Raw genomic sequence first — 106,452 nt, forward strand, 5'->3', positions numbered from 1 at the left:
GGCCACGCCAGCAGAACAACCCTCTTTGCCTGATGACCATAGCGAGTCGGTCCCACCCCTTCCCATCCCGAACAGGACCGTGAAACGACTCTACGCCGATGATAGTGCGGATTCCCGTGTGAAAGTAGGTAATCGTCAGGCTCCCTAAGCCAGAAACCCCCGCCCAAAAGGCGGGGGTTTTTGCATTTGAGCGGCGGAAATATGCGGTGCGCCTAGCGTGGGTTGCCGCTCGTGCTGAAAGGCTACACGGCAGCGGGCCTGAGTGGCCGGCCCGCTGCGATTGCAGCACGATCGTCGCTTGTCACAGTTACTAACGGTGCGGAGTATCGGGCACCGAGCTACCTAGACGGATGGTGACTTGCAACGCCCACCATGGGCAATGCGCCGATCACATCGGCGTGATGATGAGTCGCTGGTGCTCGACAGTAATCCGGACGCGTTCTCCTGCCTCGAATCCCGCATCCTCAAGCCATACGCCCGCCAATTTGATCCACGGGTAATACGTCGTGTTCAGTTTCCGGTGTGCTCTGATGGCACGGAGGACTCTAGACAAGGAGTGATGGCGTGCTGATTCTTGAATCTTGACGAAGCGTTCCGTTACGACGGGGCGTGACTTATGATTGGCGTTAGCCATTTCCGACTCCGATGATGAGTTGGTTGTGGTCAGCGGGTCGTATGGGTGGCAGCCCATGCGGCCCGCGCTTTTTGCGGAACTGCCAATTGAGTCTACACGAGGCAGTATCTCGAATTGCGCAATCAGCGCAGATTAGCTGAAGGGCATAGGTCTCGAACTTCGGCACCCATCGGCATCGATCAGCTCCGAACACTTGTCAATATCCCCATCGTCCAAAAATCGTGACGTGAGCCACCGTCCGTGGTCTGTACACGCGCAAATTGCAAAATATTGTTGCAAAGGTTTAGTATTAGCCCCTCCTGGCCACAATACAAATACTTGGAATCTAGATGGAAACACCGTGGGGGCGGCTCGAAGACCTTGACCTGACAGACCATGATCTGGCGGCAGAAATTCTTGGGGCGGACAAGCATCAGTTGGTCGAGGGGTTGGTCGTTGAATGCCTCTTCGACCAAATCGTGAAGAAGATGCAGACTGATGCGGAACAGAGCGTTCTTCCGCTCGACGTTGAATCGGTTGTTATAGATACAGGACGAGAGACGGAGCGTTGGGTGAGTCTTGTGTGGGCGAGAAGTCGGGGCGTTGGACTCGGGCGCTATTTACTTTCGCTCGAAAGAAGCTTTGTCCCTTATCTTGTGACGTACAGACAAGGAGAGTTCTACGCAGCGCGAGTACGTAACGGAAAAGATCGAGGCGAAAGAATCCCGCTCTTGGAGCTGATGCAAGAATTGTCCGACGGGCGCGTCATGCCGTTTCGGGTTGATTCGATGGTCAAGGACTCGAATAGGCAGAGGCAGGCGTTTTGGGGTTTTATATCGAACTACTATCGCGACGATGTCGGGGCGAAGGTCATATTGCCGCGTATTCTGATTAACTGTGCAATTCAGCCGTATTTTCGATCGGTCTGGAATCTCGACAGAATAATTGTCGTCGGGGACGAAGTCTGGTTGCTTGAAATCAAGCACAAGTATCCGATGAGCGGGCGCAGTTTGCGATTCGGTATAAACGTCGGGGAACTGGGTGTGCTTGATCGGCTAGCTGATGCTGGCGTACATTGTTTGCATACTATTTTGGTGAAACCACAGTGGTCAAAAGATGTTGGGTCGATGTACCTGATGAACGACCTCGACATGCGTGATCGTGCTGCGCTCATTGCGATAGCGCTGAACAAGCATCGAACGACACGGATAATGAAGCAGCAATCCGGGCAATCGGGAGCTCATACGTCGATAACCGGAACCTCGACCCTTTGGTACAAAAATATCGAGGCTTCTGAATTCCACGAGCTGGGCACCCTCTCCGACGGGGCCGAGAGATTGGCATACAGAATGAAGGCCACGATGAGTGGAACAATTGACAGCCCAGTCCGGCGGGAGTGGCTGGAACAGCTGCGGTCCCGAGACGGTGCGCGTGGCTAGAGCTTGGTGAGAATATCGCCCTTTCCAGTGCTACAAGTCCTCCAATTTCTCGCACGACAACATCTTCAAAGACATTCGATGCTTTGAGGGTTCTCCTTCTAGCATCGATTCAGTAACGAATTTCTCGTGCACTGCCATGGCCGCCGAGCGGATCGACGGTGAAAGTCCCCATCTAGTTCATAGCCACGTCCGTCGAACGACGAGGTGTCACTGTATAGGGGCAGAGCGATAGCAGGTCGCTCGATAGTCGAGTGATGCACCTCCAATTTGCATCTTGCTATCTGCATGTTCCTGTCCGGGAAAGACGGCGCTGTCCGGGGCTTAACCGGCTGGTCCGTGAGAGCACGCTACGCGACGAGAACAGTGAGGAGCGGTGCATTGTCCGAGACCGCCCCTGCGTAACTGCTACGCCGAAGTCAGCCGAGACGCTAGGTCCGCCGTACGACATATCGACACGACGCACCAAGAGTCGCAACGATGTGCACGGTAGCACACGAGGGCCTAGCCTCTGCGCAAAGGCGCCGCGCACGAGCAGCGGGTCCTCGATGCTGCATCACGTGCGGTATTCCTAGGTTTCCGAAGCGGTTAGTTGTTTCCCGCTTGACTCTGGGAACACCAACCATCAATATGCAAAAAAATTTCCCAGTGACGCGATGAAATCACCTGACAGCAATTTGGCACTTCAGTACCTGCACGAAGCAGCTCGCTACTTCTCCCGCACGGAGATTGCGCAAAGGCTCGGTGTGGGGCCTTCAACGGTTAGCCGCTGGCTCTCGGCAGAGACCGCGCCGAAGCCCTATGTAGTGGACACCCTCAGGTCGATGCTGCAGCCGTTTGGAGCGTCTGCTACGAAGGCCGATTTCACTTTCATTGACCTGTTTGCGGGCATAGGCGGAATACGCAAGGCATTCGAGCTCAACGGCGGGCAGTGTGTGTTCACCAGCGAATGGGATAGCTACGCGCAGAAGACCTATCACGTGAACTTCCCGGATGGCAGGCCGATTCATGGAGACATCACGGATGTCGACGAAACGAGCGTCCCTGCACATGACGTGCTGCTTGCGGGATTCCCGTGTCAGCCGTTCAGCATTGCTGGCGTATCCAAAAAGAATGCACTTGGGCGGGCCCACGGCTTCCAAGACGAGACGCAGGGCACGTTGTTCTTTGATGTCGCGCGCATCATCCAGGAAAAGCGTCCGAAGGCGTTTGTGCTGGAGAACGTGAAGAACTTGCAGTCCCACGACAAGGGACGGACTTTCGATGTGATTATCCGGACGCTACGGAACGAACTTGGCTATCACGTCCACTACCGAATCATCGATGGTCAGCACTGGACGCCACAACATCGGGAGCGCATCGTGATCGTGGGTTTCCGGGAGCCTACCCCGTTTAGCTGGGAATCACTTCAGTTGCCGGAGAAGGGCAAAGTGAAGATGAAAGATATTCTGCACAAGATCGATGGGAGTGAGCCGTGGCTTGAACATGACGGCGATAGATACTTTGATCATGACGCACGCAAGGTCAACGACAAGTACACACTGACGCCCAATCTCTGGAAGTACCTTCAGGACTATGCCGCGAAGCACAAGGCGAAGGGAAATGGCTTTGGCTATGGTCTCGTGGGAGCGGAGGATATTTCTCGTACGCTTTCTGCTCGGTACTACAAAGATGGATCGGAGATTCTCGTTGCCCAAAGAGGAAAGAATCCTAGGCGCCTTACGCCCCGCGAGTGTGCAAGACTGATGGGATATCCAGATAGCTTCGAGATTCCCGTGTCAGATACGCGTGCGTACAAGCAGTTTGGAAACTCCGTTGTCATGCCAGTGTTCAAGGAAGTCGGGCGAATCGTTAAGCCGTGGATTGTGGAGGACGGCTTTGTACCGGTCATCGGCGATTTCTTTACTGACCAGTCTATTGATCGGCAAGAGGTTTCGGCATGAAGGTATGCCGGTGATTCTTTGGCGACTGTCTAGAGATGCGGAGATGTACGTGACTGATGTTGTAGACAAGGAGACCCGCAGCCGCATGATGTCGGGGATACGTGCCAAGAACACCACGCCCGAGTTGATACTACGGCGCGCGCTACATTCGAAAGGCTTCCGCTATCGGCTGCACTCATCGAAATTGCCGGGTACGCCCGACATGGTATTCCAGAAGTACCGGGCCGTGATATTCGTCCACGGTTGTTTCTGGCACGCGCATGATTGTAAGTACTTCAAGCTTCCTCGAAGTCGAACAGAATTTTGGCAGACGAAGCTGCTTAAAAACAGAGCGAGGGACGAGACGGTACTCGCCAACACACGAAAACTGGGTTGGCGAGTCCTCATTGTTTGGGAGTGCGCAACTCGAGAGTTTCATACCAGAGAGTCGAGTGCATTAATCGAAACCATTGCGCAATGGGTAATTAGCAAGATACCAAGTGCGGAGATTGGAATCGACGGAAAGCTTCGCACACTGGTCGTGTCAGCGGACTCAGATACGTAACATTTGATGGTGTGGTGATGATTTAGGCTGCTTTTTTGTGCAAAACGATGGGGTTGAAAGTCGACACGAACGGTCAGCGAGCTGAATCGAGATCACGGAACTCTACCTGCGCATAGAGTGCTGAAGCTGCTTTTCTTATATCGTTTACGCGCCATTGCGCGCGTCGCTTGCTTTTTGATGGATCTGATGTATGCAGTTTGGGGGCAGGGTCGAGAAAAATCACTCCATCGTGAATCGCTTTGAGCATTTGCTCTGCTGATGTCCGGTGACACCACATCACTCTAGGTGAAAACGTAACTACATACTCGTAGCCATTGCCGCTTTCGATTGGATCTGGGTTCATTTCTTTCGACGCGGGTATGTATACGGTCTCGTTATGTTTGGCGCCCCAACTATTCATAAGTCGTTCAAGACTCCAGCCTGCAGCCACAAATCCGTCGTCGTCCTCAAGGATCACTTCGACTGCATCCATCTTTGACGTTAGCGAGGTATTTGGATCGTATGGTCCAGATATCCAATGATCATTTTCCAATCGGTATTCTCTGAGCCTGAGGGTAAGCCCAGATTTTTCGGATCGAGAGTTTGCTTTGTGAATTCCAGTGACCCTATAGTTGCCATCTTTGTCGAGGTAGCCGTACTTGATCATGAATTCGCTGAAGTTCTTGGCATAGAGACCGAGATCTGGCTCTGGCGTAAACAGAGTTACTTTGAGTTGCGTGTGTGTTTTTAATTCGATACCAAAAAGATCCCCATCTTTTCCCGCATTCGGGACAATGTTCAGTGCATGCTCTAAGGTATAGCCGCAAACTTGGGTTCCCGTGAATGGGAGGGTCTGTCCGGACGAATCCAGCCGACATCCGCGCAGCGGCTTGCCTGCCACCGCGGAAAGCAGCCGCACGAGCTTCTGCGTGTTACCGAGATCGACGGAAAGTTGTCGACAGACTTTTGAGCGTTTGAAGCTCGGAAGCTCTGCGATTTCCCGTTCCAAACTTTCTGAAATGTCGAGGTAAACCATTGCTCGACATGCTCCTTTAGCCGTTCGACCAAGCACAAGGAGACGTTTTCGGTCGTTCATCAATTTCGTGAATGAAACTGAAAGTGACGAGGGTATTGCGTTGTCGGTTGTTTGAAAGCCAGAAAGACGAGCCTCAGGGTACTGTGGATATATGATCGCTTTTACTCGTTTGGCGGGGGAAAGCGATCCATCGCGTTTTACCCAAGCAAAATCGTCAAACGATGCTTCCGGAATCCGTCGCCCCGGCGGCGGATTATCTTTGGTACTAGTGCTCTCGCCTCGCTCAGAAAGTGTCATGGCAAAAAGATCGTACAAAACACCGAAATCTGATGCTATGTATATTTGATTTTTGTCATTCGCATTTTTTGGAAGGATTTTTAACAGGGCAACATCAACTCCATGTGCTATTAAATTAATTTTAATTTCATCGATTGTGGTTGCTACATGCTCAAATTCTAGCGGTGCGATGCTCATTTTGTTTGGATGCGTTATCGGAGGGCGAGTCGTTTCGGAGTTGGTGAAAAATGCGCGTCGATAAATATTTTATAGGCATCAAAATATAGAACTTTATATATAATATGATGCCTTTTTGACAAGTGAGATAGTCCGATAGATTTATTCGCTGGATAGATTTGGCGTCCCAATACGACTAAAATAGGCTCCGAAGCGCTCAACTAAAGATGGAACAAATTGAGGTGCAAGAGATGCGATCCTGTTCGGAACAAGTTGAGCTCGCGCTTCCTCAATTTTCATGGCGTTGAGATGATGAAATTGCACCATCCATGGTCCCAATTCTTCTCCGTTGAGGTTGAATGCGGGAGGGAGGAAGTGTTGCTTCGGCGATCCTTCATGTTGTATGATTTTCCGAATTTTCTCTGCGCCGGTTTTTGATTCTGCACTAATCCCCTTCCATTTCTCGGCAATACTTTCGCATTTCGCCAAAAGTATAGTTTCTATTTTTCCCTCATTGGAGAGGTCGCACCGTGGGGTTACGATAATCCATGATTCATCGTTATAGATAATTATATCGCCTGTATCCAATCTCTCTTTTAGGGGAGGGACAAAGTAAGTTTCCTCGGGATGCGCGACTCCATTGGCTGCATTAAGTAGTGAATCATGTACATGTGCTGCAACATGGCGGGCGAGTGCCTCGGCGAGATTATTTTCTTTGTTGTCAATTTTTGTCCACCGTTCCCAGCGCGGCCAGATTGAACGGAAGAAGATTTTTGCGGTTTCTCGCTCGACTGCTGCGTGCATTTCGCGCAAGATTAAAAATAGGTTCAATTGTTGCGTAAGCCAATCAAATACTTGCTGCAGCCCATCGCCTTTGTCCATCACTTGAACTTGCGGGAATTTTCCAACATCAGCTTGGCCTTTTTGACCGGTATATATAACAATCCCGATTGGTTGTATCTCTACAATCCGGTTGATAAGTTCATTGCCGTCGTCGTTGTCTTCGCCAACACCGACTTCGCTTTGCAGGCGTAGATCCACTATAACTGCGTCGAGTTTTCGCGTTTCTAGAAGTGCAAGTGCTTCTGAAACGGACTTTGCGCTAATTTTTATAATTTGGAATTTATTCTTGTCGGTGTCTGCATTAAATGCATCAACGGCGTCATTCCATTGTTCAATTTTTGAATCTTCGTCTTCGACAAGAAGTACTTGTAGTTCAATGTTGTTCATCTTATTCCCCGTGCGCACGCAGCATCTCGATCACAAATGTAGTGTCGTTTACCTCTGAATCGAATGCCACGTCTCCTTTGCTTGCTCTCATTGCTTCTCTAGCGATCGCGAGTCCGATCCCCGAACCTTCCGGCTTTAGTGTAAATCCCGGAGTAAAGAGACGAGTCGAAAATTTTTCATCAATTATTGGGCCGTTGTTTGAAACAGAAAACCGGACATATTTATTTGAAAACGTGGCCGATATGGTTATTAATCGGGGGGTATTCGCGCTGACGCTTAGCCAATGAACTGCATTATCTATGATATTAAGAAATGCTGCCATCAAGTCGGCTTCGTAGCCTATTGCGCGAGGTAAATGATCCGGAGTCTGGATGCTGACAGAAATTTTATTGGTAGAGATGGAGTCCTTGAATAAGTCCAGGCATCTATCAAGTATGTCTTTTGAGTCAAGTGCCTTGGGGCGACCACGTCTGCGTCCAGAAATGGGATCAAGAGCCTTAAATAATTTATTTAAGTTCGATGCGGAATTGTTGATCGAATTTGCACTCTTTCCGAACGTGTCACGAAAATGCTTACCGAAGGCCGACTGCTCCATTAATCTCGGAGAGCCCTCGGAGAGTTGCTTGGAACGAGTCGCAATGTCGGCAAGGAAGCGACGTCCATCATGGAGAACCTGCGAAACAACTAAGCCTAATGCGGATCGCGACGCAAGCGCTTGTTGATAGGTCTCAAGCTCACCGATAGCAGTTTTAAGAGCAAGACTATCTTGCCTTAATGCACGTTCGACTTTGTCTCTATATCGAGGCGGCAGTGCAGCCGCCGCGCGCTGCGTAGCACGTAGCGAGGCACGTCCTCGAACGTCATCAGTATCACCGGCTTGTCGGCGACTTAACCCAGTCATTTGCCGGAAATCGACGCGAAGCACCTCGATATGAGCCATAAGACTGGTGACGAGTCGCTTCAGGCGAGCAAAATGCGCATTGTGTTCAAGACCTTCTCTACTGCTGCGCTCCACCAGTCCAGAGATAGACTCGCTCGCGATGTCGATAATTCCCCATACTTGATTTAAGCCAAGTTTTCGAGAGGGATTTTGAACCCTCATTCGCTCTAGTTCCAGCCAATCGCTTTCGGCGTCACCATAAGGTCTAATTCTGAATCCGGTTCGATAGAGTCCGATGCCGATATTTTCATCAAGTAATCGCTTGGCATCCATGCGCCCTATAGAATTGAGGCCGAGTTTATGAAACAAATCGGCTATCGCATCACCTTCGCGGTCGTAAATATTCAATGTGACGCTTACTGGGCCGCATGGCAATTCGTCGTCGGAAAGGGCGGGGGCTTCAATCGATAGCGTCTGCGGTCGATCATCTGCGCGTTGATTGGTGAATGTACCCGAAAAATTGCCAGAAGAATCAAATTTCCCCTTCACCATATAGTGATAGATGTTGCTTACACTAAATGGCTTGATCTCCATTGGATCAAGGTTGGCATGATTTTCTGTCAGATTTGCTAGTGCGCCAGAGACCAAAGTTTCCCCGTCAAAGCCGTCGGTATCTTCCCGGAAAGCAGAGAGATCGAGAAATATCTTAAATGCGCTATCCTGCGTTTCGCGAGGAGAGATAAGTCTACGAAGTTCTCTGACGAGGAGTTCAAGCTGCTTTTTGCTCCACGCATCGCGCAAGCCGGTTATATCAAGGTGGACGCCGGACGGTTCGCCGGGAGTTCCCTTTCTCGTCTGGATGCCGATATCTATTTCGTCGAGGTACTTACTACGCTCAAAATCGGACCAATCGATCTGAACTCGGCTGACCTCCAAGGAACCAGATTTCAGCTTGCTAGCGCAAGTGAGAGTTAAGTATTGCCCGAGTCTAGCGGTGGCAAATCGGCCAACGCCCTTGGCTCCCAGCATTGGGCGACCGGTGGGGCTAGTTCTCCGTTCTATCTTATCGGTCGTTGCGGGCTCAAACCACTTTTCGACGAGGTCAGTCGCAGTCATTCCGTGACCTCGATCAGACACGATAATTCGTCCCTCTTGCGCTTTCGATTTGTCGCGTCTCGGTTCGATCGCAATATGGACGCTTGGAGAGTCGGCGTCGTATGCATTTTTTACTAGCTCAATCAGTGCCGCTTCGGGTCCACTGATGAGCTGATCTCCAATGGTTCTGACGATCCTAGCTCTCGGGCGAAGCTTGGCCATTCGACACCACCTTATATTGTTCGACCCGTAGGGTCGATATCCCCGGAAAGTACTCCTCGTGCACGCAAGTACGAGCAGCCACCTGTCCTGTATGGTGGATTAAAACGCTAAAGGGTGCAACAGCCGAGAGATGGCTAGGCGAGCCGATGTTTTGGCTCTCAGCGGAGAACTACGCTCCGAAAGACATCGGAGAAGAATTCGCGGCTGTAGACACACGACTATGCAGTTTGTCGATGCAAAGTGCGAGTACTGACAACCGCGAATCGGTGGCGGTTATATATTTGAGATGAATACTTCGTTGTTCGGCTACTTACCTAAAGATGCATCAAACATCAATATTCCCCGCCCGCAATGCATTAGACTCGATAAACGCCCGCCGCGGCTCCACATCATCCCCCATGAGGGTAGTAAAGATCCCATCCGCCGCAATCGCATCCTCGATCTGCACACGCAGCAGACGCCGCACTGCCGGATCCATCGTCGTTTCCCACAGCTGCTCGGGGTTCATCTCGCCGAGCCCCTTATAGCGTTGTTTCGAGACGTTGCGTTCAGCATCCGCCAGCAGCCACTTCATCGCGCTCTTGAAGTCCGCCACGGCCATGCTGCGCTCACCGCGCTTGATGACCGCACCTTCCCCAATAAGCCCCTTGAACGTATTCGCCGTCGTCACAAGCTGCTGATAATCCGCCGTGTGCTGGAATTCCTGGTCGATGACCGAAACCCGCACATTGCCATGATGAGTGCGTTCGACATGCAGCGCCCGCTGTTCGCGAACCGCGTCATACGAAGGCACAACCCGCACTTCGTTCTTCAGCGCTTCATCATGCAACGCAGCGTGCAGCGCCTTAGCCGAAGCCTCGGTCGAAGCCTCGCTGGAGAGATCGATCACCACCCCATCCATGACCGCTTCCAGCGCAGCCGGGTCATACAACCGGCTCAATCGCTCGATCACGCTCTGCGACAGCAGATACGACCTTGCGAGCTCCCCAAGCGCATCACCCGAAATCGCCGCCGCATTCTCACCCGGCACCAGCTCCGACCCTTGCAGCGCCAACCGCAGCATGTGCGCGTTGAGCTCCACGTCGTCCTTCAGATACCGCTCGTCCTTGCCCGCCTTGATCTTGTAAAGCGGCGGCTGCGCGATATACACGTACCCGCGTTCGATCATGTCCGGCATCTGGCGATACAGGAACGTGAGCAGCAGCGTCCGGATGTGCGCACCGTCCACATCCGCGTCGGTCATGATGATGATGCGGTGATAGCGGAGCTTCTCGAGGTTGTAATCGTCCTTGCCGATCCCGCACCCAAGCGCGGTCACGAGCGTGACGATCTGCTCCGACGACAGCAGCTTGTCGTAACGCGCCTTCTCGACGTTCAGCACCTTGCCGCGCAGCGGCAGGATCGCCTGGAACTTCCGGTCACGCCCTTGCTTCGCGGACCCACCTGCCGAGTCACCCTCGACGATGTAGATTTCGCACTTCGCCGGGTCTTTCTCCTGGCAGTCCGCGAGCTTGCCCGGCAGGCCGACGCCGTCGAGCACGCCCTTGCGTCGCGTCATCTCACGCGCTTTCCGCGCAGCATCACGCGCCCGAGCCGCTTCAACAATCTTCCCGCAAATGATCTTCGCGTCGATCGGCGTTTCCAGCAGGAACTCTTCGAGCGCCTTCGCCACAACTTCCTCAACCGGCGCACGAACCTCGGAAGAAACCAGCTTATCCTTCGTCTGCGAGCTGAACTTCGGCTCCGGCACCTTCACGGACAGCACGCACGACAGCCCTTCGCGCATGTCGTCGCCGGTCGTCTCGACCTTCGCCTTCTTCGCGATTTCGTTGTCGGTGATGTACTTGTTGATGACGCGCGTCATCGCGGCCCGCAGGCCGGTCAGGTGCGTGCCGCCGTCGCGCTGCGGAATGTTGTTCGTGAAGCACAGCACGTTTTCGTTGTAGCTGTCGTTCCACTGCATCGCGACTTCGACGCCCACGCCGTCCTTCTCGCCGTTCGCGAAGAACACCGTCGGGTGCAGGTTGGTCTTCGTCTTGTTGATGTACTCGACGAAGCCCTTCACCCCGCCGGCGAACGCGAAATCGTCTTCCTTGCCCGAGCGCAGGTCCGTGAGACGAATCCGCGCGCCGTTGTTCAGGAACGAAAGCTCGCGCATCCGCTTCGCGAGGATGTCGTAGTGATACTCGACCGTGCCGAAAATCGTCGGATCCGCCATGAAATGCACTTCGGTGCCGCGGTTCTCTGTGTCGCCGGTCACGAGCATCGGCGACACTTCCACGCCGTCCACCACCTCGATCACGCGATCCTGCGCGACGCCGCGGTGGAATTCCATGAAGCGCTTCTTGCCGTCGCGCCGCACGGTGAGGCGCAGCCAGCTCGACAGCGCGTTCACGCACGACACGCCCACGCCGTGCAGACCACCGGACACCTTGTAGCTGTTCTGGTCGAACTTGCCGCCGGCGTGCAGCTCGGTCATCACGATTTCCGCCGCACTGCGCTTCGGCTCGTGCTTGTCGTTCATCTTCACGTCGGTCGGAATCCCGCGGCCGTTGTCGGTCACGGAAATCGAGTTGTCGGCGTGAATCGTCACGTGGATGTCGTTGCAGTACCCGGCCAGCGCTTCGTCGATCGAGTTGTCGAGCACCTCGAACACGAGGTGGTGCAGACCGGTGCCGTCCGACGTGTCGCCGATGTACATCCCGGGGCGCTTGCGCACCGCTTCCAGACCTTCGAGGATCTGGATCGACGAGGCGCCGTAGCTGCTGTTATCGGGTTGCGAATTGTGCTGTTCACTCATGGATATCTTCCGGTTCTGCGAGGCCACTCAGGTGGCGGCGCGGTGCGTTTCAGCGAGAAATCGCCGGGCCGCTCCAGTTTCCTGGCCCGCCCGAAGTGCCGAAAAGGCACTAAAAGGGCGGGTTGTCGGTTCGCCATAAAAACGCCAAAGGGGCTTGCCGCCCCCTGGTGTGTGTCTTGATGTCGTGCGCGTCAGATGCGCATCGGCATCACGACATACTTGAACTCGTCGTTCTCGGGCACGGTGATCAGCGCGCTCGAGCTGGCGTCGCCGAGGCTCACCTGCACGGTGTCGACCTTCAGGTTCGCGAGCACGTCGAGCAGATACGTGACGTTGAAGCCGATGTCGACGGTATCGCCCTGGTAGGCGATTTCGAGTTCTTCCTGCGCCTCTTCCTGATCGGCGTTGGTCGACATGATCTTCAACTGGCCCGGCGCGATGATGCAGCGCACGCCCTTGAACTTGTCCGAGGTCAGGATCGCCGCGCGCTGCAGCGAACGCTGCAGTTCTTCACGGCCGATCTCGAACGTGTTCTTGTGCGCCTTCGGGATCACGCGCTGGAAGTCGGGGAACTTGCCCTCGACGAGTTTCGACACGAGCTCGACCTGGCCGAACGTGAACTTGGCCTGGGTTTGCGCGATGTCGATGGTGACGGTGTCGTCGATGTCCTCGAGCAGGCGCTGCAGCTCGAGAATCGTCTTGCGCGGCACGATGACTTCCTGGCGGCCGAACGTGCCGCCTTCGAGCTTCATCGACGAGAACGCGAGGCGGTGGCCGTCGGTGGCCACGGCCATCAGCTGGTCGCCGTCGACGACGAGCAGCATGCCGTTCAGGTAGTAGCGAATGTCCTGCTGCGCCATCGCGAAGTGCACCATGCCGAGCAGCTGGCGGAACGACTTCTGCGGGACGGTCAGCGTGGCGCCGAAATCCTTGGCCTGCGCGACGGTCGGGAACTCGTCGGCCGCGAGCGTCTGCAGTGCGAAGCGGCTCTTGCCCGATTGAACGGTGAGGCGCTTGTCGGCGAGCGACAGCGTGACCTGGCCGTCAGGCATCGCGCGCAGGATGTCGAGCAGCTTGCGGGCCGCGACGGTGGTCGCGATCTGGTCGCCGCCGACGCCGAAATCGGCGCGCGTGGTGATCTGCAGCTCCAGGTCGGTCGACAGGAATGAAACGTCCGGGCCGTTCTTGGTGATCAGCAGGTTGGCGAGGATCGGCAACGTATGGCGGCGTTCGACGATGCCGCTGACCGTTTGCAGCGGCCTGAGGAGGGTGTCTCGTTCGGTCTTGACCAGTTGCATAGAGTTCCTTCGTTGAGTAACGGCCTGCAGCGCAGCAGCCTCGCAGCGCCCCGCCGGCCGGGCTCTTGGCCCGCCACCACCGGGGCGGTCAAACCAGTATTGTGCCTCAAAACCGAACCGCCCCCCTTAAATTGGGGCGGAGGCCGAATTATCAAGCGCGGTGCGCGCGCTCAGCCCTTCAGCGTCTGTTCCAGCACGTGCAGCTCGTGGTTGAGCTGCGCGTCCTTGCTGCGCTCGTCGGCGATCTTGCGCACCGCGTGCAGCACGGTGGTGTGGTCGCGCCCGCCGAACAGCTCGCCGATTTCCGGCAGGCTCTTCTGCGTGAGTTCCTTCGCCAGGTACATCGCAATCTGCCGCGGCCGCGCGATGTTCGCGGGGCGCTTCTTCGAGTACATGTCCGCGACCTTGATGTTGTAGAAGTCGGCGACGGTCTTCTGGATGTTCTCGACCGAAATCTGCCGGTTCTGCACGGTCAGCAGGTCCTTCAGCGCTTCCTTGGTCAGCTCGATCGAGATCTCGCGGCCATGGAACTTCGAATACGCGAGGATCTTGCGCAGCGCGCCTTCGAGCTCGCGCACGTTCGAGCGCAGGTGCTTCGCGACGAAGAACGCGACGTCCTCCGACAGGTTCACGCCTTCCGACTGCGCCTTGCGCATCAGGATCGCGACGCGCATTTCCAGCTCGGGCGGCTCGATCGCGACGGTCAGGCCCGAGTCGAAGCGCGAGATCAGGCGATCGTCGATGCCCGAGATTTCCTTCGGATACGTGTCGCTGGTGATGATCACCTGCGCCTTGTTCGCGACGAGCGCCTCGAACGCGTAGAAGAATTCCTCTTGCGTGCGCGATTTGCCGGAGAAGAACTGGATATCGTCGATCAGCAGCAGGTCGAGCGAGTGGTAGTAGCGCTTGAAGTCGTCGAACGCCTTGCGCTGGTACGCCTTCACCACGTCCGACACGTACTGTTCCGCATGGATGTAGCGGATTCGCGCGCCGGCCTTGTCGAGCAGCAGCTGGTTGCCGATCGCATGGATCAGGTGGGTCTTGCCGAGGCCGACGCCGCCGTACAGGAACAGCGGGTTGTACGAGATGCCAGGGTTGTCCGCGACCTGGATCGCGGCGGCGCGCGCGAGTTGGTTGGCCTTGCCGGTCACGAAGTTGTCGAACGTGAGCACCGGGTTCAGCTTCGAGCGTTCGTACATCGAATCGGCTTCGCCGCCGTTCGCGGGGGCCGCACCGGGGCCCGGGCGCCACGTGCGGCGGCCGGCCGCCGCTTCGTGCGCGGGCAGGCTCGGCAGGTCGATGTCGGCGTCGTCGGCGTTCAGGTGATGCGCGGCGGCCGCCGACGGCGTCATCGGCACGTCGGCCGGCGCGCTGGGCGCGGCGGCGGCATTCGCGGTCAGGTTGGCGGCGATCGCGGCGACCGTCGCGGCCGGGCCGTTCGGGGTGAGCGGCGCGCGCGGGGCGGCCGGCGCGCTGCCTGCGGGCGCGCTGCGCATGCCGGCCTTCGGATCCAGGACGAACTGGACTTCGATCGGCGCGTTCCAGAAATCCCGGGCCAGATCGGAGATCCGTCCCGAAAACTGGCTCTTGACCCAGTCCAGCTTGAAACGGTTCGGCGCGGCGATGGACAGCGTGTTCGCCGACGCATCGAAGGCCACCGGGGCCAAGGGTTTGATCCACGTCACGTACTGCTGGGGCGTCAGCTCGCGCTCCAGCAGTGCGGAACAGTGTTGCCAGAAATCGTTCATCAAGTAACTGTCGTTTTTTGCGTGCACAGCGCGGCTCGCCGGCGCCCTTGTCGCGGTCGCGCAACAAGGCCCGAAGCGGTCGTGCGAGCGTGCCTCGGACGCCTGCGTCACAGTGTTGGAGGGGCAGGCGCGAGCCGAGGCGGCGTGCGGGATTCTTGGAGATAAGGCGAGATTCTAACGCCAAACGCGGCCACAGCGGGACTTATCCACAGGCTGTGTTTGTGGGGCGCGGGGCCGGATCGGAGCGGCCCGGCACAGGCGAGCGACTCGTAAAGTATTGACCGTCAACGGAAAAACGGTTTAAATAGCGGGTTCCGCGAAAACCAATCCTGTATTCCCGGCGATTGCGTTCGCCCGAATGCCTCCGGTTAAGGGCACGCGGTCCCCTGAATTTCGACATTCTCGAACAAGTGAGAACATCATGAAACGTACTTACCAACCGTCCGTGACGCGCCGCAAGCGCACCCATGGCTTCCGTGTCCGCATGAAGACGGCAGGTGGCCGCAAGGTCATCAACGCTCGCCGCGCGAAGGGCCGCAAGCGCCTCGCCATCTAAGGCAGGTTGCGCGCTGTGTCCGCCGTCCGCAGTCCTGCGGAAGGTGCCGTCGAGCCGGGTGCGAATCCGTCGCAGACGAAAGCCGCCTTCCCGAAAGCTGCGCGACTTCTGAAAACGGATGAATTTTCATCCGTTTTTCGTTTGCGCCCCTGGCGGCGCTCCGCGCACTTCGTGATTTACGGCAAGCCGACCGGTCAGCCTGCACGTCTGGGGCTCGTCATCGGCAAGAAGTATGCGCCGCGAGCGGTGACGCGTAACCTCGTGAAGCGGCTGGCGCGCGATCAGTTTCGCCTGCGCCGGGCCGAATTCGCCGGTTACGACCTGCTGCTGCGGCAGCACACGCGCTTCGACAAGAAAGCGCTGCCGAGCGCGGCTTCCGCCCCGCTCGCGGCGATGTGCGCGGCCGAGATCCGCGAACTGCTCGACAGGGCAGTCCGGGAAATCGCGCGCCGTGCGTCGAAGCCCGCGTCCGAGTGACGCATCCGTGCCCGGTGCGGCGTTCGCGCCCGCCCGGCCGGTTTTGACGCGGCGTCGTACGGCGCCGCCCAAGGTATGGAAACGGTACTGATCGCCTTGCTGCGCTTCTACAAGGTTGCCGTGAGCCCGATGCTCGGCAACCGTTGCCGTTTTTATCCTTCCTGTTCGGATTACGCGCGCGAGGCAATCCAGTATCATGGCGCCGCGCGCGGCACGTATCTCGCCGTCAGGCGCGTGTGCCGATGCCATCCGTTTTCCGCGGGCGGCATCGACCTCGTCCCGCCGCCCAACTCCGACACTCGCGCTCGCGGCGAAGCCGACGCGCGGTCCCATCGACTCTGAGACAACGCATGGATATCAAACGCACCGTCCTATGGGTGATCTTCTTCATGTCAGCTGTCATGCTGTACGACAACTGGCAGCGGTCCCATGGACGCCCGTCGATGTTCTTCCCGAGCGCCACGCAGACGGCCCCCGCGGCCGCGGCCGGCGGCGCATCGGGCACGGGCGCGACGACGACGACCGCAGGTGAAGTGCCTGCCGCCGCGGCCGGCGCCGCACCGACGACGACGGCCCCGGCCGCGCAGGCGCAGCTCGTGAAGTTCTCGACCGACGTGTACGACGGCGAAATCGACACGCGCGGCGGCACGCTCGCGAAGCTGACGCTGAAGAAGCAGGGCGACGGCAAGCAGCCCGACCTGTACATCACGCTGTTCGACCACACGGCCGGCCACACGTATCTCGCGCGCACGGGCCTGCTCGGCGGCGATTTCCCGAACCACAACGACGTCTACACGCAGCTGAACCCCGGCTCGACGTCGCTGACGGGCGACCAGAACACGCTGAAGCTGTCGTTCGAGTCGCCGGTGAAGGGCGGCGTGAAGGTCGTGAAGACCTACACGTTCACGCGCGGCAGCTACGTGATCGGCGTCGACACCAAGATCGACAACGTCGGCACGGCGCCTGTCACGCCGACGGTCTACATGGAACTGGTGCGCGACAACACGGCCGTCGAAACGCCGATGTTCTCGCACACGTTCCTCGGGCCGGCGGTCTACACGGACGCGAAGCACTTCCAGAAGATCAACTTCAGCGACCTCGACAAGAACAAGGCCGACTTCGTGAACTCCGCCGACAACGGCTGGGTCGCGATGGTGCAGCACTACTTCGCGTCGGCGTGGATTCCGCAGCAGGGCGTGAAGCGCGACATCTACGCTGAAAAGATCGATCCGACGCTGTACCGCGTCGGCGTGAAGCAGCCGGTCGCCGCGATCGCGCCGGGCCAGTCGGCCGACGTGCAGGCGCGCCTGTTCGCCGGTCCGGAAGAAGAGCGCATGCTCGAAGGCATCGCGCCGGGTCTGGAGCTCGTGAAGGACTACGGCTGGGTGACGATCATCGCGAAGCCGCTGTTCTGGCTGCTCGAGAAGATCCACAGCTACGTCGGCAACTGGGGCTGGGCGATCGTGCTGCTGACGGTGCTGATCAAGGCCGTGTTCTTCCCGCTGTCGGCCGCGAGCTACAAGTCGATGGCGCGCATGAAGGAAATCACGCCGCGCATGCAGGCGCTGCGCGAACGCTTCAAGAGCGATCCGCAGAAGATGAATGCCGCGCTGATGGAGCTGTACAAGACCGAGAAGGTCAATCCGTTCGGCGGCTGCCTGCCGGTCGTGATCCAGATTCCGGTGTTCATCTCGCTGTACTGGGTGCTGCTCGCCTCGGTCGAAATGCGCGGCGCGCCGTGGATTCTGTGGATTCACGATCTGTCGCAGCGCGATCCGTTCTTCATCCTGCCGGTGCTGATGGCCGTGTCGATGTTCGTGCAGACGAGCCTGAACCCGACGCCGCCGGACCCCGTCCAGGCGAAGATGATGAAGTTCATGCCGATCGCGTTCTCGGTGATGTTCTTCTTCTTCCCGGCCGGCCTGGTGCTGTACTACGTCGTGAACAACGTGCTGTCGATCGCGCAGCAGTACTACATCACGCGCAAGCTCGGCGGCGTCAAGAAGAAGCCTGCCTGACGCCCGTTGCACGCGCGGGCGGCCAGCCGCCCGCGACGCACGCAAAAAAAGCCGCATGGTTCATGACCATGCGGCTTTTTTGTTTCCCGGCGGCGACGGCGGCGCGCCGTTCCCGGTCAGGCTTTCTTCGCTTCGAGTTTCAGATCGCCGTAGAACTGCTCGACCAGTTCCTGCACGAGGTAGCGCTGATGCGGCGACAGCGCCTCGATCTTCGACGCGAGTTCGATCGTCTCGGGCGTCGGCGGGTAGCGCTCGTCGCGGGGCAGCGGTTGCGGCGTCGGGTGTTCGATCACGCTTGGCGACGGCCCGTAGTGCAGCCAGTGCACTTCGACGCGCAACCATTCGGCGAGCGTTTCGAGTTTGTCCGATGTCGGAATCGTGCGCCCCGTCAGCCACTTGTGCGCGGTTTGCGGCGAAACGGGATGCGTTCCGCGGTGGCGCAGATTGAATCGATTCGCCAGCTCGGTCGCGCCGGTGACCTTCTCCGGGCTGCGCCGCAGGGCGAATTTCAGGCGTTCCGAGAACGCGGCTTTTTCTTCGGATGTCGGCATGGGGGAGATTGTGCAATTCCATCGACGCGTTTCAGACAACCATATGAGCTAAACGTATCTCTTTCGGACGAATCGCGACCTTGGCCGGATGGAGTGCGGAAATTTGGGGGCAAATCGTTGGGGCGCTCCAGCGGGCATACTCGTCCGAAACGATGGCAAAGTCATCGCGCTGGACTGATACTCGGCTTATCCCCGGCGGGATAAATTCGGGCGAGTTCGAATCCGGCACGGTGGCCGGTCGCGTGTGAGCCGGCACGCTACAATGCCGGCGTTCCGATGCCCGAACTGTTGTGCGGGCGCACCGTTTTCATCCTGATCACCCGATTCCCATGCTCGCTACCGACTCCGATCCGATCGTCGCCATCGCCACTGCTGCCGGCCGAGGGGGCATCGGGGTCGTCCGCGTATCGTTCGGGCGCGGCGGCGAGGCGGCCGCGCTGCCGCTGATCGACGCGTTGTGCGGGCAGAAGCTGGCGCCGCGCCATGCGAGCTACGTGCCGTTCCTCGACGAGCATGGCGCGCCGCTCGACCGCGGGATCGCGCTGTATTTCCCGGCGCCGCATTCGTACACCGGCGAGCACGTGCTCGAACTGCAGGGGCATGGCGGGCCGATCGTGATGCAACTGCTGCTGCAGCGTTGCCTGGATGCCGGGCGCGGTTTCGGGCTGCGGCTCGCGGAGCCGGGCGAGTTCACGCGCCGCGCGTTCCTGAACGACAAGCTCGACCTCGCGCAGGCCGAGGCCGTCGCCGACCTGATCGAGGCGAGCACGGAGGCCGCGGCGCGCTCGGCGGGGCGTTCGCTCGATGGGGCGTTCTCGCGGCAGATCCATGCGCTCGTCGACGACGTGATCACGTTGCGGATGCTGGTCGAGGCGACGCTCGATTTTCCGGAAGAGGAGATCGACTTCCTCGAGGCGGCCGACGCGCGCGGCAAGCTCGCGAGGATCCGCGCGCAGCTGGCGCATGTGCTCGGCGATGCGCGGCAGGGGGCGCTGCTGCGCGAAGGGCTGTCGGTCGTGCTCGCGGGGCAGCCGAACGTCGGCAAGTCGTCGCTGCTGAATGCGCTGGCCGGCGCGGAGCTGGCGATCGTCACGCCGATCGCCGGGACGACGCGCGACAAGGTCGCGCAGACCATCCAGGTCGAGGGGATTCCGCTGCACATCATCGATACGGCCGGGCTGCGCGAGACCGAGGATGAAGTCGAGCGGATCGGCATCGCGCGCACGTGGAGCGAGATCGAGCGCGCGGATGTCGTGCTGCATCTGCTCGATTCGCGCACGGGAATGACGCCCGATGACGAAGTGATCGCGGCGCGCTTTCCCGGCGGCGTGCCGGTGGTGCGCGTGCTGAACAAGACGGACCTGACCGGCGTGCCGGCGTGCGTCGAGCATCCGGCGGCGGAAGGCGACCTGACCGAGGTGCATCTGTCGGCGAAGCGCGGCGACGGCATCGACATGCTGCGCGCGGAACTGCTGCGGATCGCCGGGTGGCAGGCGGGCGCCGAAGGCGTGTACCTCGCGCGCGAGCGGCATCTGATCGCGCTGCGGGCCGCGCAGGAACACCTGGCGCAGGCGGCGGATCACGCGGAGCAACGCGCTCAGTCGCTCGACCTGTTTGCCGAGGAGCTGCGGCTCGCGCAGGAGCAACTGAATTCGATTACCGGGGAGTTCACGTCGGATGATCTGCTGGGGGTGATTTTCAGCAGGTTCTGCATCGGGAAGTGAGCGGCCGCCTGGGACGAGACGGGCGGCTCTCTTGTCAGGCGATCTCGGTCGCCCTGTTGCTTACGACACTACGCTGCACGACCACCGTGCTTGCGCTCGTCGCGCCGATCGCTTGGCGAAAATCAAACCGTCGACGCATCGATCACGACGGCGCGTCGGCCGTTACGCGAGCGACGCGCCGGAATCCTCGCCAGCATCAATCCCAATGACGATGATGGTGGTAATACCCGTCGCCGTAGTACCCACCGTCAGGCACCACGATACAGCCGCTCAGCAACACGGCGACGCCGGCAATCAGCAAAAGGGTCTTCTTCATGGCGTTCACCTGCTCGGGTTCGATATGAAGCCCAGCATAGCGAGCGCCATCAACACCGGCTGTAAGCGATCGTATCGCCGCTCCGCAATCCGTAACGGCGGATTATTCCGGTCACAATGACCGTAACAAATAGCCAAACAGCAGACGTTTTCACGCGACGACGACCCGGTTTCGCCCCGTATCCTTTGCACGATACAGCGCGGCATCGGCGGCTTCGATCAACGCGTCGGTCGTCGACAGATCGTCGGCCGACACGGTCGCGCAACCGATGCTGACGCTCACGCGTCCGGCCGGCGAATCGGGCATCTCGAGGTTGAGCCGAAGCACGGCTTCGCGCGCTTCGTCGGCCACCACGCGCGCACCGCGCGCACCGGTGTTCGGCAACACGATCGCGAACTCCTCGCCACCGTAACGCGCGACGATATCGGCGGGCCGCCGCACCGCACCGGCCAGCGCATTCGCGACCGCGATCAGGCACGCATCGCCCTTCACGTGACCGAACGTGTCGTTGTAGGCCTTGAAGTGATCGACGTCGACCATCAGCAGCGACAGCGGTTCGCCCTGGCGCCGCGCCTGCAGGAACAGCGTGTGGAAATGGTCGTTGAAGTGGCTGCGGTTGAATGCGCCGGTGAGCCCGTCGCGCGCGGATGAGCGAACCAGCGTTGCATGCGCCTCGAACAGCTGCTGGTACAGCATCGTCACTTCCCACGCGAGCACGCAGACGAGCACGCCCGGCGTGAACATGCTGAACACGCGCGCGACGTACCAGCCGACCGTGAAGCGGTTCGTCGTCAGCAGGTTCAGCGTCGTGTCGGTCAGGCACGCGAGCACCGCGATCGCGAGCCACAGGTCGAGCGTCGTGCGCAGCCGGCCGGTGGCGAGCACCGCGACGAGCGCGAGCGCGTTGAGGAGCCACACGACGAGCGCGATGCCGTTGACGGGCAGCACGGCCGCGTCGCCGGGCGGATGGAACGCCGGCGGCAGCGACACGTTCAGCGCGAGCGCGCACAGCAGCGCCGCGGCGACGGCCGGCCCGCCGACGAGCGCGACCGTCCAGCGGCGCGTCTCGTGCTCGCCGACCGGTGCGCGCGTCAATCGCTCGCGCGCGAACAGCGCGGCCATCACGAAGCACGGGAAGCCGGCATGCCAGAAGATCCACATCCATGCGGCGCTTTGGGGGCGCGCGCCGAGCAGGCCGTGCGGCGCGAATACGCCGGGAAAGGTGAGCAGTTGCAGTGCGACGGCGAGCGCGGTGAACGCATAGGCGCCGCCGAGTGCGCCGAGCACGGGCTGGCGCGTGACGGTGAACTGCGCGCCGAGGAAGAACGCGGCGATGCTCGCGGTCGTGAACACGGTGAGCGCGCACATCGGCATGAACGGCTCGACGGCCGGTAGCGCGACATTCGCGTGCGGCGCGGCGATCCCGAGCGCGAGCAGGATGACGAGCGCCGTCAGCGCGCCGAACCAGAGCTGACGTCGCGTCGTGTGCTGGATCAGGATGCCTTCCATGGAGTCCCCCGGACACGCGTGCCCGCACCCGATCTTGCGCCGGGCGGCACGCCTCCCGGTCGCGGCGCGACCGGTGCGGCCCGATCCTATCGCGTTATCGGCATCCGCTCAAATGCCGAGCCCCGGGCCGAAGTTGCCGGCGACCCAGTGCGTGACGGCATCGACGTCCGCGTAGTCCTGTTCGGGCAGGCCGTCGAGCATCGACAGCACTTCGTTGCTGGCGCCGGCGTCGCGCGCGGCATCGACGATCGCATCCTTGTTCGCCGGGTAGCGGACGGCCGCCAGCACGTCGGCGATCTGCAGGTCGATCGTTTCGTGAGGGATATCGTGAGCAGGGGCAGCGGGCTTGTCGTTCACGTCGGCGTCTCGCGGGTTGGGCGGGAATCGGGTCGAAGGGGCGGTGCAGCGCGCGTTACTTGGCCCGGGGCGTCCGGGCCGGCGCGTGCTGCGGATCGAGGGTGAACCGGCTCAATGGCCGCGTCGCACGCGGCGCCACGGATGCTTCCAGTCGATATGCGGTGCGTTTTCGTCGCGTGGATGCTGGCGCCGGTGTTCTTGCCACAGTTCGTCGGAAAACAGCGCCGCGACGATGACGAGCGGCAGCACGAGGAATATTCCGAGTATGACTTGCTCGATCACGATAGCCTCCTTGCGGTGGCAGGAACCCTTGCTCCCATTCTAGGCTCTGAACCTCGCCCGCGTTCAATTTCTTACAGTGCGGAACGGGCCCGGACGCGGCCGTGCCGCGCGGGCGTTCCGCCCGTGCGCCGGCATCAAACAGGACACCAACATGCAACTCCAGAACGATACCCACACGCTCGCGCTGCGGCCCCTGGAGCGCCAGGACCTGCGCTTCGTCCACGAGCTGAACAACGACGCGAAGATCATGCGCTACTGGTTCGAGGAGCCGTACGAAACCTTCTCGGAACTGTCGCAACTGTACGACCGCCACGTGCACGACCAGCGCGAACGCCGGTTCGTCGCGGTCGATGCGCAACGCGAGCTGGTCGGCCTCGTCGAGCTGATCGAGCTCGACTACATCCACCGCCGCGGCGAGTTCCAGATCATCATCGCGCCGCAATGCCAGGGGCGCGGTTATGCAGGGCAGGCGACGCGCCTCGCGATCGAGTACGCCTTCAAGGTGCTGAACATGCGCAAGCTGTACCTGATCGTCGACACGTCGAATGCGGCGGCGATTCACGTGTACGAGAAATGCGGATTCCAGCACGAAGCCGAATTGAAGGAAGAATTTTTCGGAAACGGCGCGTATCACAACGCCTATCGCATGTGCATTTTCCAGCGCGATTATTTCGAACGCCAGCAATCCAGTCCGAATAAGGCAGGGTAAACACGCTCGCGAAAAACGCTTGCGACGGAACCTTCTCGGGTGCCGAATCCATGCGGGGAACTACGGATAAATACGGATTCGCTTATACCTGGCATTTTTCTTGTGTCGGGTAATGGCGATTCCGCGCTGCGGTAAAGTCGAATCGTTTCGGATGACTTTATGTGCGGCGCATCAAAATGATCGGGATCACGAAATGGATTATCCAAACCGTTCAATTGCCGCCATGTAACTTGGATGAAAGCCTTGTCGGATAACGCTTTCCGCCCGGCGTGACGGGGCTGTCCGCCACGCGACAGGTGTTTTCCGCCGCATGCGCGCGCGAAAAACGGGCTGGGCACGGGGGTGCGACAATCCGCCGCTATTGCGGTCGCACAACAAATGTGCTTGCTATCGTTTGCCGGTCTTCTAAAGTGAAAAACGCGGGTTCACGATCATCTTTAAACGCATAGCTAACCCCAGCCTGGTGCCCGCAGCCTGGAGACAGAACATGATGAAGCGTACCGGTATCCTTTTTGCCCTCGTCGGCGCATTTTGCGCGGTGTCGATTGCCCGGGCCGGCGGCGATTCCGCCGTGAAGCCGAAGCAGGAAATCCAGTTGACGAAGAATGCGTGGGGCTGCCTGTCGAAAGACAATCTGGATTCCGTACTGAATCACGAGCGTGACGGCAAGTCGCAGGCGAAGCAGCAGTACTTCGACGACTTCCGTTGCCTGTCGGTGCCGGAAGGCCAGCGCTTCCGCGTGGTGTCGGTCGACCAGGGCGACGTGCAGTTCGTCAGCGCCGACAACAGCGACCAGCAAGGCCTCTGGACCGATTCGCGCTTCGTGAAGCAGTAACCGATCCATCCCCGCGCAGTCGCACGACGCGCGAGCGCGCCGGCCCGAGGTGCCGGCGGCGCGAACCGAACACGGCCCGGCTGATGCCGGGCCGTTGCGCTGTGGGGCACGCATGACACGCGCCGGGCGGCGCGCATTCGGTATCATCACGGCCCGACCGAACCGAATGCCCGCCCGGGCCGACTCCGCATGGCGCTGAAATCCACGATCTACAAAGCCGAACTGCAAATCGCCGACATGGATCGGCACTACTACGCCGATCACGCGCTGACGGTGGCGCGCCATCCGTCGGAAACCGACGACCGGATGATGGTGCGCATCGTCGCGTTCGCGCTGTTCGCGCACGAGCGGCTCGAATTCTGCAAGGGGCTGTCGGACGTCGACGAACCCGATCTGTGGCAGAAGGACCTGACGGGTGCGATCGACGTGTGGATCGAGGCCGGCCAGCCCGACGAACGGCGCATCTCGAAGGCGGCCGGCCGCGCCGGGCAGGTCACGGTGATCGCGTACGGCGGCAAGACCTCGGATATCTGGTGGCAGGGCGTGCGCAGCAAGGTCGAACGGCTGCGCAACGTGCAGGTGCTGTCGCTCGCCGACGGCGTCGCGAGCGCGCTCGGGCAGCTCGCGGAGCGCACGATGCGCCTGCAGTGCACGGTGCAGGACGGCGCGGCGTGGATCTCGAGCGCGGACCACGATCCCGTTGCGGTCGAATGGACGGTGCTGAAGGCGCGCGCGGACGCGTGACGGCCCGCATGCCGGCCGCGTTCAGCCGATCGCGGGCGGCGGCCCCTTGAATTCGACCATGTTGCCTTCGGGATCGAACAGGTAGATCGACGGCCCGTAGCCGCCGGCGCCGTAGCGGTCGGCCGGGGCGCCCGGGCGCGCGCCGTGCGCGGCGAAATGGGCGATCAATGCGTCGGGGTCGAACGGCTCGACGCGCAGGCACAGGTGATCCAGGTTGCGCCCGGTGCCGGGCGGCCCGCTGTCGGGGCGGTCGATCGGGCCGCCGACGGTCAGCAGGTCGATCAGCGCATCGCCGGCGCGCAACTGCACGAGGCCCAGATCGGGCTGCTCCTTTTCCACATGGCAGCCGACGGCGTCGCAGTAAAAGCGCGTCATCGCCGCCATGTCGGTCACGCGCAGCACGATGTGATCGATCCCGCGGATGGTGGGCTTCATGAACCGATACTCCTTCGCAGTCGACGAGCATCGAGTGTAGACGCATCGCGCCTGCGCCGCCGGCCGGAACACGGCACAATCGACAGACGAAAAAAAGCCCGTTCACGCAGTGCGGAACGGGCTTAATCCATATCAGGAGGAGACATGGAGGAGACAGTTCCAACTATACACACGGCGATGGTGCGACGCAATATTCCGTTTGCAAAAAAACGTCAGGACGGCGATTTGTCGCATCCGCACTGCAGCAAAATGGTGACGGGACGACGACGAAAACCGCGCCGGAGCAGCCGTTTCGGGTGTTTTGTCGGATGGACGGCCGGTCGATGTGTCCCCGGTTCGGCCGCGCGAATCACAGAGCAAGATTCAGGGCGCGACGGCAGGTGCCGATGTCTAGAGTGGGCACCATCTACACTAGAGCGTGCGAGGTTCAGATGAAAACTGCCTATCCGACCGACGATGCCCGCTGGGGCGCCGTGACCAAGCGCGATCCGCATGCGGACGGCGCGTTCTTCTATGCCGTGAGCACGACCGGCGTGTTCTGCCGTCCGACCTGCGCGTCGCGGCTGCCGCGCCGCGGGAACGTGTCGTTCTTCGCCGATCCGGCGGCCGCGCGCGCGGCCGGCTTCCGGCCCTGCAAGCGCTGTCAGCCGGAAGGGCTGCCGCGCGAGCTCGAGATCGTCAACCGCGCGTGCGCGGTGCTCGACGCGCATGCCGAGCGGCTCACGCTGCAGCAACTGAGCGATGCCGTGCACGTGAGCCCGTTCCACCTGCAGCGGCTCTTCAAGCGCGTGGTCGGCGTGTCGCCGCGGCAGTACCAGGCCGCGCAGCGCGGCGCCGCGTTGCGGCAGGCGCTGCAAAGCGGGCAGCCGGTCACGCAGGCGGCCGTCGATGCGGGTTTCAACTCGCCGTCGCGGCTCTATGCGTCGGTGCCGCGCGAGCTCGGGATGGCGCCGTCCGCGTTCCGCCGCCAGGGCGCCGGCCTGACGATCGACTATGCGACCGCGTCGACGTCGCTCGGCACGGTGCTCGTCGCCGCGACCGGGCAGGGCATCTGCCGGATCGCGTTCGGCGACGAACCGGCGGCGCTCGTCGGCGAGCTGAAGGACGCCTTTGCCCGCGCCGAGCTGGTCGAGGCGTCCGCCCGGCTCGCGCCATTCGTCGCGCAGATCCGCGCATACCTGGACGGCACGCGGCACGCATTCGACCTGCCGCTCGACATCGCGCCGACCGCATTTCAGCAGCGCGTGTGGGAAGCGCTCACGCATATTCCGTACGGCGAGACGCGCAGCTACTCCGAGATTGCCGAGGCGCTCGGCTCGCCGCGCGCGGTGCGGGCGGTCGCCTCCGCGTGTGCGTCGAATCCGGTCGCGCTCGCGATCCCGTGCCATCGCGTCGTGCAAAAGGGCGGCGCGCTGGCAGGATATCGCTGGGGCGTGCGCCGCAAGGCAACGCTGCTCGCATCCGAGGCGCGTCATATCCACCCCGATGAAGCCGAAGCCGTGACGGAGGGCAGTGCGGTTTGAGCATCGAAACGACAACGATCACGTCCATCGCGAACGGCGGCCACGTGCCGCCGTCCGCGCAAATGACGCTGCGCTACCAGGCGCCGTACGACTGGGCGCGCGTGCTGCGCTTCTTCAGCGGGCGCGCGATTCCGGGCGTCGAACAGGTCGCGGACGGCGCGTATCGCCGCATCGTCGACCTGCACGGCGATGCGGGCCGGCTCACCGTCACGAAACATCCGCGCAAGCATTGCCTGATCGCGACCGTCGAAGGGGCCGTCGCGCGTCATGTCGACGAGGCGTTCGCCGCGCGCGTCGCGACGATGTTCGACCTCGGCGCCGATCCGGCCGCGATCGGCGGCGGGCTCGGGCGCGATCCGTGGTTCGCGCCGCTCGTCGAGGCCGCGCCGGGGTTGCGCGTGCCGGGTGCGTGGTCCGGGTTCGAACTGGCCGTGCGCGCCATCGTCGGCCAGCAGGTGAGCGTGAAGGCCGCGACGACGATCGTCGGCCGGCTCGTCGAACGGGCGGGCGAGCGCGTGGTGCATGACGACGACGGCGCACCCGCGTGGCGTTTCCCGACGCCCGACGCGCTGGCCGCGTGCGATCTCGACAAGATCGGGATGCCCGGCAAGCGGGTGGCCGCGCTGACGGGCGTGGCGCGCGCGGTGGCGGCCGGCGACGTGCCGGTCGATCGCGCGCATGCCGATCTCGCGACGCTGCGCAGCGCGTGGCTCGATCTGCCGGGCATCGGTCCGTGGACCGTCGAATACATCGCGATGCGCGCGTGGCGCGACCCGGATGCGTGGCCGGCCTCCGATCTCGTGCTGATGCAGTCGATCGCCGCGCGCGATCCGGCGCTCGACCGGCTCGCCAGCCAGAAACGCCGCACCGAAGGCTGGCGGCCGTGGCGCGCGTATGCGGCGCTGCATCTGTGGAATGAGGTGGCCGACCGGGCGGGCGGCGCGCGCGGCGGGTGATCGCGGCGCACCGCGGTCGGGTGCGACCGCAAGAAGGCGGCGCCGCAACCCGCTGCGCACGCGGTGCCGGCATGCGGGGAGTGCCGGCGTGACGCGGCCCGTGAGGGCGATTCCACGCATCCGGCATCGGCCGGATGTCGCGCGTGCGGATGCCTGCGCACGCGTCGTTTCCCGATCCATTCAGCGGCACGGTTGCACCTGCCGCCACCCGTTCGTCGTTCTCGTTCCGTCCGACGAATGGCGGTGACCGGCGTGCGGATCGGCTTCGTCGCGAACGGGTGACACGGGCCCGGACTGCCGCGCCGGCCCCTCCGATGGCCCGCTCAGGCCCGTGTGCCGTGCCCGGCGCCACCTCAAGCGCGTGTTCCGGCGAGATGTTAAAGTGCCCGCTACCAACGAAGCGACCAACAATCCAGCCGGCCGCGCGCGGCGTTCTGCGCGCGGCCGTCACGCACTTGCGTCTCCATGTCGAACACCATGACTCACCGCCAGTCCGAACTGCTGCTGAAACGCCTCGACGCGCTGAGCTCGGGCCCGACGCGGCAGCATCTGCCCGACGGCCTGCGCGGCATCGAGAAGGAAAGCCTGCGCGTGACGCGCGACGGCATGATCGCGTTCACGCCGCATCCGCGCGCGCTCGGTTCGGCGCTCACGCATCCGGCGCTGACGACCGACTATTCCGAAGCGCTGATCGAACTGATCACGCCCGCCGAGCGCGATGCCGCCATCACGCTCGAACGCCTCGACGACCTGCATCGCTACGTCTATGCGTCGCTCGGCGACGAGCTGCTGTGGAACGACTCGATGCCGGGCCTGCTGCCGGCCGACGACCAGATTCCGATCGCCAACTACGGCACGTCGAACATCGGCCGCCTGAAGACGGTGTACCGGCGCGGCCTCGCGTATCGCTACGGCCGCACGATGCAGTGCATCGCCGGCATCCACTACAACTACTCGCTGCACGAGGAGGTGTGGCGGCGCCTGCATGCGGAAGAAGGCTCGACGGCCACGCTCGTCGATTACCAGTCGGAGCGCTATCTCGCGCAGATCCGCAACTTCCGCCGCCGCAGCTGGTTGCTGATGTACCTGTTCGGCGCATCGCCGGTGCTCGACACGAAGTTCCTGCGCGGCAAGCCGCACAAGCTCGACACGTTCGACGCCGACACGCTTTACCTGCCGTATGCGACGAGCCTGCGGATGAGCGATCTCGGCTACTCGAACACGACGGCCCAGGCCGCGCTGCACGTCGACTACAACACGCTGCCCGGTTATCTCGACGCGCTGTCGAAGGCCGTGAGCGAGCCGTATCCGGCATACGAGGCGATCGGCACGCATCGCGACGGCGAGTGGATCCAGATCAACACGAACGTGCTGCAGATCGAGAACGAGTTCTACTCGACGATCCGCCCGAAGCGCGTCACGTACTCGGGCGAGCGGCCGCTGCATGCGCTCGCGTCGCGCGGCGTGCAGTACATCGAAGTGCGTTGCCTCGACATCGATCCGTTCGAGCCGACCGGCATCGCGCTGGAAACCACGCGCTTCATCGACGCATTCCTGCTCGCGTGCGCGCTGGACGACAGTGCGCCGCTCGACTGCGATGCGTACAAGGAAGCGAACGCGAACTTCGGCAGCGTGACGATGGAAGGCCGCAAGCCGGGGCTCGCGCTCACGCGCGACGGCCAGTCGATCTCGCTGCGGCAGTGGGCCGACGCGCTGATGGCCGATATCGAAACCGTCGGCCGCCGCCTCGACGAGATCCGCGGCGGCGACGAGCACGCACGCGCGATTGCCGCGCAGCGCGAGAAGCTCGCCGATCCGGAACGCACGCCGTCCGCGCGCGTGCTGCGCACGATGCGCGACAACGGCCAATCGTTCCTCGCGTTTGCGCTCGCGCAGAGCGAAGCGCATGCCGCGCATTTCCGCGCCCGTCCGCCGTCGGCGGATACGCTGCACACCGAGCAGGCGCTCGCCGCGAAGTCGCTGGCCGAGCAGGCCGAACTCGAAGCGAAGGAGGCCGGATCGTTCGATGCGTTCGTCGCGGCCTATCGCGCCTATACGCTGAACCGCTTCAGCGTCTGACGGTCGCGCGGGCGGCCGGCGCAGCGCGCGCCGCGCCGCCGCGGCGCGATCGTCCGGTTCCTTCCGTCATCGGATCAGTGATGCGCGTACGTGCCGCGATCGATCGCGTGCGGCAGCGCCGGCTTGCCTGATTCCCCGTTCGCCCGGCCGTCGCTGCCGTGACCGGTATCGCCGCCGCGCGCCCGCGCGGCACGCTGCATGATCGCCTGCATGTGCTCCGGAAAGTCGGGACTGCTTGCAAGACTCGTCCGGTAGCCGGCGGCCTGCAATTCAACGAGTTCCTGGCGGACCTGCGCGCGCGTCACCGTCGATGCCGCCTGCGCATGGGCGGCGACGGCCGCGCCGATCAGCAGGAAGGCGCATGCCGCGTGTTGGATCGTCTTCATCGTGTCTGCTCCGAGAGGTTCCGGTGCCGCGCCGTTTCTGGCCCGGCCGGAATCGATGCAGCCAGTCTAGGCGTCGGATGCCGGACGAAACATCCTCGTTGCCGTCAGTCACCTTTGCCGCGCGCGCAACATTGCGCGGTCGACCGCATGACCGGGCTTCCTGTCGAACGCGACAGCCGCCCGCCATCCGCCGGTCATCTGGCGGCGCAACGGCCGTATCGGGTCGTCGCGCATCGGGCTTGTCCCCCTTGTACAAGCGCCGCGCGCCTCCTAACCTCTTTTAAGCGACCGATCGGTTGGCCATGCAACGTCATTGCGTGCGCAAGCGCCCGATCGTGGTCGTGACCACAGGACATCGCCTTGTACCGAACCCGGGGCATCGACACGCCAACCCGGGTCGTCAGCGCAAGGCATGGGACCCGAGTAAGCGCTAAAGCGCCAACTCGGGTCGACATCTGGAGACACGATGAACCCGACCGACGCCCTACCGCCCGGCATCGTCTTCGCGCAGCCGCTGACGCCCGTCGCCCACTCGCTGCTGCTGTCGTTTCTCGTCGCCGCGATCCCGATCGCCGTCGCGCTGATCGCGCTCGGCGTGCTGCGCCGCCCGGCGTGGCAGGCGTCGCTCGCCGGGCTCGTCGCGGGCCTCGCGGTCGCGATCGGCGCGTGGGGCATGCCGGCCGGGCTGGCGTTCAACGCGGTCGGCGCCGGCATGGCGCTCGCGGTCGTGCCGGTGATGTGGATCGTCTTCAACGCGCTGCTGCTGTACAACATCGCGGTGAAGTCGGGCCGCTTCGACCAGTTCCGGCAGTGGATGCTCGACAACCTGCCCGACGACCGCCGCCTCGTGCTGCTCGTCGTCGCGTTCTCGTTCGGGTGCCTGCTCGAAGGGATCTCCGGATTCGGCACGCCGGTCGCGATCACGAGCGCGCTGCTGATCGCATTGGGTTTCCCCGCGCTCGAAGCGCTCACCTATACGCTGCTGTTCAACACGGCGCCGGTCGCGTTCGGCGCGCTCGGCGTGCCGATCACCGTGCTCGGCGCGGTCACGTCGCTGCCGCCCGCGACGCTCGCGCAGATGGTCGGCCGCCAGCTGCCGTTCTTCGCGCTGCTGCTGCCGTTCTACGTGGTCGGCGCGTACGGCGGGCTGCGCTCGATTTCGAAGCTGTGGCCGGCGCTGCTCGTGTCGGGCGGCAGCTTCGCGCTCGCGCAGTTCGTCACGTCGAACTTCCTCGGCTACCAGCTCACCGACGTGCTGTCGTCGCTCACGTCGCTGATCGTGACGATCGGCTTCCTGCAGGTGTGGAAGCCGCAGCCCGATCCGCAATACGCGCTCGCGCGCAGCGTGCCGGCGGCGGCCGGCGCCGCGCGCGCGGGCTTCGGCGGCTGGCTGCCGTGGCTCGTCGTGTCGGTGGTCGTGATCGTGTGGGTGCACGCGAACATCGCGGCGATCGGCGACGTGAAGATCAAGTGGCCGGGCCTGCACAACGCGGTGTTCGTGTCGCTGTACCACAAGCCGTATGCGGCGATCTGGGACTTCCAGCCGCTCGGCACGGGTACCGCGATCCTGGTGTCGGCGCTCATCACGGCCGCGCTGACGCGCACCGGCCCCGGCGCGTTCGTCGAATGCGTGGTGAAGACGTGGCGGCAGACCTGGATCGCGATCGTCACGGTGATGATGATCGTCGGCCTCGCCTACCTGCTGAACTACTCGGGCATCAGCTATACGCTCGGCACCGGCGTCGCGTCGACGGGCGCATTGTTCCCGCTGGTGTCCGCGTCGCTCGGCTGGATCGCCGTGTTCCTGTCCGGCAGCGACACGTCGGGCAACGCGCTGTTCGGCAACCTGCAGGTCGTGGCCGCCCGGCAGCTGGGCCTCGATCCGGTGCTGATGGCCGCGACCAACTCGTCGGGCGGCGTGATGGGCAAGATGATCTCGCCGCAGAACATCGCGACGGGCGTGTCGACGACGGACCTGAAAGGGCAGGAAGGTGTCGTGTTTGCGCGCACCTTCTGGCACAGCGTGATTCTCACGCTGCTGCTCGGCGTGCTGGTGTTCCTGCAGCAGCACGTGCTGACGTGGATGATTCCGGCACTGCCGAAATGAGGTGAGCGCAACGACGGAAGGAAGGCACGAGGCAACACGAGGGAAGGCGCGGGAACAGCGCCGGTCAAGTGCGGAACCGGCGAGCGCGCGGCAGCTCAGCGCGCGTTCGCCCGCCGCGCCGTGCGTCCGGTTTCGTCCGCCGCGGCCGGCTTGCCGCCGTCCGGCAGGATGCACGCGAGGAACGCGTCGATCGCCGGGCTCTGGCGGCGCGCCTTCAGGTAGTACACGTATTCGTCGATCGTCGTTTCGGCGCCGCGCAGCGCGATCACGCGCAGGTCAGGATGGCGTTCGGCCTCGCCGAGCGGAAACAGGCTGCCGCCCACGCCGTGCAGGATCGCCTCGCGGATCGCTTCGCGGCTGCCGATCTCGGCAACCGACACGGCCGCGACACCGGCCGCCGCCAGGATCGTCTCCGTGCAGCGGCGCGTGACCGAACCTTCCTCGCGGATCAGCAGCCGCACGTCGGCGAGTCGAGCCGGATCGATCGCATCGAACCGCGCGAGCGGATGGTTGCGGTGCACGACGAGCACGAGCGGATCGGTCGAGATCACCTTGCGTTCGAGGCCGTCGGCATCGTTGCGCTGCGACGAGACGGCGAGGTCGATGCGGAATTCCTGCAGCGCCTGCAGGATTTCATCGGAGTTGCCGATCCGGCACGTGAGCGCGATCGACGGATGCGCGTGCGAGAAGCGGCCGACCGCATCCATGATGTAGTACGGGCCCGTTGCGCCGATCCGCAGGTGGCCTTCGAACAGGCCGCCGACGTTGCGCAGCATGATGTCGGCCTGCGCCTCGAGCGCGATCATCTGCTCGACGAGCGGCAGCAGCTCGATGCCGGTCTCGGTCACCTCGAGCTTGCGGCCGCTGCGGTAGAACAGCTCGACGCCGTACACCTGCTCGACCTGCCGGATCTGCGCGGCGATCGTCGGCTGGCTCACGCCCAGATGGCGCGCGGCGCGCGTGATGCTGCCCTGCCGGACGGTCGCGTGGAACGCCTTCAGCTGATCGAACACGACTCGGCTTCTCCCCCCTCTTCATCGCGCGTCAGCGTAGCGCACGCGTGTGTCGGCCGCATGAAAGGCGCGTCGTGCGCCGCTTCGAAAAAAACCTGTGGGTCACCCAAAGAATCCTGCGGTAACCGGTCATGGCCGGGACACGCCGGTGCGGGGTAATGGCGGGTAACACACCGACCGCCGGCCCCGCTCGACCGGCCCTCACTCCTACCGACAACAGGGTTCCCTTCATGTCCTCGAACAATCGACGCGATTTCCTGCGCCTTGCCGCGCAGTCGGCCGGCGCGATGGCCGCCTATGCGGGCTTTCCGCCCGCGATCCGCAACGCGCTGGCGATGCCGGCCGCCTATCGCACGGGCACGATCCGCGACGTCGAACACGTCGTGATCTTCATGCAGGAAAACCGTTCGTTCGACCATTACTTCGGCGGGCTGCGCGGCGTGCGCGGCTTCGACGATCCGCGCCCGCACCTGCTGCCGAGCGGTGCGCCGGTATGGCAGCAGCCGCCGGCGTCGGTGTTCACGAAGAACTACCATTCGCGCGGCCTCGATCCGTCGGCGCCGTACGTGCTGCCGTTCTACCTCGATCCGAAGCAGACGACCGAATTCCAGCCGGGCACCAACCACGGCTGGAGCAGCGGCCACCTGTCCTGGAACAACGGCCAGTGGGACCAATGGGTGAACCAGAAGCAGGACGTGCTGACGATGGGCTACCTGAAGCGCCAGGATCTCACGTACCACTACGCGCTGGCCGATGCATTCACGATCTGCGATTCGTACTTCTGCTCCGCGCACGCAGACACCGCGCCGAACCGCATCTACCTGTGGACCGGCACGGTCGACCCGCGCAACGTCTACGGCAACCCGCCGAACGGCCCGGGCATCGGCGAGCGCGACGACGTGAACGGCTACACGTGGACGACCTACGCCGAGCGCCTCGAGAACGCGAAGATCAGCTGGAAGGTGTACCAGGGCGGCACGGGCATCCCGGGCGACCCGACCGACAACTACACCGACAACTCGCTGATGTTCTTCAAGAAGTTCCAGGTGAAGGAAGGCGCGAGCGGCCCGCTGGTCGACAAGGGCGCATCGGACCACACACTCGCCGAGCTGAAGGCCGACGTGCAGGCGAACCGGCTGCCGCAGGTGTCGTGGATCGTGTCGCCGTACAAGTACAGCGAGCACCCGCAGGCGTCGCCGACCGACGGCGCGTTCTACATCAACATGGTGCTCGAGGCGCTGACGTCGAACCCGGAGGTGTGGGCGAAGACGGTGTTCATCCTGAACTACGACGAGAACGACGGGCTGTTCGACCACGTCGTGCCGCCGGTGCCGCCGGTCACGAGCGGCGTGGGCGGCCAGGGCATCGTGTCGTCGAACCTGCTGTCGACCCTCGGCGACGAGCTGCTCGACCTGAACCAGTACCCGGGCGAAATGAGCCCGCTCGTGCCGGGCGCCGACCCGGGCGGCATCCAGCCGATCGGCCTCGGGCCGCGCGTGCCGCTGATCATCATCTCGCCGTGGACGAAGGGCGGCTGGGTCTGCTCGGAAACGTTCGACCACACGTCGGTGCTGCGTTTCCTCGAAGCGCGTTTCGGCGTGAAGGAGCCGAACATCAGTGCATGGCGCCGGTCGATCTGCGGCGATCTCACGTCGGCGTTCGACTTCTCCGCGCGACCCGACACGCGCACGGTGAGCTTCACGGTGCCGCAGCACATCGCGACGGCCGGCCAGGCGTACCAGGTGCCCGCCCGGCAGTCGATGCCGGCGCAGGAGCCCGGCACGCGTCCGGCGCGGGCGCTGCCGTACGAGCTGTTCGTGCATGCCCACGTGCATGGCCGCGACGACAGCGTGTCGCTCGACTTCGCGAACGCCGGTGACGCGGGCGCCGCGTTCTACGTGTACGACCGCCGCAACCCGGCGACGCCGCCGCGCCGCTACGCGGTGTCCGCGCACGACCGCTTCGCCGATACGTGGAGCACGTCGGCCGCGCGCGGCGAGTACCATCTCGCCGCCTACGGCCCGAACGGCTATCTGTGCGAGTTCCAGGGCAACACGCGGCTCGCCGCGGACGGCCGCCACGCGAACCCCGAGGCGAAGATCGGCTACGACGTGCGCAACCGCCACGTGTACCTGCAACTGCGCAACAGCGGCCGCGCGACGTGCCGCGTGACGGTCGACAACGCATACGGGCATGCGCCTGCGCGGACCTACACGCTGGAGCCGGGCGAGCGCATCGAGGACCACTTCGCGCTGTCGTCGAGCCACGGCTGGTACGATCTGACGATCACCGCGACGACGCTGCGCGGCGGCGACGACAAGGTCGTGCGCCGCTTCGCGGGCCACGTCGAAACGGGCCGGCCGAGCCAGAGCGATCCGGGGCCGGTGAAGCGCACGGCCTGACGGCCGGATGTCGCGCGGCCGGGCAGGTTCGGCCGCCGCGTGCGCGCCGCCTGCCGGGCGTGTTCCGGCAGGCGGCATGGATTTTTGGAAACTGAAAACTGTTGACAATGTGTCGGACCGAGGGTATACAAGGATCATTCGCCGATAGGGCGCCCTCGTTTTCACCCGCAGCTCCGCTGCCTGTCCGACCATGACTTCCCCGAACGCGCTCAGCGCCATCGAACTCCTGCAAAGCCAGTCGCTCGCGATGATCGTCCAGGACATGCTCGAGCGCGCGATCGTTTCCGGCGAATACGCGCCCGGCGAAAAGCTCAACGAAGTCGACATCGCGACCAGGCTGAACGTGTCGCGCGGCCCCGTGCGCGAAGCGTTTCGTGCGCTGGAGCAGGCCGGCCTGCTGCGCAACGAGAAGAACCGCGGCGTGACGGTGCGCGTCGTGCCGCTGCGCGAGGCCGAGGAGATCTACGAGGTGCGCGCGATGCTCGACGAGTCGGTCGCGCGCGCGCTCGCGACGCGCATCTCGCCCGACACGCTGAAAGTGCTGAAGGGCATCATCCAGTCGATGAAGGACGCCGCGAAGACGCACGACGTCACGCGCTATACCGAGCTGAACGTGCAGTTCCACGATGCGATGGTGGTCGGCGTCGGCAATACGCACCTCACCGACACCTACCGCCGGCTGGTGCGCCAGCTCGGCCTGCTGCGCCAGGCCGCGATCGAGGCCGAGGAGGATGCGATCGCCGTGTCCGCGGCCGAGCACGACAAGATCGTGCAGGCGCTCGCGGCCGGCGACGGCGAGCAGGCCGTCGCGCTCGTGCGCGAGCACGTCGCGCACGGCCTCGCGCGGATGCGCCGGACGCACGAGCAGGGGCTGCCGGCCGCGGGCAAGGCGGCGCGGGATAAAACCGCGCGCGCATGAGCGTCGGCGGCGCCCGCGCGGGCTGCCGCACACACACAAAGGGACGCTGCGCAGCGTCCCTTTTTCGTTGCGTCGTCAGGTCGACGCGTCGTCACGCCTTGTCGGCCTTGCCGGCCGCGCTCGCAAACTTCGCGAGCCACGTATCGACAGCCGATGGCTGCCGGCTTTCGTCCTCCGCACGCTCCTTGCGACGGATCGCATTGCGCACGACGTGCGCGCCGACGTAACGGATCGGCTCCGGCGGGAAATGGCCGAGCGGGCCGCGCGCGATCGGACTGCGCGTCCATGCGTTGTCGAGGCCGAGCACGAGCGACGACAGGATCTGCCCGCCCATGTAGGTCGGCCCGACGCCGTTGCCCGAATAGCCGAAGCCGTAGAACACGTTCGGCGCGTCGTCGAGGCGGCCGAAGAACGGGAAGCCCGTGACCGAACGATCAGACGGGCCGTTCCAGCTCGCGGTGACCGGCACGCCGGCGAGCGACGGGAAGAACTCGCGCAGGCTGTGCGTGAGTTGCGCCTCGTACGGCGAGCGCCGGTCGAACACCGGCGCGATGCGGCTGCGCCACGAGAACGTGTTGCCGCCCTTGCCGAGCATCAGCCGCCCGTCGGCCGTCGTGCGGTAGTAGTAGACGAAGATCCGCGAATCGAGCACCGACACGCCGTCCACGAGGCCGGTCTTCTCGAGCAGTTCCGGGCATTTCTCGGTGATCACCATGTCGCTCGACACGACCGCGATCGTGCGCTCGAACTGCGGAAAGCGGCTCGCCATCCACGCGTTGATCGCGAACACGAGCGTGCCCGCCGTGACGCTGCCGGACGGCGTGCGCACGACGGCCGGCTGCCCGGGCGTGAAGTCGAGCATCGGCGTGCGCTCGTAGATCCGGATGCCCATCGCGCGCGCGACGCGGCGCAGCCCGCGCACGAGCTTGCCGGGATGCACGGTCGCGGCGATCGCCGAGTAGACGCCGTCGATGTTGCGCGCGGAGCCCGAGCGGCGCGCGACCTCCGCGGGCGGCAGCGGTTCGTAGCTGTGGATGCCGGCTGCGGCGAGCGCGTCGAGCACCGGCGCGAGCGTGCCGACCTGCGCGCGCGACGTCGCGGTGTACAGCGTGCCGTCGAGGCGCAGTTCCGCGTCGATGGCGTGCGCGCGGCAGAAATCGGCGATGTGCTGCACGGCCGCTTCGGATGCCCTCACGAGCCGGATTGCCTCGGCTTCGCCGAACAGGCGCCGTAGCGTCAGGAATTTCGCGGACCACGTGAGCAGGCAGCCGCCGTTGCGTCCGCTCGCGCCGGCGCCGCACAGGTCGGCCTCGAGGATCGCGATGTCGAGCGCGGGGTTCTGCTGCTTCGCCTGGATCGCGGTCCAGAGTCCCGTGAAGCCGCCGCCGACGATGCACACGTCGGCCTGCGTCGCGCCATGCAGCGCGGGGGCGAGATCGCCGTCGTTGAACAGCGCTTGTTCGATCCAGAAGGGTCGCATCGGATGGTTCGTCAATAAGGGTCGAGGCACGTGCCGCGCACGGCCGGGAAACGGGCGGCCGCAGGCGCGTACGCACGCGGCCGGCTGCGTCGCGCTGCGTCGTTAAGCCGCCGCTGCGGCCGAGACGCGGCGCACGCCCATCGCGCGCAGCGTGTCGGCGATCGCGGCGACGGCGCCTGGAATTCCGGCTTCGCCGAAGTGGCCGATACAGCCGACGCGGAACGTCTCGACTTCGGTCAGCTTGCCCGGATACAGAATGTAGCCGCGCTTTTTGACCTCCTGATAAAACCGCTTGAAGTCGTAGTTCGGGTCGTCCGGCGCATGGAACGTGACGATGATCGGCGCCTGGATCGCCGGATCCAGGAACGGCCGGAAGCCGAGCGCGAGCATCCCGTCGAGCAGCGCGCGCGTGTTGCGCTGGTAGCGGCCGCCGCGCGCGGCGAGCCCGCCTTCGTCGACGTATTGCGCGACGGCCGCGTCGAGTGCCGCGACCACGTGCGTCGGCGGCGTGAAGCGCCATTGCGTCGTGCGCTGCATGTAGACCCACTGGTCGTGCAGGTCCATCGCGAGCGAATGGCTGTTGCCTTCGCAGCGTTCGAGCGTGCTGCGCTTCGCGATCACGAAGCCGAGCCCCGGCACGCCTTCGAGGCATTTGCCGGACGCCGCGATCACCGCATCGAACGGCGTCGTGCGCGCATCGATGTCGATCGCGCCGAACGAGCTCATCGCATCGACGATCAGCGCGCGCCCGTGCTGCGCGACGACCTGCGCGATCTCGTGCAGCGGGTTCAGCACGCCGGCGCCGGTCTCGCAGTGGACGAGCGCGACGTGCGTGATGGTCGGATCGGTGGCGAGCGCGCGCTCGACGTCGGCCGGATCGACGCGGCGATCCTCGCGGTAGTCGATCGTCGTCAGCCGGCGGCCGAGCACGCGGCAGATCTTCGCGATGCGCTGGCAATACGCGCCGTTGTTCGGCACGAGCACGTGGCCGTCGCGCGGCACGAGCGTACCGATGGCCGCTTCGACCGAGAACGTGCCGCTGCCTTGCAGCGGCACGCATTCGTGCGTGCCTGCGCCGTGCACGATCCGCAGCAGGCGTTCGCGCAGCCGCGCGGTGATCGCGTTGAAGTCGCTGTCCCACGAACCCCAGTCGCGCAGCATCGCGTCGCGCGTGGTGTCGGAGGTCGTCAGGGGGCCGGGGGTGAGCAGGATCGGCTGGGCGGCGAGCGTCATGGTGTCTCCTTGATGAAGTCGGGACGTCACGTGAATGCGGCGGGAAATCAACGGCGATGCGGGTTGCGCCACGCCTGCGTGCGGCGCAGCAGGCGGTGCGAGATGCAGGCGAACAGCACGCACGCGAACGAGGAGGTCGCGAGCACGAGCGTGGCCATCGCCGCGGCCGGGCCCATCTGGCCCGCGTCGTCGAGGTTCAGGATCGCGACCGACGCGGGCTGCGTGTCCGGCGAGTACAGGAACGCGACGGCCGAGACCGTCGTCATCCCGTTGACGAACAGGTAGCGCGCGATCAGCAGGATCGCGGGCAGGCACACCGGCACCGTCACGCGCAGGAAGGTCTTGTAGAACGGCACCTTCAGCGATGCGGACACGGCCTCGAACTCGCTGTCGATCTGCCGGAGTGCGGTGACGGCGGTGAGGTGGCTCGACGCGTAGTAGTGGACGACCGTGACGATCGCGAGCAGCCACAGCGACCCGTACAGCCCGTTCAGCGGATTGCCGGGCGCGTTGAACAGGAAGATGTAGCTGATGCCGAGCACGAGCCCCGGCACGCCCATCGGCAGGATCGCGCACAGGCTGATGAAGCCGCGCAGCCAGCGCGCGCCGCGCGTCTTCTCGATCAGGTAGGCGCCGCCGAACACGACGATCGTGCCGCCGATCGCCACGGTCGCGGCCATCCGCAGGCTGTTCTGGTACGCATCGAAGATGCCGGCCGCGATCAGCCCCATCCGGTAGTGTTGCAGCCCGAGGCTCATCTGGTACGGCCAGAACTTCACGAACGACGCGAACACCGAGATGCCGACCACCGCGATGAAGAAAGCGCACACGAGCGCGCAATACGCGAGCATCGCGGCGTCGAAGCCGCGCGACGGTTTCGGCTGGTACGGCGTCGAGCGTGCGCCGAGCTGCGACTGCTGGCGGCGGCGGATGAAGAAATCGACGCCGAACGCGACGAGTGCCGGGCACAGCAGCATCAGGCTCACGACCGCGCTGCGGTTGAAGTCCTGCAGCCCGATGATCAGCTTGTAGATGTCGGTCGACAGTACGTTGTACGAGCCGCCGATCACGACCGGCACGCCGAAGTCGTTGATGCACATCGTGAACGCGACCATCGTCGCGCTGATCAGCCCGTACTTCGCGCCGGGCAGCGTGATCGCGAAGAACTTGCGGATGCGGCGCGTGCCCATGGCGTCGGCGGCCTCGTAGAGCCGGCCGTCCGCGAGCGACAGCGCGGTGACGAGGATCATCAGCACGTGCGGGAACGACGCGTACACCATGCTCAGCACGATGCCCGGCAGCCCGTAGATCGAATGGCCGTGCAGCAGCGGCTTCAGCAGCCCCGCGTTGCCGAACCAGTAGATGAACGACACGGCCGACAGCAGCGTCGGCGCGAGCAGCGGCAGCAGCGCGATCGTGCGCGCGGCGTTCTTCAGCGGCATGCACGAGCGCGTCAGCGCATACGCGAACGTGAACGCCATCGGCACGACGATCATCGTGACGAGCGCGCCGACCGTCAGCGAGTGCAGCATCGAGCGCAGCACGCCGCTGTCCTCGAGGTATTCGACGAAGTTGTGCGCGCCGACGAAACGCCCGTCCGCGTCGACGAAGCATTTCTGCACGACGAGCGCGAGCGGCAGCAGCAGGAACAGCGACATCAGCGCGGCCATCGCGACGAGCGCGAGCTGCGCGAGGCGGTCGTGCCAGTGCGTGATCTGCCGCACGTCGGCGGGGGGCGGCGGCGCCGCGGCGGCGCTCGGTCAGGACGGTGCTCATTGCAGTCGCTCCTTCGCGCACGGGAACACGCGGACATGCTCGCGATCGAGCGCGAGGTCGATGCGCGCGCCGGCCTGCACGCCGGTGCGGTCGACGTCGTGATACGACAGGTCGGCGACGATCTCCTGGCCGTCGAGCCCGTCGATCCGGAAGCTCACGCGGCAGAACGCGCCGAGGAATTCGAGCTTCTCGACGCGGCCGGCCAGCACGTTGTCGGCCGTCTCGCCCGGTACGCGGATCCGCAGGTCTTCCGGCCGCACGTAGACCGATACCGCCGCGCCTGGCGCGGGGCGGGCCGTGCCATGACGACAGTCGAGGCCAACCGCGCCCGCGCGCAGCGTGCCGTCCCGCGCGACTTCGGCGGGAATCGTGTTGACCCGGCCGATGAAATCCGCGACGAACGGCGAGGCGGGCTGCCGGTAGATTTCGAGCGGCGTGCCGATCTGCTCGATCACGCCGTGGTTCATCACGACGATGCGGTCGGCCATCGACAGCGCTTCTTCCTGGTCGTGCGTGACCATGATCGTCGTCACGCCGAGCCGTTGCTGCAGCGCGCGGATTTCCTGGCGCAGCCGCACCCGCACGCGCGCGTCGAGCGCGGACAGCGGCTCGTCGAGCAGCAGCAGGCCCGGGGACGTCGCGAGCGCGCGCGCCAGCGCGATCCGCTGCTGCTGGCCGCCGGACAGCTGGCCGGGATGCTTGCGATGGCTGTCGGGCAGGCCGACCAGCGCGAGCAGCGTGTGCACGCGCGCGTGGATCGCGTCGCGCTTCATCTTCCGGTTCACGAGCCCGTACGCGACGTTGTCGTACACGGTGAGGTTCGGGAACAGCGCGTACGACTGGAACACGATGCCGTAGTCGCGCAGTTGCGGCGGCAGCCGCGAGATGTCGCGGCCGTCCTGCATGATCTGGCCGGCGTTCTGCGTCTCGAGCCCCGCGATGATCCGCAGCAGCGTGGTCTTTCCGCAGCCCGACGGCCCCAGGAAGCAGATCATCTCGCCCTTCATCACGCTCAGGTCGATGTCGGTGAGGACCTGCGTGTCGTTGTACCGCTTCTCGATGCGTTCTACGCTCAGATAAGGTGCCATGCGCGCCTCCATGCTGGGGCGGCCCGGGGGCCGGATTCGACGAGGGGAAGGGGCACGGGGCGGCGCGTTGCGCGGCCCCGCTGCCGGTCGCGGCGTGCTGGCCGCGTTATTGCTGGGCCTTCGCCCCGTAGCGCTTCTGCCACGTATCGAGGATCGACTGGCGGTTCTTCGCCGACCACACGAAATCGTTCTTCACGAGCAGGTCCGCGTAGTTGTCGGGGATGCCGGCCAGCTTGCGCGCGACGCCCGGATACGCGACGATCGCCCACCAGCGCGCGGTGATCTGGTTCGCATCCTTGCTCGCCATGAAGTCGGCGAGCTTCTTCGCCGCCTCGGGCTGCTTCGTCGTCTTCATGATCGCCGTGCCTTCCATGTCCCAGCCGAGCCCTTCCTTCGGGAACACGAGGTCGATCGGCGCGCCCTGCGACTGCAGTTCGTGGCCGCGGAACTCGAACGAGATGCCGATGGGGAATTCGCCGGTGCCGGCGAGCGTGCACGGCTTCGAGCCCGAGTGGACGTACTGCGCGACGTTCTTGTCGAGCGCGTCCATGAATTTCCAGCCTTTGTCGTCGCCGAAGGTCTGCAGCCATGCGGTCACGTCGAGGTAGCCGGTGCCCGACGACACGGGGCTCGGCATCACGATCGCGCCTTTGTAGACCGGCTTCGTCAGGTCTTCCCACGACGTCGGTTTCGGGATGTTCTTCGCCTGCGCGGCGACGCGGTTGTAGCAGATCGTCGCGCCCCACACGTCCATGCCGACCCAGTGCGGCGGGTTGTTCGCGTCGCTGTACTTGCGCGTGAGCTGGTCGAAGCCCTTCGGCGCGTACGGCATCAGCATGCCCTGCAGGTCGAGCAGCGTGAGGCTCGACGCGGCGAGGCCGAGCACGACGTCCGCGCGCGGGTTGTTCTTTTCCGCGAGCAGCTTCGCGGTGACCGAGCCGGTCGAGTCGCGCACCCAGCGGATCTCGATGTCGGGGTTCGCTTTCTCGAACGCGTCCTTGTAGGGCTTCATCGCCTCGTCTTCCAGTGCGGTGTAGACGAGCAGCGACGTCCTCGCGTGCGCCGCCTGCGCGACGCCGAGCGCGACCGCCGCGGCCAGCGCGAGGCGGGCCGCGCCCGTCGCCCATGCGTTCAAACGCTTGTTTACCGGCACTTCGTTCATCTTCAGACCCCTTGACTGTGGCGCCGCGGCACACGGCGGATGAGTGGAGACCAGCCCTCTTGCTGCTGCGTTGTTTTGCTTTCTGTTCTCTGCATGTTGTTGACAATCTACAAATCATCCATTTTAATGTCAAGCATGGAAAACACCTCCCTTCGGCGCGGCGCGGGCGCCGACGGCTCAACCCCTTCGAACCGAAAGGAATGAACGTCATGAGTGAAACGCCTGTATCCGTGGAAGTGAACGGCCGCCGCTACAACTGGATGAGCCGGCCCGTGGTGGTGGTCTGCGTCGATGGCTGCGCATACGAATATCTGGAGGAAGCCGCCGAGGCCGGTGTCGCGCCGTTCCTGCGCACGCTGCTGAAGCCGGGCACGGCGCTCAAGGGCGAATGCGTGGTGCCGAGCTTCACGAACCCGAACAACCTGTCGATCGTGACCGGCGTGCCGCCGGCGATTCACGGGATCAGCGGCAACTATTTCTACGATCGCGACACCGGCGCCGAGGTGCTGATGAACGATCCGAAGTACCTGGTCGCGCCCACCGTGCTCGCGACCTTCGCCGAACAGGGTGCACGCGTCGCGGTCGTCACCGCGAAGGACAAGCTGCGCCGCCTGCTCGGCAAGGGGCTGAAGGGCATCTGCTTCTCGTCGGAAAAGGCCGACGAGGCGAGCCTCGAGGAAAACGGCATCGACAACGTGCTCGAGCTGGTCGGCAAGCCGGTGCCGAGCGTGTACAGCGCGGCGCTGTCGGAATTCGTGTTCGCGGCGGGCGTGCGCCTGCTCGAGACGCGCCCGATCGACCTGATGTACCTGTCGACCACCGACTACGTGCAGCACAAGTGCGCGCCCGGCACGCCCGGCGCGAACGCGTTCTACGAGATGATGGACCAGTACCTGCAGCGTCTCGACGCGCTCGGTGCGATCGTCGCGATCACGGCCGACCACGGGATGAACGCGAAGCACGACGACGAGACCGGCGAGCCGAACGTGATCTACCTGCAGGAACTGTTCGACGAGTGGCTCGGCCACGACGCGGCGCGCGTGATCCTGCCGATCACCGATCCGTACGTCGTTCATCACGGCGCGCTCGGCTCGTTCGCGACCGTCTACGTGCCGGCGACGGCCGATGCCGACGCGCTGCGCGCGCGGCTCGCCGCGGTCGACGGCATCGAGGTCGTGCTGACGGGCGCCGAAGGCTGCGCGCGCTTCGAGCTGCCGCCCGCACGGATGGGCGACCTGATCGTGATCTCGAAGCAGGACGTCGTGCTCGGCACGCGCCGCATCAAGCACGACCTGTCGGGCCTCGACGTGCCGCTGCGCTCGCACGGCGGCATCTCCGAGCAGATCGTGCCGCTGATCTTCAGCAAGCCGGTCGCGACCGACGTCGCGGCGCGCGCGCGGCTGCGCAACTTCGACATCATCGACATCGCGCTCAACCATCTGCAGTGATGCACCTGCATCCGCAAGGGGACATACTCATGAACGCCATTGCAGCATCGACGGCCGTCCGCGGGATTCGTCGCGAAGCACTGCGAATCGACGGCGAGCGGATTCATCGGGACGCGGTGATCGACGTGCGCAACCCGTACGACGGCTCGCTGGTCGGCACCGTGCCGAAGGCGACGCTGGACGACGTGCGCCGCGCGTTCGCGGTCGCGCGTGCATACCGGCCGGCGCTCACGCGTCACGATCGAGCGGCGATCCTGCGCCGCGCGGCCGACATCGTGCGTGCGCGCACGGCGGAGATCGCGGCGCTGATCACGGCCGAGGCCGGGTTGTGCCTCAAGGATTCGACGTACGAGGCGGGCCGCGTGGCCGACGTGCTGACGTTCGGCGCGGGCGAAGTGCTGAAGGATGACGGGCAGATCTTCTCGTGCGATCTGACGCCGCACGGCAAGAAACGCCGCGTGTACACGCAGCGCGACCCGCTGCTCGGCGTGATCTCCGCGATCACGCCGTTCAACCATCCGATGAACCAGGTCGCGCACAAGATCGTGCCGTCGATCGCGACCAACAACCGGATCGTCGTGAAGCCGTCGGAAAAGGTGCCGCTGTCGTGTTATCTCTTTGCGGACATCCTGTACGAAGCCGGCTTGCCGCCGCAGATGCTGCAGGTGATCACCGGCGACCCGAAGGAGATCGCCGACGAGCTGATCACGAACCCGGCGATCGACCTCATCACGTTCACGGGCGGCGTGTCGATCGGCAAGTCGATCGCGGCGCGGATGGGCTACCGGCGCGCCGTGCTCGAACTCGGCGGCAACGATCCGATCATCGTGATGGAAGACGCCGATCTCGACGAAGCGAGCACGCTCGCGGTGTCGGGCTCGTACAAGAACTCGGGGCAGCGCTGCACGGCGATCAAGCGGATGCTGGTGCACGAATCGGTGGCCGATCGCTTCACCGAACTCGTCGTCGAGAAGACGCGGGCCTGGTCGTACGGCAATCCGTCCGATCCGGCGGTGGACATGGGCACCGTGATCGACGAGGCGGCCGCGAAGTTCTGCGAGCAGCAGGTGAACGACGCGATCGCGCGTGGGGCGCGGCTGCTGGTCGGCAACGTGCGCGACGGCGCGCTGTATTCGCCGACGGTGATCGACCGCGTGACGCCCGACATGCCGATCGTGAAGTACGAGACGTTCGGCCCGGTGTCGCCGATCCTGCGCTTTCGCGACATCGACGACGCGATCCGGATGTCGAACAGCACCGACTATGCGCTGTCGTCGTCGGTGTGCACGAACCGCTTCGACCACATCACGCGCTTCATCACCGAGCTGGAAGTCGGCAGCGTGAACGTGCGCGAAGTGCCGGGTTACCGGCTCGAACTGACGCCGTTCGGCGGCGTGAAGGATTCGGGGCTCGGATACAAGGAAGGCGTGCAGGAAGCGATGAAGAGCTTCACGAATACGAAGACCTATTCGCTGCCGTGGTAAGCGGCGTGTAAGGCGCCCGCGCCAGTTGCGCGGCCGGTGCGGGCGTTATTCGATCGGCTCATATCGTTAGCGGATTTGCGTGTTTGTCGCGCTCCGGCGCATCGGTAGAATTCGCGGACCTCTCGAACGGCGCATGCGTGCCGGCGGGATGATTTCCTCTAATCATTCGGGGTCCGCACCATGAAATTCCTCCGCTCCATCCTGATCGTCGCGCTGCTGCAGGCCACCACGGCCACCAGCGCGCTGGCCGCCGACGACCTGTCGCAGATCAAGTCGTCCGGCGTGTTCCGGGTCGGCACCGAAGGCACCTATGCGCCGTTCACGTACCACGACGAAACGGGCAAGCTGACCGGTTTCGACGTCGACATCGCAACGGCGATCGCGCAGCGCCTCGGCGTGAAGCCGCAGTTCGTCGAAGGCAAGTGGGACGGCCTGATCGCGGGCCTCGACGTGAACCGCTACGATGCGGTCGTCAATGAAGTGTCGATCACCGACGCGCGCAAGGCGAAATACGATTTCTCGACCCCGTACATCACGTCGCACGCGGTGCTGATCGTGCGCTCGGACAACACGACGATCCGCTCGTTCGACGACCTGAAAGGCAAGAAGTCCGCGAACACGCTGACGAGCAATTTCGGCAAGCTCGCGGCCGCCCATGGCGCCGACGTGGTGCCGGTACAGGGCTTCAACGAATCGATCGATCTGCTGACGTCGGGGCGCGTCGATGCGACGATCAACGATTCGCTGTCGTACCTCGATTTCCGCAAGCACAAGCCCGACGCGAAACTGAAGATCGCGGCGACCGACAAGACCGGCGCCGGCGACGCATCCGGCGTGCTGCTGCGCAAGGGCAGCCCCGCGCTGGTGGCCGCGATCGACAAGGCACTGGCCGACATCAAGGCGGACGGCACCTACGCGAAGATCTCGCAGAAGTACTTCGGCCGCGACGTGTCGCAGCCGTGACGCGAGGCTGAACGATGCCGGCCTGGCTGCACCTGATGGCGGAATCGCTGCGGCCCCTGCTATACGCGGGGCTCGTGTTCACGGTTCCGCTCACGCTCGCGTCGTTCGCGATCGGACTACTGCTCGCGTTCGGCGCGGCGCTCGCGCGGCTGTTCGGGCCGCGCTGGGCGCAGGCCGTCGTGCGTTTCTATATCTGGCTGTTCCGCGGTTCGCCGTTGCTCGTGCAGCTGTTCGTGATCTTCTACGGATTGCCGAACGTCGGCATCGTGCTCGATCCGTTGACGGCGGCCGTGATCGGTTTCTCGCTGAACGTCGGCGCGTACAACGCCGAGGTGATCCGCGGCGTGATCGAATCGATGCCGAAGGGGCAGTGGGAAGCCGCTTATTCGATGGCGATGACGCGCGCGCAGGCGTTGCGCCGCGCGATCCTGCCGCAGGCCGCGCGCGTGGCGCTGCCCGCGCTGTCGAACTCGTTCATCTCGCTCGTGAAGGACACGTCGCTCGCGGCCGTGCTGACCGTGCCCGAGATTTTCCAGGCTGCGCAGCGGATTGCGGCAGTGACCTACGAGCCGCTGATTCTCTATACCGAAGCCGCGCTGATCTACCTGCTGTTCAGCTCGGTGCTGTCCACGTTGCAACGTCGCCTCGAAGCCCGCTTCGGCCGCCACGCGCTGTTCCAGGCGGAGTTGCGATGATCCGTCTCGAACGCATCGACAAGTCGTTCGGCGCGCAGCGCGTGCTGAGCGGAATCGACCTGGCATTGCAGCCGGGCAGCGTGACTGCGCTGATCGGGCCGTCCGGCAGCGGCAAGAGCACGCTGCTGCGCTGCGTGAACCTGCTCGAAGTGCCGGAAGCGGGCACGCTCGCGGTCGGCGACGCGCGCATCGAGTTCGCGCCGGGGCGGCGGCCGTCGCGCGACGCGGTGTTCGCGGTGCGCCGGCAGACCGGCATGGTGTTCCAGAACTTCCAGCTGTTTCCGCACCTGAGCGTCGTGCAGAACGTGATGGAGGGGCTCGTCACCGTGCAACGCTGGCCGCGCGAGCGGGCGCGCCAGCGGGCACTCGCGTTGCTCGACAAGGTCGGCATCGCGGACAAGGCCGACGCATGGCCGGCCACGTTGTCGGGCGGGCAGCAGCAGCGCGTCGCGATCGCACGTGCGCTCGCACCGTCTCCGCAGGTATTGTTGTGCGACGAGCCAACGTCGGCGCTCGATCCGGAGCTGTCCGTCGAAGTGGTCGAGGTGCTGCGCCAGCTCGCACGCGAAGGCACGACGATGCTGATGGCCACGCACGACCTGCGCCTGGCCGCGTCGATCGCACACGACGCGGTGTTCCTCGCCGACGGCCGCATCGTCGAGGCCGGTGCGTCGCGCGACCTGTTCGGCCGGCCGCGCGACCCGCGCACCGCGAAGTTCGTCGCGACGCTCGCGCAGGGCGTGCCGGCGTTCTGACGCGCGGCGCGATGCCGGCGGTGGTCAGCCGGTCACGTGCCCGTCCAGTACCGCGGCGACGATGGCCTCCGGCGCATCTTCCTGGACCAGGTGCCCGGCCCGCGGCACCCTGATCAGCCTGCCGTTCGCGATGCGATCGGCAAGCGCCTGCCCCTGTTCGAGCGGAATCCACGCGTCGTCCTCGCCCCACACGATGCGCACCGGGAAATCCGGCGGCGCGTAGCGCGCCTCGGCTTCCTCGATGTAGCACTGGCGCATCTGCGCGATCTGCCGATAGAACGCGGCCTGGCCGGCCGGCGTGAGCCACGGCGCACGGTAGATCGACAGCGCGTCGTCGCTCAGCGGCCGCGCCACCGCATGGCCGAGATAGGCCGTGAGGAGCGCGTGATGGGCATACGCGGGCAAGCCGGTGAACGCGGCTTCGTGCTGCGCGACGTGCCGCACGAACGGCGACCCTTGCGGCGCGATCGCGACCGGATTCACGAGCGTGAGATCCGCGTACGCGACGCCGTCGAGAAAGTGCGCGCGCAGCACGGTGGCGCCGCCGTAGTCGTGCGCGAGGACACGTGGCCGCGAAAGGCCCCACGCATTCAGCATCGCGCCGAACAGCGCGTTCTGGCGGCCGAGCGACACATCCGCGTCCGGCATGTCGGACTGGCCGTAGCCGAGCAGGTCGTAGCAATACACGCGATGACGCCGCGCGAGCCACGGCGCGATCCGGCGCCACACCTGCGATGAAAACGGCGTGCCGTGCACGAGCACCAGCGGCGGCCCTTCGCCGAACGCGCCCCAGGCAATCCGGTGGCCGTCGACATTGAAGCGATTCGGGAGTTCGAGCATCGGCTTCTCCGTGATAACCTGTTTTGGTTGTTAACAGGTTACGCCGGATCGTCCGGATGTGAAACTGATAGGTGAAAATAAATGGTTACTCGAACCGAGCCGGCGCGACACGCGCATGAATGGCGCGCGGCGGATTTCGTCGGCGGCCATCCGGCGCTCGATTTCCTCAATACGGTGGCCGACACGGGCAAGACTCGCGACGAGGACAAGCTCGTCGACTGGCCGGCCGTGCGCGCGTGGGCGGAGCAGGCCGGATTGCTGGCGCCGGACGATCTGGCGCGGCTGCTGCGTCATCCGCGGCAGGACGGGCCTGACGAACTGGCGGCGCTGCGCCGCTTTCGTGACGATGCGTATGCCGCGATCGCGCACCTGACGGCGGATGGGGGCGGCAGCGCCGGTGCGCGCGCGGCGGGCCGGCTCGCGGTGGCGATCCGCGAAGCGATCGGGCGCAGCGCATTCGATGCGATCGACGGCCGCTTCGCGTGGCGGCCCGACGCGCGCGCCGCGTCGCGCTGGATCGATGCGGCCGCGCTCGGCTTCGAGCAGTTGCTGCGCAGCGACGATTTCGCGCGTGTGCGTCAGTGCGGCCGGTGTACGTGGTTCTTCGTCGATCGCGGCCGTGGTGTCGGGCGCCGCTGGTGCGACATGCGCACGTGCGGGAACCGCGCGAAGGTGGAGGCGTTCAGGGAACGATGAAGCGCACGGCGTGACGGGGCGCGCGCCGTGCGTGCGTCATTGGGCGGCTTCGCGCGGCCGGTGTTCGGGCCACAGCGTCGCGGCGATGAACAGCCCGGCGGCGAGGAACGGCGCACCGATCGCGAACAGGATGGCCGTGAGGCCCCAGCGATCCCAGAAGCGGTCGACGATCGCGCGTTCGGGGGTGACGGGGTCGTACAGCACGTTGACCGTGTCGCCCTCGTGCAGGCCCGGATGCGACGCCGCCGAGCCTTGCGCGAACGTGATCAGCCGCCCGCTGTCGGTCGTGAACGCGACGATGGCCGAATAGAGCGACGTGCGCGAGCGCGACGACCGTCCGTTTTTCGCGATCTCGACGACGTGGCCGGTCGAGCGCGCGTAGTGGTGGACGATCTGCCACTGATGCAGCGCGGTCGCGCCGGCGCCGGCGAAAAAGCCCGTGCCGATCGCGATCGGAATCAGCACGATCGCGACATCCCAGCGGCGCCGCGCCCGTTTGAGCGCGGCGCGGGTCGGCGGCGGCTCGGCCGGCCGGCGCCGCCGCTCGGCGGCAATCAGCAGGCCGCCGATCGCGAACGACGCGACGGCGAGCAGCGCCGGCACGAGCACCGGAAACCAGCGTTGCGCGAAATCGTCGATCAGGGCGGGGCGGTCGGGGTGGGCGGGGTCGAGCAGCACGTCGACGTTCTCGCCGATGTCGTACGCCGGGACGGTCGAGGCGGTATTGCCGGCAATTTCGCGGCGCTGGCCGTCGTTCGCGAGGTACGCGACGATCGGCCGGTACGCGCGCATCGCGTCGCTGTCCTGCACGATGCGCACGACCGTGCCCGGCGCGCGGATCAAGTGGCCGGTTGCGCGGCCGGCCGTGACGGCGAGCACGCCCGCGAGCACGAGCAGCGCGACGCCGAGTGCCAGCGCGACGAGCGCGTCCTTACCCGGCATGGTCCGATCCGGTTCGTGCGTCGCGCGGCGGATTCGGACGGGCTCGGGTGCGCGGCTCGACCCGACGGACAAGCCGATATCGGCGCAACCAGGCCCTCTGAATGGTCGCGTCTCGTTCACATGCTTCCATGTATGACGTCCCATGTTCTCTCAGTGCCGGCAGGCAAACGCCTGGGCCGGTCGTGTGATATTTGTCGGACGATTCTAGCGGAAACGTTGCGCGAGAGGCGCGCGGGTTGCATGCCGAGAAAGGTGTACAACCGTGAAATTCGGCGGCGGAAAAGGAAAAGGCCGGTCAGCTTGCGCTGACCGGCCTTTGAAATTCCTGGTGGGGCGTGAGTGACTCGAACACTCGACCTACGGATTAAGAGTCCGCTGCTCTACCAACTGAGCTAACGCCCCCAACAGAAGAAAGATTATGCCGGGGTTTTCAGGGCATGGCAAGCCCTTTGTGCAAATTTCCTGAAAATATTTCGTCACGCCGGCGGCCGGCGGCGGCGCGGTAACGAGCGATCGCAGTTTGCGCGCTCCCGGTATGATGACGCCATACGTGTTGCGCGGCGGTCGCGCAACGCTTTCTGGACAGTCGAAGATGGACGAAAACGCAGTCCGCGAATTGCTGGATCGCCTGCTGGCCCCGTGGGTCCGCTCGCTGGGTCTGGTCCCCGTGTCGATCGGCGACGACAGCGTCACGCTGCGCCTGCCGTTTTCCGGCGAATTCCGCCATTCGGGTGGCATCATCTGCGGCCAGGTGTTCACGGCGGCCGCCGACACCGCGATGGTGGTCGCGATCTCGTCCGCGCTCGGCGAGTTCCGGCCGATGACGACGGTATCGCTGAACACCAACTTCATGCGTCCCGTGCGCAAGGGCGACGTGCTTGTCACCGCGCGCGTGCTGCGGATGGGCCGCAACCTCGTGTTCGGCGAAGTCGAGCTGTTCGACGAGGACGGCAAGATGGCCGTCCATGCGACGTCGACCTACGCCCTCGTCAGCTGAGCGGCGCGATGTTCGACCAGATCGTTTTTGCGGGCGGCGGCAATCGCTGCTGGTGGCAGGCCGGCTTCTGGGACGTCGCGCAGCCGGCGCTCGGCCTGCGCCCGCGCGTGATCACCGGCATCTCGGCCGGCGCCGCGACCGCGTGCATGCTGTATACACGCGACGCCGCATGGGTGATGCGCTATTACGAAGAGGCGCTGCGCGACAACCGGAAGAACGCGTACTGGGGCAACCTGTTCGGGCGCGAGCCCGTGTTTCCGCATTACCGCATCTATCGCCAGGCGTTGCTCGACATCTACGGCGAGCCGTTCGCGAAGCTGGCCGACGCGCCGGAGATCCGCATCGGCGTGTCGCACGTGCCGCGCTGGCTCGGCGCGCGCAGCGCGGTCGCCGCCGGGCTCGTCGCGTACAACATCGAGAAATACGTGCGCAAGACGCTGCACCCGACGCTCGGGCGCACGCTCGGCTTTCGGCCCGAATTCGTGCGGGCGCAGGCCTGCACGCGCGTCGACGAACTCGCCGACCTGATCCTGCAGTCGTCCTGCACGCCGCCGTTCACGCCGGTATTGCGCCGCGGCGGCCGGCCCGTGCTCGACGGCGGGATGGTCGACAACGTGCCCGTCGACGCGCTCGACCCGTCGCCCGGCGACGTGCTGGTGCTCGTCACGCGGCTGTATCCGCGTCCGCAGATGTTCACGGTCGCGCACGGCGATCAGCGGCGGCTGTACGTGCAGCCGTCGAGCAAGGTACCGATTTCGAGCTGGGATTACACGAGCCCGTCGCAGATGCGGCACGCGTACGATCTCGGGCGGCGCGACGGCGAGCATTTCCTCACGCGCGTCGGCGCGATGACGGGCGGCCGCGCGGCCGCCTGACGATCGGGAAGGGAGAAGCGGGGGCCGCGCGGCGCGCGCGCAGCCCGTGCGATCAGCGCTTGCGGATCGGCGTCAGCGCTTCCGGGTTGGCGACGCTCGACATGTCGCCGTCGTCGAACGCGAGGATGTTGCGGAACGCCGCGCTGAAGTAAAGCTCGTAGCTTTCGCGCTCGACGTAGCCGATGTGCGGCGTGCAGATCACGTTTTCCATCCGCAGCAGGCTGTAGCCCTGCAGGATCGGCTCGCTCTCGAACACGTCGATCGCGACCATCCCCGGACGGTTGTGCGACAGCGCGTTGACGAGCGCGTTTTCCTCCAGCAGCTCGGCGCGGCTCGTGTTGACGAGCAGCGACGTCGGTTTCATTCGCATCAGGTCTTCCTGCTTCACGATCCCGCGCGTGTCGTCGTGCAGGCGCAGGTGCAGCGACAGCACGTCGCTCTGCTCGAACAGCGCTTCGCGGCTCTCGGCCGCCGTGTAGCCGTCGGCGCGCGCGGCTTCGAGCGAATGCTCACGGCCCCAGATCAGCACGTTCATCCCGAAGGCCTTGCCGTAGCCGGCGACGAGCCGGCCGATCTTGCCGTAGCCCCAGATCCCGAGCGTCTGGCCGCGCAGCACCTGGCCGAGGCCGAAGTTCGGCGGCAGCGCCGACGTCTTCAGGCCCGACTGCTGCCAGGCGCCCTGCTTCAGGTTCGCGACGTATTGCGGAATGCGGCGCTGGGCGGCCATCACGAGCGCCCACGTCAGTTCGGCGGGCGCGATCGGCGAACCGGTGCCTTCGAGCACCGCGATGCCGCGGTCGGTACAGGCTTCCAGATCGATGTGGCTCGACACGCGGCCGGTCTGGCTGATCATGCGCAGGTTCGGCAGCTTGGCGAGCAGTTGCGACGTAATCGGGGTCCGTTCACGAATCAGCACGAGCGCCTCGACTTCCGCCAGGCGGCTTGCGAGCTGTCCCAGGCCGCGCACCGTATTGTTGAAGACCTTCACGTCGTGGCCGGCGAGCATCTCGAAGCAGTTCAGCTTGCGGACGGCGTCCTGGTAGTCGTCGAGGATGGCAATTTTCATGGTGAACGGGTGTCGCGCGTTGAAAGCGGCCGTGGCGGCGGCGCACGTTGCGCGCCCGTCCCGCCCGGCCGGGGCCGACATGATGCTACGTCGGCCGCCTTCATGGTGTCTTTTTAACAGGTTGTTACGCTCCGCCGCAATTGGCGGGAGCCTGACCCGGCGCCGCTCGCGCGCAGTGTGGAAGGGTGCGCTGTTGTGTCGCATCAGACACGTCCTTCCTGATTCGGCTGCTTACTCGACGAGGTTCACCCAATTGTTGCTCCAATCAGAATAATTGGATCATCCATCCGCGTAAGGCGAGGATTTTTGACTATTTTTATCGTCAACCGGTGCCTTGTTGAGCAACTCTGCATCATTTCCGCTGTCGTAGGAGAATTACGCATTTGCTTCATCTTTTTGAAGTTGTACTAGCGGCAGGAGTCGTTTATGGATCATTTGCAGTCGATGCGCGTGTTCGTCAAGGTTGCAGATCTCGGCAGTTTCGCGCGGGCCGCGAGCGCAATGGATATCTCCAACGCGGTCGCGACGCGCCATGTCGCCGACCTGGAAGGCCGGCTTGGCACACGTTTGCTCAATCGCACCACGCGCAGCCTCTCCCTGACGGAGTCGGGTCAGGTCTATCTGGAGCGTGCCCGCCAGATCCTCGATGAGCTCGAGGACGTCGAGCAGATGGTCGTCGCGCGCAATCACGAGCCGGTCGGCACGCTGCGCATCGTCGCGCCGGTCGTGTTCGGCCTGCACAACCTCGCGCCCGTGCTGCAGTCGTACACGGAGAATTTCCCGAAAGTGGTGCCGGATCTCACGCTGGTCGACCGGCAGGTCGATCTCGTCGAGGAGGGCTTCGATGTCGGTATCGTCGTCACGCGCCAGATGCGCAGCGCGAGCATCGTCACGCGGCGCCTGACCACCGGCTGCATGACCGTGTGCGCGACGCCGAGCTACCTGGAGAAGCACGGTGTGCCGACGCATCCGGAGCAGCTCGCCGAGCACCCGAGCCTGAGCCTGCCGACCGAATACTGGGGCGACGAGCGCGTGTTCACGGGGCCGGACGGCGAAGTGCGCGTGCGCCCGACCAACGTGATCGTCGCGAACAACACCGCGATGCTGCGCCAGTTCGCGCTGCTCGGCATGGGCGTCGCGATCCTGCCGAGCTACCTGATCGGCAGCGACATCGCGCGCGGCGCGCTGGTGCGGCTGCTGCCGGATTTCCGGCTGCCGCAGGTCGAGATCAACATCGCGTACCCGAGCCGGCGCCATCTGCCTGCGAAGGTTCGGACCTTCATCGACCACCTCGTCGAGCATTTCAGCCACTCGACCGACGCGATGATGGGGGAACAGTGGGCCGCGCAGAGTTCGGCGCTCGCGCCGATCGGCGTCGAGACGCGTGCCGAGCAGCCGGAAGCGGCCGACCCGAACCTGTCGCCGCGCTTGCCGCGTTCGCCGCGCACGCGCGTCGCGGCGCCGTCGCCGCTGTAACGGCGCGACGGCCGGGCGGCGGTTGCCGCCGGCACAAAAGAAAAACGCGGATCGAGCGATCGATCCGCGTTTTTTTCATGGCTGCCTGGCGCAGCCCGATACGCCGGGGAAGGCTCCCGGCGGCCGGGCCGTTACGACCCCGTCTTGCGCGTCGTCGTCTTGCGGGCGGCGGTCTTGGTCGCCGTGGTCTTGGCGGCCGTCTTGCGGGCCGGTGCCGCTTTCTCTTCGGCGCCTTCCGTCACGGTTTCGGCCTCCTTCGTTGCCGATTTTGCCGTCTTCTTCGCGGCGGCGGCCTTCGGTTCCTTCTTCTCGAACTCGAAACCGATCTTGCCGTCCGGCTGCTTCACGAGGAACGCCTTGAAGTTGCGGCCGGTACGCGACGACTTGAAGTTCGGCAGCAGATCCGTGCGGCCGTCGGCCAGCAGCTTGCCCATCTGCTCGCGCGTGATTTCCTGTTGCAGGATCACCTTGCCCGAGCGGAAGTCGCAGGTCTTCGGGTTCGCCACCGAGTGCTCGCACACGTAGCTCATCCCGTGCTCGAACACGCGGCCCTTGCACTTCGGGCACGCGCCGACCGGTTCCTGCGCGGAGAAGTCGGGCGCTTCGCCTTCCTCGCCGCCCTGGTCCTGGCCGAAATCGAACTCGAGCTTGTAGTTCTTCGTCTCGTCGTCGAAGGACAGCTTGAGGATCGCCGAGAACGGGCGGCCCATCTTGCTGCGGAAGCCGGACAGCGGCCCGATTTCCTTCTTCTGCAGCAATTCCTCGACTTCCGGGATCTCGAACTGCCGGCTGCCCGGGATCTTCGAGATCGAGAACTCGCACTTCGTGCACGCGAAGCGGCGGTAGTTTTCCTTCACCTGGCCGCCGCAGTTCGGGCATGGCGTCTCGAGCGTCGCGTAATCGCCGGGGATCGTGTCGGAATCGTATTCCTTCGCGCGCTTGACGATCTGCTGCGTCATGCGGGCGATTTCCTGCATGAACGCGTCCCGCCCGAGATTGCCGCGCTCCATCTGCGACAGCTTGTATTCCCATTCGCCGGTCAGCTCGGGCGCGGTCAGTTCCTTCACGCCGAGCCCGCGCAGCAGCGTCATCAGCTGGAATGCCTTCGCGGTCGGGATCAGCTCGCGGCCTTCGCGCAGCAGGTATTTCTCGCCGAGCAGGCCTTCGATGATCGCCGCACGCGTTGCCGGCGTGCCGAGACCCTTCGCGGCCATCGCCTCGCGCAGCTCGTCGTCCTCGACGAGCTTGCCCGCGCCTTCCATCGCCGACAGCAGCGTCGCTTCCGAATAGCGTGCGGGCGGCTTCGTCACGAGCGCGACGGCGGCGATTTCGTCCGTCTTCACCTTCTCGTCCTTCTGCACCGGCACGAGGTTCGCGTCCGCGCCTTCGGCGTCGCGGCCGTACACCTGCAGCCAGCCCGGCTCGACGAGCACCTTGCCTTCGGTCTTGAAGTGATGGCCGGCGACTTCGGTGATCCGCGTCGTGACGCGGAATTCGGCCGCCGGGAAGAACACGGCGAGGAAGCGCTTCACGACCATGTCGTAGAGCTTCTGCTCCGGCTCGGACAGCGACTTCGGCGCCTGCAGCGTCGGGATGATTGCAAAGTGGTCACTGATCTTCGAGTTGTCGAAGATCCGCTTGTTCGGCTTGACCCAGCCCTTGTCGAGCACCTGCTTCGCGTGCGGCAGGTAGTTGTTGCTCTCCTTGAGCATCTCGAGCGTGGACTCGACCGTCGACAGGTAGTCTTCCGGCAGCGCGCGCGCGTCGGTACGCGGGTAGGTCAGCACCTTGTGCTTTTCATACAGCGCCTGCGCGAGACCGAGCGTGTTCTTCGCGGAGAAGCCGAAGCGGCTGTTCGCCTCGCGCTGCAGGCTCGTCAGGTCGAACAGCAGCGGCGACAGTTGCGTTGACGGCTTCGATTCCTCGGAGACCGTGCCGATCTGGTCGCGGCACGCGGCGACGATCGTTTCGGCGGCCGGCAGGCTCCACAGGCGGGAGTCGCGCTTCTCCGGATCGAATTCGTCGCGCTTGAATTTCGGGTCGAACCACTTGCCTTCGTAGAAGCCGCCGGCGCACGCAAACTCGGCCTTCACTTCCCAGTAGTCGCGCGGAATGAAACGGCGGATTTTCTCTTCACGTTCGACGACGATCGACAGCGTTGGCGTCTGAACGCGGCCGACGGTGGTCAGGAAGAAGCCGCCGCCCTTGCTGTTGAACGCGGTCATCGCGCGGGTGCCGTTGATCCCGACGAGCCAGTCGGCTTCCGAGCGGCAGCGCGCCGCGTCGGCGAGCGGCTGCATGTCGGTGTCGCTGCGCAGGTTCGCGAAACCGTCGCGGATCGCCTGCGGCGTCATCGACTGCAGCCACAGGCGCTGGACCGGCTGCTTCGCCTTCGCGTGCTGCGCGATCAGGCGGAAAATCAGTTCGCCCTCGCGCCCCGCGTCACATGCGTTGATCAGGCGGTCGACGTCCTTGCGCTTCATCAGCTTCGTGAGCACCTTGAGGCGCGACTCGCTTTTTGCGATCGGGTTCAGGTCGAAATGCGGGGGGATGACGGGCAGATGCGCGAAGCTCCATTTCCCGCGCTTGACCTCGTACTCTTCCGGGGCGGCGATTTCCAGCAGGTGGCCGACAGCGGACGAAAGGACGAAATCGTCGCTCTCGTAATACTCGTCATGCTTGGTAAAGCCGCCCAAAGCGCGTGCGATGTCGTTCGCGACAGAAGGCTTTTCCGCAATGATCAGTGCTTTGGACATGACAGGTGTGTGTTGGTAGACCGGGTTCGCCGGTTGTGGGTCGCTTTTACGACCGCTTTATAGCACACGCCGCAGCGACGGCGGCTCGGCGTGTAAAAAGCGGCCCATCATAGAGGGGGGCTGCAACGGCGGCAAGCGCCCCGCCGCGGCGAGGCGCGCAAACACGCGCCCAACCGCTGCGCCGGCCGGCGAATTCAGGCTTCGACGATCAGGACGTTGCGCAATTTCGGTGCGTGCGGCGCGCCGGGTACCGCGCTCAGGTCGGACAGCATCCGCTCGACGATCGCCGCGTGTGGCAGCACCGTGCCGAAGAAACGTGCGGTGTTGGCATCCTCGATCAGGATCGTCGGGAAGTTCTCGACGTCGAGATCGTCGAGCCGGTCGGCATGCGTTTCGATGTCGATCCAGGCGAAACAGGCGTTTGGATGCGCATCGGCGAGTTGGTCGAAGGCCGTCCGGTAGTCACGGCACGTGCCGCACCACTCGGCGCACAGGCAGGCGACGAGCAACGTGCCGGGATCGGCGAGGCGCTCGGCGATCCGATCCGCATCGGTGTCGAGGTTCAGCGCGGGCATGGAATTCCTTGGATATCGTCGGCGGCTTGGCCGCCTCTATGCCGGGGAATGTAGCACGCCGCGCGCGGCCGGGGTGGGCGCGGCGTCAAGCCGCGCGAAGCGTCCGCCGGGGAGGCTGGCGACGCGGCCGGCCAGCTCCAGCGCCAGCAGCGCGCCGTGCAGCACGTCGTCGGGCAGGCCGCTGTGTTCGGCGAGCCACTCGTAGGTAACGGGGCCGTATCCCAAGGCGGCAAGCACGGCTCGGTCCGGCGGGGAGCAGGGTGGCGGGCCGTCGATCCGGGCCGGCGCGATGGCCGCTGCGGCGGAATCCGCTGGTGCGATGGAGGCGGATTCGGAGGCGCGAATTTCGCCGTCTGTCGGGTCACGGCTGTCGGCGCGCGCGGCACCACCCGTCGCGCGCGCTGCCGGTTCGCCCAACCCGTATTCCTCCAGCACGTCGAGCGGCGATGCGGTGAGCTTCGCGCCGTCGCGGATCAGCGCGTGGCAGCCCTGGGCAAGCGGTGCGTGGATCGAGCCCGGCACCGCGAACACGTCGCGCCCCAGTTCGTTCGCGAGCCGCGCGGTGATCAGCGAGCCGGAGCGCGGGGCGGCCTCGACGACGAGCGTGCCGATCGCCAGCGCGGCAATCAGCCGGTTGCGCCGCGGGAAATGCGCGGCACGGGCCGGCGTGCCGAGCGGCCATTCGGACACGATCGCGCCGCGTGCGGCGATCTCGTGCGCGAGTGCGCGATGCCGCGCCGGATAGACGAGATCGGCGCCCGTCGCGATGACGGCGACCGTGCCCGAGCGGCCGTCGAGCCCGCCGCGATGCGCGGCACCGTCGATCCCGAGCGCGAGGCCCGAGACGATCGAGAGCCCTGCGTCGGACAACGCGCGAGCGAAGCCCGTTGCGTCGGCGAGCCCCTGCGGCGTCGCGTGCCGGCTGCCGACCACGGCGAGGCCGCGTGCATGCAGCAGGTCGAGCCGGCCCTTTACATATAGCAGGGGCGGCGGATCGTGCAGGTCGCGCAGCCGCGGCGGGTAGGCCGGATCGTTGAGCGTGACCAGCACATTGCCCGGCGCGTCGAGCCACGCGAGCGCGGCGTCGGTGCACACGTCGAGATCGCCGCGCTCGCTCGCGCGGACGGCTTGCGCGGCGGCGGCGCTGCTCACCGCGGCAATGGCCGGGTCGGATGCGCGCAACAGCGCGGCCGGCGAACCGAAGGTATCGAGCAGGATCTGCAGCACGGCCGGCGCGAGGCCGGGCGCATGCGCGAGCTGCAGCCACGCGCGCAGCGCGGACGGCGTCAGCGCTTGCGGCGACATGAGGCTGCCCTCGAATGCGGCGGCCAGCGAACCGCGTGGCGCCATGATAAAATTTTCATCATCCGAAATACTCGACAGGGCCGCGCGCACAAGCGTCCGGCCGATTGCAGGAGGCGCGATCCGCGGCGTTGATTCGCCACGCATCCGCCCCATCTTCATTGCATCCCGGCGGCGGCACCAGTCGGCCGGACGGCCGATGCGGCACGTCGCTCCACCGAATACCGAACACCATGGCTTTGCTCAATATTCTTCATTACCCCGACAAGCGGCTGCACAAGGTCGCCAAGCCCGTCGACAAGGTCGACGACCGGATCCGCAAGCTCGTCGCCGACATGGCCGAAACCATGTACGCGGCGCCCGGCATCGGCCTGGCGGCCACGCAGGTCGACGTGCACGAGCGCGTGATCGTGATCGACGTCTCCGAGGAGAAGAACGAGTTGCGCGCGTTCATCAACCCCGAGATCGTGTGGTCGAGCGACGCGAAGCAGATCTATGAAGAGGGCTGCCTGTCGGTGCCGGGCATCTACGACGAAGTCGAGCGGCCCGATCACGTGCGCGTGCGCGCGCTCAACGAGCAGGGCGAGACCTTCGAGCTCGACTGCGAAGGCCTGCTCGCCGTGTGCGTCCAGCACGAGATGGATCACCTGATGGGGCGCGTGTTCGTCGAATACCTGTCGCCGCTCAAGCAGACGCGCATCAAGACGAAGATGAAGAAACTCGAACGCGCGATGTAACGCGCGTTCCCCCTGCCCGACCCGAACGCTTTCATGACCCATACGTTGCGCGTGATTTTTGCCGGCACGCCGGAATTCGCCGCGGCTGCCCTTGCCGCGATCCACGAGGCCGGTTTCCCGGTGCCGCTCGTGCTCACCCAGCCCGATCGCCCTGCGGGGCGCGGGATGAAGCTGCAGGCGAGCGCCGTGAAGCGTTACGCCGTCGAGCACGGGATGCCGGTCGCGCAGCCGCCGTCGCTGCGCCGCGCGGGCAAGTACCCGGCCGAGGCGGCCGACGCGATCGAGCTGCTGCGCACGACGCCGCACGACGTGATGGTGGTGGCCGCGTACGGCCTGCTGCTGCCGCAGGAAGTGCTCGACATCCCGCGTGCCGGCTGCATCAACATCCATGCGTCGCTGCTGCCGCGCTGGCGCGGCGCCGCGCCGATCCATCGTGCGATCGAGGCCGGCGACGCCGAGACGGGCGTCACGCTGATGCAGATGGACGTCGGCCTCGACACCGGCGCGATGATCGAGGAAGCCCGCGTCGCGATCGCGGCCGACGATACGACCGCGACGCTGCACGACCGTCTGGCCGCCGACGGCGCGCGGCTGATCGTCGACGCGCTCGTGCGGCTCGAGCGCGACGGCACGCTGCCGGCGACGCCGCAGCCGGCCGACGGCGTGACCTATGCGGAAAAGATCGACAAGCACGAAGCGGCGCTCGACTGGCGCAAGCCTGCCGACGTGCTCGCGCGCCAGGTGCGTGCGTTCGATCCGTTTCCGGGCGGCGTCGCGACGCTCGACGGCGCGGCGATCAAGCTGTGGGCGGCCGAGCCCGTGGCGGCGCGCGGCGACGCGGCGCCCGGCACGATCGTCGAAGCCGCGCCGGAAGGCGTGGTCGTCGCGTGCGGCAGCGGCGCGCTGCGCGTCACGCAGTTGCAGAAGCCGGGCGGCAAGCGGTTGCCCGCGCGCGAATTCCTGGCCGGCTCGCCGCTCGCCGCGGGCCAGCGTTTCGCGTTGCCCGACGCGGCCTGAGCGCCATTCGATCCGACCTGCCCGCCCTGCGCAATCGGCCGAACGGCCGAGTCGCGCGGCGCGGCAGGCGCGCGTAGAATTTCCCTGCGCTCTCCGGTTTCGAGGTTTTCATGTTCGGCATCACCCATTTCGGTTTCTTCGTGCTGGCGGTTTTCTTGCTGAACGTCACGCCCGGCCCCGATACGGCCTACATCGTCGGCCGCAGCGTCGCGCAGGGCCGCGGCGCGGGGCTGATGTCGGCGTTCGGCATTTCGGCCGGCTGCTGCGTGCACGCGCTCGCGTGCGCATTCGGCCTGACCGCGCTGCTCGCGGCGTCGGCCACCGCGTTCACGGTGATCAAGCTGGTTGGCGCGGCCTACCTGATCTACCTCGGCGTGCGGATGATCGTCACGAAGCAGGCCGCCGCGCCGTCGGGCGCCGAAGTCGCGCAGGCCGCGGCCGTCAAGCCGCTGCGCCAGCTGTTCATGCAGGGCTTCTGGACCAACGTGCTGAACCCGAAGGTCGTGCTGTTCTTCGTGTCGTTCTTTCCGCAGTTCGTGTCGGCCGACAGCCCGCACAAGGCATGGGCGTTCCTGACCCTCGGCGCGGTGTTCGTCGCGATGAGCACGGTCTGGACCAGCCTCGTCGCATGGGTGGCGGGCAGCGTCACGCAGCGTTTTTCCGGCAAGCCGGGCGTCAGGAAGTGGCTCGACCGCACGGTCGGCAGCGCGTTCGTCGGCCTCGGGCTGCGTCTTGCGGCATCGCAACGCTGAGATTGAATTTTTCCGGCAAGACCTTATCTAACAAATCGCTTACAATTTTCCGCCGTGCGCTGTGATGCGCGGCGGGTCCCCTGACGGATAAGGAGTGGGTATGTTCAATTGGGTCAAAACGGCGATGCTGATGGCCGCGATCACGGCCCTGTTCATCGTGATCGGCGGGATGATCGGCGGCTCGCGGGGCATGACGATCGCGCTGCTGTTCGCGCTCGCCATGAATTTCTTCTCGTACTGGTTCTCGGACAAGATGGTGCTGCGCATGTACAACGCGCAGGAAGTCGACGAGAACACGGCGCCGCAGTTCTACCGGATGGTGCGCGAGCTGGCCACGCGCGCGAACCTGCCGATGCCGCGCGTCTACCTGATCAACGAGGATGCGCCGAACGCGTTCGCGACGGGCCGCAACCCCGAGCATGCGGCGGTCGCCGCGACGACGGGCATCCTGCGCGTGCTGTCGGAGCGCGAGATGCGCGGCGTGATGGCGCACGAGCTCGCGCACGTGAAGCACCGCGACATCCTGATCTCGACGATCACCGCGACGATGGCGGGCGCGATCTCCGCGCTCGCGAACTTCGCGATGTTCTTCGGCGGGCGCGACGAGAACGGCCGGCCGGCCAACCCGATCGCGGGTATCGCGGTCGCGCTGCTCGCGCCGATCGCCGGCGCGCTGATCCAGATGGCGATTTCGCGGGCCCGCGAGTTCGAGGCCGACCGCGGCGGCGCGCAGATTTCCGGCGATCCGCAGTCGCTCGCGACCGCGCTCGACAAGATCCATCGCTATGCGGCGGGTATCCCGTTCCAGGCGGCCGAGGCCCATCCGGCCACCGCGCAGATGATGATCATGAACCCGCTGCACGGCGGCGGCCTGCAGAACCTGTTCTCGACGCACCCGGCCACCGAGGAGCGCATCGCGCGCCTGATGGAGATGGCGCGTACCGGCCGCTTCGACTGAACCCCGGCGTACCGCGCGGCCGTTGCCGCGCGGGGGCCGTCACGCCACCCCGCACGCTTCGCGCTGCGGGGTGTTTCATTTGCGCGCGCCTTAAAGAGGTCAAAGGGGCCAAAGGGGCCGCGTGGTCGCACGCTACAATGCGCGGTTGGGGATCGCGGGGCCTCGCGGCCGCCGCGATCCTGCCGTTAGCCGTATTTGTTTGCCGCGCCTGATTGCCGATTCCGTACCGATGACACGAACCCGTTCTTCCGCTCCGTCTTCTTCCGGCCGCCCGGCGCGTCTGGCCGCGCTGCATCTGGCGCCCGATTCGCTCGGCTTCGCGCTCGACGCGGCCGCGCAGGCGGTCGATGCGGTACGGCGCGGCACCGCGCTGCCGGCAGCGTTGTCGGCGGTATTCGCGCAGATGGCGTCCGGCGCACAGGCGCTCGCGCGCGGTGCGACACAGGACGTCGCCTACCGGACGATGCGTCGCCTCGGCAGCGCGGACTGGCTGATCGGCAAACTCGTCAGCAAGGCGCCGCCCGCGCACGTGCATGCGGTGCTCGCCGGCGCGCTCGCGCTGCTGCTCGACCCGGCGGACGAGGCCGCGTATCCGGCGTTCACGGTGGTCGACCAGGCCGTCACCGTCATCGGCGCGCGGCGCGAATGCGCGTTCGCGAAGGGCATGGTCAACGCGGTGCTGCGCCGTTTCCTGCGCGAACGCGATGCGCTCGTCGCGGCAATGCAGGACGATCCGGTCGCACGCTGGAATTACCGCGCATGGTGGGTCGATGCGGTGAAGCGTGCAGCGCCCGATGCGTGGCCGGCGATCCTCGCGGCCGGCGAACGACAGGGGCCGCTGACGCTGCGCGTGAATGCGCGCCGCGCGAGCGTCGACGCGTATCTCGAGACGCTGCGTGCGAGCGGGATCGAAGCGACCGCAATCGGCCGGCACGCGGTGCGGCTTGCGTCGGCGCTGCCGGTCGAACGCATTCCGGGGTTCGCCGACGGCGTCGTGTCGGTGCAGGACGCCGGCGCGCAGCTCGCGGCCGAATGGCTCGACGCGCGCGACGGCATGCGCGTGCTCGATGCATGCGCGGCGCCCGGCGGCAAGACCGGCCATATTCTCGAACTCGCTGACGCGGAAGTCGTTGCGCTCGAAAGCGATGCAACGCGCGCGGCGCGCATCGGCGAGAATCTCGTGCGCCTGTCGCTCGAGGCGGACGTGCGCGTCGGCGATGCCGGCGCACCCGACGCGTGGTACGACGGGCGCCCGTTCGACCGGATCCTCGCCGACGTGCCGTGCTCGGCGTCCGGCATCGTGCGGCGGCACCCCGACATCCGCTGGCTGCGCCGCGAGGCCGACATTCCGGCGCTCGTCGCGGAGCAGCGCCGCATCCTGTCGGCGCTGTGGCCGCTCGTGAAGCCGGGCGGCGAACTGCTTTACGTGACCTGCTCGATCTTCCCGGAAGAAGGCGAAATGCAGGCCCGCTGGTTTGAAGCGGCCTGTGAAGATGCGGTACGATTGGACGCCCCCGGCCAGCTGCTGCCGGGCGGCGTGCAGGGACGGGCGGCCGCCGGCGCACTCGACCAGAACACCGATCACGACGGATTTTTCTACGCGCGGTTCCAGAAACGGTGACGATCAAACACCTTTTTCCCTTTCGGCTCGCGGCCGTCCTGCTGGTCGCGTTGATGCTGTGCCTGGCCGTCGTCCGGCCGGCGCATGCCGAATCGATCGCCGTGCAGCGCGCGTCGCTCCAGGCCGACGGAAGCGGCTGGAGCCTCGACGCGCGTTTCGACTTCGAGCTGAATCCGAACCTCGAGGATGCCGTCAACAAGGGCATCCCGCTTTACTTCACGACCGACTTCGAGCTGAGCCGCGCGCGCTGGTACTGGTTCGACGAGCAGCCGGTGGCGGTGACGCAGACGATCCGTCTGTCGTTCCAGCCGCTCACGCGCGAGTACCGCGTGTCGACGGGCGGCCTGCAGCTCGGCTTCCCGTCGCTGAAGGACGCGCTCGCCGTGATCCGGCACATCACGTCGTGGCACGTGATCGACCGCAACCAGGTGCGCGCGGGCGAGACCTACACGGCGTCGGTGCGGATGCAGCTCGACACGGCGCTGATGCCGAAGCCGTTCCAGGTCGATGCCGTGAACAACCGCGACTGGACGCTCGGGTCCGACTGGAAGCGCTTCAACTTCACGGTGACCGAACGTGCTAAATAAAGTGCGCCGCGCGGCCAGCGGGAAGAGCTTCCTCATTCGCGTGATCGTCTCGACCGTCGCGCTGACCGCGTTGCTGCTGCTCGTGCTGCTCGCCGCCGCGAGCGCGAACACCGAGTTCTTCGATCGCTACTACTCGTGGCTGTACGCGACGAACATCGTCGTCGCGCTCGTGTTCCTGCTCGTGGTGCTCGGGCTGATCGGGATGATCGTCGTGCGCCTGAGGAAGGGCAAGTTCGGCACGCGGCTGCTCGCGAAACTCGCGGTGTTCTTCGCGCTCGTCGGCGTGGTGCCGGGCGGGATCATCTACATCGTGTCGTACCAGTTCGTGTCGCGCAGTATCGAGTCGTGGTTCGACGTGAACGTCGAGACGGCGCTGACGGCCGGCCTGAACCTCGGCCGCGGGATGCTCGATGCATCGCTGTCCGATCTGCAGACGAAGGCGCGGCTGATGTCCGACCAGCTCGCGAGCGTCGACGCGAACACGAACGGCACGACGCTCACGCTGCTGCGGCTGCGCGACCAGTTCGGCGTGCAGGACGCGACGATCGTCGAGCCGAGCCGCGGCGGCTCGGGCGCGGCGCCCGACCTGCACATCGTCGCGCAGGCGTCGGGCAATTTCGCGGCGCTGATTCCGGACGACCTGCCGACACCGCTGATGCTGAGCCAGGCGCGCGAACACGGCGCGTACGCGGCGATCGAGGGCGAGGTCGACGGCGACCCGCGCGCGCATGGCGCGAAGGGCGCGCTGCGGCTGCGCGTGGTGCGGCCGATTCCCGATGCGACGACGTCGCTGCTGCAGCCGGCGGAGCGCTTCCTGCAGCTCACGCAGCCGGTGCCGCCGACGCTCGCGCACAACGCGGACGCCGTGCAGCGCGCCTACCGCGAGTACCAGGAAAAGTCGCTCGGCCGCACGGGGCTGCGCAAGATGTATATCGGCACGCTGACGCTCGCGCTGTTCCTCGCGACCTTCATCGCGATGATGCTCGCGCTCGCGCTCGGCCAGCAGCTCGCGCGGCCGCTGTTCCTGCTCGCGCAGGGCACGAAGGAAATCACGGAAGGCGATTACACGCCGAAGCGCGAGATCAAGACGCGCGACGAGCTCGGCTTTCTCACGCAGTCGTTCAACGCGATGACACGGCAGTTGTCCGAGGCACGGCTCGCGGTCGAGAAGAACCGCATCGCGCTCGAGCATTCGAAGACGTATCTCGAGAGCATCCTCGCGAACCTGACGGCCGGCGTGTTCGTGCTCGACCGCCAGTTCCGGCTGACGACGGCCAATCGCGGCGCCGAGCGGATCTTCCGGCAGCCGTTCAACTCGATGATCGGCACGACGCTCGACCGGATCGGCGTGGCCGCGGGGTTCGGCGCGATGGTGCGCAAGGCGTTCGCCGATCGCGAGGCGGCGTCCGACGGCGGCAGCGGCGACCGCGGCCACTGGCAGCAGCAGTTCGCGATCGAGGTGCCGGGCGAAAGCGATCCGCTGACGCTGCTCGTGCGCGGCACGCGCCTCGTGTCGACGGTCGAAGGGCAGGCCGACGATCCGCAGACGTCCGGTTACGTCGTCGTGTTCGACGACATTTCCGACGTGATTTCCGCGCAGCGGTCGGTCGCGTGGGGCGAGGTCGCACGCCGGCTCGCGCACGAGATCAAGAATCCGCTGACGCCGATCCAGCTGTCGGCCGAGCGGCTGCAGATGAAGCTGTCCGACAAGCTCGCGCCGTCCGATGCGGACGTACTCAAGCGCGGCGCGACGATGATCGTGAACCAGGTCGCGGCGATGAAGCGGATGGTCGACGATTTCCGCGAATACGCGCGCACGCCGCCGGCGGTGCTCGCGAACCTGCAGTTGAACGAACTGGCGAGCGAGGTGCTCGGGCTGTATGGTGTCGGCGAAGGCAAGAGCCCGATCGTCGCCGAGCTCGCGCCGTCGCTGCCGGTGATACGCGGAGACGCGACGCAACTGCGCCAGGTGATTCACAACCTGCTGCAGAATGCGCAGGATTCGGTCGCGGAGTCCGCGCATCCGCGTGTGTTGATCGAAACCAAGACAGTAGAATATGGCGATCCCGACGCCGAGGGTAAAACGCGCGTCGCGGTACGTCTTACCGTGTCCGACAACGGGCCCGGTTTTCCGGCACGCATCTTGACCCGCGCGTTCGAGCCTTATGTGACGACGAAGGCGAAGGGCACGGGGCTCGGGTTGGCCACGGTCAAGAAAATCGTCGACGAGCATGGCGCGCGGATCGATCTGCGCAATCGCATGCACGGCGAGACCGTCGAGGGTGCGCAGGTGTCGATCCTGTTCCTGCAGATGGCAAGCGATACGCCAGGCGCCGAACATCGCGCACAGGACGGGGCGACCCCCGCTAAGACAAAAGCAAGTGAGCAGACAAAGGCAGCGTAAATGGCAACCATCCTGGTGGTAGATGATGAAATGGGCATCCGGGAATTGCTCTCGGAGATCCTCAGCGATGAAGGACATGTCGTCGAGGCGGCGGAGAACGCGCAGGCCGCGCGGGAATACCGGCTGAATCAGGCGCCCGATCTCGTGCTGCTCGATATCTGGATGCCCGATACCGACGGCGTGACCTTGCTCAAGGAGTGGGCGGCGCAAGGGCTGCTGACGATGCCCGTGATCATGATGTCCGGGCACGCGACGATCGATACGGCCGTCGAGGCGACGAAGATCGGCGCGCTCGATTTCCTCGAGAAGCCGATCGCGCTGCAGAAGCTGCTGAAGTCCGTCGAGCACGGCCTCGCCCGCGGCGCGGCGCCGGTGTCGGCGAACGCGGCGGCGAAGGCCGGCGCCGGACAGGCCGCAGGGCCCGCGGCGGTTGCGTCCGCGGCCGCGCTGCCGACGCTCGGCGACGACATGGCATCGGCACTCGGCCTGGCGGGCCAGACGGCCGCGATCCCGTTCGACATCCCGTTGCGCGAAGCGCGCGACGCGTTCGAGCGCGCGTACTTCGAATATCACCTCGCGCGAGAGAACGGCAGCATGACGCGCGTCGCGGAGAAGACGGGCCTCGAGCGCACGCACCTGTACCGCAAGCTCAAGCAGCTCGGCGTCGAGCTCGGCAAGAAGCCGACCGAAGGCGCCGTATAAAAATATTTTGTGAAAGCACTTGCTCAGGTACGAATAGCTCGATATACTTTCATTCTTCGTTGGCCCGGTAGCTCAGTTGGTAGAGCAGCGGATTGAAAATCCGCGTGTCGATGGTTCGATTCCGTCCCAGGCCACCAGCATTTAAAACCCCAAGAATCGGAAGGTTCTTGGGGTTTTTCGTTTGTGGTGGGTATCGCGTGTCGTGGGCGGCGTGGCCGGCAGCATTCGCAGGGGCATGATAAAATCCGTGCCCGCTCAATGACTTAGCGCATCGCTTCACGCGCACGGCAGGCTGCGAAGCGCACGCCGCCGCGGCATGCGGCAATGATGCTGCGCGATGGACGGTATAAGCGCGCCGCCGCGTTCGCGGCCGACCGCGCTGCCTATACTGGTCGAGCCGGCGCGGGCCGGCCGCGTCGGGCCGCCCGGCGGCAGCCGGCCCAGGGTCGGAGCGCGACGCGAGCCTACACATTCACGGAGTATCACGGTGACTCGGACAGACGCTAAAGACGGCGCGCTCGTGTTGTTTTCCGGCGGGCAGGACTCGGCCACGTGCGTGGCATGGGCCCTCGAACGCTACCAGACGGTCGAGACGCTCGGCTTCGATTACGGCCAGCGCCATATCGTCGAGCTCGAATGTCGCGAAGGCGTGCGCGAAGCGCTGAAGCGCGATTTTCCCGCATGGTCGGACCGGCTCGGCGACGATCACATGATCGACCTGTCGGTGCTCGGCGCGATCAGCGATACCGCGATGACGCGCACGATCGAGATCGAGACGACGGCGAACGGCCTGCCGAACACGTTCGTGCCGGGCCGCAACCTGATGTTCATGACGATCGCCGCGGCGATCGCCTATCGCCGCGGGCTGCGCGTACTGGTCGGCGGGATGTGCGAGACCGATTTCTCGGGCTATCCCGACTGCCGCGACGACACGATGAAGGCGCTGCAGGTTGCGCTGAATCTCGGGATGGATACGCGCATGGTGCTCGAGACGCCGCTGATGTGGCTCGACAAGGCGCAGACCTGGCAACTGGCCGAGCAGCTCGGCGGCGAAGCGCTCGTCGAACTGATCCGCGTCGAGACGCACACGTGCTACGTGGGCGAGCGCGCGGAACTGCACGACTGGGGCTTCGGCTGCGGCGAGTGCCCGGCCTGCAAGCTGCGCAAGCGCGGCTACGAGGCTTACCTGAAGGGCGAGCGGGTGACCGAAGCGCCGCTGTGACGCGGATGCGCCGGCAGCGCCGCATGAATAACGGATTCTGATCGACAACGAGCGGCGCGAGCCGGACGAAGCACGATGACTTACGCGGTCAAGGAAATTTTCTACACGTTGCAGGGCGAGGGCGCGAATGCGGGCCGGCCGGCCGTGTTCTGCCGGTTCGCCGGCTGCAACCTGTGGTCGGGCCGCGAAGAGGATCGTGCGGAGGCCGTGTGCCGCTTCTGCGATACCGACTTCGTCGGCACCGACGGCGAGAACGGCGGCAAGTTCAAGGACGCCGATGCGCTCGTCGCGACGATCGCCGGCCTGTGGCCGGAGGGCGAGGCGCACCGCTTCGTCGTCTGCACGGGCGGCGAGCCGATGCTGCAGCTCGACCAGCCGCTCGTCGACGCGCTGCACGCGGCCGGCTTCGAGATCGCGATCGAGACCAACGGCTCGCTGCCGGTGCTCGAATCGATCGACTGGATCTGCGTGAGCCCGAAGGCCGACGCGCCGCTCGTCGTCACGAAGGGCAACGAGCTGAAGGTCGTGATCCCCCAGGACAACCAGCGGCTGGCCGACTATGCGAAGCTCGACTTCGAGTACTTCCTGGTCCAGCCGATGGACGGCCCGTCGCGCGACCTCAATACGAAACTCGCGATCGACTGGTGCAAGCGTCATCCGCAGTGGCGGCTGTCGATGCAGACCCACAAATATCTGAACATTCCCTGAGCCCCGGCTTTTGACATCGTGCTGATTACCCGAAAACTCGAATTCGACGCGGGCCACCGCATCCCCGATCACCGCAGCCAGTGCAGGAACCTGCACGGCCATCGCTACGTGCTCGAAATCACGCTGCGCGGCGATCTCGTCGATACCGAGGGGGCGCCCGACCGCGGCATGGTGATGGATTTCGCCGACGTGAAGGCGCTCGCGATGGAGCACCTCGTCAGCAAGTGGGATCACGCGTTCCTGGTCTATGCGCGCGACGAGGTCGTGCGCTCGTTCCTCGAGCAGATGGCCGACCACAAGACCGTCGTGATCGACCGGATCCCGACCGTCGAGAACCTCGCCGCGATCGCGTTCGACCTCCTCGCGAACGTGTACGACGCGCACTACGGCGTGAACCTGCGCCTCGAGCGCGTGCGGCTGTACGAAACGCCGAACTGCTGGGCCGACGTCGAGCGCCAGCCCGGCCGCTGATTTTCCTTCCCGGCAGCCCGCGCCGGCCGGTGCGGGCTGCCCGTCACCGTGCCGTGCGGCTTCGACCCGCGCCGGCGCCGCATCCCGCCTGTTCCCACATTCCGCGTAACCGCGCGCTATGATCGTCGAGTGGCACCGGACACGATGCCCGTGCGCCGTCGTACGGCATGCGCTGTCAGATCGGCTGCCTGTCGCCGACTAACGATTCCAGGGGCGATCCTGGTGCCGCCGCCGTGCCGCACTGCACGACGGGTTGCGTCCCGCCTCGCCTGTTGCTTGTCCCGTTCGATTGCCGTTCCGTCCAGGAGGCCGTATCGATGAGCACGCTCACCAATTCCCTCAAACAACGCCTGCGTGATGGCGACGATCCGCTGTACGGCCTGTGGCTGTCGCTCGGCAGCGAGTCGGCCGCGGAAGCGCTTGCGCATGCCGGCTACGACTGGCTCTGCATCGACATGGAGCATGCGCCGAACGACAGCCGCGACGTGGCCTCGCAGCTGCGCGCGATCGCGGCCGCCCACCTGCCGAGCGAGCCCGTCGTGCGGGTGCCGGCGCGCGAGCCGTGGCTCGTGAAGCGCGCGCTCGACGCCGGCGCGCGCACGCTGATGTTCCCCGGCATCGAGACGCCCGACGAAGCCGCGCACGCGGTGCGGCTCACGCGCTATCCGTCGCCCGATTCGCCCGACGGGCTGCGCGGCGTCGCGGGCATGGTGCGCGCGGCGGCATTCGGCATGCGCCGCGATTACGTGCAGACGGCGAACGCGCAGGTCGCGGTGATCGTGCAGATCGAATCGGCGCGCGGTGTCGACGAAGTCGAGCGGATCGCGGCGACGCCGGGCATCGACTGCCTGTTCGTCGGCCCGGCCGATCTCGCGGCGAGCCTCGGGCATCTCGGCGACATCCGCCACCCGGACGTCGAAACCGCGATGGCGCGCGTGCTGGCGGCCGGCCGGCAGGCCGGCGTCGCGGTCGGCATCTTCGCCGGCGACACGGCGGCCGCGCGCCAGTACCGCGAGGCCGGCTACCGGATGATCACGGTGTCGGCCGACGTGAGCTGGCTGTTGCGCGCGACGCGGCAGGCATTGCAGGAGGTACGGTCATGAACGGCGGCAGCGGTGAATGCGGCGTGCGCGCGCGGATCGGCGTGATGGTCGGCCTGTGGGCCCTGTGTATCGCGGCGGCCGCGCAGGGCACGCCGCAAGCGAAGCCCGATCCGTCGCGCGAGACGCAGTCGGCGGTCGCGGACTACAACGCCGGCGACTATCGCGCGGCGCTGGTGCAGTTCCACGACGCGGCCGAGCGCGGCGATCGTCTCGCGCAATTCAACTACGCGATGATGCTGCTGACGGGCGAGGGCGTGACCGCGAACGTCGACGAAGGGTTGCGCTGGCTGAAGCGCGCGGCCGACGCGAACATGTCGCATGCGCAATACGTGTACGGCCGGATGTTCGACGACGGCGAGTTCGTCGCGCGCGACCCGGCCGAAGCGCATCGCTGGTTCCTGCGGGCGGCGAAGCAGGGGCGCGTGCAGGCCGAGCTGTCGCTCGCGAACCAGTTCCTCGACGGGCGCGGCACGCCGCGCGACAACCGGCAGGCGTTCGGGTGGTACAAGCAGGCCGCCGACGCCGGCGAGCCGACCGCGCAGTACGTGACCGCGTCGTTCTACGAGCGCGGCGGCGACGGCGTCGCGCAGAACCTGAACATCGCGCGGGCGTATTACGCGGCGGCGGCCGCGCAGGGCGACGAGACGGCCGGGCTGAAATTCAAGGAGCTGAGCGCGCGGCTGAAGTCGCAGGGGCCGGCACCGGGCGGCGCGGCGGAGCCGGGCGGGCCGCACGCGCCGCCGCCATGAGCGCACGCGGCGTTGTGGTCCGTTCCATGAAAAACGGCGCCCCGGAGCGCCGTTTTCCTCGACCGCGGGGCAGGCCGCGCGGTCAGCTCTTCATCAGGCGCCGCTGCCGCCCGACGCTCATGATCATCCCGATCGCGATGCCGAGCGTCGTGAGCGCCGTGCCGCCGTAACTCATGAACGGCAGCGGCACGCCGACGACCGGCAGCACGCCGCTCACCATCCCGATGTTGACGAACGCGTAGACGAAGAACGCGAGCGTGAGCGAGCCTGCGAGCAGGCGGCCGAACAGCGTCGCGCCTTGCGCGGCGATGTAGAGCCCGCGCGCGATCAGCGCCATGTACAGCGTCAGCAGCACGAGCCCGCCGACGAGCCCCCATTCCTCCGAGAACACCGCGAAGATGAAGTCGGTGTGCTTTTCCGGAATGAATTCGAGGTGCGCCTGCGTGCCTTTCAGATAGCCCTTGCCGAGCACGCCGCCCGAGCCGATCGCGATCACGGCCTGGATCGTGTGGAAGCCCTTGCCCAGCGGGTCGGAGGTCGGGTCGAGCAGCGTGCACACGCGGTGCTTCTGGTAATCGTGCATCAGCGGCCACTGCACGTCCGGCTGGCAGATGCGCTCCTCGAACACGGCGATCGAGCCGACCGCGATCACGCCCGCGACGAGCACCGGCACGATCAGCTTGAACGACAGGCCGGCGAGGTAGATCACGAAGAAGCCTGCCGCGAACACGAGCAGGCCCGTGCCGAGGTCGGGCTGCTTCGCGATCAGCCCGACCGGCACCATCAGGATCCCGAACGCGGCGACGAAGTCGTACCAGCGCAGCCCGCCCTCGCGGCGCTGGTAGTACCACGCGAGCATCAGCGGTGTCGCGATCTTGAGGATTTCGGACGGCTGGATCACGACGCCGACGTTCAGCCAGCGCTTCGCGCCCTTCTTGGTCATCCCGAACAGCGCGACCGCAACCAGTAGCGCGACCCCGAACGTATAGAGCGGGACCGCGAAGCGCATCAGCGTGGTCGGCGGAATGTTGGCGATCACCCACATCAGCACGAAGGTCAGCAGGATGTTGCGCAGCTGATCCTCGACGCGGCCCGGCATGTCGATCGATGCGCTGTACAGCGTGACGATGCCGACGCACAGCAGCAGGAACACGATGAGGGCGAGCGGGCGGTCGAAGCCCGCGAACATCTGCTTGATCTTGTCGAGCCAGGCGCGCTTGTCGAATTGCATGCCTTTCTCCGTTAATGAGCGGTGCCGGCGTCCGCCGCTTTCGCGGGGGCCGTCGCACGGTGGTTGTCGTCCCGCGGCGCGGCGGCAAGCGGCTGCGCATCGCTGGCGGGCCGGCGCGGCCGGTGCGGGCGCCGGATCGGCGGCAGGCTCGCGGCCCTCGGCGCCGCGGCGCTCGCGTCGGCCGGCTGGGCCGCGCTGGCGGCTGCGTCCGATGCGGCGGCGGCCGAGGCAGCCGATGCCGCATCCGCCGCGCTGGCCGCGGTCGGCACGACCGGCTGCGGCAGCGCCTTGAAGCCGGCCGCGACGGCGGCGGGCTTGGTCGCATCGCCGATCACCGGTGCGCTGATGGGTTCGGTCGCCGACGCGGCGGCCGCCACGGCCGCCGCCTCGTTCTTCGGGTTCTGGCGCTCGACCAGGTAGTAGTCGAGCACGCGGCGCGCGATCGGGCCGGCGGCCTGCGCGCCCCAGCCGCCGTTCTCGACGACCAGCGCGATGGCGATCTGCGGGTGGTCGACCGGCGCGTACGCGATGAACAGCGCGTGGTCGCGCAGGTGCTCGGCGAGCAGGTGGCCCTTGTAGTTCGAGCCCTGCAGCGAGAACACCTGCGCGGTACCGGTCTTGCCGGCCGCGAGGTACGGCGCGCCGCGGAATACCTTGTACGCGGTGCCGGACGGGTTCTCGATCACGTTCTCCATCCCGCGCTTCACGACGTCGATGTCGGCCGCCTTGAGCGGGATCACCTCGCTTTCCTTCGGCACGGTCAGGTGGCGCGCGCGCGTGATCGGATCCTCGACTTCCTTCACGAGGTGAGGCTTCATCACGACGCCGTTGTTCGCGAGCGTCGCGGTCGCGTGAGCCAGCTGCAGGATCGTGAACGAGTTGTAGCCCTGGCCGATCCCGAGGCTGATCGTTTCGCCGTCGAACCACTTCTGCTGCGCGGCCTTCTTGAACGCCTTCTTCTTCCAGTCGGTCGACGGCAGGATCCCGCGCGCCTCGCCCTGGATGTCGATCCCGGTGATCTGGCCGAAGCCGAACGGCTTCATGAAGTTCGCGATCGCGTTCACGCCGAGGTCGCGCGCGAGCATGTAGAAGTAGGTGTCGTTCGACACCATGATCGCCTTGTTCATGTCGACCCAGCCCTGGCCCGAACGCACGTCGTTGCGGAACGTATGGCCGCCGAACGTGAAGTAGCCGGGATCCTGGAAGCCCCAGCCCGGCGTGCGCTTGCCGAGCGTCAGGCCCGCGAGCGCCATGAACGGCTTGTAGGTCGAGCCGGGCGGGTAGGTGCCGTGCAGCGGGCGGTTCAGCAGCGGCTTGTCCGGCGAGTTGTTCAGCTCGTCCCAGGTCTGCTGGTCGATGCCGTCGACGAACGAGTTCGGGTCGAAGCTCGGCGACGACACGAACGCGAGCACGTCGCCCGTTTTCGGCTCGATCGCGACGAGCGCGCCGCGCTTGCCGGCGAACGCCTGCTCGGCGACCTGCTGCAGCCCGATGTCGAGGGACAGCACGAGGTTGTTGCCGGGCGTCGCCTGCGTGCGCGACAGCGTGCGCACCGGCCGGCCGCCGGCCGTCACCTCGACTTCCTCGAAGCCCGTCAGCCCGTGCAGCTCGGTCTCGTAGCTCTGCTCGACGCCGATCTTGCCGATGTAGTCGGTGCCCTTGTAGTTGTTCGCGTCGCGGCGCGGATCGTAGTTTTCCTGGTCGCTGTCGTTGTCGTCGCTCATCGCGTCGATGCGATCCTGGTCGCGCTTCGAGATCCGGCCGATGTAGCCGATCACGTGCGCGGCCGTCATGCCGAGCGGATATTGCCGGAACAGCCGCGCGCGCACGTCGACGCCGGGGAAGCGGAAGCGCTGCGCGGTGAAACGCGCGACTTCCGCGTCGGTGAGCCGCGTGCGGATCGGCAGGCTCTCGAAGTTCTTCGAGTCTTCCTGCAGCTTCTTGAAGCGGCGGCGGTCGCGCGCGTCGATCGGGACGATCTCGGACAGCTTGTCGATCGTGTTGTCGAGCGTGTCGTCGAGCTTCGACGGCGTGATCTCGAGCGTGTACGCCGAATAGTTCTTCGCGAGGATCACGCCGTTGCGGTCGGTGATGATCCCGCGGTTCGGCACGATCGGCGCGACCGAGATGCGGTTCTCCTCGGCCTGCAGCGCGTATTTGCCGTGCTGCATCAGCTGCAGGTAGAAGAAGCGGCTCGCGAGCAGCCCGAAGCAGACGAACACGAACACGCCCGCCGCCGCGACGCGCAGGCGGAACTTCGAGAGCTGCTGTTGGGTGTCGTTGAATTCGGTCATGCGGTTAGGGGCGGTCTGGCCCGCGCGGGCGGGCGAGGTGCCGCCCCTGGGCGCAACGGGCGTGGGGGCGGCGGGTATTCAAGGTCGGTCCGGCTCAGATGGGGCGCGTGTCGTCCGGATCGACCGGGCGGCGTTGCGGCATCAGCAGCAGGTGGCTCGCGATCGGCCACAGCGCGGCTTCGACGAAGCCGTCGACGAGGTAGCGCCAGCCCGGGAACGCCGCGCCCATCAGCAGACGGATCACGAACGGCACGAGCTGCGCGACGACGAGCAGCGGCGTGACATACAGCACCTGCACGCCGATCGGCATCCACAGCACGCGGCGGTGGATCGTGATCGCGCCGTACGACAGCAGCGTATAGGCGAGCGCGTGCTCGCCGAGCAGCCCCGCGTCGTGCACGTCCATCAGGATGCCGAGCGCGAACGCGACGCCCATCCCGACCTTGCGCGGCTGATGGATGTTCCAGAACAGCAGCACGAGCGCGACGAAGTCGGGCACGCCGGGCAGGCGGCCCCACGGCATCAGGTTCAGCAGGAACGCGGCGGCGAGGCTGAAGACGATGAAGTACGGATTGACCGGCTGCAGGATGTATTGCGGGCGGTTCATCGCTGGGCTCCTGGTTGCCCGGCCGCGGGCTTCGCGGGCGCGGCGGCCGGCCTGGCCGGAGCGGCGGGCGCCGCCGGTGCAGGCTTCGCGGCCGGCGGGGGCGCGGCGGCCGGCTTCGCGTTCGCGTCGGCCTTCTCGCCCTTCTCGCCCTTCTCGCCCTTCTCGCCCTTCTCGCCCTTCTCGCCCTTCGCGGCGGCTTTCGCGCCCTTCTTGCCCTTCGCGTTCTTGTCGGCGGCCGGATCGGGCTCGGCCGGGCGCGGCGGGATGTCGTTCTGGTAATGCAGCACGAGCATCTGGCGCGCGCCGCGCACGGCGGCGATCGGCGCGCAGGTCACGCGTGCGAATGCGGTATCGGCGAGCTTGTCGACGCGCGCGACCTTCGCGACCGGCAGGCCGGGCGGATAGACGCCGTCGAGGCCGCTCGTGACGAGTTCGTCGCCGGCGACGAGATCGGCGCTCGTCGGCACGAAGCGCAGGTCGAGCGAATCGCCCTTCGGCGTGCCGTAGATCACGCTGCGCAGGCCGGTGCGCAGCACCTGCACGGGAATCGCGAGATCGCGGTCGGTGACCAGCGTGACTTCGGCCTGCAGCGGGAACACGCGCGTGACCTGGCCGATCACGCCGTCCTCGCTGACGACGGGCGAGCCGTTCTGGATGCCCTGTTGCGAGCCTTGCCCGATCACGATCTTCTGCGTGAACGGATCGCTCGTGTCGTACTGGATCTCGACCGGCGTCGATTGCGTCGCGATGTGCTGGCGCAGCTCGAGCACCGCGCGCAGGTGCGCGTTTTCCTGCGTGAGCACGGCGGCCTGGTTGGCCTGCGTGGACAACTGCAGGTTGCGTTTGCGCAGATCGTCGTTCTCGTGGCGCAGCGACGCGCCGGTGACGGCGATGTCGGCCGCGCCCATGAACAGGTCGCGCGGCACGAGCGCCGCGCGCTGCAGCGGATAGAGCACGGTGCCGAGCACGCCGCGCACGATTTCGAGCGTGCTGAAGCGCGCGTCCGACACGAGGAGCGCGATGGCGAGGGCAACGAAGAAGATGAGCCGCGCGAGCGCGGGCGGACCTTGCTTGAAGAGGGGCGGCGGACTGTATTCCATGGTCGGCGCCGGGCGCGTGTGATCGGTTAAATGATGCTCAGACGCGCAAACGGCGCGGCGGTTCGTTCTGAACGAGCGATCCGGCCACGCCGCGGGTGCGTCATGTCAGGGAACTGCCTAGACGATCACTCGTACGAGAAGATGCTGCCCAGCTTGTCCATGCGCTCGAGCGCCATGCCCGAACCGCGCACGACGCAGGTGAGCGGATCTTCGGCGACGAGCACCGGCAGGCCGGTTTCTTCCGCGAGCAGGCGATCGAGGTCGCGCAGCAGCGCGCCGCCGCCCGTCAGCATCATCCCGCGTTCGGCGATGTCGGCGCCGAGTTCCGGCGGCGTCTGCTCGAGCGCGATCTTCACCGACGACACGATCTGGTTCAGCGGATCGGTCAGCGCCTCGAGGATTTCGTTGCTCGAGATCGTGAAGCTGCGCGGAATGCCTTCCGACAGGTTGCGGCCCTTCACTTCCATTTCCTTGACTTCGGAGCCCGGGAACGCGGAGCCGATTTCCTTCTTGATCGCCTCGGCGGTCTGTTCGCCGATCAGCATCCCGTAGTTGCGGCGGATGTAGTTGACGATCGCCTCGTCGAACTTGTCGCCGCCGACGCGCACCGAACCCTTGTACACGATGCCGCCGAGCGAGATCACGCCGACTTCGGTCGTGCCGCCGCCGATGTCGACGACCATCGAGCCGGTGGCTTCCGACACCGGCAGGCCCGCGCCGATCGCGGCCGCCATCGGCTCCTCGATCAGGTAGACCTGCGATGCGCCGGCGCCGTGCGCGGCTTCCTTGATCGCGCGGCGCTCGACCTGGGTCGAGCCGCACGGCACGCAGATGATGATGCGCGGCGACGGCGAGAACATGCGCGATTCATGAGCGGTCTTGATGAACTGCTTGATCATCTGCTCGGTGACGGTGAAGTCGGCGATCACGCCGTCCTTCATCGGGCGGATCGCCTCGATGTTGCCCGGCACCTTGCCGAGCATCTGCTTGGCTTCCTTGCCGACCGCCTGGATCGTCTTCTTGCCGTTGGGGCCGCCTTCCTGGCGGATCGACACGACGGACGGCTCATCGAGGACGATGCCCTTGCCGCGCATGTAGATCAGGGTGTTTGCGGTGCCGAGGTCGATCGCAAGATCGTTGGAGAAGTAGCTGCGCAAAAAACCGAACATTCAGAATCCTGTTTCGCTCTGGGCCGGCCCTGCTTAGCGGACGCTGAGGGCGGCAGCGGAAAAAATAACAGCCTCGGGAAGCGTGGCGGAAGCGGCCGCCGCGGCGCACGAAGCTGCGAGTGATGTCTACCGGGGATCGCACGAAGCACGCACGGCTTGCCGAAGCGGGGCGAAACGGTGCGGGAAAAGGCTGCCGGGTTTGGGTCGAACGCGTAATGATACCTTATAATTTCACGGTATTTGAATCGAAACGGGCGGTATTTTTGCCGCTTCGGCCCCGATTTTTGAGGGTGGGATCGCACCCTCCAACCCCCCGCCGCAGCGCTGCTTTCGATGCGCTGCGCAGCCTTGTTTTTCCGGTGATCGCATGGCCCTGACCCTGACCGATGTGAAACGCATCGCGCACCTCGCGCGACTCGAAATGGCCGACGCCGACGCCGAGCACATGCTCGGCCAGCTCAATGAATTCTTCGGGCTCGTCGAGCAGATGCAGGCGGTCGATACCGCCGGCATCGCGCCGCTCGCCCACCCGATCGAACAGATCCAGCAAGTCGCGCAGCGCCTGCGCGACGACGCCGTGACGGAAGTCGTCAATCGCGACGACAACCAGCGTCCGGCGCCGGCCGTCCAGGACGGCCTCTACCTCGTGCCGAAGGTGATCGAGTAAGCATTCGATGACAAGCGCGCCGGCCGCCCTGCGCCGCGCGCCACCCAGAATTCCCAGGAAAACCACTCAATGCACGCAAAAAGCCTCACCGAACTGCGCGCCGCGCTCGCCGCCAAGGAGTGCTCGGCCGTCGAGCTCGCGCAGCTCTACCTGAAGCGGATCGACGCCGCACGCGACCTGAACGCGTTCGTCCAGGTCGACGCCGACCTGACCCTCGCGCAGGCGAAAGCCGCCGACGCGGAACTCGCGCGCGGCGCGGGCGGCGCGCTCACCGGCCTGCCGATCGCGCACAAGGACGTCTTCGTCACGCGCGGCTGGCGCTCGACCGCCGGCTCGAAGATGCTCGCGAACTACGAGAGCCCGTTCGACGCGACCGTCGTCGCCCGCCTGCAGGCGGCCGGCATGGTCACGCTCGGCAAGACCAACATGGACGAGTTCGCGATGGGCTCGTCGAACGAGAATTCCGCGTTCGGCGCGGTGAAGAACCCGTGGGACACGAACGCCGTGCCGGGCGGCAGCTCGGGCGGCAGCTCGGCCGCCGTCGCCGCGCGCCTCGCGCCGGCGGCAACCGGCACCGACACCGGCGGCTCGATCCGCCAGCCCGCGTCGTTCGCGGGCGTGACGGGCATCAAGCCGACCTACGGCCGCGTGTCGCGCTACGGGATGATCGCGTTCGCGTCGTCGCTCGACCAGGGCGGCCCGATGGCGCAGAGCGCGTCCGACTGCGCGCTGCTGCTGAACGGGATGGCCGGCTTCGACGAGCGCGACTCGACGAGCCTCGAGCGCGACGACGAGGATTTCACGCGCCACCTCGGCCAGCCGTGGGCGGCCGGCAACGATGCGGGCAAGCCGCTCGCGGGCCTGCGTATCGGCCTGCCGAACGAGTATTTCGGCGACGGCCTCGCCGACGACGTGCGCGCGGCGATCGACGCGGCGCTGAAGCAGTATGAGGCGCTCGGCGCGACGCTCGTGCCGGTGTCGCTGCCGAAGACGGAACTGTCGATCCCCGTGTACTACGTGATCGCGCCGGCGGAAGCGTCGTCGAACCTGTCGCGTTTCGACGGCGTGCGTTTCGGCCATCGTGCCGCGCAGTACGGCGACCTGCTCGACATGTACAAGAAGTCGCGCGCCGAAGGCTTCGGCCCCGAGGTGAAGCGCCGCATCCTGGTCGGCACGTACGTGCTGTCGCACGGCTACTACGACGCGTACTACCTGCAGGCGCAGAAGATCCGCCGCATCATCGCGAACGATTTCCAGGAAGCGTTCAAGACCTGCGACGTGATCATGGGCCCGGCGTCGCCGACGGTCGCATGGGATCTCGGCGCGAAGGGCGACGATCCGGTGCAGATGTATCTCGCGGACATCTACACGCTGTCGGTGAGCCTCGCCGGTCTTCCCGGCATGAGCGTGCCGTGCGGCTTCGGCGCGGGCGCGAACGCGAAGCGCCCGGTCGGCCTGCAGATCATCGGCAACTATTTCAACGAAGCCCGGATGCTGCAGGTCGCCGACGCGTTCCAGCGCGCGACCGACTGGCACAAGCAAGTTCCGGCAGGGGTGTAAGCAATGGCTACTCAATGGGAAGTCGTCATCGGTCTCGAGACGCACGCGCAACTGTCGACCGTCTCGAAGATTTTCTCGGGCGCGTCGACGCAGTTCGGCGCCGAGCCGAACACGCAGGCCTGCCCGGTCGACCTGGCGCTGCCGGGCGTGCTGCCGGTGCTGAACCGCGGTGCGGTCGAGCGGGCGATCCGCTTCGGCCTCGCGATCGGCTCGACCATCGCGCCGCGCAGCATCTTCGCGCGCAAGAATTATTTCTACCCCGATCTGCCGAAGGGTTATCAGATCAGCCAGTACGAGATTCCGGTCGTGCAGGGCGGCCGGATCACGATCCAGGTGCCCGCCAACGAGAAGGCCGGCAAGCCGGCCTACGAGAAGACGGTCAACCTGACCCGTGCGCATCTCGAGGAAGATGCGGGCAAGTCGCTGCATGAGGACTTCGCCGGGATGACGGGGATCGACCTGAACCGCGCGGGCACGCCGCTGCTCGAGATCGTCACCGAGCCGGAAATGCGCAGCGCGGCCGAGGCCGTCGCGTACGCGAAGGCGCTGCACGGGCTCGTCGTGTGGCTCGGCATCTGCGACGGCAACATGCAGGAAGGCTCGTTCCGCTGCGATGCGAACGTGTCGGTACGCCCGGTCGGCCAGGAGAAGTTCGGCACGCGCGCGGAAATCAAGAACCTGAACTCGTTCCGGTTCCTCGAGGAAGCGATCAACTATGAAGTGCGTCGCCAGATCGAGCTGATCGAGGACGGCGGCGAGGTCGTGCAGGAAACGCGCCTCTACGATCCGGACAAGCGCGAGACGCGTTCGATGCGCAGCAAGGAAGACGCGCACGACTACCGCTACTTCCCCGACCCCGACCTGATGCCGCTCGTGATCGGCCAGGACTGGATCGAGCGCGTGCAGTCCGGGATGCCCGAACTGCCGGCCGCGATGCAGCAGCGCTTCGCCGACGAGTACGGCGTGTCCGCGTACGACGCGGGCGTGCTGACGTCGAGCAAGGCGATGGCCGCGTATTTCGAGTCGGTGGTCGCGAAGGCCGGCGCGGCGAACGCGAAGACCGTCGCGAACTGGCTGATGGGCGACGTGTCGTCGCAGCTGAACCGCGACGGCATCGAGATCGACGCGATCCCCGTGTCGGCCGCGCAGCTCGCGCTGTTGCTGCAGCGCATCGCCGACGGCACGATCTCGAACAAGATCGCGAAGGAAATCTTCGCGACGATCTGGGACGAGAAGGCGACCGACGAAGGCGCGGCCGACCGCATCATCGACGCGAAGGGGCTCAAGCAGATCTCCGACACCGGCGCGCTGGAAGCGATCATCGACGACGTGCTCGCGGCGAACGCGAAGTCGGTCGAGGAATTCCGCGCGGGCAAGGAAAAGGCGTTCAACGCGCTGATCGGCCAGGCGATGAAGGCGACCAAGGGCAAGGCCAATCCGCAGCAGGTCAACGAACTGCTGAAGAAGAAGCTCGGCTGAGCATGACCGCGCGCCTGAACCGCGCTTGACGACGGGCCGCCTCGAACCAGTTCGGGGCGGCCCGTTGCGTTTGGCGGATGCGTTATCGTATGCGCCACACCGTCCAACGGAGGAACGAATGGCGAAACAACCGTCTCTCGACGATTTCCGCGTGCCTGAATTCACGCGCGAGAAGGAAGCCGCCGCATTCAAGCTCGATGCGTTCGACCCGGCCGCGAAGCCGTTTTCGTCCGGCTCGAAGGACGCCGACCGCGAACGGCTGTCGGCCGTGTCGACCGAGCTCGACGTCCAGCAGGAGCGCCTGCACACGCAGCAGAAGAAGCGCGTGCTGCTCGTGCTGCAGGGGATGGACACCAGCGGCAAGGACGGCACCGTGCGCGCGGTGTTCCGCGAGGTCGACCCGCTCGGCCTGCGCGTCGTGTCGTTCAAGGCGCCCACGCCGATCGAGGCCGCGCACGATTTCCTGTGGCGCGTGCACGCGCAGGTGCCGGCCGCGGGCGAGCTCGCGATCTTCAACCGCAGCCACTACGAAGACGTGCTGGTGCCGCGCGTGCTCGACGCGATCGACGCGAAGGAGTGCGAGCGCCGCTACCGGCAGATCCGCGATTTCGAGACGATGCTGCACGAAAACGGCACGACGATCGTCAAGTGCTTCCTGCACATCTCGAAGGACGAGCAGCGCGCGCGGCTGCAGGCGCGCATCGACGATCCGACCAAGCACTGGAAGTTCGACATCGCCGATCTCGATGCGCGCAAGCATTGGGACGCCTACCAGTCCGCGTACCGCGACGCGCTCGCCGCGACGTCGGTCGAGCATGCGCCGTGGTACGTGATCCCCGCGAACTCGAAGACGCACCGCAACGTGATGATCGCCGAGCTGCTGCTGCGCACGATGACCGACATGAAGCTGGAATTCCCGCCGCCGAAGCCCGAGCTCGAAGGCGTGAAGATCCGTTAAGCTGCCACCCTGTAAAAACATCGAACTGAACGGAACCCGACATGATGCGAGTGATTACCGCCAACCTGAACGGCATCCGCTCCGCCGCGAAGAAGGGCTTCTTCGACTGGCTCGGCGAACAGAACGCCGATTGCGTGTGCGTGCAGGAAATCAAGGTATCGGCCGACGACCTGCCGGCCGAATTCGTCGAGCCGCACGGCTTCAAGAGCTATTTCCACCACGCCGAGAAGAAGGGCTACAGCGGCGCGGGCGTGTACAGCCGCCGCGAACCCGATGACGTGATCATCGGCTTCGGCAGCAGCGAATTCGATGCCGAAGGGCGCTACGTCGAGGCGCGCTACGGCAAGCTGTCGGTCGTGTCGGTGTACGTGCCGTCCGGTTCGAGCGGCGAGGAGCGCCAGCAGGCGAAGTACCGCTTCATGGACGAATTCATGCCGCACCTCGCGCAGCTCAAGAAGAAGCGCGAGGTGATCCTGTGCGGCGACGTGAACATCGTCCACAAGGAAATCGACATCAAGAACTGGAAGAGCAACCAGAAGAACTCGGGCTGCCTGCCGGAAGAGCGTGAATGGCTCACGAAGCTGTTCGACGACGTCGGTTATGTCGACGTGTTCCGCACGCTCGACCCGCGTCCCGAGCAGTACACGTGGTGGAGCAATCGCGGCCAGGCGTACGCGAAGAACGTCGGGTGGCGGATCGACTACCAGATCGCGACGCCGGGCGTGGCCGGTACCGCGAAACGCACGTCGATCTTCAAGGACATCAAGTTCAGCGATCACGCGCCGCTGACGATCGACTACGACTACGCGAAGTGATTGCCGGCGCTGCGCCGCGTGCGCAGTCGCCGAATGCGAAACGGGCCGCATGTCGAACATGCGGCCCGTTTCGTTTGAGGCGGGGTTTACTGCTTGATCGACGCCATGTCGATCACGAAGCGGTACTTCACGTCGCTCTTCAGCATCCGCTCGTAAGCGGCATTGATCTGCTGCATCGGAATCGTCTCGACATCCGACGTGATCCCGTGCTGCGCGCAGAAGTCGAGCATTTCCTGCGTTTCCGCGATCCCGCCGATCAGCGAGCCTGCGAGGCGGCGGCGCTTGAAGATCAGGTTGAACACCTGCGGCGACGGGTGATCGTGTTCCGGCGCGCCGACGAGCGTCATCGTGCCGTCGCGCTTCAGCAGGTGCAGGAACGGGTTCAGGTCGTGCTGCGCGGCGACCGTGTTCAGGATGAAGTCGAAGCTGTTCAGGTGCGCGTTCATCTGCGCTTCGTCCTTCGAGATCACGACTTCGTGCGCGCCGACGCGCTTGCCGTCCTCGATCTTCGACGGCGACGTCGTGAACAGCACGACGTGCGCGCCCATCGCGCGCGCCAGCTTCACGCCCATGTGGCCGAGGCCGCCGAGCCCGACGATGCCGACCTTCTTGCCGGGGCCGACGTTCCACTGCCGCAGCGGCGAGTAGGTCGTGATCCCCGCGCACAGGAGCGGCGCGGCGCCGGCCGGGTCGAGCGTGTCCGGCACGCGCAGCACGAACGCCTCGTCGACGACGAGTTGCGTCGAATAGCCGCCGTACGTGACGTCGCCCGTCACGCGATCCTGGCCGTTGTAGGTGCCGACGAAGCCGTTCTCGCAATACTGCTCGAGCCCTTCGGCGCAGCTCGGGCAGGTGCGGCACGAATCGACGAGGCAGCCGACGCCGACCAGCTCGCCGACCTTGAAGCGCGAGACCTGCGGGCCGGTCGCCGTCACGCGGCCGACGATCTCATGACCCGGCACGACCGGGTAGATCGTGTTGCGCCATTCGTTGCGCGCCTGGTGCAGGTCCGAGTGGCAGACGCCGCAGTAGAGGACGTCGATCTGGACGTCGAGGTCGCGCAGCGCGCGACGCTGGAATTCGAACGGGGCGAGCGGCGACTGCGAATCGGTCGCCGCGTAGGCATAGGTAGTGCTCATGCGATGGGCTCCTTGTCCGGAACGGATCCGGCGAAACAGACTGCCGTCGCATCATGTGGCGATGCGGCGAGGCAGGACGTCATCGTAAGGATCGCGGCGCGCCGGCGAAATACACGAAGGTCTCGAAGATTTGCCTATTCCTCTTGAACTGCACGCGAACAGCCGTCAAAACGCGTGCAGGCTGCTACATTGCAAGCCAGATTCTCTTGCCGCGCAGGACCACGCCGATGAGCTTCCAACCCCTTTTGGCCGACGCGGGCGACCGCGTGCAGCGCCGCATGATCGAGCTGCACACGCATCTCGCGCCGAACGAGGGCGATACGCTCGCGGCGCTCGACGGCGTGCGCCTGATCCGCGTGAGCCGTCCCGTGCCGCGCCTGCCCGTGCTGTACGAACCGAGCATCATCGTCGTGTGCCAGGGGCGCAAGCTCGGCTATCTCGGCGACCGATCGTTCGTCTACGACGCGCAGCAGTACCTGGTGCTGTCGGTGCCGCTGCCGTTCGAATGCGAGACCTTCGCGAGCATGGACGAGCCGTTTCTCGCGATCTCGATCCGCGTCGACCTCGCGGTGATCGCCGAGCTCGCGATCCTGCTCGACGAGACGCTCGGCGCGGCCGTCAGCGAACCGCTCGGCGTCTATTCGACGCCGCTCGACGCGCCGCTGGCCGACGCGGTCGTGCGGCTGCTCGAAGCGCTTGCATCGCCGCACGACACGCGCGTGCTGGGGCCCGCGATCATGCGCGAGATCGCCTATCGCGTGCTGACGGGCGAGCAGGGCGACGCGATGCGCGCGGCGCTCGTGCAGCAGCATCACTTCGGCCGTATCGCGAAGGCGCTGCGGCGCATCCATGCGGAACTGAACGCCGACCTCGACGTCGAGACGCTCGCGCGCGAGGCCGGAATGAGCCTCGCGGTGTTCCACGCGCAGTTCAAGCACGTGACGGCGACGTCGCCGATGCAGTACGTGAAGGCCGCGCGGCTGCACCAGGCGCGGCTGATGATGGTGCAGGACGGGATGGGCGCCGGCACGGCGGCCGCGCGCGTCGGTTATGCGAGCGCGTCGCAGTTCAGCCGCGAGTTCAAGCGGCTGTTCGGCCGCAGCCCCGGTGACGAGGTGCGCTGGATGCGTGAAAGCGGGGTCCGCCCGGTCGCGACCGGGGTGGACGCGTAGCGTCCGGCGTTACCCGGCGGCGCGCCGGACGACCTTGCGCCGTTGCGCGCTGATGCCCGCATAGTCGGGCAGCGCGTCGACTCGCTTGCCGATCGCCTTCGCATAGAGCGGAATCAGGTCGGGCAGCCGGTTCAGCAGGTCCTGGCGTCGCGCGGTGCTGTACGGGTGCGTGTAGATGAAGCCCGTCGCCTTGTTCGCGCGCGTCGCGACCGCGAGCTTGTCCCACAGCGTGATCGCGGCGCGCGGATCGAAGCCCGCGCGTGCGGCGATGTCGCCGCCGATCACGTCGGCTTCGGTCTCGTCGGTCGGCTCGTAGTGAAGCGACTGCAGGCGCTCGCCGAGATTCAGCGCCTGCGGCAGCGGATCGCCGACGCCGAACAGCGGCGGCAGCGCGGCCGCCCGCAGCGACGTCTGCGACGTCGCGCTGAAGTTGCTGCGCGCGTGTTCGCGCAGCGCGTGCGCGATGCCGTGCGCGAGCAGCACGCCGAGCTCGTCGTCGTTCAGGCGGATGCGGTCGAGCATGCCGCCGTACACGAGCACCTTGCCGCCCGGCAGGCAGGTCAGGCGGATGTCGCGCGAGCGGATCGCGTTGACGTCCCAGGCCCAGCTCTTCACGCGGTCGTTCCACTTCACCGAATACGGCGCGAGCTTCGCGACGATCGCGCGCAGGCGTTTCACGCGCGGCTGGTTCGCGGGCAGCAGCCGGTTGCTGTCGGCGGCCGTCTGCACGATCTGCGCATATTCGTTCGCGGTGAGCTGTTCGAGCAGCGGCGACGGGATCAGCGTGCGGAACGCGATCGCGTTGCCGTAGCGGACCTGCTGCTGAGGCGTTTGCGCATACGCCTTCGCTGGCGCGGCGGCGCCGGTCGGCTGCGCGGCTTCGGCGGCGGACGGTGCCGCGGGCGCGGCGGAAGTCGCCGGCGCGGGCGGTGCGGTGGGCCCGGAGCCCGCCGCGGTCGCGGCGGCGTCGGATGCGTGCGCGAACGACGCCGCAAGTGCCGCGGCGCCGATGCTCAGCGAGGCCGCCGCGCGCGCGACGCGGTGCAGGCGGTCACTGCGCACGGCTGGCCTCGCCGTTGCGGGCGGTACCGTTCCACGGCGCGATCTTGAACAGCAGCAGCATGCCGGGAATCGCGAGCGCGGTACACACGATGAAGTAGTCGAACCAGCCGATCTTCGCGACGATGAAGCCGCTCGCGGCCGACGCGAGCGTGCGCGGCACCGACGCGAGGCTCGTGAACAGCGCGAACTGCGTGGCCGTGTAGCGCGGGTCGGTCGTGCTCGCGATATAGGCGACGAACGCGGCCATCGTCAGGCCCGTCGTGAAGGTTTCGAACCCGTAGACGATCGCGAGCGCGACCGTCATCGGGCTGAATTGCGGCGCGACGGCGATGCCGAACACCGACAGCGCCGATGCGATCGCATGGCTCGTCGAGACGGTGAAGTCGTACAGCATCGCGAGTACCGGTGAGCCGGGGCCGAGCTGCGCGAGCCACGCGAAGCCGAGCGTCGACACCATCTGCAGCGCGCCGAAGATCCACAGCCCGCGACCGATGCCGATCTTCACGAGCCAGATGCCGCCGATGATGCCGCCGGCGACGCTCGCGACGAGCGCGGTGGTCTTCGCGACGATGCCGATCTCGGTGCGCGAGAAGCCGATGTCGAGGAAGAACGACGTCGACAGCGTGGTGGCCATCGTGTCGCCGATCTTGAACAGGAAGATGAACGCGATGACGAGCAGCGCGCCGGCCCAGCCGTCGCGCTGGATGAATTCGCGGAACGGCAGCACGATCGCGTCGCGCAGGTTGCGCGGCGGCGTGCCGACCACTTCGGGCTCGCGCACGAGCAGCGTCATCAGGATGCCCGGCAGCATGAACGCGCCGGTGAGCGCGAATACCGCGTCCCACGGCATGTGGTCGGACAGGATCAGCGCCAGCGAGCCGGGGATCAGCGCGGCGAGCTTGTACGCGTTCACGTGCACCGCGTTGCCGAGGCCCTGCTCGGTGTCGCGCAGCAGCTCGCGGCGGTACGCGTCGATCACGATGTCGGAGCTCGCGCCGAAGAACGCGACGAGCGTCGTGAGCGCGGCGACCGTCCAGATCGAGTCGCGCGGCGACACGAAGCCGAGCGCGGCGATCGCGCCGGCGACCAGCACCTGCGTGAGCAGCATCCAGCCGCGCCGGCGGCCCGGCCGCCAGCCGGGCAGGCGCGGGATGTAGCGGTCCATCAGCGGCGCCCACAGGAACTTCCACGTATACGGGAACTGGATCAGCGCGAACAGGCCGATTTCCTTCAGGTTCACGCCCTCGGAGCGCAGCCATGCCTGCACCAGGTAGACGAGCGTGAAGAGGGGCAGGCCTGACGTGAAGCCGAGGAACACGCAGATCAGCATGTGCGTGTTCAGATAGGCTCGCCAGCCGGGGTGATCCTCGTGAGCGGTGAGTGCGGGCGCCTCGTGTGGCGTTTTCGACATGGACTGGAACTGGGTAGCGTTGACTGATTGCGGCGGCAGCGCGCGGCGGGGGCGGCGCGGGCCGGGCCCGGCGTCCGTCAACGGCCCCCCGGCTCAGCTGCGCTTGACGCGGTAGACAGCAAGACTACCACGCCAGTTCGCTCCCCATCGAATCGGCTGGCCCTCGTGCAGCACGACGCGGTCGAGGATCGTGACGCCGACTTCGGGCGCGAGCGCCTCGAAATCCTTGATCGTCAGCACCCGCACGTTCGGCGTGTTGTGCCACTGGTACGGCAGCGATTTCGACACGGGCATGCGGCCGTGCAGCACCGACAGCCGGTGCGGCCAGTAGCCGAAGTTCGGGAACGACACGATGCACTCGCGGCCGACGCGCGCCGTTTCGCGCAGGATCGCGGCCGTCTGGTGGATCGTCTGCAGCGTTTGCGACAGGATCGCGATGTCGAAGCTGTGGTCCTCGAACAGCCGCAGGCCGTCCTCGAGATTCTGCTGGATCACGTTGATGCCGTTCTTCGCGCTCGCGAGCACGCCCGCGTCGTTCAGCTCGATGCCGTAGCCGGTGACGTCCAGTTCCTCCATCAGCAGCGCCAGCAGCGAGCCGTCGCCGCAGCCGAGGTCGAGGACGGTCGAGCGCGGCTCGACCCAGCGCGCGATCGTGCGGAAATCCGCGCGCGCGGACAGGGAATTCAGCGCTTGCTGGTTCATGCACCCACCTCGTTGGCGATTCGTTCGTAATACGCGCGGATCAGGTTGTGATAGCGCGCGTCGTCGAGCAGGAACGCGTCGTGACCGTGCGGCGCATCGATTTCCGCGTAGCTGACCGTGCGCTTGTTGTCGAGCAGCGCCTTCACGATCTCGCGCGAGCGCGCGGGCGCGAAGCGCCAGTCGGTCGAGAAGCTCGCGATCAGGTACTTCGCCTGCGTGTGCGCGAGCGCGGCCGTCAGGTTGCCGTCGAACGCCTTCGCCGGGTCGAAGTAGTCGAGCGCGCGCGTGATCAGCAGGTACGTGTTCGCGTCGAAGTAGTCGGCGAACTTGTCGCCCTGGTAGCGCAGGTACGATTCGACCTCGAATTCGACGTCGAAGCTGAAGTTGTACGCGTCGAGCGCGCCGTCGGCGCGGCGCAGCGCGCGGCCGAATTTCTCGGCCATGTCGTCGTCGGACAGGTACGTGATGTGGCCGATCATCCGCGCGACGCGCAGGCCGCGCTTCGGTTTCACGCCGTGCGCGTAGTAGTCGCCGCCGTGGAAGTCGGGATCGGACAGGATCGCCGAGCGCGCGACCTCGTTGAACGCGATGTTCTGCGCGGACAGCTTCGGCGTCGACGCGACGTCGATGCAGTGCGCGACGCGCTCCGGATACATCAGGCTCCACGCGAGCGCCTGCATGCCGCCGAGGCTGCCGCCCATCACCGCGGCGAAGCGCTCGATGCCGAACGCGTCGGCGACGCGCGCCTGCGCATGCACCCAGTCCTCGACGGTCACCACCGGGAACTTTGCACCGTACGGCTTGCCGGTCGACGGATCGATGCTCATCGGGCCGGTCGAGCCGAAACACGAGCCGAGGTTGTTCACGCCGATCACGAAGAAGCGGTTGGTGTCGAGCGGCTTGCCGGGGCCGACCATGTTGTCCCACCAGCCGGTGCTGCGCGGATCGTCCGCGTAGACGCCGGCGACGTGGTGCGACGCGTTGAGCGCGTGGCAGACGAGCACCGCGTTCGAGCGCGCGGCGTTGAGCTCGCCGTACGTCTCGACGACGAGCTGATAGTTGCCGATCACGCTGCCGCTTTGCAAGCGCAGCGGTTCGGCGAAGTGCATGGTCTGTGGAGCGACGATGCCGATCGATTCCATTCGTTCCGCCTTATGACTGGGCGGCTAAATGGTGTCGGCGAGGCGCGGAGTCGGAGATGCGCGGCTGACGACCTCTTTAGCCGCATTTGTAGTGAACCGCCGGGACGGAGACATCGTCAACGCCCGGCCGGTTCGCGCGCCCGCAATCGAGTCAGCAAATCGGCGCGCTCCGACCTGCCGCCCGAGGAGCGACAGTCGGCAAAGTATAGCGGAAATTGCGCGGCGCGGATTCCGGCACGCATGGCGCGGCGTGCCGCCGGGCGCCGGTCACTGCAGGATCAGCCGCAGATGCGCATCGGCCTGCTCGCCCGGCGGCTTGTGGAATCCGCCTTTCGCGAAGCGGTGCCAGCGGCCGATCACGTAGCTGACGAGCAGGCTCGCGCGGGCGGCGGGATCGTAGTCGGCCGGCAGCACGAAGGGCGTCGCGCCGTCGGGCGCCTGCGCCTCGGTGCGCGCGACGCGCAGGCATTGCTTGACGGTCGCCTCGATGCGGTCGAGCAGCTGGTTCACGCGCTCGGTCAGCCGCTCGTCCTCGCCGACCAGCGCCTCGCCGGTCAGCACGCGCGTCATCCCGGGGTTCTTCGCGGCGAAATTGAGCATCGTCAGCGCGATCGTTCGGGCCTGCAGCACGCCGTTCGGTTCCTTCGCGACGATCTGGTTGACGAGCCCGAACAGCGCCTGCTCGATGAATTCGATCAGCCCTTCGTACATCTTCGCCTTGCTGGCGAAGTGCCGGTACAGCGCGGCTTCCGACACGTCGAGCCGGGCCGCGAGCGCGGCGGTCGTGATCTTCTCGGGTTTCGGCGCCTCGAGCATCGTCGCGAGCATCTGCAGGATCATGACGCGGCGCTCGCCCGGCTTGGGGCGCGGGCGCGAGGGGGTAGCCTGGCTTTCGGTTACGGCTTGGTCCTGCGGGTAAGTCGGCTGCATTTTTGTCGCCCCGATCGTGTGCCCAGTCGGAGCGATTTTAGCGAACGAATGCGCTGGTCGACATAGTGGGGACGCCCGGTAACGGGCAGATGGCCCGGCAGGTGGCCGGTGATCCATACCGTGCCGATGCCGAGACGCTTGTAGCGCTTCAGGTGGCCGCGCGTATCCTCGACGAGGATCGCGTCGGACAGGCGAGCATGCGCGGCGCGCAGCGTCCGGCGCAGCATCGTGTGATCGGGCTTCGCGCGCCACGTGCGGCGGTCGCGCATGTGCTCGATCGCGATCACGCGCTCGAACAGCCGCTCGATGCGCAGCTCGCGCAGCACCGCGCGCGCATAGTTTTCCGGCGCGTTGGTCAGGATCAGCTTGCGGCCCGGCAGCGCGGCGACGATGCGCGCGAGGCCGCGCTCGGCGCGGACCATCGCGGGCAGGTCGGAAAACGTGTGGACCACGCGCAGGAAGTCGTGCGGGTCGATCGGGTGATGGCGCGTGAGGCCGAGCAGCGCGGCGCCGTAGCGCTCGGTGTAGCCGGTGCGCAGGCGGTCGGCTTCGGCGCGCTCGACCTGCAGCGTGTCGACGATGTACTGCGTCATCGCACGGTTGATCTCGGGAAAGATCGCGTGCGACGCGTGGTGCAGCGTGTTGTCGAGGTCGAACAGCCAGACGGGCGCGCCGGCGCGCGGCCGGCTGCGCGAGATGCGCCGGCGCCGCAGCGGGGCCGGCAGGTCGGGGCCGGGCGACTGGCGGCGTGCGCTCAATGCGAGCGGATCATCGTGCCGAACGGCTGCTCGGTCAGGATTTCCAGCAGCACCGAATGCTCGATCCGGCCGTCGACGATGTGTACCGACTTCACGCCGCTCTTCGCCGCGTCGAGCGCCGACGAGATCTTCGGCAGCATGCCGCCGGAGATCGTGCCGTCCTCGAACAGCGCGTCGATCTCGCGGGCGGACAGATCGGTCAGCAGGTTGCCGTCCTTGTCCATCACGCCGGGGATGTTGGTCATCATCAGCAGCTTCTCGGCGTTCAGCACGGTCGCGAGCTTGCCCGCGACGAGGTCGGCGTTGATGTTGTACGAGAGGCCGTCTTCGCCGAAGCCGATCGGCGAGATCACCGGAATGAACGCGTCGTCCTGCAGCGCCTTCACGACCGCCGGGTTGATCGCCTCGACTTCGCCGACCTGGCCGATGTCGATGTACTCGCCCGGGTTGTCGCGGTCCGGCATCAGCAGCTTGCGCGCGTGGATCAGGCCGCCGTCCTTGCCCGTCAGGCCCACCGCGTGACCGCCGAAGTGGTTGATCAGCATCACGATGTCCTGCTGCACTTCGCCGCCCAGCACCCACTCGACGACTTCCATCGTCTCTTCGTCGGTGACGCGCATGCCCTGGATGAAGGTGCCGGCCTTGCCGATCTTCTTCAGCGCGTGATCGATCTGCGGACCGCCGCCGTGGACGATCACCGGGTTGATGCCGACCAGTTTCAGCAGGATCACGTCGCGCGCGAAGCCCTGCTTGAGCCGCTCTTCCGTCATCGCGTTGCCGCCGTATTTGATGACCACGGTCTTGCCGTGGTAACGGCGGATGTACGGCAGCGCCTCGGCGAGGATTTCTGCTTTCAGCGTCGGGGCGATCTGCGAGAGGTCGATGGGCTCGGACATGGCGGCGGCTCTGGCTGGGAACGGTTGAAACACGGCGAATTGTACAGGAGTGGCGCAGCGCAGCATCGGGTTTTTGGGCGGCCCGGAATGCCGGCGGCGCGAGGCGGCACGGCGTGCGGCGGCCCGCCGGCTATGGCGCGGCGCGATTCCGGCGGCCGGGCGCGCGCGGTCGCGGCAGGGCGATGCGCGCCGGTTGGCGGCGGACGTCGGCCGGGCGGCCGGCGTGCAAAATCCGTGCGCCGCGCTATGCTTGTCGCGTGGGGCGGCTTTCCGCCCGTTTCCGCGATTGCGCCATGACCGACTCCGCCGCCGACGCCCGTTCCGTCCCGCGCCGCGCGCGTTGCCCGCACTGCGGGCGCGGCTTCGACTGCGGCGCGCGTACGCAGCCGTTCGACTGCTGGTGCGCGTCGATGCCGGTGCTGCCCGGCGGCGCCCCGCCGGCGGCCGGCGCACGCTGCCGCTGCCCCGAATGTCTCGCCGACGAGATCGCGCAGCGGCTGGCCGGCACGACCGGCTGACGGCGTCGGCCGTGCCGCGGTTCGCGCCGTCCGTGCGCGCCGATCCGGCCCCGCTAGAGGCGCCGCCCGCTAAACGGGTAAACTGCTCGGATGCAACGAATCACCACTACCGGGCGCGTCAACCTCAGTCACCTGTTCTGGCTTCGCAATCTCGCGATCATCGGCCAGCTCGTGACGATCGGCGTCGTGCAGACCTATTTCGGCGTGCATCTGCCGTTGCCGGCGATGCTGATGGTCATCGCGCTCGAGATCGTTTTCAATGCGCTGACCTGGGTGCGCGTGCTGCGCGCGCGGCCCGAGACCAATTTCGAGCTGCTCGGCCAGCTGTGGGTCGACCTCGGCGCGCTGTCCGCGCTGCTGTTCCTGTCGGGCGGCACGACCAACCCGTTCGTGTCGCTGTACCTGCCGTCGCTCGCGATCGCGGCGGCCGTGCTGCCCTGGCACCTGATGATCTGGCTCGCGGCGTTCGCGGTCGCGTGCTACGCGGCGCTCGGTTTCGATTCGGTGCCGCTCAACATGGACAATCCGGCTAACCTGTTCGACTACTACCGTACCGGCATGTGGGCAAACTTCATGGTGAGCGTCGGGCTGATCGCGTGGTTCGTCGCGCGCATGTCGAATGCGCTGCGCCAGCGCGATGCGGCGCTCGGCGAAGCGCAGCAGCATCTGCTGCGCGACGAGCGGGCCGTTGCGCTCGGCGTGCAGGCGGCCACCGTCGCGCACGAGATGGGCACGCCGCTGTCGACGATCGCGATGCTCGCCGAGGAACTGCGCGACGCGGCGCGTGCCGATCCGGGGCTCGCGCGCTACGAGGCCGACCTGAAGGTGCTCGAGGAGCAGATGACGCTTTGCACGTCGGCGCTCGCGCGCCTGCGCAGCCGCGCGAGCGCGCCGGCGAGCCGCCAGCCGGTGGACGACTGGCTCGACACGTTCGTCGAGCACTGGCGCCTGCGGCATCCGCATGTGCAATTCGAGCTGCTCGGCGCGCGTCCGGCGGGCGTCGCGCTCGACGACACGGTCGCGGCCGGCCAGATCCTGACGATCCTGCTCGACAACGCCGCGCGCGCGAGCCCGCAGCGCGTGACGCTGGCCGCGAAGGTCGCGCATGGCGGCACGGCCGACGAGATCGAATTCGAGGTATGCGACGACGGGCCCGGCATTCCGGCCTCGCTGCGCGAATCGCTCGGCGCGATGCCGGTCGACAGCACGCAGGGCGGGCATGGGGTCGGCCTGTATCTCGCGTTCAGCGCGGCCGCGCGGCTCGGCGGCGAGATCGAGCTGTCCGATGTCACGCCGCGCGCGGCGGGCGGCAACGGGCGGGCCGGCGGTGCGGGCAATGGTCACGCCGCCGCCGCATCGGGACCACGCGCGGGCCAGCGCACGGGCGAACGGGCAGCCGAACGGCCGGCCGGCACGCCGGACAGCCGCGCGACCGCCGCGCGCGGCACGCGGGCCGTGCTGCGCCTGCCGGTCGTGCGCGTCGCGTCGCCGGCCGCCTCAACCAACACGTAGACGGAGAAACCACATGAGCGAGAACAATTTCCTGGTGATCGACGACAACGAGGTGTTCGCGGGCACGCTCGCGCGCGGCCTCGAGCGGCGCGGTTACGCGGTCCAGCAGGCGCACGACAAGGAGGCGGCGCTGCGGCTCGCCGCCGGCGGCAAGTTCCAGTTCATCACCGTCGACCTGCACCTGGGCGAGGATTCGGGCCTGAGCCTGATCGCGCCGCTGTGCGACCTGCAGCCCGACGCGCGGATCCTGGTGCTGACCGGCTACGCGAGCATCGCGACGGCCGTGCAGGCCGTGAAGGAAGGCGCCGACAACTACCTCGCGAAGCCGGCGAACGTCGAGTCGATCCTGGCCGCGCTGCAGACCAACGCGACCGAGGTGCAGGCCGACGAGGCGCTCGAGAACCCGGTCGTGCTGTCGGTCGACCGGCTCGAATGGGAGCACATCCAGCGCGTGCTGGCCGAGAACAACAACAACATCTCGGCGACCGCACGCGCGCTGAACATGCACCGCCGAACGCTGCAGCGCAAGCTCGCGAAAAAGCCGGTGCGCCAGTAAGCGGGCGCACCAACGAAAACGGGCGGCCCGCCGGGCCGCCCGTTTCGTATCCGGTGCCGCGCGCGTTACAACACGTAGCGCGACAGGTCCTCGTCCTGCGACACTTCGCCGAGTGCGCGATCGACATACTTCGCGTCGATCGTCACGCGCTCGCCGGCGTGGTTGCCGGCCGAGAACGACACTTCCTCGAGCAGCTTCTCGATCACCGTGTACAGCCGGCGCGCGCCGATGTTCTCGGTCTTCTCGTTGACCGCGAACGCGATCTCCGCGAGGCGGCGAATGCCGTCTTCGGCGAATTCGAGCTGCACGTCCTCGGTCGCGAGCAGCGCCTGATACTGCTTGACGAGGCTCGCGTCGGTGGCGACGAGGATCGCTTCGAAGTCGTTCACCGACAGCGAGTCGAGCTCGACGCGGATCGGGAAGCGGCCTTGCAGTTCGGGGATCAGGTCGCTCGGCTTCGCGAGGTGGAACGCGCCGCTCGCGATGAACAGGATGTGATCGGTCTTCACCATCCCGTACTTCGTGTTGACCGTCGTGCCTTCGACGAGCGGCAGCAGGTCGCGCTGCACGCCCTGGCGCGACACTTCGCCGCCGCTGCCTTCGTTGTTGCGCGACGTGATCTTGTCGATCTCGTCGAGGAACACGATGCCGTTCTGCTCGACGTTCTGCACGGCCTTCGTCTTCACTTCCTCTTCGTTCAGCATCTTCGCCGCTTCCTCGTCGGTCAGCAGCTTCAGCGCTTCCTTGATCTTCACCTTGCGGCGCTGCTTCTTGCCGCTGCCGAGGTTGGAGAACATCGAGCGGATCTGCTCGGTCATCTCTTCCATGCCCGGCGGCGCCATGATGTCCATGCCGGCCGACGGCTGCTCGAGGTCGAGCTCGACTTCCTTGTCGTCGAGCTGGCCTTCGCGCAGGCGCTTGCGGAAGGTCTGGCGCGTCGCGTTGTTGTCGTCGTTCGCGTGTTCGGCATTGCCGCCGAAGCCCACCGCGCGCGGCTGCGGCAGCAGGATGTCGAGGATGCGGTCTTCCGCCTGGTCGGTCGCCTTGCTGCGCACCTTGCGCATCTCGGTCTCACGCGTCTGCTTGACGGAGATCTCGATCAGGTCGCGCACGATGCTGTCGACGTCGCGGCCGACGTAGCCGACTTCGGTGAACTTGGTCGCTTCGATCTTGATGAACGGCGCATCGGCGAGCTTCGCGAGGCGGCGCGCGATTTCGGTCTTGCCGACGCCCGTCGGCCCGATCATCAGGATGTTCTTCGGCGTGATTTCCTGGCGCAGCGGATCGGCCACCTGCTGGCGGCGCCAGCGGTTGCGCAGCGCAACCGCGACGGCCTTCTTCGCCTTCGCCTGGCCGATGATGTGCTTGTCGAGTTCCGAGACGATCTCGGCAGGGGTCATGGTGCTCATGGTGCGGTCCTTACTCGATCGTTTCGATGATGCGGTTGTGGTTCGTGTAGATGCACATGTCGCCGGCGATCCCGAGCGACTTCTCGACGATCTCGCGCGGCGACAGCTCGGTGTTCTCGACGAGCGCACGGGCCGCGGCCTGCGCGTAGGCACCGCCCGAGCCGATCGCGCAGATGCCGCCTTCGGGGTCGAGCACGTCGCCGTTGCCGGTGATCACGAGCGTGGTGGTGGCGTCGGCCGTGATCAGCATCGCCTCGAGGCGGCGCAGCATCCGGTCGGTGCGCCAGTCCTTCGCGAGTTCGACGGCCGCACGGGTCAGGTTGCCCTGGTGCTTCTCGAGCTTCGCCTCGAAGCGGTCGAGCAGCGAGAACGCATCGGCGGTGCCGCCCGCGAATCCGACCAGAACCTGGTTGTTGTAGATCCGCCGCACTTTCCGCGCGCCACCCTTCATGACGATGTTGCCGAGGGTTACCTGGCCGTCGCCGCCGAGCGCGACCTTGTCGCCGCGCCGGACCGAAACGATGGTCGTGCCGTGAAATTGCTCCATCTGCGTTCCTTGAGAAAAACGGGGAAGAGTCGGGCGGCGCGACGCGCCGCCGCGTGAATCCGCAGTGCGCCGGGGAGCGGCCCGGCGCGCGTCCGTTTCATTTTAGGGCGGGCACCGGGATATCAAGAGGCGGGGGGCAAATCGGCACACCGGGAAGCGGTGCCGGAAAAACAAAAAGCGCGCGGCAGGCCGCGCGCTTTCGGGAAGCAGCGTGTCTGAGCGGAACGCCGCTCGATCAGTCGCCGAACAGCTTCTGGCGCAACTCGCGGCGCTCCTGCGCCTCGAGCGACAGCGTGGCGGTCGGACGGGCGAGCAGCCGCGGAATGCCGATCGGCTCGCCGGTCTCCTCGCACCAGCCGTAATCGCCGGAATCGATGCGGGCGAGCGACTGCTGAACCTTCTTGAGGAGCTTGCGTTCGCGATCGCGCGTACGCAGCTCGAGCGCGTGCTCTTCCTCGATCGTCGCGCGATCGGCGGGATCGGGGACGATCACCGTTTCGCGCAGGTTCTCGGTCGTCTGGCCTGCATTCTTGAGGATGTCCGCCTGCAACTGTTCGAGCCGATTTTTGAAGAAGGCGAGCTGATCCTCATTCATGTAATCCTTGTCGCTCATCTTCAGGATTTCGGCTTCGGTCAAGAGTTTCTTCGTCATCTGCTTGCTTCTTCAATGTGCGGCAAATCAAGAGATATTGCCTGCACTTTGGGATTACCCGCAACCGCGTTTGCATTCATTTGCGATTTGCCGCCGCGGGGCCGAAAGCCTCTGGAAAACCGGTTCTCAAATACCAGGATAGGCCTGGCGCGGAGTTGCGCGCGCTGCGAACCGGTGTGCTGCGCGGCACATCGCATCGGCCGCGGCCGGGAGGCGGATTGGCGATCCGGCGCGGTTGCGATGCCCGGAAAACTGGTTCAGCAAGAACCGGGCCTGTTTGTTGCCGTACTCCAGCGGGCACGTATTGTAACTGAATCGCAAGCGGGCGCCGTATCGGGTCGATCCCCGTCGGCTGCGCCAATATCTAGAAAATATAACGCGCAAATCGCGAAAAAGCGATGACGGCGAAACCCTGCCCGGAAAGTGCGCCGCGCGGGCGCCTCGGCCGCCGGGAAAGGCGGCCGGGCGACACCGTGCGCGGCGGTGCCCGCGCGTGTCAGGCGAGGCAGGCGTCGAGGCCGTCGGTGATCAGGTCCTGCGGCAGGTCGACGCCGATGAACACCATCTTGTTGGTCTTCTTCTCGACCGGCAGCCACTTCGCGGCGAGGTCGCTGCCCATCATCTGGTGCACGCCCTGGAACACGACCTTGCGGTCGACGCCCTTCATGTACAGCACGCCCTTGTAGCGCAGCATCCGCTCGCCGTAGATCTGCAGGATGCCGCCGAGGAAGTCTTCCAGCTTGTTCGGGTCGAACGGGCGGTCGTTGCGGTACACGAACGACTTGATCTTGTCGTCGTGGTGCGCGTGGTGGTGATGGTGGTGGCCGTGGTCGTGATCGTGCGCGCATTGGCCGTGATCGTGATCGCAACCGGCGTGATCGTGCTCATGGTCGTGATCGTGGTGATGATGCGCGTGATCGTCTTCGGCGAGGAAGTCGGGGTCGATCTCGAGTTTCGCGTTCAGGTTGAAGCCGCGCAGGTCGAAGATCTCCTTGATGTCGGCTTCGCCGAAATTCACGACCTTGATCGCGGCCTTCGGGTTCATGTGCATCAGGCGGTGCTTGAGGCCGGCGACGGTCTGATCGTCGACGAGGTCCGACTTCGTGATGAACAGGCGGTCGGCGAAACCGACCTGGCGCTGCACCACTTCGTGCTCGTCGAGCTGCGCGTTCGCGTGCTTCGCGTCGACGAGCGTGATGACCGCGTCGAGCAGGAAGTCGTCGGCGATTTCGCTGTCGATGAAGAAGGTTTGCGCGACGGGGCCCGGGTTCGCGAGGCCGGTCGTCTCGATCACGATGCGGTCGAAGTCGAGCTTGCCTTCGCGCTTCTTCGCGGCGAGATCGCCGAGCGCGCGGGCGAGGTCGCCGCGGATCGTGCAGCAGATGCAGCCGTTGCTCATCTGGATGATCTGCTCGTTCGAATCCTGCACGAGGATTTCGTTGTCGATGTTCTCTTCGCCGAATTCGTTCTCGATCACGGCGATCTTCATGCCGTGCTGTTCGTTCAGGATGCGCTTGAGCAGGGTCGTCTTGCCGCTGCCGAGGAAGCCGGTGAGGATGGTGACGGGAGTGGCCATGTCGGTCGCCTGTGGTTCGTGAATCGGGGTCAAAACCAGGATGTGCGTCGCGCCCTCGCGCTGCGAGCCGGGGCGCACAACCATCCATTGAAACATACCTGTCAAGCCCGCGCCCGTCGTCCGGACGACAGGGGCGAGCGCTGGTCCGCCAGGCGCGGAGGGCCGGCGGACGCGGGTGTGCGTCTAGATCGGGGCGATCAGACGATTTGCAACAGCAGGCCCTTCAGATATTCGCCTTCCGGGAACGCGGCGAGCAGCGGGTGGTCGACGCCCGCGCCGAGCCGCTTCAGGATGCGCGCGTCGACCTTCGCGTCGGCGGCCGCGCCCGCGACGATCTTCTGGAACAGGTCCATGTCGATCGCGCCCGAGCACGAGTACGTGAACAGCAGGCCGCCCGGACGCAGCAGCTTGAAGCCGCTCAGGTTGATGTCCTTGTACGCGCGCGCCGCGCGATCGACGCTGTCGCGGGTCGGCGCGAACTTCGGCGGATCGAGCACGATCAGGTCGAAACGCTCGCCTTCGTCGACGAGGCGGCGCAACGTCTTGAACGCGTCGGCGTCGAGCCAGGTCGCGCGTTCGGCGTCGAAGCCGTTGGCGACGACGTTCTGCTGCGCGAGCGCGAGCGCATCGCCCGACGAGTCGATCGACACGACGCGCGTCGCGCCGCCCTTGAGCGCCGCGAGCGAGAAGCCGCCCGTGTAGCAGAAGCAGTTCAGCACGTCGCGGCCGGCCGCGTACTGCGCGACGAGCGCGCGGTTGTCGCGCTGGTCGACGTAGAAGCCCGTCTTGTGGCCGTTCGGCACGTCGACGTGATAGCGCACGCCGTTTTCGTTCGAGATCAGCGTCGCGGGCGGCGCATCGCCGGCCAGCACGCCGGTCGTCTGCTCGAGCCCTTCCTTGTCGCGGATCGACACGTCCGAGCGCTCGTACACGTTCGGGCAACCCGTCGCGCCGGTGAGCGCCGCGACGATCGCGTCCTTCCACGCTTCGACGCCGGCCGCCATGAACTGGCAGACGAGCTGGCCGCGCGGCGCGGCGCCGGCTTCGGCGGTGTCCGCGACGTAGTAGTCGACGATCAGCCCCGGCAGCCCGTCGGCCTCGCCGAACACGAGCCGCACCGCGCCGGTGCCCGACACCATCGTCGTGCGGTGCGCGACCGCGCGCTGCACGCGGCGCTTGAAGAAGGCGTGGTCGATCGGCTCGTGCTCGTCGAAGCTCCACACGCGCACGCGGATCTGCGACTGCGGGCTGTACGCGCCGCGCGCGAGGAAGCGGCCGTCGTGCGCGCGCACGAGCACGGTCGCGCCGGGCGCGGGCTTGCCGTCGACGCGGTCGATCGCATTCGCATAGATCCACGGATGGCGGCGCAGCAGCGATTTTTCCTTGGACGGCTTGAGGGTGACGGTTTGCATGATGAGATCGAAATGGGCCGCGACGGAAGCCGACCGTTATCGGTCGCCGTGCGCGGCGGGTAGCACGGGAAGGGCGTCAGTCGCGCTTCTTCGCGCGCGGATGCGCGCTGTCGTAAATCTTCGCGAGATGCTGGAAGTCGAGCGACGTATAGACCTGCGTCGCGGCAACGCTCGCGTGGCCGAGCAGTTCCTGCACCGCGCGCAGGTCGCCGCTCGACTGCAGCACGTGCGTCGCGAACGAGTGGCGCAGCACGTGCGGATGGACGTTGGCCGGGATGCCCGCGGCGAGCGCCGCGCGCTTCACGCGCTCGCGCACGACGCCCGGCGACATCCGGTTGCCGCGCACGGACACGAACAGCGGATGCGGGTCGTGCCTGACGAATTCGCCGCGCACCGCGAGCCACGCGTTCAGCGCGTCGATCGCCTTGCGGCCGACCGGCACCTTGCGTTCCTTGTTGCCCTTGCCGCGCACGGTGACTTCGGCTTCGGCGAGATCGAGCCAGCCGGTCGAACGGTAGCCGTCGGCCTGTGTATACATCACGTCGAGCCCGATCAGTTCGGCGAGGCGCAGCCCCGACGAATAGAACAGTTCGAGGATCGCGTGATCGCGGATGCCTTCGGTCGTGCCGGCGAGCGGCGCGTCCATCAGCGCGGACGCGTCGTCGACCGACAGCGCCTTCGGCAAGGTCTTCGGGCGTTTCGGCGCGCGTACCGCGGCAACCGGATTCGCGGGCATCTCGACGCGCTGCGCGAGCCAGCGGTAGAACGCGCGCCAGGCGGACAGCCGGTGCGAGATCGACCGCGCGGACAGCCCGCCCGCATGCGCGCGCGCGACCGCGCCGCGCATGTCGGCGGCCGTCAGCGCGTCGAGCGGCCGGCCGGCCGCGAGCTTCTTCAGTTCGTCGAGTTCGTGCGTGTACGCGCGCAGCGTGTGTTCCGACAGCTGCCTGACGTGTTTCAGGTTCGACAGGTAGGCGGCGATCGGGTCGTCGGTCATCGCGGGCGGCGGATCAGTGCGGCAGCAGGCGCGTGAGCGCGGCGCTCGCGAGCGTCGCGATCTGCGCGAGGAAGTCGGTGGCCATCCCGTCGTGGAAGCGGCGCGGATCGGGCGAGCCGAGCACGAGCAGGCCGAACGCGGGCGCATCGGTGCCGGCGAGCGGCGTGCGCAGCGCGAGCAGCGCGACCGAGGTGGCCGCGCCGTCGCCGGCCGGCGCGGCTTCGGCGCCTTCCGCTGCATGCGCGGCCGGCGCGGCGACCGCGGGCGCGAGCCACTGCGCCGCTTCGAAGCCCGTGTTCGCGCCGCAGTACGGCGTCGACAGCCCGTTCGTGAACAGGCGCACTTCCTCGCCGACCTGGCGGGCGAAGTCGGCCTGCGCGTAGGTGTCGGCGACGTCCCACACGCGCAGCGCCGTCTGCGGCACGTCGAACACGTCGGCGATGCCGTCGGCGATCGTGCGCGGCAGCGCGTACGGATCGCGTTCCGCGATCACGCGCGCGGTCCAGCGGCTGAACTTCGCGGACAGGCTGTCGTTCTCGTGGCCGTAGCGCACGAGTTCGGCCAGCCGGCGCTCGAGATGCTTGTTCTTGTCGCGCAGCATCTCCATCTGCCGCTCCTGCAGCGAGATCGCGGCCTTGCCGTGCGGGTTCGCGAGACGGATCGTCGCGAGCAGTTCGGCGTGCTGCGCGAAGAATTCGGGATTGGCGAGCAGGTAGTCGGCGACTTCGCGATCGTTCATGTGGCTGGCGCGTTCAGTTATCAAGGACGTTGCAGGGTCAGGCGTTCAGGTCGATTTCGCCTTCGAACACGGTCGCGGCGGGGCCGGCCATCATCAGCGCGGCGGCTTCGTCGCGCGCGCCGTCCCAGCCGATCGTCAGCGTGCCGCCGTGCGTGTGCACGGTCACGGGCGAATCGAGCAGGCCGCGCCGGATGCCGGCCGCGACCGCCGCGCACGCACCGGTGCCGCACGCGAGCGTCTCGCCCGCGCCGCGTTCGTACACGCGCAGCTTCACTTCGTTGCGCGACACGATCTGCATGAAGCCGGCGTTCACGCGCTGCGGGAAACGGGCATGGCGTTCGATCAGCGGGCCTTCTTCCAGCACCGGATACGCGTCGGTATCGTCGACGACCTGCACCGCGTGCGGATTGCCCATCGACACCGTCGAGATCCAGCGCGTCGCACCGCCGACGTCGAGCGGCCACAGCGTGTCGCGGCCTTCGCGGCGGCCGTCGAGGCCCGCTGCATCGAACGGCACCTGCGCCGGCGCGAACACGGGCGCACCCATGTCGACGACGACTTCGCCGTTGTCCTGCAGCGTCAGCGTGATCAGGCCCTTCATGACCTGCACGCGCACGCTGCGCTTGTCGGTCAGGCCGCGGTCGCTGACGAACTTCACGAAGCAGCGCGCGCCGTTGCCGCAGTGTTCGACTTCGCCGCCGTCGCAATTGAAGATCCGGTACTTGAAATCCGCGCCGTCGGCGGTCGGTTTCTCGACCAGCAGCAACTGGTCGGCGCCGATGCCGAAATGACGGTTGGCGAGTGCGCGCACCTGCGCGTCGGTGAGCGGCGGCAACGCGCGCGAATAGCCGTCGAGCACGACGAAGTCGTTGCCCGCGCCGTGCATCTTGGTGAACGAGAGTTTCACTGGGTCCGGAATTCCATGACGAACAAGGCGGTCGGCACGGCATGAACGGCCGGCGGCCAGGCCGGGCGGTGTCGTTCGTCGTGCAGATCTCAACCGCAAATGATACATGCAGCCGACTGGGGCGTCCCGCGCGGGGGCGGCGCTTCGCGTCGCGCCGGCGGGCGGTATCGGTCGATCGGTCGACTGGTCGGGCAGGTGACGGGCCGGCAAATTGTCGGGATACGGCGGGCGCCGTCGCGGCGAAAGCGGCGCTGGCGATGCGTGCCCGCCGCGCGGCGAAGGTACGGCGCGATCAGGACGCGCGTTTTCGTACCGGTCAAATCGGATATTCGGCGGTCAGCGTCAACGGCAGCTGGCGGCTGACGTTCCGGTTCGAAGGCGCCGATGCCGTGCTGGTCAACGACCAGGACCATCACTGAGGTGATTCAAGCCATGACCCGCATCTTCAATCCGCCCCATCCGGGCGAAACGCTGCGTGACGACGTGCTGCCGGCGCTGGGCCTGAGCGTCACCGAGGCCGCGTCGCAGCTGGGTGTGACGCGAGCCGCACTGTCGCGCATCCTGCACGGCCATGCGGGCATCTCGCCGAGCCACGCTGCGTCTCGAAGCGTGGCTCGGCGAGGACGGCGGGGGGTGCCCCTATGTGTTTCGTCAAGCGTTAGGGGCTGACTTGGGTTGGTAAATGGTGCCGTCGCGCAGCATGGCGAACAGGACGTCGCA

94 protein-coding genes, 2 tRNA genes, 1 rRNA gene and 2 pseudogenes are annotated in these 106,452 nt (G+C 65.9%); 52 read left to right on the forward strand and 47 right to left on the reverse strand.

Annotated elements, in window-relative coordinates:
- Nucleotides 1-28 precede the first annotated feature (28 nt).
- A 5S ribosomal RNA gene (rrf, locus tag HWX00_RS33125) occupies nt 29-141 on the forward strand.
- Nucleotides 142-388: 247 nt separating this feature from the next.
- Here the strand turns inward: rrf and HWX00_RS37220 are convergent.
- Nucleotides 389-691 (reverse strand): SymE family type I addiction module toxin, encoded by a 303-nt coding sequence (locus tag HWX00_RS37220; RefSeq protein WP_341773194.1) that lies wholly within the window; start codon nt 689-691, stop codon nt 389-391.
- Between the two features lie 272 nt (nt 692-963).
- On the opposite strand from HWX00_RS37220, the gene HWX00_RS33135 reads away from it, so the two are divergent.
- The 3 genes from HWX00_RS33135 (at nt 964) to HWX00_RS33145 (ending at nt 4,536) form a co-directional block, all read left to right on the forward strand.
- Nucleotides 964-2,052, forward strand: coding sequence for a hypothetical protein (locus tag HWX00_RS33135; RefSeq protein WP_175029288.1), 1,089 nt, complete (start codon nt 964-966; stop codon nt 2,050-2,052).
- A 653-nt stretch (nt 2,053-2,705) separates the two neighbouring features.
- Nucleotides 2,706-3,992 (forward strand): DNA (cytosine-5-)-methyltransferase, encoded by a 1,287-nt coding sequence (gene dcm, locus HWX00_RS33140; RefSeq protein WP_175029287.1) that lies wholly within the window; start codon nt 2,706-2,708, stop codon nt 3,990-3,992.
- Between the two features lie 43 nt (nt 3,993-4,035).
- The gene (locus HWX00_RS33145; RefSeq protein WP_226194152.1) at nt 4,036-4,536 is read left to right on the forward strand and encodes a very short patch repair endonuclease; all 501 of its coding nucleotides are present in this window, start codon (nt 4,036-4,038) and stop codon (nt 4,534-4,536) included.
- 73 nt (nt 4,537-4,609) lie between these two features.
- On the opposite strand, the gene HWX00_RS33150 is transcribed toward HWX00_RS33145, so the two are convergent.
- The 6 genes from HWX00_RS33150 to dnaA all read right to left on the reverse strand — a co-directional run bounded on the left by HWX00_RS33150 (nt 4,610) and on the right by dnaA (nt 15,277).
- On the reverse strand, nt 4,610-6,025 hold the full coding sequence (locus HWX00_RS33150; RefSeq protein ID WP_175029285.1) for an MvaI/BcnI family restriction endonuclease: 1,416 nt from the start codon (nt 6,023-6,025) through the stop codon (nt 4,610-4,612).
- A 141-nt stretch (nt 6,026-6,166) separates the two neighbouring features.
- Nucleotides 6,167-7,234: a response regulator gene (locus HWX00_RS33155; protein ID WP_175029284.1), complete on the reverse strand. Its 1,068-nt coding sequence runs from the start codon at nt 7,232-7,234 to the stop codon at nt 6,167-6,169.
- Nucleotide 7,235: 1 nt separating this feature from the next.
- A complete protein-coding gene (locus HWX00_RS33160) occupies nt 7,236-9,431 on the reverse strand; it encodes a sensor histidine kinase (protein ID WP_175029283.1) in 2,196 nt (731 codons plus the stop codon).
- 325 nt (nt 9,432-9,756) lie between these two features.
- Nucleotides 9,757-12,231, reverse strand: coding sequence for a DNA topoisomerase (ATP-hydrolyzing) subunit B (gene gyrB, locus HWX00_RS33165; RefSeq protein ID WP_175029289.1), 2,475 nt, complete (start codon nt 12,229-12,231; stop codon nt 9,757-9,759).
- 191 nt (nt 12,232-12,422) lie between these two features.
- Complete coding sequence (dnaN, locus tag HWX00_RS33170) at nt 12,423-13,529, reverse strand: DNA polymerase III subunit beta (protein WP_006490996.1); 1,107 nt, start codon at nt 13,527-13,529, stop codon at nt 12,423-12,425.
- A gap of 170 nt (nt 13,530-13,699) precedes the next feature.
- Nucleotides 13,700-15,277, reverse strand: a complete 1,578-nt coding sequence (gene dnaA, locus HWX00_RS33175; protein WP_034190190.1) for a chromosomal replication initiator protein DnaA — start codon at nt 15,275-15,277, stop codon at nt 13,700-13,702.
- 421 nt (nt 15,278-15,698) lie between these two features.
- Here dnaA and rpmH point away from each other — a divergent pair, with 421 nt between their 5' ends.
- From rpmH to yidC, 4 genes are all read left to right on the forward strand, one after another.
- Nucleotides 15,699-15,833: a 50S ribosomal protein L34 gene (gene rpmH / locus HWX00_RS33180; protein ID WP_004198824.1), complete on the forward strand. Its 135-nt coding sequence runs from the start codon at nt 15,699-15,701 to the stop codon at nt 15,831-15,833.
- Between the two features lie 15 nt (nt 15,834-15,848).
- Nucleotides 15,849-16,310 (forward strand): ribonuclease P protein component, encoded by a 462-nt coding sequence (gene rnpA, locus HWX00_RS33185; RefSeq protein ID WP_006489941.1) that lies wholly within the window; start codon nt 15,849-15,851, stop codon nt 16,308-16,310.
- Between the two features lie 75 nt (nt 16,311-16,385).
- Nucleotides 16,386-16,652, forward strand: a complete 267-nt coding sequence (gene yidD, locus HWX00_RS33190) for a membrane protein insertion efficiency factor YidD (RefSeq protein WP_006750110.1) — start codon at nt 16,386-16,388, stop codon at nt 16,650-16,652.
- Between the two features lie 8 nt (nt 16,653-16,660).
- Nucleotides 16,661-18,328, forward strand: a complete 1,668-nt coding sequence (gene yidC, locus HWX00_RS33195) for a membrane protein insertase YidC (protein WP_034190191.1) — start codon at nt 16,661-16,663, stop codon at nt 18,326-18,328.
- A 116-nt stretch (nt 18,329-18,444) separates the two neighbouring features.
- Here the strand turns inward: yidC and HWX00_RS33200 are convergent, their stop codons facing one another.
- On the reverse strand, nt 18,445-18,879 hold the full coding sequence (locus HWX00_RS33200; protein WP_034190192.1) for a transcriptional regulator: 435 nt from the start codon (nt 18,877-18,879) through the stop codon (nt 18,445-18,447).
- A 329-nt stretch (nt 18,880-19,208) separates the two neighbouring features.
- Between HWX00_RS33200 and mnmE the strand changes: the two genes are divergently transcribed.
- Nucleotides 19,209-20,603: a tRNA uridine-5-carboxymethylaminomethyl(34) synthesis GTPase MnmE gene (gene mnmE, locus HWX00_RS33205; protein WP_069245729.1), complete on the forward strand. Its 1,395-nt coding sequence runs from the start codon at nt 19,209-19,211 to the stop codon at nt 20,601-20,603.
- A gap of 466 nt (nt 20,604-21,069) precedes the next feature.
- Here mnmE and HWX00_RS33210 read toward each other — a convergent pair whose 3' ends face one another.
- From HWX00_RS33210 to HWX00_RS33220, 3 genes are all read right to left on the reverse strand, one after another.
- Complete coding sequence (locus HWX00_RS33210) at nt 21,070-22,428, reverse strand: sensor domain-containing diguanylate cyclase (RefSeq protein ID WP_034190194.1); 1,359 nt, start codon at nt 22,426-22,428, stop codon at nt 21,070-21,072.
- A gap of 108 nt (nt 22,429-22,536) precedes the next feature.
- Nucleotides 22,537-22,785, reverse strand: coding sequence for a DUF2795 domain-containing protein (locus tag HWX00_RS33215; RefSeq protein ID WP_049029761.1), 249 nt, complete (start codon nt 22,783-22,785; stop codon nt 22,537-22,539).
- Between the two features lie 111 nt (nt 22,786-22,896).
- Entirely contained in the window at nt 22,897-23,067 is a 171-nt protein-coding gene (locus HWX00_RS33220) for a hypothetical protein (protein WP_006489933.1), read from the reverse strand.
- 151 nt (nt 23,068-23,218) lie between these two features.
- On the opposite strand from HWX00_RS33220, the gene speG reads away from it, so the two are divergent.
- From speG to HWX00_RS33235, 3 genes are all read left to right on the forward strand, one after another.
- Complete coding sequence (gene speG, locus HWX00_RS33225) at nt 23,219-23,776, forward strand: spermidine N1-acetyltransferase (protein WP_175028613.1); 558 nt, start codon at nt 23,219-23,221, stop codon at nt 23,774-23,776.
- Nucleotides 23,777-24,263: 487 nt separating this feature from the next.
- On the forward strand, nt 24,264-24,611 hold the full coding sequence (sap1, locus tag HWX00_RS33230; protein WP_175028612.1) for a surface attachment protein Sap1: 348 nt from the start codon (nt 24,264-24,266) through the stop codon (nt 24,609-24,611).
- A gap of 189 nt (nt 24,612-24,800) precedes the next feature.
- Nucleotides 24,801-25,355 (forward strand): YaeQ family protein, encoded by a 555-nt coding sequence (locus HWX00_RS33235; RefSeq protein WP_034190198.1) that lies wholly within the window; start codon nt 24,801-24,803, stop codon nt 25,353-25,355.
- Nucleotides 25,356-25,376: 21 nt separating this feature from the next.
- Here the strand turns inward: HWX00_RS33235 and HWX00_RS33240 are convergent, their stop codons facing one another.
- On the reverse strand, nt 25,377-25,790 hold the full coding sequence (locus HWX00_RS33240; protein WP_049029763.1) for a VOC family protein: 414 nt from the start codon (nt 25,788-25,790) through the stop codon (nt 25,377-25,379).
- A gap of 431 nt (nt 25,791-26,221) precedes the next feature.
- Here HWX00_RS33240 and ada point away from each other — a divergent pair, with 431 nt between their 5' ends.
- The 3 genes from ada to gshA all read left to right on the forward strand — a co-directional run bounded on the left by ada (nt 26,222) and on the right by gshA (nt 30,348).
- A complete protein-coding gene (ada, locus tag HWX00_RS33245) occupies nt 26,222-27,313 on the forward strand; it encodes a bifunctional DNA-binding transcriptional regulator/O6-methylguanine-DNA methyltransferase Ada (protein ID WP_175028611.1) in 1,092 nt (363 codons plus the stop codon).
- Nucleotides 27,310-28,269 (forward strand): DNA-3-methyladenine glycosylase family protein, encoded by a 960-nt coding sequence (locus HWX00_RS33250; RefSeq protein WP_049029766.1) that lies wholly within the window; start codon nt 27,310-27,312, stop codon nt 28,267-28,269. Before ada ends, HWX00_RS33250 begins: the two co-directional genes overlap by 4 nt.
- Nucleotides 28,270-28,734: 465 nt before the next feature.
- Nucleotides 28,735-30,348, forward strand: coding sequence for a glutamate--cysteine ligase (gshA, locus tag HWX00_RS33255; protein WP_034190202.1), 1,614 nt, complete (start codon nt 28,735-28,737; stop codon nt 30,346-30,348).
- A gap of 74 nt (nt 30,349-30,422) precedes the next feature.
- Here gshA and HWX00_RS33260 read toward each other — a convergent pair whose 3' ends face one another.
- Nucleotides 30,423-30,734 (reverse strand): DUF4148 domain-containing protein, encoded by a 312-nt coding sequence (locus HWX00_RS33260; protein WP_034190203.1) that lies wholly within the window; start codon nt 30,732-30,734, stop codon nt 30,423-30,425.
- Nucleotides 30,735-31,200: 466 nt separating this feature from the next.
- On the opposite strand from HWX00_RS33260, the gene HWX00_RS33265 reads away from it, so the two are divergent.
- Nucleotides 31,201-32,841 carry an L-lactate permease gene (locus HWX00_RS33265; RefSeq protein WP_034190204.1) on the forward strand — a complete coding sequence of 547 codons (1,641 nt, stop codon included), beginning with the start codon at nt 31,201-31,203 and terminating at the stop codon, nt 32,839-32,841.
- 95 nt (nt 32,842-32,936) lie between these two features.
- Here HWX00_RS33265 and HWX00_RS33270 read toward each other — a convergent pair whose 3' ends face one another.
- Nucleotides 32,937-33,854 (reverse strand): LysR family transcriptional regulator, encoded by a 918-nt coding sequence (locus tag HWX00_RS33270; RefSeq protein WP_034190205.1) that lies wholly within the window; start codon nt 33,852-33,854, stop codon nt 32,937-32,939.
- 230 nt (nt 33,855-34,084) lie between these two features.
- Between HWX00_RS33270 and HWX00_RS33275 the strand changes: the two genes are divergently transcribed.
- Nucleotides 34,085-36,256, forward strand: a complete 2,172-nt coding sequence (locus tag HWX00_RS33275; RefSeq protein ID WP_175028610.1) for a phosphocholine-specific phospholipase C — start codon at nt 34,085-34,087, stop codon at nt 36,254-36,256.
- Nucleotides 36,257-36,446: 190 nt separating this feature from the next.
- On the forward strand, nt 36,447-37,175 hold the full coding sequence (locus HWX00_RS33280) for a phosphonate utilization associated transcriptional regulator (RefSeq protein ID WP_034190207.1): 729 nt from the start codon (nt 36,447-36,449) through the stop codon (nt 37,173-37,175).
- A 91-nt stretch (nt 37,176-37,266) separates the two neighbouring features.
- On the opposite strand, the gene HWX00_RS33285 is transcribed toward HWX00_RS33280, so the two are convergent.
- The 5 genes and pseudogenes from HWX00_RS33285 to HWX00_RS33305 form a co-directional block, all read right to left on the reverse strand.
- On the reverse strand, nt 37,267-38,655 hold the full coding sequence (locus HWX00_RS33285; RefSeq protein WP_175028609.1) for an FAD-dependent oxidoreductase: 1,389 nt from the start codon (nt 38,653-38,655) through the stop codon (nt 37,267-37,269).
- Between the two features lie 102 nt (nt 38,656-38,757).
- On the reverse strand, nt 38,758-39,888 hold the full coding sequence (locus HWX00_RS33290; protein ID WP_034190208.1) for a 2-aminoethylphosphonate--pyruvate transaminase: 1,131 nt from the start codon (nt 39,886-39,888) through the stop codon (nt 38,758-38,760).
- Between the two features lie 47 nt (nt 39,889-39,935).
- Nucleotides 39,936-41,664, reverse strand: a pseudogene (locus HWX00_RS33295) (putative 2-aminoethylphosphonate ABC transporter permease subunit).
- Nucleotides 41,661-42,752 carry a putative 2-aminoethylphosphonate ABC transporter ATP-binding protein gene (locus HWX00_RS33300; RefSeq protein ID WP_124609243.1) on the reverse strand — a complete coding sequence of 364 codons (1,092 nt, stop codon included), beginning with the start codon at nt 42,750-42,752 and terminating at the stop codon, nt 41,661-41,663. Before HWX00_RS33300 ends, HWX00_RS33295 begins: the two are co-directional and overlap by 4 nt.
- A 106-nt stretch (nt 42,753-42,858) precedes the next feature.
- A complete protein-coding gene (locus tag HWX00_RS33305; protein WP_069706579.1) occupies nt 42,859-43,914 on the reverse strand; it encodes a putative 2-aminoethylphosphonate ABC transporter substrate-binding protein in 1,056 nt (351 codons plus the stop codon).
- Nucleotides 43,915-44,123: 209 nt separating this feature from the next.
- On the opposite strand from HWX00_RS33305, the gene phnA reads away from it, so the two are divergent.
- The 5 genes from phnA to HWX00_RS33330 all read left to right on the forward strand — a co-directional run bounded on the left by phnA (nt 44,124) and on the right by HWX00_RS33330 (nt 49,259).
- On the forward strand, nt 44,124-45,362 hold the full coding sequence (phnA, locus tag HWX00_RS33310) for a phosphonoacetate hydrolase (protein ID WP_059561579.1): 1,239 nt from the start codon (nt 44,124-44,126) through the stop codon (nt 45,360-45,362).
- Nucleotides 45,363-45,391: 29 nt separating this feature from the next.
- Entirely contained in the window at nt 45,392-46,846 is a 1,455-nt protein-coding gene (gene phnY / locus HWX00_RS33315; protein ID WP_034190339.1) for a phosphonoacetaldehyde dehydrogenase, read from the forward strand.
- A gap of 180 nt (nt 46,847-47,026) precedes the next feature.
- On the forward strand, nt 47,027-47,809 hold the full coding sequence (locus HWX00_RS33320) for an amino acid ABC transporter substrate-binding protein (protein ID WP_175028608.1): 783 nt from the start codon (nt 47,027-47,029) through the stop codon (nt 47,807-47,809).
- 14 nt (nt 47,810-47,823) lie between these two features.
- A complete protein-coding gene (locus HWX00_RS33325) occupies nt 47,824-48,504 on the forward strand; it encodes an amino acid ABC transporter permease (protein WP_034190212.1) in 681 nt (226 codons plus the stop codon).
- Nucleotides 48,501-49,259, forward strand: coding sequence for an amino acid ABC transporter ATP-binding protein (locus HWX00_RS33330; protein ID WP_175028607.1), 759 nt, complete (start codon nt 48,501-48,503; stop codon nt 49,257-49,259). The genes HWX00_RS33325 and HWX00_RS33330 overlap by 4 nt, the downstream gene beginning before the upstream one ends.
- A gap of 24 nt (nt 49,260-49,283) precedes the next feature.
- On the opposite strand, the gene HWX00_RS33335 is transcribed toward HWX00_RS33330, so the two are convergent.
- Nucleotides 49,284-50,099 carry an alpha/beta fold hydrolase gene (locus tag HWX00_RS33335; protein WP_059561465.1) on the reverse strand — a complete coding sequence of 272 codons (816 nt, stop codon included), beginning with the start codon at nt 50,097-50,099 and terminating at the stop codon, nt 49,284-49,286.
- Nucleotides 50,100-50,180: 81 nt separating this feature from the next.
- Between HWX00_RS33335 and HWX00_RS33340 the strand changes: the two genes are divergently transcribed.
- A complete protein-coding gene (locus HWX00_RS33340; protein ID WP_124670494.1) occupies nt 50,181-50,795 on the forward strand; it encodes a CGNR zinc finger domain-containing protein in 615 nt (204 codons plus the stop codon).
- 36 nt (nt 50,796-50,831) lie between these two features.
- Here HWX00_RS33340 and HWX00_RS33345 read toward each other — a convergent pair whose 3' ends face one another.
- Both HWX00_RS33345 and HWX00_RS33350 read right to left on the reverse strand, forming a co-directional pair.
- The gene (locus tag HWX00_RS33345; protein WP_175028606.1) at nt 50,832-51,881 is read right to left on the reverse strand and encodes a DUF3592 domain-containing protein; all 1,050 of its coding nucleotides are present in this window, start codon (nt 51,879-51,881) and stop codon (nt 50,832-50,834) included.
- Between the two features lie 182 nt (nt 51,882-52,063).
- Nucleotides 52,064-52,139 (reverse strand) — tRNA-Lys (locus tag HWX00_RS33350).
- A gap of 190 nt (nt 52,140-52,329) precedes the next feature.
- Here HWX00_RS33350 and HWX00_RS33355 point away from each other — a divergent pair.
- On the forward strand, nt 52,330-52,734 hold the full coding sequence (locus tag HWX00_RS33355) for a PaaI family thioesterase (protein WP_034201217.1): 405 nt from the start codon (nt 52,330-52,332) through the stop codon (nt 52,732-52,734).
- An 8-nt stretch (nt 52,735-52,742) separates the two neighbouring features.
- Nucleotides 52,743-53,609: a patatin-like phospholipase family protein gene (locus HWX00_RS33360; protein ID WP_034190218.1), complete on the forward strand. Its 867-nt coding sequence runs from the start codon at nt 52,743-52,745 to the stop codon at nt 53,607-53,609.
- A gap of 52 nt (nt 53,610-53,661) precedes the next feature.
- On the opposite strand, the gene HWX00_RS33365 is transcribed toward HWX00_RS33360, so the two are convergent.
- On the reverse strand, nt 53,662-54,675 hold the full coding sequence (locus HWX00_RS33365; protein WP_034190219.1) for a D-2-hydroxyacid dehydrogenase family protein: 1,014 nt from the start codon (nt 54,673-54,675) through the stop codon (nt 53,662-53,664).
- 426 nt (nt 54,676-55,101) lie between these two features.
- Between HWX00_RS33365 and HWX00_RS33370 the strand changes: the two genes are divergently transcribed.
- The gene (locus HWX00_RS33370) at nt 55,102-56,151 is read left to right on the forward strand and encodes a LysR family transcriptional regulator (RefSeq protein ID WP_034190220.1); all 1,050 of its coding nucleotides are present in this window, start codon (nt 55,102-55,104) and stop codon (nt 56,149-56,151) included.
- A 131-nt stretch (nt 56,152-56,282) separates the two neighbouring features.
- Here HWX00_RS33370 and HWX00_RS33375 read toward each other — a convergent pair whose 3' ends face one another.
- The 3 genes from HWX00_RS33375 to dprA form a co-directional block, all read right to left on the reverse strand.
- On the reverse strand, nt 56,283-58,907 hold the full coding sequence (locus tag HWX00_RS33375) for a DNA topoisomerase III (RefSeq protein ID WP_175028605.1): 2,625 nt from the start codon (nt 58,905-58,907) through the stop codon (nt 56,283-56,285).
- 194 nt (nt 58,908-59,101) lie between these two features.
- On the reverse strand, nt 59,102-59,482 hold the full coding sequence (locus tag HWX00_RS33380; RefSeq protein WP_034190222.1) for a thioredoxin family protein: 381 nt from the start codon (nt 59,480-59,482) through the stop codon (nt 59,102-59,104).
- Nucleotides 59,483-59,518: 36 nt separating this feature from the next.
- Nucleotides 59,519-60,832 (reverse strand): DNA-processing protein DprA, encoded by a 1,314-nt coding sequence (gene dprA, locus HWX00_RS33385; protein ID WP_226194145.1) that lies wholly within the window; start codon nt 60,830-60,832, stop codon nt 59,519-59,521.
- A 185-nt stretch (nt 60,833-61,017) separates the two neighbouring features.
- Between dprA and def the strand changes: the two genes are divergently transcribed.
- The 14 genes from def to HWX00_RS33455 all read left to right on the forward strand — a co-directional run bounded on the left by def (nt 61,018) and on the right by HWX00_RS33455 (nt 73,815).
- Nucleotides 61,018-61,521 (forward strand): peptide deformylase, encoded by a 504-nt coding sequence (gene def / locus HWX00_RS33390; RefSeq protein WP_006477461.1) that lies wholly within the window; start codon nt 61,018-61,020, stop codon nt 61,519-61,521.
- Between the two features lie 33 nt (nt 61,522-61,554).
- Nucleotides 61,555-62,538 (forward strand): methionyl-tRNA formyltransferase, encoded by a 984-nt coding sequence (gene fmt, locus HWX00_RS33395; RefSeq protein ID WP_034190224.1) that lies wholly within the window; start codon nt 61,555-61,557, stop codon nt 62,536-62,538.
- Between the two features lie 110 nt (nt 62,539-62,648).
- On the forward strand, nt 62,649-63,290 hold the full coding sequence (locus tag HWX00_RS33400; RefSeq protein WP_034190225.1) for a LysE family translocator: 642 nt from the start codon (nt 62,649-62,651) through the stop codon (nt 63,288-63,290).
- A 100-nt stretch (nt 63,291-63,390) separates the two neighbouring features.
- Nucleotides 63,391-64,248, forward strand: coding sequence for a zinc metalloprotease HtpX (htpX, locus tag HWX00_RS33405; RefSeq protein ID WP_059561479.1), 858 nt, complete (start codon nt 63,391-63,393; stop codon nt 64,246-64,248).
- Between the two features lie 229 nt (nt 64,249-64,477).
- Nucleotides 64,478-65,869, forward strand: coding sequence for a 16S rRNA (cytosine(967)-C(5))-methyltransferase RsmB (gene rsmB, locus HWX00_RS33410; protein ID WP_069706588.1), 1,392 nt, complete (start codon nt 64,478-64,480; stop codon nt 65,867-65,869).
- Complete coding sequence (locus HWX00_RS33415; RefSeq protein WP_034190340.1) at nt 65,866-66,456, forward strand: DUF4390 domain-containing protein; 591 nt, start codon at nt 65,866-65,868, stop codon at nt 66,454-66,456. The genes rsmB and HWX00_RS33415 overlap by 4 nt, the downstream gene beginning before the upstream one ends.
- Nucleotides 66,446-68,860 carry a sensor histidine kinase EsaS gene (gene esaS / locus HWX00_RS33420; protein WP_034190228.1) on the forward strand — a complete coding sequence of 805 codons (2,415 nt, stop codon included), beginning with the start codon at nt 66,446-66,448 and terminating at the stop codon, nt 68,858-68,860. The genes HWX00_RS33415 and esaS overlap by 11 nt, the downstream gene beginning before the upstream one ends.
- Complete coding sequence (gene esaR, locus HWX00_RS33425) at nt 68,861-69,562, forward strand: response regulator transcription factor EsaR (protein ID WP_034190229.1); 702 nt, start codon at nt 68,861-68,863, stop codon at nt 69,560-69,562.
- Nucleotides 69,563-69,623: 61 nt separating this feature from the next.
- Nucleotides 69,624-69,699 (forward strand) — tRNA-Phe (locus HWX00_RS33430).
- Between the two features lie 350 nt (nt 69,700-70,049).
- Nucleotides 70,050-70,784 carry a 7-cyano-7-deazaguanine synthase QueC gene (gene queC / locus HWX00_RS33435; protein WP_059561481.1) on the forward strand — a complete coding sequence of 245 codons (735 nt, stop codon included), beginning with the start codon at nt 70,050-70,052 and terminating at the stop codon, nt 70,782-70,784.
- 75 nt (nt 70,785-70,859) lie between these two features.
- Nucleotides 70,860-71,492 (forward strand): 7-carboxy-7-deazaguanine synthase, encoded by a 633-nt coding sequence (queE, locus tag HWX00_RS33440; protein ID WP_034190231.1) that lies wholly within the window; start codon nt 70,860-70,862, stop codon nt 71,490-71,492.
- A gap of 18 nt (nt 71,493-71,510) precedes the next feature.
- Nucleotides 71,511-71,963 (forward strand): 6-carboxytetrahydropterin synthase QueD, encoded by a 453-nt coding sequence (queD, locus tag HWX00_RS33445; protein WP_006482561.1) that lies wholly within the window; start codon nt 71,511-71,513, stop codon nt 71,961-71,963.
- A 317-nt stretch (nt 71,964-72,280) separates the two neighbouring features.
- Nucleotides 72,281-73,066, forward strand: coding sequence for an HpcH/HpaI aldolase family protein (locus HWX00_RS33450; RefSeq protein ID WP_034190232.1), 786 nt, complete (start codon nt 72,281-72,283; stop codon nt 73,064-73,066).
- A complete protein-coding gene (locus tag HWX00_RS33455) occupies nt 73,063-73,815 on the forward strand; it encodes a tetratricopeptide repeat protein (RefSeq protein WP_175028603.1) in 753 nt (250 codons plus the stop codon). Before HWX00_RS33450 ends, HWX00_RS33455 begins: the two co-directional genes overlap by 4 nt.
- An 82-nt stretch (nt 73,816-73,897) precedes the next feature.
- On the opposite strand, the gene rodA is transcribed toward HWX00_RS33455, so the two are convergent.
- The 5 genes from rodA to HWX00_RS33480 all read right to left on the reverse strand — a co-directional run bounded on the left by rodA (nt 73,898) and on the right by HWX00_RS33480 (nt 80,216).
- Entirely contained in the window at nt 73,898-75,046 is a 1,149-nt protein-coding gene (gene rodA, locus HWX00_RS33460; RefSeq protein ID WP_049028978.1) for a rod shape-determining protein RodA, read from the reverse strand.
- 11 nt (nt 75,047-75,057) lie between these two features.
- Nucleotides 75,058-77,340: a penicillin-binding protein 2 gene (gene mrdA, locus HWX00_RS33465; RefSeq protein WP_034190235.1), complete on the reverse strand. Its 2,283-nt coding sequence runs from the start codon at nt 77,338-77,340 to the stop codon at nt 75,058-75,060.
- Nucleotides 77,341-77,434: 94 nt separating this feature from the next.
- The gene (gene mreD, locus HWX00_RS33470; RefSeq protein WP_006482567.1) at nt 77,435-77,947 is read right to left on the reverse strand and encodes a rod shape-determining protein MreD; all 513 of its coding nucleotides are present in this window, start codon (nt 77,945-77,947) and stop codon (nt 77,435-77,437) included.
- Nucleotides 77,944-79,047, reverse strand: a complete 1,104-nt coding sequence (gene mreC, locus HWX00_RS33475) for a rod shape-determining protein MreC (RefSeq protein ID WP_175029307.1) — start codon at nt 79,045-79,047, stop codon at nt 77,944-77,946. The genes mreD and mreC overlap by 4 nt, the downstream gene beginning before the upstream one ends.
- A gap of 125 nt (nt 79,048-79,172) precedes the next feature.
- A complete protein-coding gene (locus HWX00_RS33480; protein ID WP_004189550.1) occupies nt 79,173-80,216 on the reverse strand; it encodes a rod shape-determining protein in 1,044 nt (347 codons plus the stop codon).
- Between the two features lie 367 nt (nt 80,217-80,583).
- Here HWX00_RS33480 and gatC point away from each other — a divergent pair, with 367 nt between their 5' ends.
- From gatC to HWX00_RS33505, 5 genes are all read left to right on the forward strand, one after another.
- Entirely contained in the window at nt 80,584-80,883 is a 300-nt protein-coding gene (gene gatC, locus HWX00_RS33485) for an Asp-tRNA(Asn)/Glu-tRNA(Gln) amidotransferase subunit GatC (protein ID WP_034190237.1), read from the forward strand.
- A 69-nt stretch (nt 80,884-80,952) separates the two neighbouring features.
- A complete protein-coding gene (gene gatA / locus HWX00_RS33490) occupies nt 80,953-82,443 on the forward strand; it encodes an Asp-tRNA(Asn)/Glu-tRNA(Gln) amidotransferase subunit GatA (protein WP_034190238.1) in 1,491 nt (496 codons plus the stop codon).
- Nucleotides 82,444-82,446: 3 nt separating this feature from the next.
- Complete coding sequence (gene gatB, locus HWX00_RS33495) at nt 82,447-83,922, forward strand: Asp-tRNA(Asn)/Glu-tRNA(Gln) amidotransferase subunit GatB (protein WP_034190239.1); 1,476 nt, start codon at nt 82,447-82,449, stop codon at nt 83,920-83,922.
- Between the two features lie 118 nt (nt 83,923-84,040).
- Entirely contained in the window at nt 84,041-84,880 is an 840-nt protein-coding gene (locus tag HWX00_RS33500) for a polyphosphate kinase 2 family protein (RefSeq protein ID WP_034190240.1), read from the forward strand.
- 41 nt (nt 84,881-84,921) lie between these two features.
- On the forward strand, nt 84,922-85,695 hold the full coding sequence (locus tag HWX00_RS33505) for an exodeoxyribonuclease III (protein ID WP_034190241.1): 774 nt from the start codon (nt 84,922-84,924) through the stop codon (nt 85,693-85,695).
- An 86-nt stretch (nt 85,696-85,781) separates the two neighbouring features.
- On the opposite strand, the gene HWX00_RS33510 is transcribed toward HWX00_RS33505, so the two are convergent.
- Nucleotides 85,782-86,834 carry an NAD(P)-dependent alcohol dehydrogenase gene (locus tag HWX00_RS33510; RefSeq protein ID WP_175029306.1) on the reverse strand — a complete coding sequence of 351 codons (1,053 nt, stop codon included), beginning with the start codon at nt 86,832-86,834 and terminating at the stop codon, nt 85,782-85,784.
- A gap of 227 nt (nt 86,835-87,061) precedes the next feature.
- Between HWX00_RS33510 and HWX00_RS33515 the strand changes: the two genes are divergently transcribed.
- The gene (locus tag HWX00_RS33515) at nt 87,062-88,006 is read left to right on the forward strand and encodes an AraC family transcriptional regulator (protein WP_034190243.1); all 945 of its coding nucleotides are present in this window, start codon (nt 87,062-87,064) and stop codon (nt 88,004-88,006) included.
- 9 nt (nt 88,007-88,015) lie between these two features.
- Here HWX00_RS33515 and HWX00_RS33520 read toward each other — a convergent pair whose 3' ends face one another.
- The 7 genes from HWX00_RS33520 to argB all read right to left on the reverse strand — a co-directional run bounded on the left by HWX00_RS33520 (nt 88,016) and on the right by argB (nt 94,907).
- Nucleotides 88,016-89,068, reverse strand: coding sequence for a M48 family metallopeptidase (locus HWX00_RS33520; protein ID WP_175868179.1), 1,053 nt, complete (start codon nt 89,066-89,068; stop codon nt 88,016-88,018).
- Nucleotides 89,058-90,479: an AmpG family muropeptide MFS transporter gene (locus HWX00_RS33525; RefSeq protein ID WP_059561492.1), complete on the reverse strand. Its 1,422-nt coding sequence runs from the start codon at nt 90,477-90,479 to the stop codon at nt 89,058-89,060. The genes HWX00_RS33520 and HWX00_RS33525 overlap by 11 nt, the downstream gene beginning before the upstream one ends.
- Nucleotides 90,480-90,572: 93 nt before the next feature.
- Nucleotides 90,573-91,181 (reverse strand): methionine biosynthesis protein MetW, encoded by a 609-nt coding sequence (gene metW, locus HWX00_RS33530; protein ID WP_034179337.1) that lies wholly within the window; start codon nt 91,179-91,181, stop codon nt 90,573-90,575.
- A complete protein-coding gene (gene metX, locus HWX00_RS33535) occupies nt 91,178-92,323 on the reverse strand; it encodes a homoserine O-succinyltransferase MetX (protein WP_034190246.1) in 1,146 nt (381 codons plus the stop codon). The genes metW and metX overlap by 4 nt, the downstream gene beginning before the upstream one ends.
- Before the next feature lie 267 nt (nt 92,324-92,590).
- A complete protein-coding gene (gene slmA, locus HWX00_RS33540; RefSeq protein WP_034190247.1) occupies nt 92,591-93,253 on the reverse strand; it encodes a nucleoid occlusion factor SlmA in 663 nt (220 codons plus the stop codon).
- Nucleotides 93,220-94,011: an HAD-IA family hydrolase gene (locus HWX00_RS33545; protein WP_034190248.1), complete on the reverse strand. Its 792-nt coding sequence runs from the start codon at nt 94,009-94,011 to the stop codon at nt 93,220-93,222. The genes slmA and HWX00_RS33545 overlap by 34 nt, the downstream gene beginning before the upstream one ends.
- Nucleotides 94,008-94,907: an acetylglutamate kinase gene (gene argB / locus HWX00_RS33550; protein WP_034190249.1), complete on the reverse strand. Its 900-nt coding sequence runs from the start codon at nt 94,905-94,907 to the stop codon at nt 94,008-94,010. The genes HWX00_RS33545 and argB overlap by 4 nt, the downstream gene beginning before the upstream one ends.
- A 293-nt stretch (nt 94,908-95,200) precedes the next feature.
- Between argB and HWX00_RS33555 the strand changes: the two genes are divergently transcribed.
- From HWX00_RS33555 to HWX00_RS33565, 3 genes are all read left to right on the forward strand, one after another.
- The gene (locus HWX00_RS33555; RefSeq protein WP_034190250.1) at nt 95,201-95,425 is read left to right on the forward strand and encodes a cysteine-rich CWC family protein; all 225 of its coding nucleotides are present in this window, start codon (nt 95,201-95,203) and stop codon (nt 95,423-95,425) included.
- 90 nt (nt 95,426-95,515) lie between these two features.
- Nucleotides 95,516-96,937, forward strand: coding sequence for an ATP-binding protein (locus HWX00_RS33560; RefSeq protein WP_175868180.1), 1,422 nt, complete (start codon nt 95,516-95,518; stop codon nt 96,935-96,937).
- Nucleotides 96,938-96,950: 13 nt separating this feature from the next.
- Complete coding sequence (locus HWX00_RS33565) at nt 96,951-97,493, forward strand: response regulator transcription factor (RefSeq protein ID WP_021156278.1); 543 nt, start codon at nt 96,951-96,953, stop codon at nt 97,491-97,493.
- Nucleotides 97,494-97,558: 65 nt separating this feature from the next.
- On the opposite strand, the gene hslU is transcribed toward HWX00_RS33565, so the two are convergent.
- From hslU to dapF, 8 genes are all read right to left on the reverse strand, one after another.
- Nucleotides 97,559-98,902, reverse strand: coding sequence for an ATP-dependent protease ATPase subunit HslU (gene hslU, locus HWX00_RS33570; protein WP_034190252.1), 1,344 nt, complete (start codon nt 98,900-98,902; stop codon nt 97,559-97,561).
- Nucleotides 98,903-98,912: 10 nt separating this feature from the next.
- Complete coding sequence (gene hslV / locus HWX00_RS33575; protein ID WP_006477497.1) at nt 98,913-99,449, reverse strand: ATP-dependent protease subunit HslV; 537 nt, start codon at nt 99,447-99,449, stop codon at nt 98,913-98,915.
- Between the two features lie 235 nt (nt 99,450-99,684).
- Complete coding sequence (gene dksA, locus HWX00_RS33580) at nt 99,685-100,101, reverse strand: RNA polymerase-binding protein DksA (protein WP_006477498.1); 417 nt, start codon at nt 100,099-100,101, stop codon at nt 99,685-99,687.
- A 496-nt stretch (nt 100,102-100,597) separates the two neighbouring features.
- On the reverse strand, nt 100,598-101,677 hold the full coding sequence (locus HWX00_RS33585) for a CobW family GTP-binding protein (RefSeq protein ID WP_034190341.1): 1,080 nt from the start codon (nt 101,675-101,677) through the stop codon (nt 100,598-100,600).
- A gap of 197 nt (nt 101,678-101,874) precedes the next feature.
- A complete protein-coding gene (locus HWX00_RS33590) occupies nt 101,875-103,089 on the reverse strand; it encodes a class I SAM-dependent rRNA methyltransferase (protein WP_049035196.1) in 1,215 nt (404 codons plus the stop codon).
- A 76-nt stretch (nt 103,090-103,165) separates the two neighbouring features.
- Complete coding sequence (gene xerC / locus HWX00_RS33595) at nt 103,166-104,086, reverse strand: tyrosine recombinase XerC (protein ID WP_034190254.1); 921 nt, start codon at nt 104,084-104,086, stop codon at nt 103,166-103,168.
- A 13-nt stretch (nt 104,087-104,099) separates the two neighbouring features.
- Nucleotides 104,100-104,825 (reverse strand): DUF484 family protein, encoded by a 726-nt coding sequence (locus tag HWX00_RS33600; RefSeq protein WP_034190255.1) that lies wholly within the window; start codon nt 104,823-104,825, stop codon nt 104,100-104,102.
- A 37-nt stretch (nt 104,826-104,862) separates the two neighbouring features.
- On the reverse strand, nt 104,863-105,732 hold the full coding sequence (gene dapF, locus HWX00_RS33605; protein WP_049028735.1) for a diaminopimelate epimerase: 870 nt from the start codon (nt 105,730-105,732) through the stop codon (nt 104,863-104,865).
- A gap of 68 nt (nt 105,733-105,800) precedes the next feature.
- Between dapF and HWX00_RS37065 the strand changes: the two genes are divergently transcribed.
- Both HWX00_RS37065 and HWX00_RS33615 read left to right on the forward strand, forming a co-directional pair.
- The gene (locus HWX00_RS37065; protein ID WP_175029365.1) at nt 105,801-106,151 is read left to right on the forward strand and encodes a hypothetical protein; all 351 of its coding nucleotides are present in this window, start codon (nt 105,801-105,803) and stop codon (nt 106,149-106,151) included.
- A 13-nt stretch (nt 106,152-106,164) separates the two neighbouring features.
- A pseudogene (locus tag HWX00_RS33615) lies at nt 106,165-106,414 on the forward strand (HigA family addiction module antitoxin).
- Nucleotides 106,415-106,452: the final 38 nt, after the last annotated feature.

It is taken from the genome of Burkholderia seminalis DSM 23518, assembly GCF_902832885.1.
Taxonomy (GTDB): Bacteria; Pseudomonadota; Gammaproteobacteria; order Burkholderiales; family Burkholderiaceae; genus Burkholderia; species Burkholderia seminalis.

What these genes read in the sequence shown, in the direction of transcription:
- HWX00_RS37220 (WP_341773194.1), bottom strand. Translation starts at nt 691, where the DNA reads ATGGGCTGCCACCCATACGACCCGCTGACCACAACCAACTCATCATCG.
- HWX00_RS33135 (WP_175029288.1), top strand. Translation starts at nt 964, where the DNA reads ATGGAAACACCGTGGGGGCGGCTCGAAGACCTTGACCTGACAGACCAT.
- dcm (WP_175029287.1), top strand. Translation starts at nt 2,706, where the DNA reads ATGAAATCACCTGACAGCAATTTGGCACTTCAGTACCTGCACGAAGCA.
- HWX00_RS33145 (WP_226194152.1), top strand. Translation starts at nt 4,036, where the DNA reads ATGTACGTGACTGATGTTGTAGACAAGGAGACCCGCAGCCGCATGATG.
- HWX00_RS33150 (WP_175029285.1), bottom strand. Translation starts at nt 6,025, where the DNA reads ATGAGCATCGCACCGCTAGAATTTGAGCATGTAGCAACCACAATCGAT.
- HWX00_RS33155 (WP_175029284.1), bottom strand. Translation starts at nt 7,234, where the DNA reads ATGAACAACATTGAACTACAAGTACTTCTTGTCGAAGACGAAGATTCA.
- HWX00_RS33160 (WP_175029283.1), bottom strand. Translation starts at nt 9,431, where the DNA reads ATGGCCAAGCTTCGCCCGAGAGCTAGGATCGTCAGAACCATTGGAGAT.
- gyrB (WP_175029289.1), bottom strand. Translation starts at nt 12,231, where the DNA reads ATGAGTGAACAGCACAATTCGCAACCCGATAACAGCAGCTACGGCGCC.
- dnaN (WP_006490996.1), bottom strand. Translation starts at nt 13,529, where the DNA reads ATGCAACTGGTCAAGACCGAACGAGACACCCTCCTCAGGCCGCTGCAA.
- dnaA (WP_034190190.1), bottom strand. Translation starts at nt 15,277, where the DNA reads ATGAACGATTTCTGGCAACACTGTTCCGCACTGCTGGAGCGCGAGCTG.
- rpmH (WP_004198824.1), top strand. Translation starts at nt 15,699, where the DNA reads ATGAAACGTACTTACCAACCGTCCGTGACGCGCCGCAAGCGCACCCAT.
- yidD (WP_006750110.1), top strand. Translation starts at nt 16,386, where the DNA reads ATGGAAACGGTACTGATCGCCTTGCTGCGCTTCTACAAGGTTGCCGTG.
- yidC (WP_034190191.1), top strand. Translation starts at nt 16,661, where the DNA reads ATGGATATCAAACGCACCGTCCTATGGGTGATCTTCTTCATGTCAGCT.
- HWX00_RS33200 (WP_034190192.1), bottom strand. Translation starts at nt 18,879, where the DNA reads ATGCCGACATCCGAAGAAAAAGCCGCGTTCTCGGAACGCCTGAAATTC.
- mnmE (WP_069245729.1), top strand. Translation starts at nt 19,209, where the DNA reads ATGCTCGCTACCGACTCCGATCCGATCGTCGCCATCGCCACTGCTGCC.
- HWX00_RS33210 (WP_034190194.1), bottom strand. Translation starts at nt 22,428, where the DNA reads ATGGAAGGCATCCTGATCCAGCACACGACGCGACGTCAGCTCTGGTTC.
- speG (WP_175028613.1), top strand. Translation starts at nt 23,219, where the DNA reads ATGCAACTCCAGAACGATACCCACACGCTCGCGCTGCGGCCCCTGGAG.
- sap1 (WP_175028612.1), top strand. Translation starts at nt 24,264, where the DNA reads ATGATGAAGCGTACCGGTATCCTTTTTGCCCTCGTCGGCGCATTTTGC.
- HWX00_RS33235 (WP_034190198.1), top strand. Translation starts at nt 24,801, where the DNA reads ATGGCGCTGAAATCCACGATCTACAAAGCCGAACTGCAAATCGCCGAC.
- HWX00_RS33240 (WP_049029763.1), bottom strand. Translation starts at nt 25,790, where the DNA reads ATGAAGCCCACCATCCGCGGGATCGATCACATCGTGCTGCGCGTGACC.
- ada (WP_175028611.1), top strand. Translation starts at nt 26,222, where the DNA reads ATGAAAACTGCCTATCCGACCGACGATGCCCGCTGGGGCGCCGTGACC.
- gshA (WP_034190202.1), top strand. Translation starts at nt 28,735, where the DNA reads ATGTCGAACACCATGACTCACCGCCAGTCCGAACTGCTGCTGAAACGC.
- HWX00_RS33260 (WP_034190203.1), bottom strand. Translation starts at nt 30,734, where the DNA reads ATGAAGACGATCCAACACGCGGCATGCGCCTTCCTGCTGATCGGCGCG.
- HWX00_RS33265 (WP_034190204.1), top strand. Translation starts at nt 31,201, where the DNA reads ATGAACCCGACCGACGCCCTACCGCCCGGCATCGTCTTCGCGCAGCCG.
- HWX00_RS33275 (WP_175028610.1), top strand. Translation starts at nt 34,085, where the DNA reads ATGTCCTCGAACAATCGACGCGATTTCCTGCGCCTTGCCGCGCAGTCG.
- HWX00_RS33280 (WP_034190207.1), top strand. Translation starts at nt 36,447, where the DNA reads ATGACTTCCCCGAACGCGCTCAGCGCCATCGAACTCCTGCAAAGCCAG.
- HWX00_RS33285 (WP_175028609.1), bottom strand. Translation starts at nt 38,655, where the DNA reads ATGCGACCCTTCTGGATCGAACAAGCGCTGTTCAACGACGGCGATCTC.
- HWX00_RS33290 (WP_034190208.1), bottom strand. Translation starts at nt 39,888, where the DNA reads ATGACGCTCGCCGCCCAGCCGATCCTGCTCACCCCCGGCCCCCTGACG.
- HWX00_RS33300 (WP_124609243.1), bottom strand. Translation starts at nt 42,752, where the DNA reads ATGGCACCTTATCTGAGCGTAGAACGCATCGAGAAGCGGTACAACGAC.
- HWX00_RS33305 (WP_069706579.1), bottom strand. Translation starts at nt 43,914, where the DNA reads ATGAACGAAGTGCCGGTAAACAAGCGTTTGAACGCATGGGCGACGGGC.
- phnA (WP_059561579.1), top strand. Translation starts at nt 44,124, where the DNA reads ATGAGTGAAACGCCTGTATCCGTGGAAGTGAACGGCCGCCGCTACAAC.
- phnY (WP_034190339.1), top strand. Translation starts at nt 45,392, where the DNA reads ATGAACGCCATTGCAGCATCGACGGCCGTCCGCGGGATTCGTCGCGAA.
- HWX00_RS33320 (WP_175028608.1), top strand. Translation starts at nt 47,027, where the DNA reads ATGAAATTCCTCCGCTCCATCCTGATCGTCGCGCTGCTGCAGGCCACC.
- HWX00_RS33325 (WP_034190212.1), top strand. Translation starts at nt 47,824, where the DNA reads ATGCCGGCCTGGCTGCACCTGATGGCGGAATCGCTGCGGCCCCTGCTA.
- HWX00_RS33330 (WP_175028607.1), top strand. Translation starts at nt 48,501, where the DNA reads ATGATCCGTCTCGAACGCATCGACAAGTCGTTCGGCGCGCAGCGCGTG.
- HWX00_RS33335 (WP_059561465.1), bottom strand. Translation starts at nt 50,099, where the DNA reads ATGCTCGAACTCCCGAATCGCTTCAATGTCGACGGCCACCGGATTGCC.
- HWX00_RS33340 (WP_124670494.1), top strand. Translation starts at nt 50,181, where the DNA reads ATGGTTACTCGAACCGAGCCGGCGCGACACGCGCATGAATGGCGCGCG.
- HWX00_RS33345 (WP_175028606.1), bottom strand. Translation starts at nt 51,881, where the DNA reads ATGGGACGTCATACATGGAAGCATGTGAACGAGACGCGACCATTCAGA.
- HWX00_RS33355 (WP_034201217.1), top strand. Translation starts at nt 52,330, where the DNA reads ATGGACGAAAACGCAGTCCGCGAATTGCTGGATCGCCTGCTGGCCCCG.
- HWX00_RS33360 (WP_034190218.1), top strand. Translation starts at nt 52,743, where the DNA reads ATGTTCGACCAGATCGTTTTTGCGGGCGGCGGCAATCGCTGCTGGTGG.
- HWX00_RS33365 (WP_034190219.1), bottom strand. Translation starts at nt 54,675, where the DNA reads ATGAAAATTGCCATCCTCGACGACTACCAGGACGCCGTCCGCAAGCTG.
- HWX00_RS33370 (WP_034190220.1), top strand. Translation starts at nt 55,102, where the DNA reads ATGGATCATTTGCAGTCGATGCGCGTGTTCGTCAAGGTTGCAGATCTC.
- HWX00_RS33375 (WP_175028605.1), bottom strand. Translation starts at nt 58,907, where the DNA reads ATGTCCAAAGCACTGATCATTGCGGAAAAGCCTTCTGTCGCGAACGAC.
- HWX00_RS33380 (WP_034190222.1), bottom strand. Translation starts at nt 59,482, where the DNA reads ATGCCCGCGCTGAACCTCGACACCGATGCGGATCGGATCGCCGAGCGC.
- dprA (WP_226194145.1), bottom strand. Translation starts at nt 60,832, where the DNA reads ATGGCGCCACGCGGTTCGCTGGCCGCCGCATTCGAGGGCAGCCTCATG.
- def (WP_006477461.1), top strand. Translation starts at nt 61,018, where the DNA reads ATGGCTTTGCTCAATATTCTTCATTACCCCGACAAGCGGCTGCACAAG.
- fmt (WP_034190224.1), top strand. Translation starts at nt 61,555, where the DNA reads ATGACCCATACGTTGCGCGTGATTTTTGCCGGCACGCCGGAATTCGCC.
- HWX00_RS33400 (WP_034190225.1), top strand. Translation starts at nt 62,649, where the DNA reads ATGTTCGGCATCACCCATTTCGGTTTCTTCGTGCTGGCGGTTTTCTTG.
- htpX (WP_059561479.1), top strand. Translation starts at nt 63,391, where the DNA reads ATGTTCAATTGGGTCAAAACGGCGATGCTGATGGCCGCGATCACGGCC.
- rsmB (WP_069706588.1), top strand. Translation starts at nt 64,478, where the DNA reads ATGACACGAACCCGTTCTTCCGCTCCGTCTTCTTCCGGCCGCCCGGCG.
- esaR (WP_034190229.1), top strand. Translation starts at nt 68,861, where the DNA reads ATGGCAACCATCCTGGTGGTAGATGATGAAATGGGCATCCGGGAATTG.
- queE (WP_034190231.1), top strand. Translation starts at nt 70,860, where the DNA reads ATGACTTACGCGGTCAAGGAAATTTTCTACACGTTGCAGGGCGAGGGC.
- HWX00_RS33450 (WP_034190232.1), top strand. Translation starts at nt 72,281, where the DNA reads ATGAGCACGCTCACCAATTCCCTCAAACAACGCCTGCGTGATGGCGAC.
- HWX00_RS33455 (WP_175028603.1), top strand. Translation starts at nt 73,063, where the DNA reads ATGAACGGCGGCAGCGGTGAATGCGGCGTGCGCGCGCGGATCGGCGTG.
- rodA (WP_049028978.1), bottom strand. Translation starts at nt 75,046, where the DNA reads ATGCAATTCGACAAGCGCGCCTGGCTCGACAAGATCAAGCAGATGTTC.
- mrdA (WP_034190235.1), bottom strand. Translation starts at nt 77,340, where the DNA reads ATGACCGAATTCAACGACACCCAACAGCAGCTCTCGAAGTTCCGCCTG.
- mreD (WP_006482567.1), bottom strand. Translation starts at nt 77,947, where the DNA reads ATGAACCGCCCGCAATACATCCTGCAGCCGGTCAATCCGTACTTCATC.
- mreC (WP_175029307.1), bottom strand. Translation starts at nt 79,047, where the DNA reads ATGGAATACAGTCCGCCGCCCCTCTTCAAGCAAGGTCCGCCCGCGCTC.
- HWX00_RS33480 (WP_004189550.1), bottom strand. Translation starts at nt 80,216, where the DNA reads ATGTTCGGTTTTTTGCGCAGCTACTTCTCCAACGATCTTGCGATCGAC.
- gatC (WP_034190237.1), top strand. Translation starts at nt 80,584, where the DNA reads ATGGCCCTGACCCTGACCGATGTGAAACGCATCGCGCACCTCGCGCGA.
- gatA (WP_034190238.1), top strand. Translation starts at nt 80,953, where the DNA reads ATGCACGCAAAAAGCCTCACCGAACTGCGCGCCGCGCTCGCCGCCAAG.
- gatB (WP_034190239.1), top strand. Translation starts at nt 82,447, where the DNA reads ATGGCTACTCAATGGGAAGTCGTCATCGGTCTCGAGACGCACGCGCAA.
- HWX00_RS33500 (WP_034190240.1), top strand. Translation starts at nt 84,041, where the DNA reads ATGGCGAAACAACCGTCTCTCGACGATTTCCGCGTGCCTGAATTCACG.
- HWX00_RS33505 (WP_034190241.1), top strand. Translation starts at nt 84,922, where the DNA reads ATGATGCGAGTGATTACCGCCAACCTGAACGGCATCCGCTCCGCCGCG.
- HWX00_RS33510 (WP_175029306.1), bottom strand. Translation starts at nt 86,834, where the DNA reads ATGAGCACTACCTATGCCTACGCGGCGACCGATTCGCAGTCGCCGCTC.
- HWX00_RS33515 (WP_034190243.1), top strand. Translation starts at nt 87,062, where the DNA reads ATGAGCTTCCAACCCCTTTTGGCCGACGCGGGCGACCGCGTGCAGCGC.
- HWX00_RS33525 (WP_059561492.1), bottom strand. Translation starts at nt 90,479, where the DNA reads ATGTCGAAAACGCCACACGAGGCGCCCGCACTCACCGCTCACGAGGAT.
- metW (WP_034179337.1), bottom strand. Translation starts at nt 91,181, where the DNA reads ATGAACCAGCAAGCGCTGAATTCCCTGTCCGCGCGCGCGGATTTCCGC.
- metX (WP_034190246.1), bottom strand. Translation starts at nt 92,323, where the DNA reads ATGGAATCGATCGGCATCGTCGCTCCACAGACCATGCACTTCGCCGAA.
- slmA (WP_034190247.1), bottom strand. Translation starts at nt 93,253, where the DNA reads ATGCAGCCGACTTACCCGCAGGACCAAGCCGTAACCGAAAGCCAGGCT.
- argB (WP_034190249.1), bottom strand. Translation starts at nt 94,907, where the DNA reads ATGTCCGAGCCCATCGACCTCTCGCAGATCGCCCCGACGCTGAAAGCA.
- HWX00_RS33555 (WP_034190250.1), top strand. Translation starts at nt 95,201, where the DNA reads ATGACCGACTCCGCCGCCGACGCCCGTTCCGTCCCGCGCCGCGCGCGT.
- HWX00_RS33560 (WP_175868180.1), top strand. Translation starts at nt 95,516, where the DNA reads ATGCAACGAATCACCACTACCGGGCGCGTCAACCTCAGTCACCTGTTC.
- HWX00_RS33565 (WP_021156278.1), top strand. Translation starts at nt 96,951, where the DNA reads ATGAGCGAGAACAATTTCCTGGTGATCGACGACAACGAGGTGTTCGCG.
- hslU (WP_034190252.1), bottom strand. Translation starts at nt 98,902, where the DNA reads ATGAGCACCATGACCCCTGCCGAGATCGTCTCGGAACTCGACAAGCAC.
- hslV (WP_006477497.1), bottom strand. Translation starts at nt 99,449, where the DNA reads ATGGAGCAATTTCACGGCACGACCATCGTTTCGGTCCGGCGCGGCGAC.
- dksA (WP_006477498.1), bottom strand. Translation starts at nt 100,101, where the DNA reads ATGACGAAGAAACTCTTGACCGAAGCCGAAATCCTGAAGATGAGCGAC.
- HWX00_RS33585 (WP_034190341.1), bottom strand. Translation starts at nt 101,677, where the DNA reads ATGGCCACTCCCGTCACCATCCTCACCGGCTTCCTCGGCAGCGGCAAG.
- HWX00_RS33590 (WP_049035196.1), bottom strand. Translation starts at nt 103,089, where the DNA reads ATGCAAACCGTCACCCTCAAGCCGTCCAAGGAAAAATCGCTGCTGCGC.
- xerC (WP_034190254.1), bottom strand. Translation starts at nt 104,086, where the DNA reads ATGACCGACGACCCGATCGCCGCCTACCTGTCGAACCTGAAACACGTC.
- HWX00_RS33600 (WP_034190255.1), bottom strand. Translation starts at nt 104,825, where the DNA reads ATGAACGATCGCGAAGTCGCCGACTACCTGCTCGCCAATCCCGAATTC.